Genomic DNA, 112712 nt, shown 5'->3' with positions numbered 1-112712 from the left:
TCGGTCATGGCCAGGGAGGGTGTGCCGCCGTGGTAGACATCGATAAGCCGGACCACGCGCTGCTGCTCGGCCAGCGGCAAGGCGGCAAAGGCCCGCGCGCGCGCGGCATCGTCGGCGGCGCCGATCCAGGCGAGATTGACGCCGTCGTTGCGGATTTCCGGATGGCGGCGCAGATCGGCCTCGGCCACGGGGTGCAGGCCGAGGCGTTGACGCAGGGCACGCAGCAATCCCGGCTCGACTTTCAATAGTGGGGCAATGTGGGCACGCAAGGCTTCGACGCCCGACGTTTCCATGGCAGCCACCTCGCTGCCGGGTCGAACGGGATGGCTGAGGCGTGCGCCGGGCGCCCATTCATGTATTGCCCAGGCGCGTGCCAGCACTGCCGGCATGCGCGCGGCAGGAACGGGGCAGAGGGCCAAAGCCGGCACGCCCGCTGCCGCCAAGCGACGACCAAGGTGAAGCCAGCCGTTTTGGACGTCGGGTTCAAGGGCAAGCATGCCGAGGTCGCCCAGGATCAGCAGCGGGTTGCCGGGTGCCGGCATGTGCCAGCGGCGCAGCCTGCCATGACGTTCGCCTGCGCCGCGAACCCGGAGTTGCCCCTCCTCAGCCGGGCTTTCAACCACGTCTACCGCCAGGCTGGCGCGTCCCCGCTCGCGCAGCAAGCGCCGCCAGACGAAGTTGATGTCTTCCCGGTAGGCGCTCAGATGGCTGGCGTGGCCGAGAAGAATGTTGATTCGCGGCGCCCAGCCATAGCGCTGGATCATGGGTATCCGGCGCAAAGGATGGCCGGCTGTGACGAAGCGCAGCAAACGGGCGACGTCCGGTTCGCGGCCGGGCCGGCTATCGCCCAGGCGGCGACGCAACCAGGGACCAAGGCGGGACCAGGACAGCAGAGGCTGCCAGGTCGGCATTTGCCATTCTTCCGGCGCGCGGTCTTCATACATGGCCTGCCAGACCGGGGCGTCCGGATCAGGCTTGGCGTCAACGTACCAGCCCGGGGGGGCAACTGCGGCGGCTTGCGCGGGCAGGGTTTCGCGCTTGCTGAGCGCCCAGTACGTGATGCCCGGCGCTTCTATTGGTTTGAAGTCGGGCAGGACTTCAACGCGCGGCAGCGTGGGCGTTGGGGCTGCCGACGGCAATTCTTCCCGGATTTTACCGGGAAGACGGTGGTAGCCGAGGAGCGGCGCGGCGCGCGCAAGGTCATCCTCGCCAAGCTGCTTCAACAGGCGCAGGAGGTCGGCGCGACCGGCCTGGGGAGCCTTAATAGGCGTCATCGGCCAGCGGATGTTTGTGGAAGGTGAATTGACCGATGCGCTCAAGATTGGCGAGTTGGGCCGCATGGTCGTTCGGCCAAAGCTGGGTCAGCACACGCAGCGTGTCGAGGTATTCCGCCTGCCCCGGCTGAGGGAGTCCTCGCCGCTCATGCTCGACGCGGTCGGCCAGCAGTTGCTCGGCAGCCTTGGTGTAGACCTCCGCGGAGCAGGCGTCGGCAAAATGCAGCCGGCCGCGCTCGATCAGCCGGTCTTTGTCGGGCTGGGGCAGTTGCAGCACCAGGCAGCGGCGCACGAAGGCCGCCGGAAGTTCCCGCTCTTCGTTGGTGGTGATGATGACCAGCGGCGGCGGCATGTCGGCACGACTACGCACGGCCTGATCCAACCAGGGTACGGCAAAGCCGCCATTGCCCATGGTTTCGAGCAGACCATTGGGCAATTCGGCTTCAGCCTTGTCGATTTCGTCGATGAGCACCACGCAGCCAGTTGGTCGCGTCTGGCCCGGCAGCAGTGATGGCGGGGAAAACTGTTTGGTGGCTTGGTCATGTTGCGCCTGCGCCGAATCCCAGTCGAAAGCCCACCAGAGCGGGCCGGGGCTGACGTAATGGCTCTGAGCCAATTCGGCCCGTGCCGCCGCCATGTCGAACTTGGCAGCACCAATGGCCTGGGCATCACCGAAACGCCCTACTGCGTCGTAACGCCACTGCAAGTCCTGGCTTTCGCTACGTGCATGAACTACCTCGGACAGCAACACCCAGCCGAGCTTGACCGCCGCAGCTCGCGCCAACTGACTCTTGCCCACACCCGGCTCGCCCCGAATCAGCAAGGGCCGCTGGGCGGCCAGAGCGGCGCGTACAGCCAGGGCAGAATGCTCGTCAAACTGATGGACAGCTTCCGGCCATGACCCTTGAGCGGGAAGCGTGACAACTTCAGTGTTGCCAATGGGGGGGATGGTAAAGTTGAGAGTCATGGGGTTTGGCTCAGTTCGGAAGGAATATCGAGAAAGGAAATGATGGTTGCCAGTAGACCGGCTTCGCTCGCCGCCAGCAGGGGACAGATACCTGCTGGGGTCTTGAGACGGATGATGACCAGATGGGGCAGCTTTTTCAGCAGCAAGTCGACAAACTGGCGGTCATTGAGAGGGGTGCTTTGGTCCGGCGAGAAGGGCAGGAAATGGTTGTGGGTCTTGTTGACTCGGCGGACCTCCAGTACTGCATCGAGAGTTTGCTCGTCCTTGGCGGAGAGCTTGGCGCGAGAGTCGTCGGGAAAGACGCGCCGCCAAATGTCGAGCAACAGTTTGTCCACCTCGGCTAATACGTTGTAGCTGGAGCCGGTAATCGGGGCACCGAACACATGTTCGCAGGGAAAATCGGTGCCTCCATTTCTTTGCGACGGCAGCGTCACCCGTGTCTGCTGAAAGCGGGCGCTGAGGATCTGCAGGCCCAGGCCGGTTTCAATCTGGAATTCAAGACATTCACCACCGGATTTTTCGACTTCATCTACCCACTCGGGCTTTACAGCGAGTACGCATAGCCAGGCCAACACGCCCCGAGCACAATCCCAATATCGATCAAACTCCCTACCGGCAGTGAATTTGCGCAGACACTCCAGCGTTGCGGGACGCAGAATCTGGTTTACCACGCCCTCTAGTTGTTTTACCTTGCCCACAGCGTCGAACAGGCCGGAGGCATGCTGACGTTCCTTCCTGATGGTTTCGAGTTCCTTATTGAGCAAGGGGCAGCGGTCTAGCAGGGTATTGACTTCATTTCGTATTTTGCCGACAAATCTCTGGTCGGGATCGCGCTTCATTTTGACAACCCTTTTTCGCGCAGAAATTTCGGGATTTCGAGGAAAGAACGAATGAATTCCTTCAATCTTGTTTCATCCGCCACCAGCAGCGGGCCTTCACCGTGTGCCGCCGTCATGCGTATTACGCTTAAATTTGGTAACGTTTTCAGCAGTATTGTCAGGAAATCTGGCTGACTCAGCGGAGATTCGCGATCCATCGAAAAAGCCAGGTAGTGGTGTTGTTCCCGATTGATAGCACGTACAAGAAGAGCTGCATCGAGGGTCCGCACGTCTTGCCTGGAGAGCGTTTTACGACTTTCCTCCGGAAAAACTCGGTTCCAGATATGCAGAAGCAGCGCATCCAGCTCCTTCTGCATAATGTAGCTCTCCGGCATCAAGGGTGTATCGAAGCAATCTGCGCCGTGCAAGTCGGCGCGCCCTGTCTCCTTGGGCAGTGCAATAGCCTGCTGACGGTAGCGGGAGCTGACGATTTCAACGCCAAGGCCGGTCTCAACGGGAATATCAATCAGGAGACCGGCAAAGCTGCCGTTACGGCGCACGAAATCCTCGACCCAATCGCCCTTGACCGAGAGTACGGCTAGCCAGGCCAACACGGCACGGGCAGCAGTCCAGCGCTGGACAAAGTCGCTGCCATCCTGGGGCAAGCCGCCGAGGCAGGCGATGGTGGGCGGTCGCAGGTAGTCGTTGACCACGCTTTCGAGTACCTGCCTGGTTTCCAGCAGAGCGACCAGATTGGTTGGGGGTTCCGGATTCTCTTCGGCAATATGCCGGTCGATTGCCGTTTTCAGGGGCAGGCAAGTCGCCAGGATGCGAGCAATTTCGGCGCTGGCATGGGCGACGAAATCACGGTCGGATTGACGCTGCAACGGTGTTTTTTCTGAACCGTGTTCGACCGCCGCTTCGGCGGGGAACGCCGCCGCCTTGGCCTGGCTGTCGTTTCCCACCGGTTTGTCATCTTTCAACGGGGCGTCCGGCGCAACACCAGCGACAATCCGCACCGAATCACCCGCCGCTTCCTCTGGGAAAAAATAGCCCTTGGGGTCTGCTCCGCCACTGAGTGGTGCCAGCAACTGCGCCCAGTCGTCGGACACCCGCATGTGCCAGCCTTGCAGCCAAAGCTCACCCGAGGAAGCTGCTCGCCAGTGCCGGCAGAGGTAGTTCTTCATGGCACCGGTCTCGATACCTTCGGCGACAAAGGGCACTCCTTGGTGGTGTAGGTCAGCCAGTTTGCCAACCATGCCGCCGTTCGCATCCCGGTTGTTATAGAGCAGCTTGACGTGGCGGCCATCGGCTTTGACGAGCTTGACGCGATTAGTCAGTAGTTGGCGAGTGTCGTGGAGCAGTTGATCGGAGTCGTCCAGGGCGATGCCGAGCCAGGCATGCTGGTCAAGCAATTCGCGAATCTTTGGAACGTCTGAAGGCTGACAGTTTTCGCTGATTTCGAGCAGCACGGGATGGCCGGGAGCGCGCGTGCTGTCGAGAAGTTCGGCCAGCAGAGGCCGGGCCAGCATGGCGGAATCGACGTTGAAGGTAAACAGGGTGTCGTTGCCATGGCGTCCCAATTGCCGCTCAAACCAGCGGTCGACGAGTTGCCGCGCCGTCAGCAGGCCGACCCGAAACAAGGCAACGCCGAGCAGGCCATCGGGCAGGCCAGCGCTTCTGGCTTCGGTGGCGAGGCTGCCATAACGCTTGCCGCCGGGGCCAAGGGCCAGCATCTCAAAGCCATGGATGCTGTTGGTGGTGTATGCCGGAGGCTGCGGCGCGGCGAAGGGTTCAAGGGCAACACTGAGGCTGGCGAGTAATTGGCGACCGGCGTCGGTGAGCTTGCCCCACTGGCAAGGGGTGTCAGTGCTGCTCTGGAGCAGGGACTTCAATTCCTGTGAAAAGCGGACTGCCTCCGCCATAATGCCTCCCGGTTATGCCGTTGGTGAGAGCCAGAAGGATAGCAGTGTCTGTGCGGATTGTGATGGGACAACGGCTGACCGGGGCTGGCCGGTCTGGCGACCGTCTGCGCAATGACGGGTGACGGTGGCCCGCCTTGTTTCCGCACTTACCAGAAAGCACGCTGATCAAAGTTGTTGTCCGGCGCCAGTTAAGCCTAAAGGTCGAACTCATCCCGCCCGGCATCCTGCGTCTTCCACAATGGAGGACCACGGACCGGGGCCAGGCGCTGTGGCAATGTCGCCTCGCTCAGAATTCTTGCCGTTTACTGGCCCGGAAAAAAGCCCCCGCCGGTTTCCCGACGGGGGCTTTTTCATCTAGCTACGCTCGACCGGCAAAACCGGTCGATTTTCACACCTTACATCTCGACCGTAGCCGCCTGTTCCACAAACTCCGGAATCTGGTCGAAGTTCATGTAGCGGTAGACTTCACCGGCCTTGGCGTTCACCAGCTTGATCTGCTCCATGTATTCCGGAACCGTCACGATGCGGCCAGCCAGGGCACACATGGCGGCCAGTTCGGCAGAACCGAGATAAACCTGGGTGTCGATACCGAGGCGGTTCGGGAAGTTGCGGGTGGAGGTGGAGATCGCGGTGGAGCCCTTGCGGATCTGTGCCTGGTTGCCCATACACAGCGAGCAGCCCGGCATTTCCATGCGGGCGCCGGACTTGCCGAGGACACCGTAGTAGCCTTCTTCGGTCAGGATCAGCGCATCCATCTTGGTCGGCGGAGCAATCCACAGACGCGTCGGGATGTCCGACTTGCCTTCGAGCACCTTGCCGGCGGCACGGAAGTGGCCAATGTTGGTCATGCAGGAGCCGATGAAGACTTCATCGATCTTGGCGCCGGCGACTTCGGACAGGACCTTGACGTCGTCCGGATCGTTCGGGCAGGCCAGGATCGGCTCGGTGACTTCAGCCAGGTCGATTTCGATGACCGCGGCGTACTGGGCGTTGGCGTCAGCCTTGAGCAGCGTGCCGTTGGCGATCCAGTCTTCCATGGCGTTGATGCGGCGCTTCAGGGTGCGGGCATCCGAGTAGCCTTCGGCGATCATCCACTTCATCAGGGTGATGTTCGAACGCATGTACTCGACGATCGGTTCCTTGTTCAGGGCGATCGCGCAGGCGGCAGCGGAACGCTCGGCGGCGGCGTCGGAGAGTTCGAAGGCTTGTTCAACCTTGAGATCCGGCAGACCTTCGATTTCCAGGATGCGACCGGAGAAGACGTTCTTCTTGCCCTTCTTCTCGACAGTCAAGAGGCCAGCCTTGATGGCGTACAGCGGAATGGCGTTGACCAGGTCGCGCAGGGTGATGCCTTCCTGCATCTTGCCCTTGAAGCGGACCAGCACGGATTCCGGCATGTCCAGCGGCATGACGCCGGTGGCGGCGGCAAAGGCGACCAGGCCGGAACCGGCCGGGAAGGAGATGCCGATCGGGAAACGGGTGTGCGAGTCACCGCCGGTGCCGACGGTATCCGGCAGCAGCAGGCGGTTCAGCCAGGAGTGGATGACGCCGTCGCCCGGACGCAGCGCAACGCCGCCGCGGGTGCTGATGAAGGACGGCAGTTCGCGGTGCATGCGCACGTCGACCAGCTTCGGATAGGCGGCGGTGTGGCAGAAGGACTGCATGACCAAATCGGCGGAGAAGCCGAGACAGGCCAGGTCCTTGAGTTCGTCGCGGGTCATCGGGCCGGTGGTGTCTTGCGAACCGACGGTGGTCATCTTCGGCTCGCAGTAGGTGCCCGGCAGGATGCCGGTCACGCCACAGGCCTTGCCGACCATCTTCTGGGCCAGCGAGTAACCCTTGCCGTCGTCGGCCGGGTTTTGCGGCAGGCGGAACAGCGTCGATTGCGGCAGGCCGAGGAATTCACGCGCCTTGGTGGTCAGGCCACGCCCGATGATCAGGGGGATACGGCCGCCAGCGCGGACTTCGTCGAGGATGACCAGGGTCTTCAGTTGCGATTCGGCGATCACGGCACCGTTCTTGACGGCGGTGACCTTGCCGGTGGCTTCGTCGACCTTCAGTTCGATCTCGTCGCCCATGTCCATCTGGCCGGCGTCGATTTCAATCGGCAGCGCGCCGGCATCTTCCATCGTGTTGAAGAAGATCGGGGCGATCTTGGAACCCAGGCAGACGCCGCCGAAACGCTTGTTCGGGACGAAGGGGATGTCTTCGCCGGTGAACCACAGCACCGAGTTGGTGGCGGACTTGCGGGAGGAACCGGTACCGACCACGTCACCGACGTAGGCGATCAGGTTGCCCTTGGCAGCCAGCTTTTCCAGTTGCTTGATCGGGCCGCGCGAGCCCGGCTCGTCGGCTTCGATACCCGGACGCGGGTTCTTCAGCATGGCCAGCGCGTGCAGCGGGATGTCGGGACGCGACCAGGCATCCGGGGCGGGCGACAGGTCGTCGGTATTGGTTTCGCCGGTGACCTTGAAGACGGTCAGCTTCTGCGAGGCCGGCACGGCCGGACGCGAGGTGAACCATTCGGCGTCGGCCCACGACTGCATGACGGCCTGGGCATTGGCGTTGCCGCCCTTGGCCAGTTCGGCGACATCGTGGAAGAAGTCGAAAACCAGCAGGGTCTTCTTCAGTCCTTCGGCGGCGACGGCGCCGCAGGTCGGGCAGGCGAGCAGGTCGATCAGCGGCTTGACGTTGTAACCGCCGAGCATGGTGCCGAGCAGCTCGGCAGCCTTTTCGCGGGAAATCAGGGCACAGGCTTCTTCGCCCTTGGCGACCTTGGCCAGGAACTCGGCCTTGACCTTGGCGGCGTCATCGACACCGGCCGGCACGCGGTAGGTGATCAGCTCGACCAGGGCGGCTTCTTCGCCAGCCGGCGGATTCTTCAGCAGGGCGACCAGCTCGGTGGTCTGTTGCTTGGACAGGGGCAGCGGCGGGATACCGAGGGCTGCACGCTCTGCTACGTGGGCGCGATAGGCTTCAAGCACGGCGACTTCCTTTCGTAAAGGGTTGCTCTAGGGGTAAAGGACGAATTTTACGACAACGGCGACGGCCTGATGGTTCTGATGAACCTTCCCCGCCGGCACCCGCAGGTCTTATATATTTTATATGTTAGTTCACCGCTCCGCCACTGCCCTGCTGCAGTGCAACGACGAATTCGCTCAAAAAACAGGCGGCAGCCTCAAGTTCCTTGCGGCTCAGTCATTTGCCGCCGCTATCCCGAGCTTATCCACAGCCTTGTCCGACCCGAACGGGGATAAATGCGCTTCCGTCCACAGGCTGCTAGACTGAGGACTTTTCCACGATACCCCAGAAATCCCATGTCCCGCATCGCCGCGATCTCCCGCCTGGGCCAGCAGGTCTGGCTCGACAACCTCTCCCGCCAACTGCTCGAAACCGGCGAGCTGGCCCGCTGGATCGCCGACGACGCGGTAGCCGGCGTCACCTCGAACCCGGCCATCTTCTACAACGCGATCCGCACGGACCCGGCCTACCAGAGCGCCGTCGCCGCGCTCAAGGACAGCCCGCTCGACGCCGAACGCCGTTTTGAAACACTCGCCCTGCCCGACGTGCAGAAGGCCTGCGACCTGTTCGCGCCCTTGCATGAAAGCAGCGACGGCCGCGCCGGCTTCGTCAGTTTCGAGGTCTCGCCCAGTCTGGCCGACGACGCCGCCGGCACCGCCGCCGCCGCCCGCCGCCTGTGGGCGGAGATCGACCGCCCGAACGCGATGATCAAGATCCCGGCAACCCCGGCCGGCATGCTGGCGATCGCCGACAGCATCGCCGCCGGCATCAACGTCAATGTGACGCTGATCTTCTCCCCCGGCCAGCTCGCCGATGTCCAGGCCGCCTACCGCGCCGGCATCGAGCGGCGCTTTGCCGCCGGCCTGCCGGTCGACCGCATCGCCTCGGTGGCCAGCATCTTCATCAGCCGCCTGGACAGCCTGCTCGACCCCAAATTGCCGTCGCAACTGCAGGGCCGCACGGCGATCGCCATGGCCCGCCAGGCCTACGCCGACTGGCAGGCGCTGCCCGCACTGCCCGGCAACGCCCGCCAGCAGATGCTGCTGTGGGCATCGACCTCGACCAAGAACCCGGCCTACCGCGACGTCACCTACGTCGAGCAACTGATCGGTGACGGCACCGTCAACACCGTGCCGGACGCGACGCTGGTGGCCTTCCGCGACCACGGCGACGCTGCCGCGACGCTGGCCGCCGACCCGGCCGGCACGGCGGCGCAACTGGCCGGCGTGGCGGCGCTCGGTATCGACCTCGACGCGGTCGGCGAAGAATTGCAGGCGGCTGGCCTCAAGCAGTTCGCCGAGGCCTTCGGCAAGCTGCTCGACCTGGTGCGCTGAAGGCGGCGCGTGGCCTTCCGGCTCTTCCGCCCGGCGCTTGCCGGCCTGCTGCTGGTGGCGACGTTCACCGCCCAGGCCGGCGAAACGCTGACCCTGCAACTGAAATGGACGCACGCCTTCCAGTTCGCCGGCTATTACGCGGCGGACGCCAAGGGCTATTACCGCGACGCCGGGATCGAGGTGCGCTTTGACGAAGCGGCGCCGGAGACCGACGTCGTCGGCCGGGTGATGGCCGGCGAAGCGCAATTCGGGGTCGGCGGCAGCAACCTGATCCTCGAACGCCATGCCGGCAAACCGGTGGTGGCGCTGGCTGCCATCTTCCAGCACTCGCCGGTGGCGATCGTCGCCCGCCGCGGCAGCGACCTGGAAAGCATCCATGACCTGGCCGGCAAGCGGCTGATGCTCGAAGGCCAGTCCGACGAACTGACGGCCTACCTGAAATACGAAGGTCTCAGGCCGGAGAAGCTGAACCGGCTCAAGCACAGCTTCAATGTCGAAGACCTGATCGAAGGCCACACCGACGCCATGTCGGCCTACCAGACCTTCGAACCCTTCCTGCTGCAACAGCGGAATTTCCCCTACCTGCTGCTGACGCCGCGCTCGACCGGCATCGACTTCTACGGCGACGTGCTGTTCACCAGCGAGCGCGAACTACGCGAACGCCCCGAACGGACACGCGCCTTCGTGCAGGCCAGCCTGCGCGGTTGGGAATACGCGCTGGCCCATCCGGACGAAATCATCGCCCTGATCCGCGACCGCTATCCCGAGCGCCTGAGCCGCGAACACCTCGAATTCGAAGCCGCGCAGACGGCGCCGCTGGTGCGCGCCGACCTGGTGCCGGTCGGCTACATGAATCCCGGTCGCTGGCACCACATTGCCAGCATCTACGCCGAACTCGGCATGCTGCCGGTCAACTTTCCGCTGGCCGGTTTCCTGCCCGCCGACGCGTCGGACGACGCCTGGAAACGCCTGCTGCTGCCGCTGATCGCCGCCCTGCTCGCGGTCGCCGCCCTTTCCGGCATCGCCCTCAACATGCGCCGGCTCAACCGGCAACTGCGCCAGAGCCAGCGCCAGCTGGCCGAACGCAGCCAGGAACTGGCGCTGCAGAACCGGGTGCTGCAACAGCTCAACCATGGCGCACCGCTCGGCGAAGTGCTCGACAGCCTGACCCGCGAGGTCGAGGCGCAACGCCCCGGCGTACTCTGCTCGATCCTCCTGCTCGACGCCGACGGCAGCCACCTGCGCCACGGCTCGGCGCCCAGCCTGCCCGATTTCTACAACCAGGCGATCGACGGCGCCGCCATCGGCGACGGCGTCGGCTCTTGCGGCACCGCCGCCTGGCGCGACGAACGGGTGATCGTCAACGACATCGAACGCCATCCCTACTGGACCGATTACCGGCCGCTGGCGGCGCGCGCCGGCTTGCGCGCCTGCTGGTCGCAACCTTTCCACGGGCGCACCGGCAAGGTCCGCGGCACCTTCGCGCTTTACCACCGGCAGCCCGCCACGCCGGATCAACGCGACATCGCGCTGATCGAAGGCTACGCGCAACTGGCCGAACTGGCGGTCGAACGCAGCCGCTCCGACGAAGCGCTGCGGCTCGCCGAAAGCCGTTACCGGCTGATCTCGGAAAACGCCAACGACGTCATCTGGCTACTCGAACTGCCGAGCCTGCGCTTCAGCTACATCAGCCCCTCGGTGCAGCGCCTGCGCGGCTGGAGCGCCGAGGAAATCATGGCGCAGCCGATGAGCGCCGCGCTGACCCCGGAATCGGCGGCGCGCGTCGAGCAGGCACTGGGCGAAACGATGGCCGCTGTTGCCAGCGGCGCCCCCGGCCCGCATGCGCGGACGATGGAAGTTGACCAGCCGCACCGCGACGGCAGCATCGTCCCGACCGAAGTCGTCACCACCCTGCTGCTCGACGACCACGGCCAGCCGGTACGCATCCTCGGCATCACCCGCGACATTTCCGAACGACGCCGCAACGAGGCGGCGCTCGCCCGCCACCAGGCCGAACTGGAACAACGCGTCGAAGAACGCACGGTGGCGCTGTCGGTCGCCAAGGAAGCGGCGGAAGCGGCAAGCCGGGCGAAAAGCACCTTCCTGGCGACGATGAGCCACGAGCTGCGGACGCCGATGAACGCCATCCTCGGCATGACCGACCTGGCGCTGCGCCGCGCCAGCGACGCCAAGCAGAGGGATCAACTGGGCAAGGTCGCCGACGCCGCCCGCCACCTGCTGGCGGTGATCAACGACATCCTCGACCTGTCGCGCATCGAGGCCGACCGTCTGACGCTGGAGCACATTCCCTTCCAGTTGAACGAGATCGTCGCCCCGGTGCAGCGCCTGCTCGAACACCTGGCCGCCGAAAAGGGCCTCTACCTGGTCTTCGAAGTCCCGGAAACGCTCGCCCGCACCCAGGTCAGCGGCGACCCGCACCGGCTCAAGCAGGTGCTGCTCAACCTGTGCATCAACGCGATCAAGTTCACCGACTGCGGCGGCGTCACCGTCCACCTCGCGCTGACTGGCGAGGCCCCGCATCTCGTCCTGCACTGTTCGGTCGAGGACACCGGGATCGGCGTCACGCCGGAAATCCAGCAGCGCCTGTTCGAGCCCTTCGTCCAGGCCGACGGCTCGATGACCCGCCGCTACGGCGGTTCCGGCCTCGGGCTGGCGATCTGCAAGCGGCTGGTGGAAATGATGGACGGCCGCATCGGCCTCGACAGCCAGCCCGGCCGCGGCAGCCGCTTCTGGTTCGAGGCCCGGCTGGGCGGCGGCGAGGCGACCCTGCCGCTGCCCCGCAACACCACGCTCGATGCCGTGGCCGCGCTGGAGCGCCGCTTCGCCGGCAAACGCATCCTGCTCGCCGAGGACGAACCGGTGAACCGCGAGGTGTTCCGCGAACTGCTGGGCGACGCCGGGCTGCTCGTGGACACCGCGAACAATGGCGAAACGGCGGTCGCCATGGCCGCCAGCAACGACTACGCGCTGATCCTGATGGACATCCAGATGCCCGGCATCGACGGCGTTGCCGCCAGCCAGGCGATCCGCGCCCAGCCCGGCGGCAGCGAACTGCCGATCATCGCGCTGACCGCCAACGCCTTCAGCGAGGACCGCCAACGCTGCCTGGACGCCGGCATGGACGACCACATCACCAAGCCGGTCGACCCGGAGCGCCTGTTCGCGACGCTCTACCGCTGGCTGTCGGTCGCCGCCGAAAGGGGCGACAAGCCGCACTGACGGCGCGCCCGGGCGCAGGCCGCGTGTTCGACATCGAATTCGCGGCAGGGCGACGGCCGCGCCTCGTAGATCGTGCACCGCACGGCAACGCCGACCTCGCCCGCCAGCGCGACGCAGCGCGGCGGCGCGGCGTCGGTGCCGCGCAGGCGGACGATCTTCGCCGTCACCGGCACCGTCATCGCCAACGGCACGCCGTCCGCCCAGGCGTAGGCGCCGCCGGCCAGCTCGGCCGGATGGAAATCGACGCGCAGGCTGGCGCAGCAGGCGCCGCAGGTCTGGCAGACGCTCATCCCAGATCCGCCCGGCAGCGCCATAACTCATGGCCGGAAGCGAGGTATTTCTTCTCGAACGGCGTCAAGGGATCGTCCGTGACATAGGGCTCGGCCGCCACCGCGCAATCGCCCAGCCAGCCCAGTGCCAGCGCCATTTCCTCGATGTAGATGCGCCAGTTGCTGCGGCATTCGACGATGCCGCCCAGCTCGCGCCAGACCGGGAAGACGGCGTGGCCGTGCCAGCGCCGGGCGAGGTGGCCGATCTTCGGCCAGGGATTCGGATAGAGGTTGTAATGGCGGGCCAGGCGAACGCCGCGCTCGGCGAGCAGGCGCCAGAAATCGACCAGGTCGGCGCGCAGCAACAGCGCGTTGGCCGGTAGCGGCAAGGGTTTGCCGCGCTCCAGGCGGTCACTCGACTGGTCGACGCCGATCACGAAATGGTCGGGAAAGGCGGCCGCCAAGCGTAGCGTGCTCCAGCCGACGCCGCAGCCGGCATCGAGGATCAACGGCGCCGCCGGGTTCCAGGCGGCGTGCGCGGCGAGCGCCCGGTCGCAGGCGGCACGGTTGTAATCGAGCAGCGGCTTGCGGAAAGGCTGTGCCAGGTGACGGCGCAGCAGCACTTCCAGGTCGGCGTGCGGGCCGTCCTGGGCGCTGGCGATGAAGCGCGAGTTGCCGTCCATGGCGTCAGGCGGCCAGCGGCAGTTCGCCGAGAATGCCGGCAGCGAGCAGCAGGCGGTCGATGTCCTCGGCCGCCTTGACCGGCCGCAATTGCTGGTAGAGCGCCTCGGCCGGCGGGTAATGGCGGCGCAGCAGCATCAGCCACTGCTTCAGGCGGCCGCCGGCGTGCACCGGCAGCACGCGCTCGCGCACGCCACGCCAGAACATCTCCAGCCACGGCCGCAGTTCGTCCCAGCCGCCCACCGCCTCGCCACGGATGCGTCGGGCAAGGAAGGGATCGGCCAGCGCACCGCGCCCGATCATGACGTCGGCGCAGCCGCTTTCTTCGCGGATGCGTCGCCAGTCGTCGACGGTCCACACCTCGCCGTTGGCGATCACCGGGATGTCGATCGCCGCGCGCACCCGGTCGATCTGCGCCCAGCGCGCCGGCGGCCGGTAGCCGTCGGCTTTGGTCCGGCCGTGCACGATCAGCGCGTCGGCGCCACCGGCTTCGATCGCCTGCGCGCAATCGACCGCCAGGCAGGTGTCGTCGATGCCGAGCCGCATCTTGGCGGTGAAGGGAATGGCCGTCGGCACCTCGGCGCGCACCGCGGCGACGATGTCGTGCAGCAACTGCGGCTCGCCGAGCAGCGCCGAACCGCCGCGATGGCGGAAGACGGTCGGCGCCGGACAACCGAAGTTGATGTCGACCCCGGCCGGCCGGTGCTTGACCAGGCGCCGCGCGTTGCCGGCCATGAAATGCGGGTCCGACCCCAGCAACTGGACGCGCATCGGCGTCCCGGCCGGCGTCCGGCTGCCGTTCTTCAGCTCCGGGCAGGTACGCAGGAAAGTCCGGTTGGGCAGCACGCTCTCGGTCACCCGGACGAACTCGCAAATGCCCCAGTCGTAGCCGCCCACCGCCGTCAGCACGTCGCGCATCAGCGGATCGGCGAGGCCTTCCATCGGGGCAAGTGCGATTCGTGACATCCGCAACCTTTCGGCAAATACTTGAAATGGCGCGCATTATCGCGGATTGCGCAATGCCGTGCGAGCCGCGATAATGCCAAACGGCCGTTTACGGCGCCGACCGCACTGCCCGCATTCTTGGCTTTCCTCTCGAACTCCTGCCGCGTGAGACCAGGCAATGAAACATCAGAAAAGCATTCTTGTCGAAACACTACCGCGCATGATGACGGAAATCACCGGCGAAATTGCACATATCGTCGCCACATCGGGCGTTCCCAGCGGTCTCGTCAATATTTTCGTGCGTCACACTTCCTGCTCGCTGACCATCACCGAAAAGGCCGACGCCGACATTCGCGGCGATCTGGAAACCCTCGCCAAACGCTGGGCCCCCGACGGTGACCCGGCCTATCGGCGCGACACCGAAGGCCAGGACGACATGGCCTCGCTGGCCCGAAGTGTACTCACCGGCGTCTCGCTCAACATCCCCTGCGCCAACGGCCGCCTCCTGCTCGGCAGACTGCAAGGCATCTACCTCTGGGAACACCGCGCTCAGGCGCACCAGCGCGAGATCGTCGTCAGCGTGCTCGGCTGACCGGCACGCCCCGGCCCTGGGGCGCCCCACACTGCATCGTCAAAACAACAGTGTTCATTTTTTGAGCACTTCCTGTGACGTCTCGCGCGACCAACGAATGTTAAGGAATGTTAATATTTGTTACAGTCGCTCATCAAAGAGATCGTTCCAGAGTGCGAACCGGGAGGAGAGCCCGCTCAGCACACAACAAAAAAGAGTTGCACGATGAAACACACTCTAATCGCAGCCGGGGTGATCTGCGCCCTCAATTCCTGGCCGACCGGCCACGCTTCCGCTCAGGAAAGCGCGCCGGTGCCGACACTGCAACCCAAGGCATCGTCGGCCAGCGCCGCCAGCCCGGGCATCATCGTTCCACTGTCGCCTCCGGAGACGCTGAACGGCCCGCAAATCGAGAAAAAGCCGGTATTCGGCAATTTCCAGTACGACAGCGGCCTGCCGGAAAAATCCCTCGACGTCACCGTGCGCAGCATGTTCGAGGATTACCGGATCAGTGGCCCGGGCCGGGCCAGCAGCTTTTACGAGCAAGGTTCGCATTGGCTGCACGATGTTGAATTCACCGCCCGCCAGCCGATCGGCGAGGAACTGAAGACCGAGTTCAATGCCGTCGTCCGCTACACCGACAGCAAGCGCCATGATCCCGCCGTCTGGAGTCTGCAGCGCGTGCAGTTCATCGCCCGCGACCAGGTCAATCACCTGACGCTGGGCGACTACTACGCGACGCTGTCGCAGTATTCGCTGAACCAGGCGATCAAGGGCCTCGGCTACCAGCGCAACTTCGGCGAATCGACCTACCTGCGCGTCGTCGCCGGCACCATGGCGCCGCGCTGGGATCACCTGTTCGGCGAACCGCACAACGAAACCATCCAGCGCGATGTCGTCGGCCTGCGCGCCCAGAACGCCGGCGACAACTACCGGGTCGGCCTCAACCTGGTGTCCGCGTCCGACCACGACAACGCCTCGGTACGCACCATCGAGGATACCTACCGCCAGGTGCTGCCGGCCTTCGACTGGGAATACCGCACCGACAGCGGCGTCCGCCTGAGCGGCGAGCATGCCCAGGCCGACACCCGCAAGCAGACCGCCGCCGGCGTCAATCACGACATGGTCGGTACCGCGCATCGCATCAACGCCGACGGCAGCCTCGGTGACCTGCGCTGGCGCATGCGCACCGAACGCGTCTCCTCCGACTTCGTCACCTTGGGTGGCGGCGCCGCCATCGACCGCCTGCGCTACTACCTGCGCGGCGATTACCGCCTCAACAAGACGTGGAGCGTCTTCCTCGCCGACGACTGGTACCGCAACAATCTCGACGACCAGATCGGCGCGACGACGCGCACCCATATCCCGGAAGCCGGCGTCACCGCGCGCGGCCTGTTCGACCGCCGCAACCTGACGCTGACCACCTCGCTGCGCCAGCGCCAGGTGAAGACCGAAGCGCCGCAGTACGACCGCAACATCTCCGACCGCCTCTACGTCAGCATGAGCGACCGCTTCCAGGAAGTCTCGGTACGCGGCGAAGTGGAAGCCCTGCTCAACAAGCGCAAGGACACCACCAACGGCCGTACCGACACCGACGATTTCCTGTACCGCTTTGCCATCGATTCCCGGCACATGTTCGACGAAGGGCGCTACGACTTCCGCCCCTACCTGACGCTGGAACATCAGATCATCCAGGACCCGCTGACCGGCAAGTCGGTCCTCACCGACGGCGCCCTGCTCGACCTCCGCCTGGTCGCCCCCGGCAACCTGACCTATGCGATGAATTTCGAACAGCGCAACGTCAACAACGGCACCGGGATCGACAACGACAACAGCCTGCTGCGCTATGGCGTGAGCGTCGCCTATCGCCCCGGTCAGTTCCCGGGCAGCAGCATCCGCGCCGAAGCCGGCAAGGCTCACTACAATTTCAGCGACAACACCAAGGATTACCGGGAGCGCTATGTCCGCGTGATGCTGGACATCCCGTTCTCGCTGGAGAAATAAACCATGACCCCGTCCGTCAATCGCTACCGCCAGTTCCTGCACGGCATCCTTGCCCTCCTGCTGCTCGCCATCGCCCAGTCCGCCACCGCCCAGTGGTGGCGTTTCGGCAGCGATTCCGGGCAGCCGGTGTTCTCCGACCTGCTGTTCAACAACGTCAGCGCGCTACGCGTCAACCGCAGCCTGCAGTTCTCGCCGGAAGACCTCGACCAGCGCAAGATCGCCGTCCGCGGCCGGGCCGAGGTCGGCCAGGGCAAGATCGGCCGGGTCGAGGCCAGCCTCGACGACGGCGCCAACTGGACGGCGATCCCGGTCGGCGAACGCGGCCTGTTCGCCTTCGAATTCGTTCCCGAAATCGAACGCGCCTACCGCTTCAAGATCCGCGCCCTGTCGACCACCGGTCAGTCGAGCGACGAGGCCGAACACGCCTTCGAGTTCAAGGTGGTCAAGGAAGACAACCGGGCACTGGCCAAGGCCGCCTTCCAGCAATTGCTCGACCGCTACATGGCGCGCGACCGCAGCGGCTTCATGGGCCTGGTATCGCGTGAATTCCTCGGCAACGAGACGGCACTCGACAGCGCCATCGGCAACGACTTCCGCTTCTTCGACTCGATCCGCATCGAGCCGACGATCCAACGCATGGCGGCCAGCGACAACCGGTGGACGATCTACTTCAACTTCCGGCGCCAGGTCCGTTCGGTACGCAGCGGCCAGATGCTCACCGACCAGGCGATGACCTCGGTCACCCTGATCCGCGACGGCGACGGCTACAAGCTGCAGGAACTCGCGGCCCCGCTGATCTTCGGTGTCTCCGACCCGTCCAACGTCGCCACCTACGTCACCGGCGAAGCGGTCGGTCGGCCGGTCCTGACGGTCAACGAGAAGACCGGCGAGGTATCCACCCAGAAGCAGGGGCAAACCACCGATTCCACAGGCGGTTCCGGCCGAGTCGACAGCGGCAACGTCGAACTGAACATGGGCCAGGGCTACTCGTTCCGCACCGGTGCCAAGGTCAACAACGTCCAGCCCGGCGGCGACTTCGCCTTCGGCGGTTTCTTCGAGATGTTCCTCGGCAACGAGGTCGAAGCGGCAGCCGTCCTCGGCAGCTTCAGCCTGAGCCAGCCGCCGGCGATCAACCCCGGCGCGCTGACGCCCGGCCTGGAGTTCGTTCATCTGCAGGTCGGCCAGGTCATCGGCATGAAGCTGGTCAGCGGCAAGTATGCGCTGGTCCGCCTGGCGTCGCAGAACGGACAGGTCTCGCGGCGATTCGAATACCTGCTGAGCGATACGCCGAACTTCAAGTAAGCGGAAAGACGCCGAACCGTCCGGGGCCGAACCGCCCCGGACGCATCGACCGCCTTCCGGCAACAAGCTTCCGGCAGCCACGGAATCAACCGCCACACCGGATGCCCTGGGAAAGGATGAAGTCATGAAAACGCGACTTGTCTCAATGCTTCTGATCCTTGGCGTTGCCAGCCTCTGCGGCGCCGCCGAACCGGCGGCCGACAATACGACGCCAGCGGCCGTCGCCAAGCAGCGGGAAACCCTGAATGCCTTGAATGTTTCCGCCAGTCAGGCCTTGCTGGCGATGAACCGTGCGGTGGCGGCACTCAACGGCGTGCCGCTGGCGCTACCCTCCAGCCGCTCGGTGGGTGAAGCGCAGCAGATGGTCTCGCTGGGCATGCCGACCGATGCCTATTTCGCCGCCCTCGACCAACTGGCGAAGCAAGCAGCAGCCACGCCCGGCGCGGTCAACCTAGACACCGCCGCCCTGCGCGACTGCCGTGCCACCAGCCAGCGCCTGCTGCAGACCAAGGGGCTCGACGCCGCCGCGATCGACACCAGGCTGCGCAGCGAAAACCCCGAAAACCACCGTCTACTGCAAGAGAGCCGCGACCTGCGGTTCCTCGAACTGGCACGCGCCATGCTGGTGGCTGGCTGGCTGGCCAGGGAAAGCGAAGCCGTCCTCGCCTGCCTGCCGCCGCTGCAGAAACAGCTTTCGCGCCTTGCTGGCGAAAGCAACCGTGATTTGCTACGTCTCGAAGACCGCCTGCAGATGCAGGCCATCGAAGCCAAGACTTCGCCGCCACCAGCACCCAAGACCTACCAGTAACCCGGGAGGGGCGCCATGAACGCCAGGACAGTATTGGCCCGTACGGGCCCCAGTTCGCCACGGCACGCCGGCCGGCGTTTCCTGAAATTCCTTGCCACCACCCTCCTCTGCCTGTCCGTGACGGCGGCGCCAGCCGCCGAGGACGAGGAAATCGCCAAGCTGACCGAAGAGAAACAGGCGCTCAGCGAAATCCTCAGCGGACTGCGCGGCAAGCCGAAAGAACTGGCTGAGGCGCGCGAGAAACTCGCCGAGTCCTACCGCGACCTGGTCAGCCTGGAAACCCGGCTGCGCGGCTTCCAGTTATGGAATGCCTTCGTCGGCGTAATCGGCGTTGCCAATGACACCATCACCAAGGTCAACCCCGGCAGCAGCATTGCAATCGCCACCGCCAACTTCATCAACGACCGGGCGGTCGATGCCTACAAGAAGTGGGACGCCGGCCATCTACCGGCCAAGGTGAAGAAACTTTCCGATTCCGTGGTCGGCATCGCCCCCGCCTTGCGTCTGCTCGACCAGGCGATGCGGATGACGCCGGAACAGGTGGCTGACCAACTGGTCACCCGCGGCATGGTCCAGAATACCTGGCTGCAGCGCTGGCAGAACACGCCGGATCAGGTCGCCAAGTCGGATTCGGTGGTCACCGGCAAAATCACCTTCATCCAGGAACGGATCGGCCCGGCCAAGTCAGCGCTGGTCGAGGCGCGCAAGGATATCGACCAGGTGGTGCCAGCGATTAGTGCGGAAATCGACTCCCTGCAGCGGCGCATCGCCGACCTCGATTCGCGCATCCGCAACCTGCAAGGCAACAAGGCCTTCCTCGACAGTCTGGACAAGGCGCGCGATGTCGCCGGACCGCCACCGACCCAGAACATCAACCTCTACCCAGGCGAGCCGAAGCAGTACGGCGCGGCTGTCGGCGAATACCGCACCGCCTGGAACAACCTGAAATCCGGCACGATCAACGGTGGCACCTACCGTCTGGTCGGCATCAAGAGCAGCTACGACGCCAATGCCTACCACTACCAACAGATGAAGCCGTTTTCCGACGCTTACTCAGCGGCCAGCGACTATTTCTGGAATGAACTGAGAGAGCGGCTGCGCGGTGTCGAGGACACCGAAACGCGTAATAGCATGTACCGGGCGGCCCTGGATCGCCTGTACAAGGCAGCGGACAACTATCGCCAGGCCAGCGAAAAGGAATCGCAGGCGATGCGCAGCGGCTATTACGAACCGGTACAGAAACTCGGCGAAGAGGAAAAAGCCGAGAGTGAGCGACGTGCCACGTTTTACCGCCGCTTCGATGCCTTTCGCCGGGAAACCGTCGAGATCACCTGGGCCTATCCCTGGGAGTTGAAACTGGAAAGCCGCCAGGAAACAATACGCAACCTCGGCACCAGCGGTTATTACCTGGCGATGAGCGCCTGGAGCCCGACCTACTCGCTCGGTTCCCTGTGGCCGGCGACAGCACCGGTCGGGCCGCTCAAGGGGAGCGCCGAGCGCTACCGGGAATGGCGCGAACGCGCCGGCAAAATCCGCGACTACGCGCAATTGCTGTTCGATACAGCCAAATCCCAATCCGGCCGCCTCTCCGGTTACGCCAGTCAGGCCGATGGCTTCGCCAAGGAAATCGAACCCAACATCGCGCTCTGGGATGGGCTGCAGTGGTATTACTACGACTACTCGCTGCCCAGCGAGAACGCCTTGGATCTGTTCATCACGCTCAACCAGTCCAGCGTGCTGTTCAGCCAGTACGCCGCAGTCCGCGAACAGGAAGCCAAGGCCATGCTGGTGCCGCACCAGGAAAACTGGGAGCGGGCGCAACGCGGCGAGCCGGTCATGCGCCGGGCTGAGGAACTGCTGCCCAAGGCGCAGGAACTGCTGGCCCTGAAAGGCAACCTTTACCAGAGTTTCTACGCTGCCGGCATCACCAACTATGGCGCCAGCGGTCGTTTCTGGCTCGAATGGAACGGCATTACCCGCGAAGAAATCGACAAGGTCAAGCGCATCACCGCTTCGCTCAACACCGACGAAGCGATCGAGCAGCACGTGCTGAAGCAGATGTCGCGCCAATACTACTGGTCGTCGGACCCCGACCAGCCCCGCTACACCCTGGAAACCCTGCGCGAAACGCGCAAAAAATACGCCGAGCGCGACCGCAACGCCTCCCAGGGATTCAACGATTACCAGAGCGCCTGGAACCAGTACGCGCGCCTCGAACGCGAACTGTCCGGACAGATCGCCAGGATCAGCAGCGAACTCAACGATATCGCCCCGGGACAGAGCGTCTACCTGCAGGAAGATGAGTTGTTCAACCAGATCACCACCTGGGAGTCGCGCTGGCCGGCGAGCAACCACTGGTACTGGGCGCCACCGGACCCGCAGGATCTGCCGGCCGGCTGGCCCAACGCCAGCAGCCTGTTCGAGCAGATGGAAGCGGCGTTGAACGCCTATGAAGCCAAAATCGGGCCTTTCCGCCAGGAGGTGGCGAACGGTTTCCCGAAGCGGGCTGCACAGCTCGACAGCCTGGCCGGTCAGGCGCGCGCCTATGCCACGACCAACGACGCCGCCGGTGGCGAAAGCGCTCTCGGCGAAATCAACCGCAAGGCCAACGACATCTATCTGCCGCTCGCCAGCAACGGCCACATCACTTCGGAGATGCCAATCTTCCAGGCCATGCAGCGTTTCCGCGAGGCCCACTATCTGGGTTCGATGCGGATCGGCTACCTGCGCACCCGCGACAACCAGATCGGCTCCTACCTGACCTGGCTCGACCTGATCGACGCCCTGCTCCGCCAGCCGCCCAACGCAGCAGGCCGCGAACGTGCCCGCGAGTGGCAGCAAGAGCTGGAACGCAGCCTGCAGCCTGGCTCATACATGGGCTACTACGTCCAGCGCGGCGAACAGGCGGCGAGCAGCGCCCTTGATCGCGGCCGCGCTTTGCAACCGAAACTGGCCGCCTACCTGGCTTCCTTCGGCATCAGCAACGCGCAGATCCAGGCCCTCTATCAGAGCTTTGTCGATGCCTACGGCCGCGGTGACATCCGCACCATTCTCGGCCTCCTTGCCAATGACTGGCACGGCGGAGACGGTGCCGATACGCGCGACGTCGAGGACACACTGATCAATTCGTTCAAGGTCTTCGACCGCATCCAGTACCGGATCAGCGGCTTCTCGGTTCAGCCCATCGGTGACGATCAGGCCCAGGTCAGCTACTCGGTGAAGATCATCGGCGACAACAGCCGGCAGCGCCTGCACCACGAGGAAGAATCACAGATCGTCGAAGTCGTCGGCCTGGTCGACGGTAAAGCACGCATCCTGCGCACAATCAGCGGACAGCAATGGCTGCGCTGACCGCTAGCCGGAAACGGGAAATCGAGCCGAAGCAACCAGCGCGGCGAAAATCAAATATGCTGATGCATTCACTGATCGGCAAAGGAAACCATCATGACTGACGAGAAGCTGGAAAACCAAAGCGCAAACCAACACGACCTTCCTTCCCACCCGCAGGCAGCACCGGGACTACGCCGTAAATTCCTGCTGGCAGCCGCCGCCGTCGCCCTTGGCGGCTGCGTCAATGTCCGCCCCCGGGAGCGCGACCCGCTGCGCGACGAAGTTGACGACCTGGTCAGGGGTCTTGAAGACGGTTTGCGCCGCGGCGGCTGGACCTCCGTCGCTCGCTACTTCTCGGACGATCCCAACGGTACCCTGGCCGATATCCGTGATCGCATCGACGACCGGCGACGCCGGGAATTCGCCGTGGACTGGTCGCTGCGCGTCGGCCGCGTCCTTTCCCAAGAGAGACGCGTCAGCGTCTCGCTGCGCTGGTCGCATCGCTGGAATGACCTCAAGGGTAACCCGCAGAAACGGGAGGGAGAGGCCGAATTGCTGCTGCGCCGCGAACGCGGCGAACTGCGCATCGTCGACATTCGCGGCAACATGCTCTGACAACGCCGGGAAAGCCGCGCTAGCCTGGCTTTCCCGACGCCCAGCATGCCGCAACACAACTTGCTTGATAGTAGTACGCCAGCCATCCCATAGTCCTGATTCATTGGCCCAGCGAAGCCGATATGCGCTATATTTGCCCATGACGTAAGCCCCTGCTGCCAATGCAGGATTCGCCCCGGAAACGGCCCGCCGAGGTTAGCCAGCGCCGCCGCCGGTCACCCGCTGTTTTGACGAAGGAGAACCGTCCATGGCAAACAAGAAAGTCAAATCCCCGAGTATCGACATCGGCATTTCGGACGCTGATCGCAAGAAGATCGTTGCCGGCCTCTCCGGCCTGCTCGCCGACAGCTACACGCTGTACCTGATGACGCACAACTTCCACTGGAACGTCAAAGGCCCGCAGTTCAACAGCCTGCACCTGATGTTCATGGGCCAATACACCGAGCAGTGGAACGCCCTCGACCTGATCGCCGAGCGCATCCGTGCGCTGGGTTTCCCGGCGCCGGGCACCTACAAGGAATTCGTCAAGCTCGCGTCGATCAAGGAAGTCGAAGGCGTGCCCAACGCCGACGACATGGTCCGCCACCTGGTCGCCGCCCAGGAAGCCACTGCCCGCACCGCGCGCAAGCTGTTCCCGGTGGTCGCCGAAGCCGATGACCAGCCGACCGCCGACCTGCTCACCCAGCGCCTGGAAGTCCATGAAAAGACCGCCTGGATGCTGCGTAGCCTGCTCGAAGAGTAAGGCGCCGACACCAACGCAAGCGGGGCAGGATTGCAATCCTGCCCCTTTTCATTTTCGCTTTGAATCCTCAGCCATGCACCTCCCTCAACACCAACTCGCGATGACCGTCCTGATGACGCCGGACATGGCCAACTTCTCCGGCAACGTCCACGGCGGCACCATCCTCAAGCTGCTCGACCAAGTCGCCTACGCCTGTGCCGCCCGCTACGCCAGCGAATACGTCGTCACGCTGTCGGTCGACCAGGTGATGTTCCGCCAGGCCATCCACGTCGGCGAACTGGTCACCTTTCTCGCCTCGGTCAACTACACCGGCAACACCTCGATGGAAATCGGCATCAAGGTGCTCACCGAAGACATCCGCGCCAAGGTCATCCGCCACGCCAACTCCTGCTTCTTCACCATGGTTGCCGTCAACGCCGACGGCAAGCCGACGCCGATCCCGCCGCTGGCGCCGAGCACGCCGGAAGAAATCCGCCGCTACCAGGCGGCGCAGGTGCGGCGCGAACTGCGCAAGGAGTTCGAGGGGCGGATGCAGGCGCTGACGCCGAAAACCGCCTGACACCGGCGCGGCGGCGCTGCCCGCCCGTTTATAATCCGCCCATGCTGCGCTTCGTCCTCGACACCAACGTCGTCCTCGATCTCTACCACTGGGCCAATGTCGAGGCGGTGCCGATCATGGCCGCGCTCGAGGCCGGGCAGATCGAATGCCTGGTCGACGAACGCACGCTAGCCGAACTGCAGCGCGTGCTGACCTACCCGCAACTGAAGCTGACGCCGGAGATGATCGCCGAGCGCTACGCCCGCTACCGCGCGCTGGTCAGGCTCATTCCCGAAGGCGAGGCGCCGCCGCTGCCGCGCTGCAAGGACCGCGACGACCAGAAGTTCCTCGAACTCGCCGCCCGCGCCGGCGCCGACTTCCTGGTCAGCAAGGACAAGGCGCTGCTCAAGCTGACCGGCCGCACCAAGCTGGCTTTCCGCATCGTCAAGCCGGCGGCGGCCTGCGCGCTGCTGCCGGCCATTCCCGACTCTCCCGCCCACGGCTGAAGCGAACATGACCGATACCCTGCCCCACCTTTCCCTGGCCGAAACCCGCGTCCTCGGCACGCTGGTCGAAAAGCAGCGCACCGTGCCCGACACCTACCCGCTGTCGCTCAATGCGCTGGCCGCCGGCTGCAACCAGAAGACCAGCCGCCAGCCGGTGCTCGATCTGAGCGAAGCGGAAATCCTGGCGGCCCTCGACGGCCTCAAGGACGCCGGGCTGGCGGTCGAAGTCAGCGGCAGCCGCGTCGTCCGTTTCGAGCATCGGCTGGAGAAAGTGCTCGGCGTGCCGACCCAGGCTTCGGCGCTGCTTACCGTGTTGATGCTGCGCGGCCCGCAGACCGCCGGCGAACTGCGCCTGAACTGCGAGCGCCTGCACCGCTTCGCCGACATCTCGGCGGTCGAAGCCTTCCTCGAAGAACTCGCCGGCAAGGGGCTGGTCGTCGAACTGCCCCGCCTGCCCGGATCGCGTGAGAATCGCTGGAGCCACCTGCTGAGCGGCCAGCCGGCGGTGGAAATGCCGGCGACGACCGGCGGACGGGCCGGCAATCAGGAAATCGACGAACTGAAAAACCGCGTCAGCACGCTGGAAAGCGAGGTCGCCGAACTGCGCGCCCAACTCGCCGCGCTGCGCGCCGAACTCGGCGGCTGAGCCGGCCTAAAACATCCCTGCCGGCGGCCGGGCGAAGCCCCTGCTAATATTCGCCTTTCATCGAACGCCCGCCATGTTTCAGACTGCCAAATTTCTGCAGCACGCCATCGCCGGCGCCGCATTGCTCGCCTGGCTGCCCCTTGCCCTTGCCGCGCCACCGCTCTCCCAGGCCGAATTCAACGCCATCGTCGAAGAGGCCAAGGAGGTCTATCGGCAAGCGCACCGCCCCGACACCTTCCGCCATCCCCCGGTTCCCCAGTGGCGCAATCTGGACCGGGAAAAGCTCGCCCGCCTGCTGGAGATGCCGGAATTTTTCGCCCTCCGTGGCTCGGCCAAGGAGCCCCTGATCGACCAGGCCGGCGCCTGGGAAATGATGCCCTTCGACAGTCCGGCAGCGGCCCTGGCGCAATGGGAAAAATGGTTGGACTATCAGGGACAGCCAGTGCCGCCGGGCAGCCGCGACGCAACCAGGCCCCACGCCTATTACGCCGATCACCGCTGGGCCCCCGAGGCCAGCGCCAACGTGGCGCTGATGAACTGCTACCCGACACCGGTCTGGTACGTGCGCCACGAAGAACCCATGCTGTGGACCCTGAAAAACGGCGGCCAATGGGATGAGCCCAACGCCTTCGATTTTCGCCAGTGCATCCTGCAGCAGGGCGACCAGGGCAGCCCGGCCTGGAGCAAAGGCGAGGCAACGCCGCGCGGCAAGTCCTCGGCGGCCATCCTCGAAGGCGTCTTCAGCCGCTACCTGCTGGCCCACGGCTGCCAGGGCGAGGGGCCGAACCGCTGCCTGCCGATGCTGCACGCGCTGCGTACCCTCAATCCGCAGCACCCCAGCCTGGTGCCCATCCTCCAGCGCATCGAACCCGACTTTGCGCTCGACCGGGAAATCGTCTTCCCCGAAGCCGCCCGCCAGCGGCAGAAGAACAACTCGGTCGCCGATTTCGAGCAGGCGCGCGACATTGCGCGCCAGGTGCTGCCGCGCTTCTTCTTCCTGAGCGCCAAGATTCCGTCGCTGCTTGAGCAGCCCGAGGCCTGGCCGCCAGGCGAGATCGATCGCACGGTCGGCCAGGTGGTGGATCTGAGTCTGGCGCTCGGCGTCGCCCGTTGGCTGCAGAACCCCTATACGCTCCCCGAACTGTCGCATTACGACGATCACTTTTTCGCCGACCCGTGGACGCCCCTCACCCCGCACGGCATCGCCTCGCCTGCCGTGACGCAGGCGCTGCAAAAATGGGGCCGCGTACATGCCCAGGCGCCCGGCTGCAGCCTGGCAGAAACCGGCGCGCCGCACATTCCGACGACCTTCTGGATCGCCTATGCCGAGGACAAGCTGGAGAGAGAACAGACCACTTGCGGCGCCCTGCGCGAGTACCTTGGCGGCGCCGCTAAACGCTACGGCGAGGCCGTGACGCAGAACGACGCCAGTCTGCTGGCGCCGATCGCCGGTCTGCGGCGTTTCCTCAACAGCGGCGGCGCCGCCCAGCAGGAAGTGCAGGAACTGCTCTCCGCCGGCTGTCCCAAAGACTTTAAACTCGGCCAGACTGACCCCTGGCAGGTCTGTACCGTCGTCGCCAAGGCGCGCGCCGAGGCCGAGGCGCTGCGCAAGGCCCAGGAACCCCCGCCGCCACCGCCCCCGCCACCGGCCTGCGCCGAGAACCTGCCGGCACGGCTGGCGCAGCGCCTGGGCTACCCCGGCGAACCCGGGCGTCAGGCCTGCAAGCCCATGCCCGACGCGCCCGGGCGCAACATCCTCGCCCTTTCCCGCCTAAGCGACCCCCTGCCGGGCGGAAACAGCGACAACGACGATGGCAGTTACGACGTCGACCTGCTGCTGGTAGACGCCGCCAGCGAACGGATACAGCGCCACCTCAAGCTGGAAAAGGCCTACGAATCGGATGCCGTCCGTTTCGAGGGCATCACCATCGACACCGCCCGCTACCGGCTCGCCCCCGGCGTCCGGGCCTTCGGCCTGCGGGCCGGGCATTCGCTGCATTCCCGCATGGCCGCCTACAGCGAAACCCATCTCAGCCTGTTTGTCGAGACCGGCAGCCGCCTGCGCCGGGTGCTGCACGATCTGGTCGTTTACCGACACAGCGGGGAAGTCGGCGGCGACCAGTGTTTCTCCGGTACCTTCACCGAAATCAAGCGCAGCGTCGCCATCGCGCCAACCCGCAGCCACGGCTTCGCCGATCTCCTGGTCACCACCACGACGACCGAGATCGAACGCTACCCGGCGGGCGACGACTGCGCGGAAACATCACATCCGGTCGAAACCAGGACGCTGCTGCGCTACGACGGAAAAACCTACCGGATTGCCGACGAACTGCGCTGAATCAGCACGCCGGCTCGGGCTGGCCGGCGACGGCAAGTCCGAATGAACTACCCGCCGGCAACGGCCAGCGGGTGGTTGCGGACGTAATCGACGCAGCTCGCCACCAGAGGCTCCCAACGCCCGTACAGCCGGGGATCGAGCTCGCGACAGATGTCATCGAGGTGCGGATTGGCATTCAGGTAGGCGGCAAGCATTCTTTCCTTGCCACCGAGATGACAATTGAAAAGGGAGCGGACGCCGGGTGGCGGGTTCAGCTCCCGGTCAAAATCCGCAACGCTGCGACAAGCATCGAGCGCCGGCAGGATCCGCGCCAGCAGGTTCTCACCCAGATGCTGCAGCACCGTTTCGATCTCCGCCGGGCGATACACCTGGTAATGCTTGTTGAGTTTGCTGAAGAAAGGCGCTTCGCCCTCGATCCAGTCACTGGCGTGCATGATCAGCGTGGGCGAGTGGCTGAAATCCTCCAGCGCCCGTCCGGGGTAACAGATTCCGCTCACCAGATCGCCAATCGCGTGCAACCTCGCCGTGACGGTCACGGTGACTTCCGCACACAACGGCCAGCGGTCGGCGGGCGACCAGATGTACAGTTCATGCCAGCCTTCGGCAAAGCTGCGCCGGAAAGTCAGACTGCTCTTCCTGCCCTTGAAGCCGCGCGCCACCAGCAGCGGCTTCAGAAACTCGAAAATCCTCGCCGACACCTCGCGCGCCCTCGGTACCTCGTCCGCAGCATCGTCAGGGGTCAGCGGCGCCCGGCCCGGCAGGCACAAAACCGCTCCGCCCGGCAGATGAACCTCGCCCGCCTGCTCGTCCAGCACGCCCAGACCCAGCGCACCGGCCTTCTGCATCAGGAAGGGCCGCGCTGCGTCGAGCATGCCGACATTCAGCCCCAGGTTCCACACCGCCGCTTCGGTTTTGCCGTCAATCGGCCAGTCGCTCCAGGCGATCTCCGCGAGATCAGGCTCGCCCTCGCCGGGCAACATGTCCGGCGTCGGAAAACGCTGCGTCAGTTGCCGGGCCAGTTGCACGAATTTCGGATTGCCGCCCGGCGCCGGCCCCGCTTCCAGTTCGCCGAGCAACCGGCTGGCCGCATCGACACTTTCCGGCAAGGCAGGACCGCTCGCGGCGTCCCAGATATTCACGACATAGCTCATGCACTGGCTCCTGGTCAAAACGACGGCCGACAGTGCAAGGCGCTGCCGGCCGAGGATTACATTGACATGCATTCTACCGGACCCCGCTCCGGTCACCGGTAGCGCCGGATTTCAGGCTCGCAGGTCGAGCTTCAGGAAATGATCGAGGATCATGAAATGGTCCTCGAACAACTCGCCTTCCAGCGCCGCCAGTTCGCCGATCGGCACCCATTTTGCCGCCGCCGCGTCGTCGGCGCCGGCGACTTCCGGTAGCCGGCTGTCGCCGAGGTCGAACCAGTGGGCGTGGGTGATGGTGCGGCCGCGCTGGCTGCGGTCGGGGTGGTCGAAGACGGCGGTGCCGCGCAGCAGTCCTTCCAGCGTCGCCGGCAGCAGCGCGAAGCCGGTTTCTTCCTGCAGCTCGCGCATCGCCCCCTGCAAGACCCGCTCGCGCGGTTCCAGGAAGCCGCCGGGCAGCGCCCACTGGCCCTTGCCGGGCGCCTGGCCGCGTTCGATCAGCAGCACATGGCCAGCGGCGGTAACCACCGCGTCGACGGTGATGAACGGCCCGGTGCCCCAGGTTTTCTTGCCCGCTTCGACGCGCGCATGTTCCTCGCGCAGGCCGGCGACGAACGGCAGGTTCAGCCAGCCCAGCAGGTAATGGACGACGGCGGCCGGCGCCTGGCCGGCGAGCAGCGCCTGCGTCGCGGCGCGGTCCTCGCCTTCGAACAGGATGCGGCGCAGGCTGGTGGCGTTGATCTCGCCGTAGGCCGGCGCTGGCAGCAGCGTCCAGCCGGGGAAGCCGTGCAGGTATTCGCTGGTGGCATCCTTCTGGTGGCCGATCAGCGCGATGCGCGCCCCCGGCGCCGCCTGCGCCTGCACTGCGGCCTGCGCCGCCGCGCGCCAGCGGCGCTCGTCGTAGTAGTCGCGCAGCGGCAGGAAGCTGACGCGCGCTTTCGTCGCCTCGTCCAGCGTCAGCGCGATCATGCTCGCCCGTTCTTCCCAGGAAAACGGGTTCTTGGCGCTGCGCGCGGCGTGCGCCGAACCGAGCAGGACGATGACCCGGTCAGCGCAGCCCAGCGCCTGCGCCAGCAGCGCCGCGTGGCCGTTGTGGAAAGGCTGGAAGCGGCCGATGACGACGGCGATGTCGAATTTCTCTTGGCTGTTCATGCGCGTTTCCTCAATCGTATTTGGCGGCAATCGGCATCTGCCGGCCGCTGCCGAAGGCACGGCCGCGCAGGCGGAGGATGGGCGGGGCCTGGCGGCGCTTGTACTCGTTGCGGGCGATCAGGCGGCGAACGCGGGCGATCAGCGCCGGGCCGTCGGGGCCGGCGGCGAGCGTGGCGTAGTCGGCCTGCACGGCGGCGCGTTCGGCCGCGCCCAGGCGCTCGCCTTCGATCAGCACCTTGAGGATGGTGTCGAGCACCGGGTAAGGCGGCAGGCTGTCGCTGTCGCGCTGGTCGGGCGCCAGTTCGGCCGACGGTTCCTTGTCGATGATCGCCAGCGGGATCAGCTCGCGACCGGCGGCGGCGTTGAGGTGGCGGCACAGCTCGAAGACCTCGGTCTTGTAGAGGTCGCCGATCAGGCCGAGGCCGCCGTTGGTGTCGCCGTAGAGCGTGCAGTAGCCGACCGAAATCTCGCTCTTGTTGCCGGTGGTCAGCAGCAGGTGGCCGTAGCGGTTGGAATAGGCCATGAGCACGGTGCCGCGCACGCGCGCCTGCAGGTTTTCCAGCGCCAGGCCGTGCAGCGGCTCGCCGAAGGCGGCGGCGAAATCAGCCTCGTACTGGCCGACCAGCGCCTTGATCGGGTGCGTGTACAACTCGATGCCGAGGTTGGCGCACAGCGTCACCGAGTCATCGACGCTGCCGCTGCTGGAAAAGCGCGAGGGCAGCGTCACCGCGACGACGTTCTCCGGCCCCAGCGCCTCGGCGGCGAGCGCCAGGGTCAGCGCCGAGTCGATGCCGCCGGAGGAGCCGACCACCACCTGCTTGAAGCCGCAACGGCGGGCGTAGTCGCGCAGGCCGAGGACGATCTGCCGGCGGTAGAACTCCATTACCGGCAGCCCGGCCGCCGCCACCGGCGCCAGCGGCGCGCCGTCGCCGGCGCGGAAGGCGGCGCCGTCCCATTGCAGCGTGACTTGCGCCTCGACGAAACGCGGCGCCTCGAAGACCACGCCCTCCTCCGGCGTCACCGCGAAGGAGGCGCCGTCGTAGACCAGTTGGTCGTGACCGCCGATCTGGTTCACATAGACCAGCGGCAGCTTGTGGCGGCGGCTGGCGGCGGCGAACAGCGCGTGCCGCTGCTCGCGCTTGCCGATGTTGGACGGGCTGGCGTTGATCGAGACGACCAGGTCGGGCGCCGCGTCGGCGAGGCGACGGAAGGGATTGACCGCGTAATCGGCGCCGTCGTCGTTCCAGCCGTCCTCGCAGATCAGGAAGCCGACCTGGGCGCCGCCGACGCGCAGCACGCGGGCCACGTCCGGCCCCGGCGCGAAGTGGCGCGATTCGTCGAAGACGTTGTAGGTCGGCAGCAACTGCTTGGCGTAGCTCAACACCACCTCGCCGTCGCGCAGCACCAGCAGGCTGTTGTGCAGGCGCTTGCCCGGCCCCTCGCGCCGTGTCGGCGCGCCGACCACCCAGCACAGGCCGGGCGTGGCGCGGCTGGCGGCGGCAAGTTCGGCGAGGCCGGCGTTGACGCGGGCGAGGAAATCCGCTTCATCGAGCAGGTCGCCCGGCCAGTAGCCGGTCAGCGACAGCTCCGGAAAAATCACCATGCTGGCGCCGTCGACCGCAGCATTTTGCGCGGCGGCGCTCATCAGCGCGACATTGCCAGCGATGTCGCCGACGGTCGGGTTGATCTGGGCCAGCGACAGACGCAGCGCGCTCATGATGCACCGTCCTTGCGTCCGAACACCTGGCGCAGGTAGGCGAGGAAGGTCTGGTCGTCGCACAGCGTCTTGCCCGGCGAATCGGAAAGCTTGGCCACCGGCTGGCCGTTGCAGGCGACGATCTTCATGACCACGTTGAGCGCTGCAAAGGGCGTGTCGTTGGACAGGTTGGTACCGATCCCGTAGGAGGTCATGACGCGGCCGCGATAGCGCCGGAACAGTTCGACGGCGCGCGGTAAATCAAGGCCGTCGGAGAAGACCAGGCGCTTGCTGCGCGGGTCGATATGCAGCTTGCGGTAGTGCGCCAGCGCCTTTTCCGCCCACTCGACCGGGTCGCCGGAATCGTGGCGGAGGCCGTCGAAGAGCTTGGCGAAGTAGAGGTCGAAGTCGCCCAAAAAGGCGTCCATGCCGACCACGTCGGTCAGCGCAACGCCGAGGTCGCCGCGGAATTCCTGCACCCAGCCTTCGAGCGCCGCCTTCTGGAAATCGCGCAGGCGGAAGCCGAAGGACTGGTAGGCCTGCAGGTATTCGTGCGCCATGGTGCCGATCGGGGTCAGGCCCATTTCCTTGGCAAAGAGCACGTTCGAGGTGCCGCGGAAATTGACCGGCAGCTCGGCCGCCAGCGTGCGCACCACTTCCTCGTGCCAGGCGCCGGAATAGCGGCGGCGCAGGCCGAAATCGAAGAAGACGAAAGGCTCGTCGGCCGAGCACAGCTCGTCGCTCAGGCCGCGGATGAAGTCGATCTTCTCGCGCAGGCGCTGGCGCGCCACCGTCAGCAGGTTTTCATCCACCGGCAGGCGGCGGAAGTACAGCTCGTTGACGATGTAGAGCACGAAAATCTCGAAGGCCATCACATGCACCAGCGGCCCGCGCGCAACGATCTCCAGCTTGTCGCCATTGACGCGGGTTTCGATGAAACGGCGCTGGAAGCGGAAGACGGTGAGGAAATCGACGAAATCGCTCTTGATGAAACGCAGGCTGCGCAGATAGGCCAGCTCGTCGTCGGCGAAGGTCAGCGAACAGAGCCGGTCCAGTTCCGCATCCACCGCCGGCTTCAACTCGGCCAGCGGGAACAGCGGCGTGTTGCGGCAGACGAAGGCGTACTCGGCCTGGGCGCCGGGATGACTGTGCAGCAGCGCCTGCCACATGGTGAACTTGTAGAGGTCGTTCTCCAGCAAGCTGCGGACAACGGGTTGCTCGGCCATGGTGCTCATCTTCCTTCTCCTTGTTCCTGCCGTTGCCGGCGGCCGCAGGCGCGGCTTTCAGCAAAATCCTGCGGTCAACGCCGAAAACGGCACAAAAATCTTCAGCAGTTCGCCAACAACGCCGGCAACACCGCCTGCGCCGTACTCAGGCGCAAGCCTCGCTGCCGCATGTCGTCAAGAAACTCGGCGTACTGCGCCTCGAACCCGCCCACCGCGCTCATGCAATCGGTGAGCAACACCAGCCGCTCCAGTTCGCCGGCCGGCCAGTTCTCGACCACGTGCTCGACGGTGGCCCGCACGCAGTGACTGCCCGCCTCGCCGGTGAACAACACCACATCGGCCGTCGCCAGGCTGGCCAGGAAACCGGCGTTCAACTGGGTGTCGGCATCGTCGGCATCCGGCACCTCGGCCTGGATGGCGCTGAAGTGCTCGGTCCACGGATTGCTGCCCTTGAACACCTTGGTGACCACGGCGGCGTTCGCCTCTTCCCAGGCGTTGTAGGCGGCGCGCACGGCGGCATGGACGCTGTGGCCCCAGGTGCCGATCTCGCAGTGCACCGGCCAGACCATGTGCACATACCGCCCGGCCGCCTCCAGCGCCTCCAGATAAGCCAGCACGCGCGGCAGCGCCTCGGCCCGGCGCGGCAGGAAACGCCCGTCACGCACATCGGCCGCGCGAATCTGCGTAAACGCCCCGACCACACTGCCATCGCCCTGCCGCCAGAAGGTCGGATGCGCAATATCGACGCGCTGGTGGGCATCGAGCGTCAGCGAAATGTCGCTCAAACCGGCACCGCCGGCCCGGATCAATTCCGCCACCCGCCACAAATCCGCATCAGCCCCCGCCACCGGCAAAGCCGGCGCCTGCTGCACGCCGCCGATGACCGGACAATCCGCCGCCGGCAGATCGCAGAAATCGTTCTGCGGATCAATGATGACCAGATGAATACGCTGCTTCGCCATGATCGTTCTCCTTGGGTACAAGCGCTGAAACCTGCGCTTGAGTACACTGTAGAACACTTAGTTTAAGTTTGCAACTAATTGTACCAAGATTTCCGAATTTGCGAAGAGCGAAGTTGGTTAGGAGCAGATGCAGGGGCTAATATGCTCATGAAATTGCATGGGGCGGATTCCTCGCTTCCAGAACCAACAACCGGCTTGCAGATAGCCAATCTTTCACAGGAACAGACCATGAATGCCAGTGACATCTTTTCCGCCTTAAGCGTTGCAGTCGCTGGTTTAGCAGCTTTGTTAGCAGCTTATTACTCCAGAAAAGCTTTGGACTTCTCTTCTCGTGCGGAACAATCCGCAAATGCCGCGAACGACCACGCTCACCACGCCAATATATTGAGCGCCAATTCATGGCTTGATCAATACATGACCAACGTGCGCGCTTGGGCCGATGAAGCTTGCGATGCCATTTCAGCCGCAATCCACACATCGAAAGCCGAACCTTCAAAACAGGAAGAACTATTATTAGCGTCGCTTCAAAGAGTATCTGGACTTGTCGACCGGGGTAGATGGTTCTTTCCAAACCTGTGGAGCGATGAGCACGGTCAACACAAAGAGCCAGCATATCGCGGAATTCGACAACCTATCCTTGACTGCCTTGTTGACGCATACCGCGTCATTGAAACACTACGAACCTCGAAAGATAGCGCTCATATAAATGAACTGAAACATCATCAGAGAATGTTCGTTAGCGAAGTCCAGCAGGTTTTGAATCCGCGAAGAAGAGAATTGGAGGTTGAACGAATCAAGGAACAATTTGCCATTTCTGAAAAATTGCGGAATTCCATCAATTAATGAGCCAACAACGAAAATAGGGGACAGACCACGGTTTAAACCTGTTTCAAAAAAGCGAAAATCTAGCCCCCCCTAATTTTTCATGCCGTTGCTTTTAAGATGAATCGCCTTTTTCAGCAAATTAAAGGGTCAGAGACATTTTGATTCCCAATTCACTCCGCCCCTTTTTATTCGTCAACCGAACCGCCCAAAGCTGCGCTTTGTATCGTCGGCTGAATTTCAATGTTATGTGTCTCAAGTAGCGAGGTAATCGCCAATTGAAGTCTGTTCTACTACCCCTTCATCTTGCCTTCGTTGGTATCTGGCTCGGGTGCGTCATCACCGAAGCGCTCTTTGAGCGAGCTCTTCTCGGCAAGGGGCGCGCCCAGGAACTCATTCTTGTCGCGCTCCACAAACGCGTAGACCTCGTTGTCGAAATACCGGCGTTCATTGTGGTTCTCGTTACCGGGGCAGCAATGCTCTCCTCGGTTAATCCCAACCCATTGCTCACTACCAAGATCGCGTTTGGCCTTCTTGCAATCGCAACAAATATTTACTGCGTCTGGCTTGTCTTTCGCCGCGCACAGGCCGCTCAGTCAGATCAACAAGCCGAGTTCACACGGCTCGATCATCTGCAGCACAAATTCGGCGCGGTTGTATTGCTTGCGATTGTGACCGCACTTGCCATCGGGATTTATCTCTATGCCAACGCGCTAGGCTAAAGGGATCAGCTTCGTAAACATTAAACAAGGGACAGACCACGGTTTTTCAGCGGCAAAGCCGTACATTCCGGTTATCTCAAAACCTCTGAAAAAAAATGAAAAAACTGATCATCGCAATCCTCGCCATTTCGCTGTACGTAGCCATCTCAGAGCTTTCAGCAAAACGGAAAGCCGAATCCCTTTGCAATTCATTCAGCATCGGCGACAAGGCCGATAATTTATTGGAAATTGCAATCAATGCCGGTGCCAGAAAAAGTGGTATCTATCTGGAAAAAAATGGCTCGTCCCAGACTATCTACGCCGCATTCACGGGGTATTACCCAGGATCCGACTTTATTTGCGGAATTAAAACCAAGAACAGCATAGTCATTGCCAAAAACCCCAACCTCATGACTTCGTTGCTTCAGTAATGCCGATCGACAATTCCGGTAATTTGAAGTGGCCTGCCGCATATTGGGCCACGACGCCTTCTTGTGCTCATCTTCAAACCGGGTCTTGATATTCCATTCGAATAACGGCACGATGCCGGGCTTGATGTCACTTCCTACAATCTCGCCTGGCCAATATCCACTCACCATGAACGAACCAACATTCTTGTTTGACAACGAAGATCCCGAAATGCAGGAAGCGTATCGTGCCGCTCAAGCATCGTTCCGCTACTTCTGGCGTGAGCTTTCTTGGGAGAGGCGGCGCATCGTCCCCGCCCTGAACATGACTCTGGTCAAGCTGCCTTTTACCGACGGGCCGCAAGCAGACGGCAATTCCGAATTCGAGCAGATGTGGATCGGCGACATCGACTTCGACGGCGACTCCGTGAGCGGCACGCTCTTGAACTCGCCGAACTACCTGACATCGGTGCAGGAGGGTTGCGTTGTTTCAGCTCCCTTCGGGCACCTCACAGATTGGATGATGACGGCTGACGGCCGCGCCTACGGCGGGTTCACCGTCAATCTGATGCGCTCGAAGATGAACCGCAGGGAGCGCAATGAACATGACCAAGCGTGGGGACTCGATTTTGGTGACCCGACCGACGTTCAGATTGAGATCAAGGAGAAGTCCAAGCCCAAAGCCGGTTTGATCGCCGGCCTTTTTGGCAAAGACACAGGACCGCAGTCAGTGCCTGAGGGTTTTAAAGATCATCCGATGTGCGCAAACATGATTCCTGAGATCGAAGCGCTATTGCAGGCCGACCCGAGCATTGCCCGCACTGTTGATGAAGATGGCTGGACTCTGCTCCATCAGGAAGCGCTTTCAGGCAACCTCGGCGTGGTGAAGCTGCTTGTATCGTTTGGCGCAGACTGCACCGCCCGAACGCCAAGTGGCTACACTGCCGCGGAACTTGCCCGGAAGATCGGCTGGTCGGAGATCGCCGACCACATCAATGCACACGCGGCGATCTAGCAGGACGCCCCCCTCTCCCGCCAAGGCCAACAAGGCAATCCCCATGGACATCCCCCGCATTTTCAACATCACCGAAAGCGCCCATCGCATCCACAACCCGATCACCCCGGACAAGCTCGCCACGCTCGGCGCGGCCTTGCGGCTGGAGGCCGGGGCGCGGGTGCTCGATCTGGGCAGTGGTTCGGGCGAAATGCTGTGCACCTGGGCGCGCGATCATGGTGTCGTTGGCACCGGCGTCGATCTGAGCCAGTTGTTCTCGGAGCAGGCTCAGCGCCGGGCGCTGGAACTCGGCGTTGCCGACCGCGTCCGCTTCATCCACGACGACGCAGCCGGCTTTGTCGCCGAGGCGCCGGTTGATGTGGCTGCCTGTGTCGGCGCCACCTGGATCGGCGGCGGCGTCACCGGCACGCTGGAGTTGCTGGCGCGCAGCCTGCGACCGGGCGGCCTTTTCCTGATCGGCGAGCCCTACTGGCGGCAGTTGCCGCCGACGGAAGCGGTGGCGCAGGGTTGCCTGGCCCGTTCGCTGGCCGACTTCCTCACCCTGCCGCAACTGCTCGCCTCCTTCGGCGAACTGGGTTACGACGTGGTCGAAATGGTGCTGGCCGATCAGGATGGCTGGGATCGCTACGAGGCGGCCAAGTGGCTGACCATGCGCCGCTGGCTGGCGGCCAACCCCGACGACGAACTGGCCGGCGAGGTGCGCGCCCAGCTGACCAGCGAACCGGTGCGCTACGCCACCTACACCCGCGAATACCTGGGCTGGGGCGTGTTTGCGCTGATGCAGCGCTGAGCGGGATCAATTGACCATGAAATTCGGATACACCATCGTCTACGTGCAGGACGTCAAGGCATCGCTGGCCTTTTTCGAGCGGGCGTTCGGGCTGAAGACGAGCTTTCTGGACGAGGCGGCGGGTTACGGCGAGCTGGACACCGGCGCGACCGCGCTGGCCTTTGCCTCGCACGCGCTGATGGCCGATTTGCTGCCCGGCGGCTACCTTGCCGGCCAGGAAAGCGCGCGGCCGCTGGGCGTCGAGATCGGCCTCTTCGTCGATGACGTGGCGGCCGTGCACCGACAAGCCCTGGCCTGCGGCGCGGTCGAGCTGGCGGCGCCGAAGCGGACGCCCTGGGGGCAACTGGTTGCCTTCGTCCGCTGCCCGGACGGCACGCTCGTCGAAATCTGCACGCCCACCCAGCGCTGAGCTTTTGCCACCGTGAAATGCCTCGTCGTCATCGCCCATCCCGTCACCGACAGCCTCTGCCACGCGCTGGCGCAGTCCGCCATCCAGGCGCTGAGCGCAGCCGGCCACACGGTCGAGGTTGAAGACCTCTACGCAGCGGAATTCCCGCCCGCGCTGACGACCGCCGAGCGACAGAGCTATTACGCGCCGTCCTTTGACGCCACGGCCACGCAGGCGCAGATCGCGCGGCTGCTGGCGGCCGACACGCTGGTGCTGGTCTTCCCCACCTGGTGGTTCGGCTTTCCCGCCATCCTGAAGGGCTGGTTCGACCGCGTCTGGGCGCCCGGCGTAGCCTACGACCACGCCAGCGACCTCGGCCCGATCCGCCCCCGGTTGCACCAGTTGCGCCACGCGCTGGCGATCACCTCGCTCGGCTCGCCCTGGTGGGTGGACCGCCTGCTGCTGCGCCAGCCGGTCAAACGGGTGCTGAAAACCGCCCTCCTCGGCACCTGCGCGCCAGCCTGCCGCTTTGAAATGCTGTCGCTGTACCAGGGCGAGAAGCTTTCCGCCGGGCAGGTTGAGGCTTTCCGCGCGCGCATCCGGCGGGCGCTGGGCAGGTGGGGTTAGCGGCGTTCGCTACGCTTTCCCAAGCCGCGTATCCGCTGCCACACCAAGGCTTTCGGCTGATTCATCGCCATCGCCGTGCGGAAACCTCAGGGTCAGAGACATCTGAATGCCCAATTCACTGCGACCCTTTTATTGCTCAATTAACCTTCAGACCAACGTTAAATTCACGCAGCTGCCTTGACCGCCTCCGGGTTCTGCGCGGCGATGCGTAGCAGGGTTTTTGCCGCGCCGGAGGGTTGCCGCCGGCCCTGTTCCCAATCCTGCAAAGTGCGCACGGAAACCCCAAGTAGCTTGGCAAATTCACTTTGCGACATATTCACCCGGTTGCGCGCCTCGGTCGCGGCCGAGACCTCAACCGTGCTTACCCTGGCAGCCTTGCCGCTTTTCATCTGCCGTACCGACTCCAGCAGATCGTTCTGAAACTGTTCCATGTCCTTATCCATGTTCCACCTCGACTTTCAATTTGGCCAGAAACTCGGCCGGCAGCTTATCGAACTTGGCTTTCGCGTAAACGATCAGCAGCCAGATGCGCCCATCCTGCACATTGAAATAAATGACTCGCGCACCGCCGCGCTTGCCCATCCCTGCCCGGCTCCATCTCACCTTACGGCAGCCGCCCGAGCCGGGAATCACGTCACCCGCCAGCGGGTTGGCGGCGATCCACTCGATGAATTCGAGACGCTCGCTTTCCGACCAGATGGCTGCAGCGTAACGCTGGAAAATCTCGGTTTCGGCAACGGTGTGCATGGGTGAATCATACGGCAATGCCGTATTTTTTCAAGACCGACGGCCAATAGGCAGAGCGTGAGTTTGGAAGCGGCTGCAGGCATAGTGTTTCCCATTATTTGCAAAAACACGTTTTATCAATAACGGGAAACACCTTTCATTTTCTGGCAGATGCAGGAATGGCTGTTTTCCTTCTAGCACAAGCGCAGCGCACGCCTTGGCACACCCTTTCGCGTTAACATGCGTTTTCTCTTTCCATCCCCTGCCCCCATGAACGACATCATCTGCACCGTCGACGTCGTCCTGATGACGCTGAAAGACAGCCGCCTGCACGTGGCGCTGTTGAAGCGCGACCATGCGCCGTTTGCCGGCTTGCCGGCGCTGCCCGGCGGCTACATCCGGGCGGCCGAGGATGACGATACGCAAGCGGCGGCGGCGCGCATGTTGCGGGAGAAGACGGGCATCGACAGCCCTTATCTGGAACAGTTGGCGACCTTTTCCGGGCGGACGCGCGACCCGCGTGGCTGGTCGCTGTCGGTGGCCTATTACGCGCTGGTGCCGCACGAGCTGATCGAGCGCGCGGCTCATCCGGAGGTGACGCTGCTGCCGGTCGACAAGGTCGGCGAACTGCCTTTCGACCACGCGCGCATTGTCGCGGCGGCGGTGCAGCGGGTGCGCAACAAGAGCAGCTATTCGTCGCTGCCGGTCTACCTGTGCGGCGACAGTTTCACGCTGCCGCAGTTGCAGGCGGTCTATGAGGCCATCCTCGGCGAGCCGATCAACAAGGTCAGCTTCCGCCGCAAGATGGAGGAGCTGGACATGGTCGAGCCGCTGGCCGGCGCGATGGAAACCGGCAAGGCGCACCGCCCGGCGCAGTTGTACCGGCTGCGCGAGTGCTACGCCCGCAACCTGTCGCTGACCGACCGGGCGCTGAACGCCAAGGGCTGAAATCCGGTCCGGCGGTCAACCGGGGCGGTGCCGGGAAATCCAGCCGCTTTCAGGCTTCGCGCCTCGGCCAGCGGAACGCGGCTATTCGGCGCCCTGCCCAGCAGCCGACACTTCCGCGCGCCAGGCCGCATAACCGCCATCGAGCAGCATCACCCTGCGGTAGCCCAGCGCAACGACCTTGCGGGCAAGCGCATAACCCAGGCTGCCGTCCGCTTCGTCGTCATAGATGAGCAGCGGGCTGCGCTTGTCGGCGGGGAGCACGGCAGCCGCCCGCTGTTCGAATTCGCCGGCGGGGAGGCTGATGGCGGTGGGCAAATGGCCACGTTCGAAGGCGCCGGCCTGGTCCCGCACGTCGAGCACCATGCCCACCTCGCCCGCGGCAAGCATCCTCTGGAGAGGCCGCGCGCCAACCACGACCACGTTGCCCTGCGCGAACCATTCGGGAAAACCGCCGGCATAGACGCGGATGTTGGTGTAGCCCAAATCTTCCGTATCCTCGGCCGCCATGTGGCTCAACTTGCATTCGATGCCGTCGCAGTAATAGATGATCAGCTTGTTCTTGTCGGCCGGCAGCAGGCGTGGCGCCAGCTCGTCGAAACGTTTGGCCGGCAGGTTGATCGCCCCCGGAAGATGGCCGGGAGCAAAACGCCTTGCCGCATCGCGGGCATCGATCAGCAGCGCGTCGTCACGCCGGGGCAGGACGGCGTAAGGGCGGACGAACTCGATATCGACGATCTTGCCGTACCAGTAATCGGGCGGCGGGTTGGGCAAGGGTTCGGCGCCGAGCGGGCCTTGCCCGCAAGCCAGCAGGAACAACAGGATCTTCAGCCAGAATTTCATCGTTTCTTTCCTCGCCTTCGGGCAGTCTGCCCGTGTCGTCGCGACAGGGCGTTGCGCAGCGGATTCCCGCTGGAACAGGAAAACCCGGCCAGTTTCAAGCTTCGCGCCGCCGGAACACCCACGTTCCCTGGTCGGAAGCTTCCGGTGCGAAGGCGTAGCCGTCGCTGTCGAAGTCCTTGAGGCCTTCCGGGTCGGTCAGCCGGTTGAGCACGGCGTATCGCGTCATCAGGCCGCGCGCCCGTTTGGCGTAGAAGCTGATGATCTTGTACTTGCCGTTCTTCCAGTCCTCGAACACCGGCTGGATCAGCTCGCCCTTGAACTTGCGGCCGATCGCGGCCTTGAAATATTCCTCGGACGCGAGGTTGACCGCGACCGGGCGGGGCATGGCGTCGAGTTCGGCGTTGATCGCGTCGAGCAGCGTCTCGCCCCAGAAGGCGTAGAGGTCCTTGCCGGCCCGATTCTTGAACCGGGTCCCCATTTCCAGCCGGTAGGGCTGCATCAGGTCGAGCGGCTTGAGGATGCCGTAGAGGCCGGAGAGGATGCGCACGTGCTGCTGGGCAAAGTCGAGATCGGCGGCGGAGAGCGTCTTTGCCGCGAGGCCGTCGTAGACATCGCCGTCGAAGGCGAGCACGGCCTGCTTGGCGTTGTCCGGCGTGAAGGGCAGCGACCAGTCGGCGTAGCGGTGGTAGTTGAGCAGCGCCAGCGGATCGGAGAGGTCCATCAGCTTGGCGATATCGGCCGGCGCCAGCGCGCGCAGTTGCTCGATCAGCGTCTGCGAACGGTCGAGGAAGGCGGGCTGGGTGTACGTCGCGACATGCGGCGGCGTCTTGTAATCGAGCGATTTGGCGGGGGACAGGAAGATCAGCATGGGCGGGCGGCGGGTTCGGCGATGTCGGCCATTCTAGCGGAGCCACCGCCGCGCGGACTGTCGCGGCGGATGTCGGTCGGCGAACAGCCGAAGCGGCGGCGGAAGCGCACGGCGAACTGCGACGGCGACTGGTAGCCGACTTCGCCGGCGATGCGCGTCACCGGCTGCGCCGTCGATTGCAGCAGGGTCAGCGCCGTGGACATGCGCACGTCGAGCAGGATTTCCGACAACGAGCTGTCCTCGGCGGCGAGGTGGCGGCGCAGGCTGGCCTCGCTCATCGCGAACTGGGCGGCAACCTCGGGCGAGCGCCATTCCCGCGCCGGATCGCCGGCCAGCAGGCGGCGCACGCGCGGCGCGAACTGGATGTCGTCGAGAAGCAGCCGGCCGGCGCCTTCCAGCCAGACCAGCATTTCCAGCGCGCGGTGACCGACCACGGCGTCCGGCAGCACCGGGTCGTCGAGCGATTGCGTCAGCGCCGTGAAGGCCTCGGCGAAGGCCGGCACGACGGCACCGAGCGGCACCACCGGCCGCGGCCGGGCGCCGGCCGGCGCCGACCAGCGGTCGAGCAGGCCGCGCTCCCAGGCCAACCAGCGGGCGCGGTAGGCGGGCGCCGCGCCCAGGTAGTTGGTCACGTCGAAAGCCTGGCCGCCGGCCAGCGCCACCGCCTGCCCGGCCTCGACGCGGAAGGTGCCGGCCGCGCCGTGCAGCACCTTGTAGCCGGCCTCGACCAGCACCAGCGTCGGCTGGTCGATCCACAACCGGCGAAACTGCAGCGGCTGGCGTTGGACGATGCTGCCGGCAACGGCAACACCAGGGCGCAGGGCGATGGTCGGCGTCATGCTGTTCTCCGCGAAATGAGGCGGCAATCTTAACGCGCTGCGCTGAAGGTCGCGCTGGCCTTGCCCAGACCGTTGGCCCAGGCGTAGAAACCGACCAGCGCCGGTGTCGCGTTGGCCGGCAGATCGAGCCTGTCCACCTTCAGCGCATGCACGGTGAACACGTAGCGGTGCGCCGGCCCCGGCGGCGGGCAACTGCCCAGATAGCCGGCCTCGCCGTTGTCGCCGGCGATGCTGCGGGCGCCGGCCGGCAGAGCGCCGCCCGGATTGCCGACACCGGCCGCGAGATGATCGGTGCCCGCCGGCAGATTGGCGATCACCCAGTGCCACCAGCCGGAGCCGGTCGGCGCGTCGGGGTCGTACAGGGTCACGACGTAACTCTTCGTGCCGGCCGGCGCATCGGCCCAGCGCAGGGCCGGCGACTGGTTGCCGCCGGTACAGCCGAAACTGTTGGCCTGATGCAGCGGCGCCAGCCGCCCGTCGCTACCGGCATCGACGTCGAGGCGGAATTCCCCGGCGCGGGTCAGCCCGGCGGCAAGCAGCATCAAGGAGACAAGGGCAAAACGGCAAGCGAATTTCATGGGGTGGCTCCTGGCGAATGAGGGAGCCTCCAGTCTGCCCGGCCAGCGCCAAACCGACCGCTTCACGGCGCGCAAGGACTGTCCCGATTCGCTCAATCGGCTCCGTGCCGGCCCGATATTCTCAAGCCCCGGCGGGATTCCCGGACGGCCCGGCCGCTCCCCGCCGCCCCGGGAAGGATTACCCGATTTTGCAGGAATGCGCCGCCGCCCCGCCCCATGCATCTGCTACATTGGCAGTTGCCCGCCCAACCGGATATGCCATGAAACCCCGCGCAATCACCGCTTTCCTGGACCGTTACGTGATCGGCCAGGACGATGCCAAGCAGACGCTGGCCGTCGCCATCTACACGCATTTCCGGAAGATCGCGCTGGCCGGCGACGCTGACGGCGGGCTGGCGCAGACCAAGAGCAACGTGCTGCTGATCGGCCCCACCGGCACCGGCAAGACGCTGCTCTGCCAGACGCTGGCGCGCGGCCTCCAGTTGCCCTTCGTCACCGCCGACGCCACCGCCCTGTCGCAATCGCGTTTCGTCGGCGACGAGCTGACGGCGCTGATGCTGCGCCTGCTCGAACAGGCCGGCGGCGACCCGCAGCGCGCCGGGCGCGGCATCGTCTTCATCGACGAGATCGACAAGCTGGCCAGCCCGGACGAGCCGGAGCGCGCTGGCGCCGGCCGCGCCGTGCAGCACGCGCTGCTGAAGATCATGGAAGGCAGCCTGATCCATCTGCCCGGCGGCGTCACCATCGACACCCGGCAGACCCTGTTCATCTGCGGCGGCGCCTTCGTCGGCCTCGAGGCGATCATGGCCGGCCGCACCTCCTACGGCTTCATCGGCACTTCGGACAGCGACGACGGCCGCATCATCGAACGCCTGAACAGCCGCATCAAGCCGACCGATCTCTTCGCCTACGGCCTGATCCCGGAATTCACCGGCCGCCTGCCGATCATCGCCCGCCTCACCGCACTCGGCCGCGAGGATTTCGTGCGCATCATGCAGGAACCCGCCGACAGCCTCTACCGCCAGTTCCGCGAACTGTTCCGCCTGGAGAGCGCCGAGCTCGTCATCGACCCGCCGGTGTTCGCCCAGATTGCCGAGCTGGCGCTCGAATACAAGGTCGGCGCGCGCAGCCTGCGCGGCATCTTCGAGGAGCTGATGACGCCGGTGCTGTACGCCCTGCCCGACGAGCCGCCGGGCAGCAAAATCCATTTCCGTTCGCTGTTCAGCGCACCGGAAAAGACGGCAGCCGGTCAAGGCGGGTAAAATCCCACCTTTGCCTTTTCTGGAAAACCGATGAAACGATCCCGCTTCGGCGCCCGCGACCGCCTGTCGCGCGACGCCGCCGAACTGCAGCGCCTGGCCACCGGCCTTTCCGAATCCGGCGGCAAGCTCGAGGATGCCTACTGGGAAGCCCAGCTTGCCGGCGTCGTCGACGAACTGCTGAAGAACGGTGCCGAGGACGACATCAACATCGCCCTCGACCGCCTGTTCGAAGCCAACCCGAGCGCCCACGACGAACTCGCCGACATGGTCGAATCGCGCGCCGAAACGACGCGCCTGGAAGTCGACGGCACGACCTGGGACATCCTGCTCTTCGCGGCGCCGGTGCTGGCCTGGTCGCGCTTCTCGATCGCCGCCTGCCCGCTGCCCAAGAGCACGCTGCAGACGCTCGCCGTGCAGCTTGGCGCGCACCTCTTCGCCGCCGGCAACAAGCTGGCGCTGGCCGATTTCCTGTTCAGCCCGGACCAGCTGCCGCGCAGCTTCTGCGACACCTGGCAACTGACCCGCGAACTGGGCGAGGCGGCACTGGCCGGCGAGAACCTGACGGTCGATAGCGCCCACCTGGCGGAGACCAACCGTTTCCTCGCCGACGTCCGCTACCTGATCGGCGCCATCGCCGTGCCGCGCGGCGGCGCGCTGTTCCGCTGGAACGAGAAGGACGGCGCCAAGGAAGACGCGCTGCGCGAATGGACGCGCCAGGGCGGCCCCAGCCTGGAGCCGCTGTTTGCCGGCTGCGCCTGGCAACCGCTGCTCGCCGACGCCTACCACGCCGCCTGCCGCAACGCCGACCGCGCCTCGCGCCCGTATTCGGTGAAGGCGTTGACCGCCTTCCTGCAGACCACGCTCGGCCTGATGCCCGACGCCATCCGCGCCGTCATCGGCCCCTGCTACGACCGGCGCATGGAGGAATACCGCGTCGGCCTCGGCCCCAAGGACGGCGACGCCGTCTACCACGGCATCGTCTGGCCGCTGCTCGGCGGCGAGGACGAGAGCACCGACTGCGCCGGCGAGATCGAAGCGGCGCTGCGCGAAGCCGGGGTCAAGGACGTGCGCTTCCTCGACCACCACTTCCCGATGGAGTTCTGCGACGACTGCGGCGCGCCGATGTTCCCCAACATCGACGGCGAACTGGTGCACGCCGAAATGCCGGAACAGCCGTCGAGCAATTCGCAGCACCTGCACTGATGCGCGGCAACGCCGACTGGCTGGCGCGCAGCCAGGCTGCCGTCTGGCACCCATGCACGCAGATGCGCCACCACGCCGACCAGGCGTCGCCGGCGCATCTGCCGCTGGTTCCGATCGCCCGCGGCGCGGGGCCGTGGCTGTACGATTTCGACGGCAAGCGCTACCTCGACGGCATCAGCTCGTGGTGGACCAACCTGTTCGGCCATGCCGAGCCGCGCATCAACGCGGCGCTGCGCGAGCAGCTGGAAACCCTTGAGCACGTGATGCTGGCCGGCTTCACGCACCGGCCGGTGGTCGAACTGTCCGAGCGCTTGAGTGATCTGACCGGCGGCGCACTCGGCCACGCCTTCTACGCTTCCGACGGCGCCTCGGCGACCGAGATCGCGCTGAAGATGAGCTTCCACTACTGGCGCAACGTCGGCCGCCCGGAGAAGGCAGAATTCCTCTGCCTGGCCGGCAGCTACCACGGCGAAACGGTGGGCGCGCTGGCGGTCACCGACGTCGCCATCTTCAAGGACGCCTACGCGCCGCTCGTGCGCCACGCCGCGCATGTGCTGCCGTCGCCCGATTGCCGCCTTGCGGAAGCGGGCGAAACGCCGGCCGACGTCGCCCGCCGCGCCGCCGCCGGCCTTGCCGACTGGCTGGAGAAGAACGGTGAGCGCACCGCCGCGCTGATCGTCGAACCGCTGGTCCAGGGCGCCGCCGGCATGGCGATGTCCGACCCGGAATACCTGCGCCTCGCCCGCCAGTTGTGCGACCGGCACGAAGTCCACCTGATCTGCGACGAGATCGCCGTCGGCTGCGGCCGCACCGGCACTTTCTTCGCGCATGAACAAGCGGAGATCCGCCCCGACCTGATGTGCCTCTCCAAGGGCATTTCCGGCGGCTACCTGCCGCTCTCGGTGGTGCTGTGCAGCGACGCGATCTACGCCGCCTTCCTCGACGATTCGGTGGCGCGCGCCTTCCTGCACTCGCATTCCTACACCGGCAACCCGCTCGCCTGCCGGGCGGCGCTGGCGACGCTGGACATCTTCGCGCAGGACGACGTGCTGGCCGCCAACCGCGTGAAAGCGCACAAGATCGGCGCTGCCCTGGCACCGCTCGCCGCGCACCCGCAAGTCGCCCACCTGCGCCAGCGCGGCATGATCGCCGCCTTCGACGTGGCGACCGACGACCCACATTTCTCGCGCCGCTTCTACCGCGCCGCGCTCGACGCCGGCGCGCTGCTGCGGCCGATCGGCAACACCGTCTACCTGATGCCGCCCTACGTCGTCGGCGACGACGAGATCGCGCTGCTCGGCCGGGTCGCCGGGCAGGCGCTGGAGATTGCGCTGCGATGATCGGACTGCTCCTGAAATCCCTGCTCGGCGCAGCGGCGGTGCTGATCATCGCCCTGCTCTCGCGCTCGAAGAGCTTCTACATCGCCGGCCTGGTGCCGCTGTTTCCGACCTTCGCGCTGATCGCCCACGCCATCGTCGGCGCCGAGCGCGGCATGACCGACCTGCGCACCACGGCGCTGTTCGGCCTGTGGTCGCTGATCCCCTACGCGGTCTACCTGCTCGCCGTGTACTGGCTGAGCGCCCGCCTGGCGCTGGCGCCGACGCTGATCAGCGCCACCCTGGCCTGGGTCGTCGCGGCGGCGCTGCTGCTCTTCGTCTGGATGCGCGTGTACGGCAGCGCCTAGGGCGTGTTCACAGTAATCTGCGGGACGCTGCTTACTGTGAACACGCCCTAAGCCCCGCCCTCGGCGACCTGAACCAACAGCAGCAGGAGTTCGCGACGCTTTTCGTCGCGTTGATGGCCCGCCGGCAGCGACTCGACCTCGGCACGCAAAGTGGCGATTTCGCGGCGCAGCAGCACCTCGCGCGGGGTGAAACCGGCGTTCTTCAGAATCCGGTTGACCATGCGCTGCTCGGGCGAGAGCAAGGGCTCGTCGTCAAAGACCAGCGGCTTGCCCGCCCCCGGCAGGTGGTCGAGATCGCCGCGCGCCAGCGCCTCGCTGATGCGCCGTTCGGCGAGCTGTTCGAAAATTCCGGCCATGCGCGCTAGCCAGGAGTTCAGGCGGCGAGTTCGGGAAACAGCACGTCGGTGAAACCGAAGCGCGTGAAATCGCGGATCCGCGACGGATAGAGGCGGCCGATCAGGTGATCGCATTCGTGCTGCACCACCCGCGCATGAAAGCCCTCGGCGACGCGGTCGATCGGCTGACCGTCGGGGTCGTGACCCTGGTAGCGGATACTCTGCCAGCGCGCCACTTCGCCGCGCATTCCCGGGACCGACAGGCAGCCTTCCCAGCCGCTTTCCTCGGCCTCGTCGAGCGGCGTGATCTGCGGATTGATCAGGACGGTCAGTGGCACCGGCGGCGCCTCCGGGTAACGCGCGCTGGCCTCGAAGCCGAAGATCACCACCTGCAGGCTTGCGCCGATCTGCGGCGCGGCGATGCCGACGCCGCCGGCTGACTGCATCGTCTCGAACATGTCGTCGATCAGTTGGCGCAACATCGGCGTGCCGAACGCCGTCACCGGTCTGGCCACTTCCCAGAGTAGCGGATCGCCCATCCGCAGAATTTTCCGTACCGCCATTTTCCCCGCCATCGACGGCCAGTCGGCCGTTTCCGAAAAAATCGAAAGATTACGCCCAGCAAAACCTGTTCACCTTCGTGACGTTCCCGTTACGATGGCGTTTCCCCAACGAACACGGAGATATCGCCGATGAAAGTCAAGGCAAGCATTGAACGTGGTGCCCGTTATCTTTGCACGAAAATCGGCGCGGTCGTTGTCGCCATCGAGCAGGTGGCTGTCGTCAAAGGCCTCGCCATGTGGGAAGTCGAAAGCGAAATCGGCAGCGGCGCCCGCCGCCGCTTCATCGTTTCACAGCGCGCCCTGCAGCCTCTGGCGGCCTGAACCGCGGCGCCGGCCGCCGGTTCGGAAAGGCAGCGCCGCCGCCCCCTGACTTTGCTAAAGTTCGTCCTGCGTCCGGCAACGCTGGATCAGTGACGAAGCAAACAGGGGGTAACGTGAAAATCCGGCTCTATCAGGTCGATGCCTTTGCCAGCAGGGCTTTTTCCGGCAATCCGGCGGCCGTCTGTCCGCTCGACGCCTGGCCGGAGGACGGCTTGCTGCAGGCGATCGCCGACGAGAACAATCTTTCGGAGACCGCCTTCTTCGTCCCCGACGGCGACGGCTTCGCGCTGCGCTGGTTCACGCCGACCACCGAAATCGACCTCTGCGGCCACGCCACGCTGGCTTCGGCGCACGTCCTGTTCAGCATTCTCGGGTACGCCGGCGAGCGCATCCGCTTCCGCACGCGCAGCGGCGAACTGGTCGTCGAACGCGCCGGCACGGCGCTGGCGATGGATTTCCCGGCCCTGCCGCCGCGCCCCTGCCCGGCGCCGCCGGCGCTGCTCGCCGGGCTCGGTGCGGCACCGACGGCGATCCTCGCCGCCGACGACTACATCGCGGTTTTCGACGACGAGGCCAGCGTCCGTGCGCTGGCGCCCGATTTCGCCTGTTTCCGCCGCCTCGACCGGCGTGGCGTGGTGGTCACCGCACCGGGCAGCGACGTCGATTTTGTCAGCCGCTTCTTCGCCCCCAAGGTCGGTATCGCCGAGGACCCGGTCACCGGCTCCGCCCACTGCGAACTGACGCCGTACTGGGCGGCCCGCCTTGGCAAGAACGAACTTAGCGCACGCCAGGTGTCGCGGCGCGGCGGCGAACTCGGCTGCCGCCTGCAGGGCGAGCGGGTGATCGTCTCCGGCCGGGCGGTCACCTTCCTGCAGGGTGAAATCGAGCTGACGCGATGAGCCGCACGCTCGACCAGCGCCTGACGCAAGAGCTTGCCGAACTGGCCGCCGCCGATCTCGGCCGCCACCATCGCCTGCTGGAATCGCCCTGCAGTCGGCTGGTCAGCGTCAACGGCCGGCAACGGATCAATTTCGCCAGCAACGATTACCTCGGACTCGCCGCCCATCCCGCCCTCGCCCGCGCCTTGGCCGATGGCGCGCTGGCCTGGGGCGCCGGCAGCGGCGCCGCCCATCTGGTCAGCGGCCACCTGCAGCCGCACGCCGCGCTCGCCGAGCGGCTCGCCGAATTCACCGGCTTTGCGCGCGTCCTCACCTTCGCCACCGGCTACCTCGCCAATCTGGCGGTGACGCCGACGCTGGCCGGGCGCGGCGACGCGGTGTTCGCCGACAAGCTCAACCACGCCTCGCTGATCGACGCCATGCAACTGGCCAAGGCCAACGGCGCGACGACGCAGCGTTACCCGCACGCCGACCTCGCCGCGCTCGAGCGCCTGCTCGCCGCCAGTCCGGCGCGGACCAAGCTGATCGTCAGCGACACCGTGTTCAGCATGGACGGCGACCTCGCCCCGCTGCCGGCGCTCCACGCGCTGGCCGAGCGCTACGACGCCTGGCTGGTGCTCGACGACGCGCACGGCTTCGGCGTCCTCGGCCCGCAGGGGCGCGGCAGCCTGGCCCACTTCGGCCTGCCGGCCGACCCGCGCATCCTGCTCATGGGCACCCTCGGCAAGGCGGCCGGCGTCGGCGGCGCCTTCGTCGCCGGCTCGGCGCTGGCCATCGACTACCTGCGCAACAAGGCACGCAGCTACATCTTCACCACCGCCGCACCGCCGGCCATCGCCTGCGCGCTGAACACCAGCCTCGACCTGATCACCACCGGCGACGCGCTGCGCGCCAATCTCTTCGCCCGCATCGCCCAGTTGCGCGACGGTCTGGCCGGCCTGCCCTGGCACCTGCCGGCCTCGCCGACGGCGATCCAGCCGCTGCTCGTCGGCGACAACGCGGCGGCGCTGGCGCTCGCCCGCCGGCTCTGGGAAAACGGCCTGTGGGTGCCGGCGATCCGCCCGCCGACCGTGCCGCAGGGCACGGCGCGCCTGCGCATCTCGGTCTCCGCCGCGCACACCGAGGCCGACGTCGCTGCCCTGATCGGCGCGCTGCGCGAGGCGGCGGCGGGGTAAAATCGCCGCCCGACTTTCTCCGATGAGCTTGTTGCGATGAGCGCTCCCCTCGTTTTCCTGCCCGGCTGGTGTCTCGGCCGTGGCCCGCTGCAGGCCGCGGTCGACGCGCTGCACGGACAATTCATCGATCTGCCCGGCTATCGGAACGAACCCCTGGAGACCGCTTTCGACCTTGCCGTCGCCGCGCTCGGCGAGCGCCTGGCGGCCGGCAGCACGCTCGCCGGCTGGTCGATCGGCGCCCAGTTGGCGCTGGCCGTCGCCGCCCGCCACCCGGACAAGGTCGGCAAGCTGCTGCTGGTCGCCGGCACCGCGTCCTTCGTTCAGCGCGACGGCTGGCCGGACGCCATGCCGCCGGCCACGCTGGCCGATTTCAGCGCCGCCGTCGGCGTCGACCCGGCCGGCATGCTGCCGCGCTTCGTCGGCAGCTTCAACCGCGGCGACGCGCAGGCCAAGGAAGTCAGCCGCCGCATCCTCGAACAGGCCGATCCGCTGCCCTCGTCGCTCGTCCTCGCCGCCGGCCTGGCCTGGCTGCGCGACGTCAACCTGCGCGCCGACGCCGCCCGGGTGCAGGCGCCGACCCTGCTCATCCACGGCGACGCCGATCCGCTGATGCCGCCCGGCGCGGCGCGCGCGCTGGCAGCGCTGATTCCCGGCGCCCGCCTCGAACTGTTCGCCGGCTGCGCCCACGCCCCCTTCCTCTCGCAACCGGAACGCTTCGTCGCCAGCGCCCGCGCCTTCGCCGATGAGCCAGCCGCCTAAGGCGCGCATCCGCCAGTCGTTCGAGCGCGCCGCCGCCACCTACGACGCTGCCGCCGACGTCCAGCGCCGCATCTGCGCCCGCCTCGCCGCCGGGATGTCGGACGCGGCGCCCGCCCGCCTGCTCGACGCCGGCTGCGGCACCGGCGCCGCGCACGGCCTGCTGCAGACGCGCTACCCGGCCGCCGAAATCGTCGCCCTCGACCTGTCGACGGCGATGCTGCGCCGCCTGCCCGGCGCTTGCCAACGCCTCGCCGGCGACCTCGAACACCTGCCGCTGGCCACCGCCAGCGTCGATCTCTACTGGTCGAGCCTGGCCGTGCAGTGGTGCGACCCCGCCCGCGCGCTGAGCGAAGCCCGCCGCGTGCTGCGTCCGGGTGGCCGGCTGGCGCTGGCGACGCTCGGCCCGGCGACCTTCCACGAGATGCGCAGCGCCTTCCGCGACGTCAACGCCTACCGGCACACGCTGCATTTCCACGACGCCGGGCAACTCGCCGCGCTCGCCCAGAACGCCGGCTTCACCTCGGTCGACTGCGCCAGCCACATGGAAACCGCCTTCTACCCGGACCTGCGCGCACTGCTGCGGGCGGTCAAGGCGGTCGGCGCCAACCAGCTCGGCGCCGGCCGGCGCAGCGGGCTGATGAGCCGCAACGCCTTCGCCCGCCTCGCCGCCGCCTGGGAAACGCTGCGCCAGCCGGGCGGCCTGCCGCTCTCCTACGATGTCATCCTGATCCACGCCCAAGCATGAGTTCCGCCTACTTCCTCACCGGCACCGACACCGACGTCGGCAAAACCTACATCGCCTGCGCCCTGCTCCAGCGCGCCCGCCGCGCCGGGCTCTCGGCGCTCGGCCTCAAGCCGGTCGCCGCCGGCACCGACGCCGCCGGCCGCAACGACGACGTGCTGCGCCTGCGCGCCGCGAGCAGCGTCCAGTTGCCGGACGAGGTGGTCAATCCCTATTGTTTTGCGCCCGCCATCGCACCCCACATCGCCGCCGCCGAAGCCGGCGTGGATATCGATTTCGCGCGCATCGCGGGAACCGTGGCAAGTGCCCGCCAGGCGGCGGATTTCGTCGTCGTCGAAGGCGCCGGCGGCTTCTGCGTGCCGTTCGGGCTCGACCGCAACGGTGCCGACCTCGCCGCCCAACTGCGGCTACCGGTAATCCTCGTCGTCGGCATGCGGCTCGGCTGCCTCAACCACGCGCTGCTCACCGCCGAAGCGATCGCCGCGCGCGGCCTGGTCATCGCCGGCTGGGTGGCCAATTGCCTGGCAGCGCCGATGCCTTATCTGGACGAAAATCTGGCAACGCTGGGCGAACTGCTGCTGGCGCCGCGCCTCGGTGTCGTGCCCTGGGATGAGGATGGCAACGTCGAAAACGCTGCCGGCAAACTCGAACTACCGTTCTGACGTGCGCAGCACGTCGGCGACTTCGTTCATCCGCGCGACGATGCCTTGCGCCAATTCCCCGGCGCCGTCCAGCACCCCCTGGCGGGCCTGCATTTCCAACGCCAGCGCCAGTTCGGCGCCATGGTCGTCGGACATCGTCGCCAGCAGGCCCTTCACGGTATGGGCTTCGCGCACCAGCTCTCCGCTGTTGCCGGAACGGCTCGCCGCCAGCAGGTTGGCGCAGTTGTGCTCGACGTCCTGCAGGAAGATGTCGATCATCATCACGTAGATGTCGTGATCGCCGCCCAGGCGTTCCATGATTGCCGGCTTGTCGATTTCGAAGGGTGGGGTCATCGCGGTCTCCGTTCGGCCCTGCATCAGATCAGCGGCATTTCCTCGTCGTGGAAACGTTGCCGCACTTCGAGCACTTCCTCCCAGCCGGCCAGCAAGGCCTCGACACAGAGGGGATCGAAATGCGCCCCGCGCCCACTTTCAAGAAAACGCAATGCATCATCAAGCAGCCAGGCTTTCTTGTAAGGACGCTCCGAGGTCAGCGCATCGAACACGTCGGCGACGGCGACGATGCGGCCGAACAACGGAATGGCGTGGCCCTTGAGTCCCTTAGGATAGCCGCTCCCGTCATATTTTTCATGGTGGGACAGGGCGATTTCCGCCCCCGCCTGCAGGATTTCCGATCCGCTGTCCTTGAGCAGTTCGTAGCCCAGCTCGGCGTGCCGCTTCATGACCTCGAACTCCTGCGGCGTCAGGCGGCCGGGCTTCAACAGGATGTAATCGGGAATGCCGATCTTGCCGACATCGTGCATCGGCGCCGCCTTCAGCAACAGCCGGCAACTGGCATCGTCGAGATCGAGCCCGCGGGCGATGATTTGCGAGTAGTGCGCCATGCGCTGGATATGGGCGCCGGTTTCCGGATCGCGGAATTCGGCGGCGCGCGAGATGCGGAAGATCAGCTCGCGTTCGCGTTCGCGGATTTCCCGGGTGCGCTCCTCGACTTTCTCGGCCAGGAAGGCGGCGCGGTCGGCGAGGAACTTCTGGCCGGTACGCAAAGCCAGCATGTTGCGGGCACGCGCCGAGAATTCGATGCGGTCGATCGGCTTGGTCAGGAAATCGTTGGCGCCGCCGAGCAGCGCTTCGTAGCGGATATCCTTCTGGTCGTTGGCGGTGATCATCAGCACCGGGATCTCGGTCCGCCCGTGCAGCGCACGGAAGGCGGCGATGAAACGCAGGCCGTCCATGTCCGGCATCATGTAATCGACGATGACCAGGTCGGGCACGTTGTCGCGACACCATTCGAGCGCCTGCAGCGGCTGCTCGAAAAGGATCGGTTCGCAATCCCCGAGCTTGAGGACCAGCGCCTTGATCAGCGTCAGGTTGATGTCGCTGTCGTCGATGATCAGTACCTTGTGCATTCTTCTGCCCGAGCGTTGCCTTTGCCGGTGCAGTATATAATGCGCCGCCATGAAACTCCTCTTCGATCTCTTCCCGGTCATCCTCTTTTTCGCCGCCTTCAAATACGCCGGCGGTCATCCGGAAACCGCCGCCGACTGGGTCGGCAGCCTGCTCGGCGGCGCCGTCATCGCTCCGGACAAGGCGCCGATCCTGCTTGCCACCGTCGTCGTCATCGTCGCCACCGTTGCCCAGATCGTCTGGGTGCGGTTGCGCCACGGCAAGGTGGACAAGATGCTCTGGCTCAGCCTCGGCCTGGTCGTCGTCTTCGGCGGCATGACGCTGATCTTCCGCAACGAGGCCTTCATCAAGTGGAAGCCGACGCTGCTCTACTGGGCCTTCGCCGGCAGCATGCTGATTGCCGCGCTGGTCATGAAGAAGAACGCGATCCAGGCGATGCTCGGCGAGCAGATGAAGTTGCCGGACGCCGTCTGGCGGCGGCTCAACTTCGCGTGGATCGGCTTCTTCCTGGTCATGGGCGTGCTCAACCTGATCATCGCCTTCAATTTCCCGACCGACATCTGGGTCGATTTCAAACTCTTCGGCGGCATGGGCCTGATGCTCGTCTTCATCGTCGCGCAGGGCGCGCTGCTGTCGAAGTACATCGAGGAAGAAAAATGATGCTGTACATGATCGTCGGCGAAGACCGCCCCGGCAGCCTGGAACAACGCCTCGCCGCCCGCCCCGAGCACCTTGCCCGCCTGCAGGCGCTGCAGGCCGACGGCCGCCTGCTGCTGGCCGGCCCCTGCCCGGCGATCGATGCGCCCGACCCCGGTGCCGCCGGCTTCAGCGGCAGCCTGATCGTCGCCGAATTCGCCTCGCTCGACGTCGCCCGCGCCTGGGCCGATGCCGACCCCTACATCGCCGCCGGCGTCTACGAAAAGGTCACCGTCAAGCCGTTCAAGAAGGCGCTGCCGGCGTGAGCCACGAGGCCACCGTTGCCCTGCTGCGCGAACGCCTGAGCGCGCTGGCGCCGCAATCGCTCGCCATCGCCGACGAATCGCACCGCCACGCCGGCCATGCCGGTGCCGGCGGCGGCGCGCATTTCCGCGTCGACATCGTGGCAGCGGCTTTTTCCGGCAAAAAAACACTCGTTCGTCATCGTCTGGTGTACGATGCCGCAGGTGACCTGATGCACCATCGGATCCACGCGCTGGCCATCCGCGCGCTGGCGCCCGAAGAACTCTGACTTTCGTACCAACCACCCCCAGGACCCCATTCATGTTCAAACTCAGCTCCCTGGCTGCACTGCTGGTTGCCGGCAGCCTCATCTCCGCACCCGCCTTCGCCCAGAGCAAGGCCTACGCCACGGTCAACGGCAAGGCCATCCCGCAAACGGTGTACGACGCCTTCCTCGCCGAGCAGAAGGCGCAGGGCGCCCCGGATTCCGCCGAACTCAAGAACGCGATCAAGGAAGAACTGATCCGCCGCGAACTGCTCTCGCAGGAAGCCGCCAAGAAGGGCCTCGACAAGAAGCCGGAAGTCCGCGGCCAGATGGAACTGGCCCGTCAGGCCGTGCTGATCCGCGCCTTCATGGGCGACTACGTGCGCAGCCACCAAGTCGGCGACGCCCAGTTGAAGGCCGACTACGAGCAACTGAAGAAGTCGCTCGGCAGCACCGAGTACAAGGCCCGCCATATCCTGGTCGAAAAGGAAGAAGACGCCAAGGCGATCATCGCCAAGCTGGAAAAGGGCGAAAAATTCGCCACCCTGGCCAAGCAGTCGATGGACCCGGGCTCCAAGGACAAGGGCGGCGAACTCGAATGGAGCGCCCCGACCGCCTACGTCAAGCCCTTCGGCGACACGCTGACGGCACTGAAGAAGGGCGAATACACCAAGGCACCGGTGCGTACCGACTTCGGCTACCACGTCATCCAGCTCGACGACAGCCGCCCGCTGACGCCGCCGCCGTTCGAGCAGGTCAAGCCGCAACTGCAACAGCGTGCGACGCAGATGCAGGTGGAAAGCCTGATCAAGGACCTGCGCGCCAAGGCCAAGGTCAACTGACCTCGCCCGGCCACCGGACCAGCCCGCCACCCGGCGGGCTTTTTTACGTCCCTAGAGCTGCCAGGCCTCGCCGCCGCCCTGCAGGGTCATTTCGACGACGTGCTTGTTGAGGTGGGGCGCGAACAGTTCGATGAAGTCGTAGTCGAAGCGGCGCAGGTAGCTGCCGCGGCGCACCGCCAGCCGGGTGGTGTTCGATTCGAACAGGTGGCCGGCGTCGATTGCCACCAGGCCGGCGTCGCGCTGCGCGTCGAAGGCGAGCTTGGCGATGATGCCGAGACCGAGGCCGAGGCTGACGTAGGTCTTGATCACGTCGGCGTCGAGCGCGGTGAGCGCGATGTTGGGTTCGATTTCCAGGCGTTCGAAGGCGCGGTTGATCCGCGAGCGGCCGGTGAACGCCGCGTCGTAGGTGATCAGCGGCCAGCGCGCCAGTTCCTGCAGCGCCAGCGGCTGGCTGGCGAGGATCGGATGGCCGGCCGGCGCGATCACGCAATGCGACCACTGCTGGACCGGGAAGGAAACGAGTTGCGGATGCTCGCCGAGCGACTCGGTGGCGATCCCGAAATCGGCCTCGCCGGAAGCCACCCAGTCGGCGATCTGCAGCGGGTTGCCCTGGTGCATCTCGAGCTTGACCTTGGGGTGGCGGGCGACGAAGTCGCGGACCACGGTCGGCAGCGCATAGCGCGCCTGGGTGTGGGTTGCCGCCAGCACCAGCTTGCCGGAATCGCCGCTCGAGAATTCGCCGCTGGCGCGCTTCAGGTTTTCCGCCTCGCGCAGGATGCGGCGGGCGATGTCGATGACCACCCGGCCCGGTTCGGTGATGCCGGTGAAGCGCTTGCCGCTGCGCTCGAAGATGGCGATACCGAGTTCGTCCTCGAGCAGCTTGATCTGCTTGGAGACGCCCGGCTGCGAGGTGTACAGCACCTCGGCCGCCTCCGAGACGTTGAGTCCCTGGCGTTCGATCTCGACGATGTAGCGCAGTTGCTGGAGTTTCATGAATGCCTTAATAACAAAATACGATAACAATCTAACTCAATATTCTTTTTGATTCAATCGGCGCCCGGTAGGATGCCGACCCATGGACTACCTCTACACCCTTTCCGGCTTCGCGGTCGGCGCCATCGTCGGTCTGACGGGCGTCGGTGGCGGTTCGCTGATGACCCCGCTGCTGGTGCTGCTGTTCGGCGTGCATCCGGCCACCGCCGTCGGCACCGACCTGCTCTACGCCGCCATGACCAAGGCCGGCGGCACCGTCGCCCACGGCCGCAAGGGCCATATCGACTGGCAGGTCACCGGCCGCCTCGCCGCCGGCAGCATCCCGGCGGCGGCGCTGACCATCTGGGTTCTTTCCATGCTCCCCGAAGGCAGCAACGCGATCGGCAAGATCGTCTCGCACGGCCTCGGCTTCGCCCTGCTGCTCACCGCCATCGCCATCCTGTTCGGGCGCAAGCTGCGCGAATACGCCAGCCGCCACGAGGATTCGCCGCTGCGCCAGTGCTGCCTGGGCAAGATCACGGTCGGCGTCGGCGTCGTGCTCGGCGTGCTGGTGACGATTTCCTCGGTCGGTGCCGGCGCGCTCGGTGTCGCCGCGCTGTTCTTCCTTTATCCGAAGCTGTCGCCGGTGCGCATCGTCGGCTCCGACGTCGCCCACGCCGTGCCGCTGACGCTGGTCGCCGGCCTCGGCCACTGGCTGCTCGGCAGCGTCGACTGGGCCTTGCTCGGCGCCCTGCTGCTCGGCTCGCTGCCCGGCATCTGGCTCGGCACCCAGCTTTCCGCCAAGGTGCCGGAACACATCCTGCGCCGCATCCTCGCCTCCATGCTCGTGCTGATCGGCAGCAAGCTGGTCTTCGCCTGATTCACCCCCAAGAGAACGCCATGTACAAATACGACGCCATCGACCGCCAGCTGATCCTCGACCGGGTCGAGCAGTTTCGCGACCAGGTCCGCCGCTGGCAGGCCGGCGAACTGACCGACGACGAGTTCCGCCCGCTGCGCCTGCAGAACGGCCTCTACATCCAGCGCCACGCGCCGATGTTCCGCATCGCCGTGCCTTACGGCATGCTCAATTCGGCGCAGTTGCGCAAACTCGCCCACGTCGCCCGCCAGTACGACCGCGGCTACGGCCACTTCACCACCCGCCACAACCTGCAGTTGAACTGGCCGAAGCTGACCGACGTGCCCGACATCCTGGCCGAACTGGCCGAGGTCGACCTGCACGCCATCCAGACCTCGGGCAACTGCATCCGCAACATCACCACCGACCAGTTCGCCGGCGTCGCCGCCGACGAGATCATCGATCCGCGCCCGCTGGCCGAGATCCTGCGCCAGTGGAGCACCTTCCACCCGGAATTCGCCTTCCTGCCGCGCAAGTTCAAGTTCGCCATTTCCGGCACAGGGGAAGACCGCGCAGTGACCTGGTTCCACGACATCGGCCTGCACCTCAAGGTGGTCGACGGCGTCACCGGCTTCACCGTGATCGTCGGCGGCGGCCTCGGCCGCACGCCGATCCGCGGCCAGGTGGTGCGCGAGTTCCTGCCCTGGCAGCACATCCTCAGCTACTGCGAGGCGATCCTGCGCGTCTACAACCGCTTCGGCCGCCGCGACAACGCCTACAAGGCGCGCATCAAGATCCTGGTGCAGGCGCTCGGCGTCGAGGAATTCGCCAAGCTGGTCGAAGCCGAATGGGCGCACGCCAAGGACGGCCCGGCGACCATCACCCAGGCTGAGTACGAGCGCGTCGCGGCGCATTTCGGCGCCCCGGCCTACGAGACGATCAGCACCGTCGACGCCGGCTACCAGGCGAAGATCGTCGAAGAAAAGGCCTTCGCCCGCTGGGTCGAGCGCAACACCCATGCGCACAAGGTTGATGGCTACGCGGCGGTCACGCTGTCGCTGAAGCCGCACGGCGTCGCGCCGGGCGACATCACTGCCGAGCAGATGGAAGTCGTCGCCAACCTCGCCGACCGCTACAGCTTCGGCGAATTGCGCATCAGCCACGAGCAGAACGTCATCCTGGCCGACGTCAAGCTGGCCGATCTTTACGCCGTCTGGCAACAGGCCAAAGCGGCCGGTCTGGCGACGCCCAACATCGGCTTGCTGACCAGCATCATCTGCTGCCCGGGCGGCGATTTCTGCGACCTCGCCAACGCCAAGTCGATCCCCATCGCCACTGCCATCCAGCAGCGCTTCGACGACCTCGACTACCTGTTCGAGATCGGCGAGATCGACCTCAACATCTCCGGCTGCATGAACGCCTGCGGCCACCACCACGTCGGCCACATCGGCGTGCTCGGCGTGGACAAGAACGACGCCGAGTTCTACCAGGTCACGCTCGGCGGTCGCCAGGGCAACGACGCCAAACTCGGCAAGGTGATCGGCCCGTCGTTCTCGGCCGAGGAGATGCCCGACGTGGTCGAGAAGATCATCAAGGTGTATCTGGAGAACCGCCACCCCGACGAGCGTTTCATCGACACCTTCGACCGGATCGGCATCGACCCGTTCAAGAACCGCGTCTACGAAGGCCGCGCCCACGGCAAGGCCAAGGTTGCACAAAAGGAGGCCGCATAACATGGCACAACTGATCAAGCAGGGCGCGCTCGCCGCCGACACCTGGACGACCCTGCCCCTGGCCGAAGGCGAGACGCCCGACACCGTCGCCCTGCCCGCCGGCGACGTCATCTTCCCGCTCGCCGTGTGGCTGGCGCGCAAGAACGAGATCGTCTCCTGCCACAAGCGCATCGGCCTCCTGCTACTGCCCGACGACAAGGTCGAGGAGATCGCCGCTGACCTCGACTACTTCGTCGTCGTCGCCGTGCATTTCCCGAAGTTCGTCGATGGTCGCGGCTACTCGACCGCCGCCCTGCTGCGCCAGCGTTACCGTTACCAGGGCGAACTGCGCGCCGTTGGCGACGTGCTGCACGACCAGCTCTTCTTCATGAAGCGCGTCGGTTTCGACAGCTACGCGCTGAAGGACGGCAAGAACGCGGTCTACGCCATCGACCAGGGCTTTTCGCCGTTCTCCGCCACCTACCAGGGTTCGACCGACCAACCCGAACCGCACTTCCGCCGCCGCACCGCCTGACAAGATCGCCCGCCATGACGCCAGCTCTCCTCAACATCACCCCCGAACTTGCCGCCAGCACCGCCGCCAAGGCCGACGCCGCGCGCGCGCTGCTCGCCGAGATCGCCGGCGCCTGGTCGCCGTCCGCCTTCGCCAACAGCCTCGGTGCCGAGGACATGGTCCTCACCGACCTGATCGTCAAGGCCGGCCTGCCGATCGAAATCTTCAGCCTCGACACCGGCCGCCTGCCGGCCGAGACCTACGACCTGATGGCCAAGGTGGACCAGCACTACGGGCTGAAACTGAAGATCTACTTTCCGCAAGCCGAGGAAGTCGAAAGTTTTGTGCGCCAGCACGGCATCAACGCCTTCTACGATTCGGTGACGCTCAGGAAAGCCTGCTGCTACGCGCGCAAGGTCGAACCGCTGCGCCGCGCGCTGGCCGACAAGCGCGCCTGGATCACCGGCATGCGCGCCGAACAGGCCGCCACCCGTGGCCAGTTGGCGACGCAGGAATACGACGAAGGCAACGGCCTGGAAAAATTCAACCCGCTCGCCGCCTGGAGCGAGAAGGAAGTCTGGACCTACATCAAGCAGAATGCCGTGCCCTACAACGCCCTGCACGACAAGTTCTACCCCAGCATCGGCTGCGCCCCGTGCACCCGCGCCGTCTCGCTCGGCGAAGACATCCGCGCCGGCAGATGGTGGTGGGAGTCGCCGGAATCCAAGGAGTGCGGCCTGCACGTGAAGGCGTGAGCCGGAAATAATTCCATGGTCATCCCAGGAACGAGCGGTTAAACTCGCCGCCTCTGACTTGGAGCACAGGACAATGGCAATCATCTTTGGTGTTGAAACGAACGACAGCAAGACCGGCACGGCGGAAAACGACCTGATCGTCGGCGGACGCTCGGGGGCAACCTATACCAATGCAGTCGCCAACCTGGCGGCCCACGGCGTTGGCGTCAGCGGCTACGTCTATTCGAGCTACGGCAATCGCTCGGCGCAGGAAATCAACCAGGACATCTGGTTGATGAAGGAGAATTTCGCCGGCATGACGTCGGTTTTCATCGACGAGGTCTCGGGTAGCCACAACGATCTCGCCACCTACCAGGCGGTGGTCGACTACGCCCACAGCCTCGGCCTGAAGGTCATTTTCAACCCCGGCACCCTGCCCGAAGACAGCGCCTACCTGGCGCTGGCCGATGTCACCGTGATCGGCGAGGATGCCGGCGACGTCTCGTCGTCGATCGCCGCCGGCCGCGATCTGGGTTACGGCCCGGAGAAGATCGCCGGGCTGGAATACGCGGTTCCCGCAGCATCGGTACTGGCCAACGCGGATCAGCTATTCGCCCAGGGCGCCGGCTATGTCTACGTCACCGAGGACGGCACCGACGGCAACCCGTGGGACTCGCTGTCCTCGCAGTTCACGGCCCAGGCCGAGATGGCGGCCGCCCATGGCGGTCAGTTGCTGCTGCCGCTCTACCTCTATCCCGACACCGAGTCCTGGGGCAAGGTGGCGGCGGCCGGTGCCGCGGTGACCGCCATCGTCAATCCGAACAACGGCCCGCAGACCGGCAACGACACCCTGCGCGGCGGCGCCGGCAACGACAAGCTGATGGGCTTCGACGGCGTCGACAAGCTTTACGGCGATCAGGGCGACGACCTGATCTTCGGCGGCAGCGGCAAGGACACGCTTTACGGTGGTATAGGCAACGACGTCCTGGTCGGTGGCAGCGGCAAGGACATCCTGACCGGCGGCAGCGGCAACGACCGCTTCGTTTTCGAGGTCGCCGCCGAATCGGGGATCACCACCAGCAGCCGCGACCAGATCGTCGACTTCACGCGCGGCCGCGACCGCATCGATCTTTCCGCCATCGACGCCGACAGCACGAGCGACGGCAACCAGTCGTTCAGCGCACTGATCGGTAGCCGTGCCAGCTTCAATGAGCCGGGGCAACTGCGTTACTCGGCCGGCATCCTGTACGGCAACACCGATGGCGACGCGGCAGCGGAATTTTCCATCGAACTGAGCGGCGTCTCCTCGCTGACGCTGGCCGACTTCCTGCTCTGAACGGCGTTGCAGGCCGGTTTCGGCCTGCCATTGCGCATTCCAGGCAAGCGATGAAGCACAACAAAAAGGGCGCCCATGTCGGCGCCCTTTTTCTTTCCTGCTGCGTGCCGTGGCTTACTTCGCCTTGACCCGCTTTTCCATGCGCGCGGCACGTTCGCCCGGCGCCGGGTGGCTGGAGAAGGCGCTGCGGTCGTTGCCGTAGAGTTTTTCCAGCTTGCGCAGCGCGGTGACGGCGCCGGCGTTCTTCAGCTTCTGCTTGGCAAGGTAGTCAACCGCGTAATCGTCGGCCTCGTTTTCCTGCTTCTGCGAGAACTGGGCGTTGATCAGCGCTTCGCCGAGGGCGCCGAGTTCCGAAGCGGCGATCGCCGCCACCGCGCCATTGCCGCTGCTGGCGGCAGCCTGACGGGCGGCCGAACTGGTGTGCGCGAGTTGCAGCGCGCGCTTCGAATGACCGAGCATGACGTGGCCGACTTCATGCGCCAGCACGTAACGCAGTTCGTCGTCGGTGAACTTGTCCATCAGACCGGAATAGACGCGGATCGAACCATTCGGCACGGCAAAGGCATTGACGTCGTTCTTCATGTAGACCTTGAAATCGAGATTGACCTTGTCGATCTTGGTCCAGCCCACGGTGAGTTTCTGCAAGCGCTTGGCATACTTGCTGCGCGGCGCGGCAATCTGGTTGCGCTGATCTTCGTTGGCGGCGGTGCGCTTGCCCAGTTCGAGCATCTCGGCATCGCTGAGGCTGGCCACGGCAACCACCGAGCTACCGATATCGATGGCGCTGCTCGCCGGCATCTCGCCGCCAGCGCCGGTCGTCTTGCAACCGGACAGGGTGAACAGGGAAGCAGCAAGCAGTGGCAGCCAGGCGGAGCGTTGCATTTTTCTTACCTCAGATTGAAAAACCCGAAATGTTACTCGCCACGGCCATGCCATTCAAGTTTTATAAGCAAATGTATTATTTTCATGGCAACAAATAACCGATAAACAACAAAAATTCATTGATAAACAAAAAACAGCAGATTTCAGCAAAGTTTTTTGATAACTCGCCCCAACCTGAATCACCCCGCAATACCGACAAGAACCAAGAGGATCGCCAGCACCGGCCCGAAAGCCTGGTCGAACCACAGGGCCATGGCGAAGGCGGTGATGTAGCCGCCGACACTGACGAGCAGCGCCAGACGCAGTCCGCGCCGCCAGTCGCCGGCCCGCCGGAAGGCGAGCCAGGGCGGGACGAAGACCAAGGCGAAGGTGGCCATCACGCCCAGGGTCGTGGTCGCCAGGGCCAGCGCCAGCGCGGCAAGCAGGTCGAAGCCGCCATGCACCGGCCAGATGGCGGCGCCGCGCAGGCGGAAGTGATCCGGGTAAAGCCGGCTGAGCAGCAACGGACGGGACAGGCGGCGCAAAACCAGCAGGCAGCCGAGCGTGCCGGCGGCAACGGTGGCCAGCCGCCCAGCGTCGGCAAAATACAGCTGACCGTCGAAAAGCGCGCTGCCGACGCGCTCGGCGAGCGGATGGTTGGCGGCGACCAGCATGCCGGCGGCCCAACCGGCGAGCAACAACAGCGGGAAAAGCGCGGCGGCCGGCAGACGCGCGGCGAGCGGCTCCTTGGCCAGGGCGGCGGCGGCAGCGGCGGCAACGCCACCGGCCGGCGGCGGCAGGCCGGCCAGCATGGCGAGCAGCGCGCCGCCCGCGGCGACGTGGGCGTAGGCAAGCGCCGCCAGCCATTCCTCGCGCAGGCGCAGGTAGCAGCCAACCAGCGGCAGCAACACCGCCAGGCAAAGGCCAGTCAGGAAGGGAATGGCGAACAGGTCAGGGAACATCGGGGGCTTCCAGGCGGATGACGGCGTCGCAAGCCGCGTCGAGGAACGCGGCGTCGTGGCTGACGACGAGGCAAGCGCAGCCGGCAGCGGCACGCAGCCGCAGGGCCTCACCAAGGTGGGCGACGCCGGCGGCGTCGAGGTTGTTGGTCGGCTCGTCGAGCAGCAGCAGGTCGGCCGGCGCCTGCAGCACCGCCCACAGGGCGAGGTAGTGGCGCTGGCCGCCGGACAGCAGGTCGAGACGGCGATCCAGGCAACCCGCCAGCCAGGACGGCAGGCCGGCGCTGCCGGCGCCGGTCAGGGCCAGCAGTTCGCGTCCGGCCAGCGGCAGGCCGGCGAGCGGCGGCACCTCCTGCGTCTGCAGGCCGATGCGGACACCCGGCGCGACCGCCAGCCGGCCGCCGAAGACCCGCGCCCGACCGGCAATCGCCGCCAGCAGCGTGCTCTTGCCGGCGCCGTTGGCGCCGCTCAGGCCGACGATCCCTGCGGCGGCAAGCCGCAGGTCCACCGGGCGCGTCGCCGGCTCTTGCCAGCCGGCGACGACGCCATCGAGAGCGAGCACCGGCGGATTCACCGCAGCCCCTGCAGCAAGCGGGCGATGCTGTCGTCGAAGAGACCGAACAGGTCCTGCGCCGCCGGCGATCCGCCGACGGTATAAGGCAGGACCAGGGCCGGGATGGCGGCACGGCTGGCGAACCATTCGCTCGCCGCCGCCGGCTGGTAGGCGGCGCGCAGGACCAGGCGCGCCGGCCGCGCCCGCTGCCTTTCGAGCAGCGCGGCGAGCTGGCCGCTGCTCGGTTCGACACCGGGCTTGGGTTCGAGCGTGCCGATTTCCGGCATGCCCAGCCAGTGTGTCAGGTAGGCGAAGGAGCCGTGATGGACCAGCACCGGCACTCCGCGCAAGGGGGCGGCGGTCTTTTCCCAGCGGCCAATCGCCACCCGCCAGCGGCCGGCGAAATCGGCGAAACCGGCGCGGTAGGCGGCGGCGTTCGCCGGATCGACGCGCGCCAGCCGCTCGGCCAGCGCCTCGCCGATGCGCAGCAGGCGGTACGGGTCGAGATGGACGTGCGGGTTGCCGGCGGCATGCACGTCGCCGTGGGCACGGTCGAGCGCGGCCGGCACCTCGAGGCGCTCGACCAGCGGCGCCGCCTCGAAATAGCCGTCGCGTCCCGGCTGCACCGCGGCGTTGCCGGATTCGCGCAGGACCACCGGCAACCAGCCGGTTTCCAGTTCGGCGCCGGTGGCGACGACCAGTTGCGCACGGCGGGCGCGGGCGAGCAGCGACGGCCGCGCCTCGATCCGGTGCGGGTCCTGCAGCGCGCTCGTGGCGACGAAGACGGCAACGCGCTCGCCGCCGATTTCGCGCGCCAGCGCCCCCCACTCCGGCACCGTCGCGAACACTTCGACCGCCGACCAGGCCGGCAGGCTGGCGAGGGCGGCGAGCAATACGATCAATCTGCGCATGGCGTTTCCTCAGAACTTGTGCGCACCATGGGCACCGAGGCTCATGATGTACTGGACGGTGAACTGGTTGTCGGTGACGCCGGGCATCGAGCGGTCGCGTTCGTACTGCAGGCGGACGCGGGAAAACTCGCTCCAGCTGTAATCGAGCATCAGCGCGCTGCGCTTCGGCCGGTAGCGGGCGAACATCAGGTTTTCGTCGCCGAGTTGGGCGAGCGCGTTGGCACCGATGCGCAGGCTGCCCGAATCGAGCTGCTCGTGGCGCAGGCCGGCTCGCCAGTGCGGCGTGAACTGGTAGACCGCCTGCGCGTACCAGCCGGATTGCCGGCTGCGGTAGCTGTCGCGCGTGCCGTCGCAGGCCGCCCCCGCCTCGTCGGAAAGGCAACCGATGTCGCCGCGCTCGTCACGGTGGAAATACTCGGTCTGGAACTTGAAGTTGCGGTACTTCGGGTTGCCGTCCGGCGCCCATTTCCAGACGAAATCGGCCAGCCAGGTCCGGCTGCGGCCGGTGAAGCTGGCTTCGCCATGCACGTCGTTGGCGTCATGCACCTCCGCCTCGCGCTCCCGGGCACGGGTATGCAGGTAGGACAAACCGGCGCGCCAGCTGTGCGAGCTGCCGGCATCGTCGCCCAGATGCACGAACAAGGCGCCGGCACCGGCGCGGTTCTTGTTGCGGTCGGTGCCCGGGAAATTGGCGCCGCGCCCGGCTTCGGCGCCGAATTCGAGCCAGATCGGCGTCGGTGCCAGCCACTTGAACTGCACCCCGTCCTGCGCGTAGCTGCCGTGCTCGCCGAACAGGGCCTGGTACATCAGCGGCGCGCTGGCGAAGTCCCAGGCATGCGGGTGCTGTTCGTTCTGGTAGCCGATGCCGGACAGAAAACGCCCGCCCTTGAGGCCGATGCCGTGGTCGAGGCCGAGCGACTGGAACCAGGCTTCCTCGACTTCGACCTCGCCGTCGAGCGCCGCCAGGATTGCCTGGCCGCGCCAATAGGGATCGACGTTGGCGGCCAGCATCAGCTCGGTGTGGTCGACCGAGAAACCACGCTTCGAAACGCCCTTGATCCCCTCGCTTTCGTGGTCGTGGCCGGCGGCCGGCCAGAAGCCGCCAATCGCCCGCTCGTCGATGTCCTTCATCGACTTGTACTGGCCCTGCAGGGTCAGCGAGATTTCCGGATTGAAGCCGCCGGCCGGGGTGCCGAGCCGCGGCGCCTCGGTCGCCGCCGCGACAGCGACGGGTTTCTCCGCCAGGGCGCGGCTCTGCGCCAGCTTGTCTTCGAGGGCGGCGATGCGCTGCTCGTAATTCTTCTTCAGTTCGGCGAGCTGGCTGCGGATGGCGGCCAACTCGGCATCCTCGGCCGCCGGCGCGGCGCAGGAAAAGGTGGCCAGCAAGGCCAGGGCAATGGGTTTCTGCAACATGGGTGACTCCTGAAATCGACACGGGGCCACCGCTGAGCGCTCAGCACAGCGGACGGCGAAACACGGGAAGGGGATTTCAGGCGAGCGGCGGTCCGCGCTGCGTCGGCTGCGGCGCGTCAGCCCGCAGCGCCGTCTCGAGCGCCGGTGTCGCCAGCGGAAAAGCCGCGGGTAACGCGGCGATCGCCAACGGCGCCGGAGGTAGCGCCGTCCCCAGGGCATGGGCGACCAGGCAGATGGCGCAGCTCTCCGGCGCCGCGCCGGCATCGTCCCGGGCATGGCCGAGCTCGTGCAAGAGCGCGCCGAGCTGGGCCAGGCAAAGCAACAGGACGAGGGCGAAGCGACGCGGAGCTGGCACGGCAATGCGGAAGGCGAAAATGCAATGTTATATTATTACATTTTTAGCCCGAAACGCGCCAAGACAATCGTGCCGGATTCAGGCGCCAGTTGCCCCTTCGGCCAGGGCCCAGGCCCGGAAAGCAGCCACCGAGGCCCGGCCGGCGAGCATTTCCGGCATTGCCAGCCAGTAGGCGTAGGGCGACGGAATGCGCAGCGCGAACGGCCGGATCAAGCGGCCGGCGGCGACATCGGCCTCGACCAGCGGCGATAGCGCGAGGGCGACGCCCTGCCCGTCGAGCGCCGCCTCGACGGCGAGGATGGCGTTCGAGAAGCGCAGGCCACGCCCGGCATCGACGCCGTGCACGCCGGCCTGCGCCAGCCATTGCTGCCAGCCGGACGGCAGGTCCTCGTCGCTGATCGTCTCGTCGTGGATCAAGACGTGGTGGCGCAGGTCGGCCGGCACCGCCAGCGGTTTGTCAACGCCTGGCAGGCGCGGGCTACATACCGGCACGTAGTCCGGCGAAAAGATCTTGTCGACGCGCAGGCCGGGATAACCGCCGCGGCCGTAGCGGATGGCCACCTCGCAGTCGGCGCTGCGCGGGTCGACCGGGCTGATCCAGCCGGTGTCGCCATCGCGGTCGACGGTATCGTCGCCGCTCGACAGGCGTAGGGCGATCCCCGGGTGGGCGGCGGCGAAGCGCGGCAAGCGCGGCACCAGCCAGCGCGAGGCGAAGCTGGGTGGGGCGTGGATGGTCAACACGCCATCGTCGCCGCTGCGCGTGCCGTCCACAGCCGCCGCCAGGCAATCGAAGCCGCGGCGCAGATCGGGCAGCATCGCGGCACCGGCCGCGGTCAGCTCGATCGCCCGGGTCAGGCGGCGGAACAACGGCACCCCCAGGTAATCCTCGAGCTGACGAATCTGCTGGCTGACCGCCGCCGGCGTCACGTGCAACTCCTCCGCCGCCTGCTTGAAGCTGAGATGGCGGGCCGCCGCTTCAAAAGCGCGCAAGGCCGAGAGGGGAGGTAAACGGTAGGCCACGGACGATTAAGTTTTTCTATTCCATCGCATCATAAAGTGTCGTTTGTCGCCCGGCAAGCCGGTCCGTATTGTTGCGCCCCATCGAGTTTTCGACAGTTTTGGGCCGCCCCTGTGGGCGACACGGTATTTCGAAGCCGGCATGGCGCATGCGCGATGGCGGTTTCACCCTCATGCCTCAGTCTCCTCTGAGCATCACGCGCCCTTGAGTTGTGGGCTTGAGCCCGCCTTGTGCGGGCTTTTTTTTGGCTATCCGTATCTCACCAACGAACATGCAGACGACCAACGTTTCCTCCCGCATCCTTTGTCCCCACCTGCGCGGCAAGATCATGTCCGCCGAAGAGGCCGCCGCCCTGATTCCTTCCGGCGTCAACGTCGGCATGAGCGGCTTTACCGGCGCCGGCTATCCCAAGGCGGTGCCGTCCACGCTGGCCAAGCGCATCATGGATGCCAACCTGCATGGCAAGAAATTCAAGATCGGCGTGTGGACCGGCGCCTCGACCGCGCCCGAACTCGACGGCGCGCTGGCCATGGTCGACGGCGTCGAGATGCGCCTGCCCTACCAGTCCGACCCGACCTGCCGCAAGCGGATCAATGCCGGCGAGATGGAATACATCGACATCCACCTGTCGCACGTCGCCCAGTTCGTCTGGGGCGGCTTCCTCGGCAAGCTCGACGTCGCCGTCGTCGAAGTCGCCGGCATCCTGGAAGACGGTTGACTGATCCCGTCGTCGTCGGTCGGCAACAACAAGACCTGGCTCGATCAGGCCGACAAGATCATCCTCGAAGTCAATGCCTGGCAGAACCCGCACCTCGAAGGCATGCACGACATCTACTACGGCACCGCGCTGCCGCCGCACCGCAAGCCGATCCCCATCGTCAAGACCGACGACCGGATCGGCGAGCCGTATTACCGGATCGATCCCAACAAGGTCATCGCCGTCGTCGAAACCAACAAGGCCGACCGCAACTCGCCGTTCACCCCGCCGGATGCCAACTCCAAGCTGATCGCCGGCCACATCCTCGATTTCCTGCAGCACGAAGTGAAGAAGGGCCGCCTGCCGGCCAACCTGCTGCCGCTGCAATCCGGCGTCGGCAACGTCGCCAACGCGGTGATGGCCGGTCTGCAGGACGGCCCGTTCGAAAACCTGACCGCCTACACCGAAGTGCTGCAGGACGGCATGCTCGACCTGATCAAGTGCGGCAAGCTGACCTGCGCCTCGGCGACTTCCTTCTCGCTCAGCCCGGCGGCGCTGGAAGAACTCAACGCCGACCTGCCGCGTTTCAAGGACTCGATCATCCTGCGCCCGCAGGAAATCTCCAACCACCCGGAAGTCATCCGCCGCCTCGGCGTCATCGCCATGAACGGGCTGATCGAGGCCGACATCTACGGCAACGTGAACTCGACCCACATCATGGGCACCTCGATCATGAACGGCATCGGCGGCTCCGGCGACTTCGCCCGCAACGCCTTCATCTCGATCTTCATGACCCCGTCGTCCGCCAAGGGCGGCAGCGTCTCCTGCATCGTGCCGATGGTCTCGCACGTCGACCACACCGAGCACGACGTCCAGATCATCGTTACCGAGCAGGGTCTGGCCGACCTGCGCGGCCTGGCGCCCAAGCAGCGCGCCAAGGTGGTCATCGAGAAGTGCGCGCACCCGAACTTCCGGCCGGCGCTGCGCGAGTATTACGACCGCGCGCTGCGCTACTCGCCGGGCCGCCACACGCCGCACCTGCTCGACGAGGCCTACACCTTCCTGCCCAACTGGGTCGCCAACCAGACCGCCCGCGCCGCCTGGCGCGACGACGCGACGGTGCAGGCCGACGCCTGGGCCAAGTAAGCCCCCCGCACGCGCCAGGTGGCAGACCTGGCGCGCGAAGCACCACCCAAAGGCCGCAATCGCGGCCTTTTTTCATGACGTACCAGGCCTGCTGCGATGCACCGCCCTTAAGGGTAAACCCCTGCCGATTTCCCATCCCCAGCCCATTTCGCGCATGCAATAATTCCTCATCGATAAACCAGTTGCAGTATCTATAACCATCAGGAGACAACGATGGTCGTCCTGCCCGACAGCGATACACTGCACCGCCCCCCTCCGCCGCCGCACGGCGCCAGTCAGCGGGGCCCACGATGAGCGACGTGATTCTTGAAACCCGCGGCCTGACCAAGGAATTCAAGGGCTTCACCGCCGTTGCCGACGTCAATCTGAAAGTCGAGCGCGGCAGCATCCACGCCCTGATCGGCCCCAATGGCGCCGGCAAGACGACCGTCTTCAACCTGGTCACCAAGTTCCTGCCGCCGACCGCCGGCAGCATCCACTTCAACGGCCAGGACATCACCCACGAGCCGCCGGCGCTCACCGCCCGCCGGGGCTTCGTCCGTTCCTTCCAGATTTCCGCCACCTTCCCGCACCTGACGGTGCTGGAAAACGTGCGCATCGGCCTGCAGCGCAAGCTGGGCACCGAGTTCCACTTCTGGAAGTCGGCCAAGACATTGAACCGTCTGAACGACGAGGCGATGGCGCTGCTCGAGGCGGTGGACCTGGGCAGCTTCGCCGCCACCATGACCTCAGAAATGCCCTACGGCCGCAAACGGGCGCTGGAAATCGCCACGACCCTGGCGCTCGAACCGGAGATGATGCTGCTCGACGAACCGACGCAGGGCATGGGGCACGAGGACATCGAGCGGGTGGTCGAGCTGATCCGCAAGGTGTCGGCCAACCGGACCATCCTGATGGTCGAGCACAACCTGTCGGTGGTCGCCCACCTGTGCCACCGCATCACCGTGCTCACCCGCGGCAGCGTGCTGGCCGAAGGCAGTTACGAGGAGGTTTCGAAGAACCCGCAGGTACTCGAAGCCTATGTCGGCTCCGACAACATGAACGACGCGCACCATTGAGCGGACGACGACCATGACCAGCGCCTTCAAACCGCACCCCGAATACCTCCGCCTCAGCGACCTGCACGCCTTCTACGGCGAATCGCACATCCTGCACGGTCTCGATCTCAGCGTCGCCAAGGGCGAATGCGTCACCCTGCTCGGCCGCAATGGCTCGGGGCGGACCACCACCCTGAAGTCGATCATGGGCCTGGTCGGCCGGCGCACCGGTTCGATCATGATCAGCGGCAACGAGGTGATCCACGAACCCACCCACAAGATCGCCCACCACGGCGTCGGCTACTGTCCGGAGGAACGCGCCATCTTCACCTCGCTCAGTACCGAGGAGAACCTGACCCTGGCGCCCATCATCTCGAGCGGCGGCATGTCGGTCGACGAGCTGTACCAGATGTTCCCCAATCTCGAGGAACGCCGCGCCAGCCCAGGCGGCAAGCTGTCCGGCGGCGAGCAGCAGATGCTGGCCATGGCGCGCATCCTGCGCACCGGCGCCAAGCTGCTGCTGCTCGACGAGATCACCGAAGGCCTGGCCCCGGTCATCGTCAAGAAGCTGGGCGAGGTGATCGTCGAACTGAAGCGACGCGGCTTCACCATCGTCCTCGTCGAACAGAACTTCCGTTTCGCGGCACCGCTGGCCGACCGCCATTACGTGCTCGAACACGGAGAAATCATCGCCACCATCAGCCACGAGGAACTCCCCGGGAAGATGGACTGGCTGCACCAGACACTCGGCGTCTAGCCGAGCCGCCCACCAGGAGAAGACACCCATGAAAACCAAGCAACTTGCCATTACCGCCTGCGCCGCCGCGCTGGCCACCCTGTCCGCCGGAGCTTCGGCCCAGATTTCGGGCGGTTCGGTGAAGATCGGCGTACTCACCGACTTGTCCGGCACCTATTCGGACCTTGCCGGCTCCGGCGCCGTGCTGGCCACCCGCATGGCCATCGACGACTTCATCGCCAAGGAAAAACCCGCTTTCAAGATCGAGATGGTCACCGCCGACCACCAGAACAAGGCCGACATCGCCTCCAACAAGGCGCGCGAGTGGATCGAACGCGAAAACGTCGACACCGTCACCGAGCTGGTCACCACCTCGACCGCGCTGGCGGTGATGAAGGTGGCCAAGGAGAAGGACCGCATCGCCATCATGAATGGCCCGGCCTCGACACCGATCACCAACGAACAGTGCAACGACGTCACCGTGCACTACACCTACGACACCTACGCGCTGGCCAACGGCACGGCCAAGGCGGTCACCACCCAGGGCGGCAAGAACTGGTTCTTCCTGACCGCCGACTACGCCTTCGGCCATTCCCTGGAAAAGGATTCGTCGGCCGTGGTCACCGCCAACGGCGGCAAGGTGCTGGGTTCGGTGCGCCACCCCTTCCCCGGTTCCGATTTCTCGTCCTTCCTGCTCAAGGCGCAGGCCTCGGGCGCCCAGGTCATCGGCCTGGCCAACGCCGGCGCCGACACCACCAACGCGATCAAGCAGGCGGCCGAATTCGGCATCACGCCCAAGCAGTCGCTGGCCGGCCTCCTGATGTTCATCACCGACGTCCATTCGCTCGGCCTCAAGCCGACCCAGGGCATGTTCCTGACCACCGGCTTCTACTGGGACCGCAATGACGAAACCCGCGCCTGGTCGAAGCGCTTCTTCGACAAGCAGAAGAAGATGCCGACCATGGTCCAGGCCGGCCAGTATTCGTCGATCTACCACTACCTGAAGGCGGTCAAGGCGGCGGGCAGCGACGACACCGGCAAGGTGATGGCGATGATGAAGAAGACGCCGATCAACGACTTCTTCGCCAAGAACGGGCAGATCCGCGACGACGGCCGGATGGTGCACGACATGTATCTGGTGCAGGTCAAGAAACCGGCCGACTCCAAGTACCCGTGGGACTACTACACGATCAAGGCGACCATCCCGGCGGCCGAGGCCTTCCAGCCGCTGGCGCAGTCGCGTTGCCCGCTGATCAAGAAATAAGAGCAGCCATCGCAATGCCCGTTGCCGGCGCCGCTCGGCAACGGGCCTGGAGCGCCCCATGGAAATCTTCGGCATCCCCACCGCCCTGCTCGGCAGCCAGCTGCTGGTCGGGCTGATCAACGGCTCGTTCTACGCCATCCTCAGCCTCGGGCTGGCGATCATCTTCGGCCTGCTCAACATCATCAACTTCTGCCACGGCGCGCAGTACATGATGGGCGCCTTCGTCGCCTGGATCGCGCTGACCCGCTTCGGCATCAACTACTGGGTGGCGCTGATCGCCGCGCCGCTGATCGTCGGTGCCGTCGGCGTCGTCATCGAACGCCTGATGCTGCGCCGGCTGTACAAGCTCGACCACCTCTACGGCCTGCTCCTCACCTTCGGCCTGGCGCTCATCATCGAAGGCGTCTTCCGCGACCAGTACGGCATCTCCGGCGAGAGCTACGAAGTGCCCGAACTGCTGTCCGGCGGCATCAACCTCGGCTTCATGTTCCTCCCCATCTACCGCGCCTGGATCATCGTCGCCTCGCTCACCGTCTGCTTCGGCACCTGGTACATGATCGAGCGCACCAAGCTCGGCGCCTACCTGCGCGCCGGCACCGAGAACTCGCAGATGGTGCAGGCGCTGGGCATCAACGTGCCGCTGCTCATCACCTTCACCTACGGCTACGGCGTGGCGCTCGCCGCCTTTGCCGGCGTGCTCGCCGCCCCGGTTTTCCAGGTCAATCCGCTGATGGGCTCCAACCTGATCATCGTCGTCTTCGCCGTCGTCGTCATCGGCGGCATGGGCTCGATCATGGGCTCGATCCTCACCGGCCTCGGCCTCGGCCTGATCGAGGGTCTGACCAAGGTGTTCTACCCGGAAGCGTCCAGCGTCATCGTCTTCGTCATCATGGTCATCGTCCTGCTGGTGCGCCCGGCCGGGCTGTTCGGCAAGACCTGAGCCGTCAAAGGAAAAGCACATGAATGCGCCCACCGCCTTCCCCGAGTCGAAACTGCCGCTGCTGCTGGGCGTCCTCTTCGCCATCGGCCTGGTCGCCCCCTACGCGGTGTACCCGACCTTCCTGATGAAAATCCTCTGCTACGCGCTGTTCGCCTGCGCTTTCAACCTGTTGCTCGGCTTCGTCGGCCTGCTCTCCTTCGGTCATGCCGCCTTTCTCGGCACCGCCGGCTACGTCTGCGGCATGGTGGTGCGCGACGTCGGCCTGACGCCGGAACTGGGCATCCTCGCCGGTACCGTCGCCGCCGGGCTGCTTGGCTGGCTGTTCGGCTGGCTGGCGATCAAGCGCACCGGCATCTACTTCGCGATGATCACCCTGGCCCTGGCCCAGATGGTTTTCTTCCTCTGCGTCCAGATCAAGGAAACCGGCGGCGAGGACGGCCTGCAGGGCGTGCCGCGTGGCCACCTGCTCGGCGTCATCGATCTTTCCGACAACATCGCCATGTACTACCTGGTGTATGCCATCTTCTGCTGCGGCTTCTTCGTCATCTACCGCACCATCCATTCGCCGTTCGGCCAGATCCTCAAGGCGATCCGCGAGAACGAGCCGCGTGCCATCTCGCTCGGCTACGACGTCACCAAATTCAAGCTGATCGCCTTCACCATCTCGGCGGCGCTGGCCGGCACGGCCGGGGCGACCAAGACCCTGGTGTTCCAGCTCGCCTCGCTGACCGACGTGCATTGGCACGCTTCCGGCGAAGTGGTGCTGATGACCCTGCTCGGCGGCCTGGGCACCATCCTCGGGCCGATCGTCGGCGCCGCCACCATCGTCTCGCTGCAGACTCAACTGGCCGATTCGGTCGGCTCCTGGGTGACGGTGATCATGGGCGTCATCTTCGTGCTCTGCGTGCTCGCCTTCCGGCGCGGCATGGTGGGCGAGCTGCAGGCGCTGATCAAGCGATCCGGGGTGAATTGAATCGCCCCGCCGCAGGGCACCGGTTTGCCGGATCGGCTTTGCGCCGTTCCGGCAAACCGGTCGAAATCTGCGGATAACCCCACTATGCTGCACCGCAACACAATGGTAGTCTTCGCCCACTACACTAAGCAAAAAACGGTGGGATCAGCATGAGTGAAATCGACCTGAAACGCTTCTTCCTCGAACAGGTACCCCTGTTCGCCAGCTTCCCGGCCGACAAGGTCGAGGAAATCGTCATCAAATCCCGGCTTGCCACTTTCGAGGGCAACGAGGCGATGCTCGAAACCGGCGATGAAACCCGCCATTTCGGCATCATGATCAGTGGTCACGCCGAGATTTCCAACGCCGACAACACCGGCACCCGCACGGTCATCGCCCAGCTCGGCCCGGGCGACGTCTTCGGCGTGCTCTCGCTGCTCACCGGCGACCGCATTGCCGCCGACGTGATCGCCGGCAACCGCTGCTTCGTGCTGATGGTGCCGCAGGAAGTCTTCACCTCGCACATCCTGGTCAATCCCAAGGCGGTCGCCTACCTGTCGCGACTGCTCGCCGAACGGACCAGGGCGATCAGCGCCGGCGAACTCGCCGCCGACGGTCAAGGCAAGGCCAAGGCCGGTGCCGGCGACCTGCTGTCGCTGACCACCCGCAAGCCGGGCAAGGTCGTCGCCCTCAACGTCGGCATCAGCCAGATCCACTTCGGCATCTACGACACCGAGGAAAGCGGCGCCGACATCCACGGCATCATTGACAACGCCGACCAGCAGCACGCCCAGATCACGGTCATGGTCGGGCCGCAGCGGCAGACGCTGGAACACGAGCCGTTCAAGCTGTCCGACCTGTTCAAGGTGATGAGCGAAGCCACCGCCCGGCTCGGCAAGGCCTTCACCTTCCACCCGGAGGACGTCGTCGCCATCGGCCACCGCGTCGTCCACGGCGGCAACCGCTTCTCCAGCTCGGCGGTGATCACCCCGGCGGTGATCGCCGACATCGAGGAACTCGCCGTCTTCGCGCCGCTGCACAACCCGGTCAACGTCGCCGGCATCCGCGTCGCCCTCAAGCAGTTCCCGAACGTGCCGCAAGTTGCCGTCTTCGACACCGCCTTCCACCAGACACTGGCCCCCTACGCCTACCTCTACGGCCTGCCCTACGACCTCTACAAGCAGCACGGCATCCGCCGCTACGGCTTCCACGGCACCTCGCACCGCTACGTCTCGCTGAAGGCGGCGGAAGTCCTGCAGCGCCCGCTCGGCGAACTGGAAATCGTCTCCTGCCACCTCGGCATCGGCGCCTCGCTGTGCGCCATCGACCACGGCCGCTCGGTCAACACGACGATGGGGATGACGCCGACCGACGGCCTGATCATGCCCAGCCGCTCGGGCAGCATCGACCCGGCGGTGATGATCCACCTGATGGAACAGCACAAGATGTCGCCGGCCCAACTGTCCACGCTGATCAACTGCGACAGCGGCCTGAAGGGCATCTCCGGCATTTCCAACGACATCCACGAGATCGAGGCCGCCGCCGCCGAGGGCCACCACCGCGCGCTGCTCGCGCACAAGGCGTTCTGCTACCAGGTGCGCAAGAACATCGGCGCCTACGCGGCGGCGATGGGCGGCATCGACGTCCTCGCCTTCACCGGCGACATCGGCGAAACCAGCGCCACGGTGCGCAGCCTGGCCTGCCAGGGCCTCGGCTACATGGGCATCAAGCTCGACGAGGACAAGAACCGCCACCTCGGCAAGTTCGATTCCTACGCAGTCATTTCCGCCGACGATTCGCCGGTGCAGATCCTGGTCGTCGCCAACGACGACGAACGACTGGTCGCCTGGGAAACCCTGCGCGCCATCGAACGCAACGAACTGCTGCTGGAAGCGCAGGCCGAAGACGCACCGGCGATCCCGGTCGAAATCTCGGCCCACCACGTGCACCTGGCGCAGGCCGACGTCGAGGCGCTGTTCGGCCCCGGCCACCAGTTGACGCCGATGCACGAACTGTCGCAGCCCGGCCAGTACGCCTGCGAGGAAAAAGTGCACCTGGTCGGTCCCAAGGGGCGCATCGCCAACGTCCGCGTGCTCGGCCCGACGCGCAAGGAAACCCAGGTCGAGATCGCGATGACCGAGCAGTTCAAGCTCGGCGTCCAGCCGCCGATCCGCCAGTCGGGCGACCTCGCCGGCACCCCCGGGCTGACGCTGGAAGGCCCCTACGGCAGCAGCCAGATCGAGCGCGGCGTGATCTGCGCGCAACGCCACATCCACATGTCGCCGGAAGACGCGATCCGCTTCCGGGTGCGCGACAACACGGTCGTCCGCGTCCGCGTCGAAGGCCCGCGCCAGCTGATCTTCGGCGACGTCGTGGTGCGCGTTAACCCGGCCTTCCGGCTGGCCATGCACATCGACACCGACGAAGGCAACGCCGGCAACATCCAGACCGGCATGCTCGGCTACATCGAGGAAATCCAGAGCCGCGCCTGAGCTCGGGAAAACCCTGGCCGCGCCGCGGATTCACGGGTGATGGGCGTAGAATGGGGGTTTGCCTCATTCGACGCCCATCATGTCCTTCTCCGCGTCCCGCTGCTGCGCTTTCCTGCTTGTCCTTTTCCTGGCTTTTGCCGGCCAGCGCCCAGTGCTGGCACAGACCCTGTACTTCGCGCCGCTGCCGATGGAGCAGCCGGAAGAAGTGATCAAGCAGTTCAAGCCGATGCTCGACTACCTGGAAAAGCGCCTGGGCGCCAAGATCGAAATCCGCTACTCGAGCTCCTACGCCGAGATCCTCGAACGCTTCCGCACCGGCCAGCTCGACCTCGCCTACCTCGGCCCGCTGCCCTACGTCAGCCTGCGCGACAACTACCCGCAAGCCGAACCGCTGGTGCATTTCCTGGAAAAGAACGGCCAGGCGACCTATTCCTGCGCCCTGATCGGCGCCGGCGCCAAGCTGGCCAAACCCCTGCGCGGGAAGACTTTCGCCCTGACCCAGCCGCTGTCGACCTGTGGCTTCCTGGCCGTCGACGGGATGCTGCGCGAACGCGGCGAAAAGCTCGAGAACCAGCGCTTCCGCTACCTCGACAAGCATGACGAGGTCGCCCTCGCCGTCGCCAGCGGCGATTTCGAGTTCGGCGGCGTGAAAACCGCGATCGCCCAGCGCTATGCCCATCTCGGCGTCAGCGTCCTGGCCGAGACGCCGCCCCTGCCCGCCTTCGCGCTGATCGCCAACAGCCGGCGCATGTCCGCGCAACGCATCGAGGAATTGCGCCAGGTGCTGACCGGGCTCGACGCCAAGGGCCGCGACCAGGCCATGCTCGCCACCTGGGGCGCGCAGTTGCGCCAAGGCGCCATTGCGGCGCGCGACGCCGACTACGATGTCGTGCGCCGCCTGCGCCAGCAGGCCAGCATCCCGGAAAAGGGCAATTTCTGAGCATGCCCGGAGCGTTGGCGAAGGCAGGCAAGCGCATCGGCCACCGCTGGGCACTGCTCGTATTCCTGGTACTGCCGCTGATCGGCACCTGGCTGCTGCACGACAGCCAGCTCGCAAAACAGCGCCTGCACGAAGAGCAGCACATCCAGGCACTGGGCACGATCTACGAAGCCAGCCTGCAGACCTACGCCAAGGCGACGAGCATCCTGTTCTCGGAACGGATCAAGCAGGAAGAAGTGCTGCGGCTGATGGACGCCGCCTCGCACGCCCAGGGCGAGGCGCAGATTCCCTACCGCGCCCAGCTCTACCGGCTGCTCGCGCCGACCTACCGCAACCTGCGCCAGCTCGGCATCCGCCAGCTCCACTTCCAGACTGCCGACGGCAGCAGTTTCCTGCGCTTCCACGAGCCGCAGAAATACGGCGACAACCTGCTCGCCATCCGTCCCTCGATCCGCCAGGTGCTGGAAACCCGGCAGGCGGTCCAGGGCTTCGAAGCCGGTCGCGTCAAGTCGGGTTTCCGCTTCGTGCACCCGCTGCTCGACGGCGAGCGCCTGCTCGGCAGCGTCGAAACCAGCATCGGCTTCCGCTTCATCAGCGACGCCATGCATCAACTGCAACCGTCGCGCGAGTTCCACTTCGTGCTGGCCAAGGCAACGACGCTGCCCGTACTGTTCGAGTCCGAACGCTGGCTGTACGGCGAGTCCGACCTCCATCCCGACTTCCTGGTCGAAGACCCGCAGGTCGTCCTGCCGGACAGCCCGCCGGCACCGTCGCCCGAGGTCAACGCGATCAACCGCAAGCTGCACGAGATGGCCGAGGTGCGCAGCGGCATGCACGACTTCCGCGCCTTCTCGATCAGCGTCAGCGTCGACGACCAGCCCTGGGTGGTCAGCTTCCTGCCGATCAAGGACGTTTCCGGGGTGTCCAGCGCCTACATCCTGTCCTACACCCGGGCGCCCTACCTCGACGTCCTGCGCCACGAATTCCTGACCCAGCTCGCCCTCATGCTGGTCACCCTGGGCATCCTGCTGTTCCTGCTGCTGCGCCTGATCAAGTCGCGCGAGCGGGTGCTGCGCGAACAGCGCAACCTGGTCGCCGTCACCGAAACCATGGGCGACGGCCTCTACGTGCTCGACGAGAATGGCAAGGTCGTGCTGGTCAATGCGGCGGCGCTGCAACTGCTCGGTTTCGAGCGCCAGGACCTGGTCGGTCAGGTCGGCCATTACCTGTTCCACCGCCATGGCGACACCGGCTGCGGCCCGCTCGACGAATGCCCGATCTACCGCAGCGTCAAGCAGGGCAAGCACTTCTTCGGCGAAGAACAGTTCTCGCGCGCCGACGGTAGCCAGTTGCCGGTCGAAGTCAGCAGTACGCCGCTCTACGACGGCCGGCGCATCGCCGGTTCGGTCACCGCCTTCCGCGACATCACCCGGCGCAAGGCGGACGAACAGCAACTGCGCCAGGCGATGGCCGACGCCGAAGCCGCCAACGAAGCGAAGAGCGCCTTCCTCGCCAACATGAGCCACGAGATCCGGACGCCGATGAACGGCATCCTCGGCCTCACCGCGCTGACCCTCGACAGCGAACTCGACGCGACGCAGCGCCAGTACCTCGAACTGGTCCGCCAGTCGGCCGAATCGCTGATGCTGATCCTCAACGACATCCTCGACTTCTCGAAGATGGAAGCCGGCCGCATGGTCCTCGAGGCAACGACCTTCCGCCTGCGCGAACTGGCGCTCGGCACCGCCCGCGTGCTCGCCGCGCGCGCCGCCGAAAAAGGGCTGGAAGTGCTGATCGACATCGCCCCGGAAGTCCCCGACGCGCTGGTCGGCGATCCCGGCCGGCTGCGCCAGGTGCTGCTCAACCTGATCGGCAACGCGATCAAGTTCACCGAACACGGCGAAGTCACGCTGCGCATCGCCCTCGCCAGCACCGGCAGGAAGCCGTGCCGCCTGCGCCTGGCGGTGATCGACACCGGCATCGGCATCGACCACGCCAAACAGGCAAGCATCTTCGAAGCCTTCGGCCAGGCCGACGCCAGCGTCACCCGACGCTTCGGCGGCACCGGCCTGGGCCTCACCATCAGCCGCGAAATCGTCCGCCTGATGGGCGGCGAACTGGCCGTCAACAGCACGCCCGGCGCCGGCAGCAACTTCCACTTCGAACTGGAATTCCCGCTCGCCGACGACAACGCAGCCGAGCCGCCGCCGCTCCCCGAAGCCGGCATCGACAGCCTGTGGCTGCTCGCCGTGCGCAACGAGCGCCTGCGCAAACTGCTCGCCGCCGGCCTGCGCAAGCAGCGCCGCCAGGTACAGCTATGCGCCAGCAGCGAGACCCTGCGCGAGCAGATGCAGCAAAGCGCCAGACTGGGCGAGACGGCGCGCTACGACGTGCTGGTCGCCGAACAGGACTGGCTGCCGGCCAACTTCGCCGACATGCCGCTCTACCGCAGCGGCCTGCGCCCCGGCGCGGTGGTCCTGGCGCTGGTGCCGATGAACGCGGCGGCACCGTCGGCGTCGCGCAGCTTCGCCTCGCGCGAGCTGCCCAAACCATTGCTGCCGGAAGACCTGATCGCCGCCGAACACGAAGTCCGCGAGCAGGCCCGCCGCCCCGACAAGCGCCGCGCCTGGGAAGGCGATGCCGCCGCCTTGCCCGGCAGCGGCGACGAACTGCACCTGCTGCTGGTCGAGGACAACCCGATCAATCAGCGGCTGGCCACCGCGCTGCTGGAAAGACAGGGACACCGGATCAGCATCGCCGGCCACGGCCAGGAAGCGCTCGACCTGCTGGCGGCGCAACCGGACATCGAGATGATCCTGATGGACCTGCAGATGCCGGTGATGGACGGCTTCGAAGCCACCCGCCAGTGGCGCCAGCAGGAAAGCGCCAGCGGCCGCCGGCCGCTGCCGATCATCGCCATGACCGCCAACACCATGGCCGGCGACCGCGAGGCCTGCCTCGCCGCCGGCATGGACGGTTACGTGGCGAAGCCGGTCAACGCCGCGGCGCTGAAGAGCGAGATCGAACGCCTCCACCCGCGCGCCAAGCAGCCCTGAGCGGCGCCCGCGCGGCCGGGGCCCGGCTCAGCCTTCGGGCAGCCCGGCGATGCCGGCGCAGACGCTGGCCAGTTCGACGGCCAGCGCGTCGATCGTCACCGCCTCGTCGCGCCGCAGGGCATCGCTGATCTCGCCGGCCAGGACATGCACGACCTGCAGCGACAAGCTGCCGGCGGCGCCCTTCAGCGCATGCGCCAGTTGCTGCGCCGCCTGGTTGTCGCCGGCGGCGAGCAGCGAGCGCAGGCGCGCCGCATCGTCGTGGTGACCGTCGGCGAACATGCGCAGCAGCTTGACCGCGCGCCCGGCCTGGCCACGCACGATGCGCAGCAGCGCGGCGGCGTCGAAGCCGGGCAGCGCGGCGAGGGCGCTTTCCGGGTCGGGCGGCGGCGCCGATTGCGGCGGGCGGCGCGGCAACCAGCGCAGCAGCGCGGCATAGAGGGCGTCGGGATCGACCGGCTTGGCGACGAAGTCGTTCATGCCGCACGCCAGGCAGGTCTTGCGGTCCTCGGCGAAGGCGTTGGCGGTCATCGCCAGGATCGGCAGCGCCCTGCCCTGCGGCAAGGCGCGGATGCGGCGGGTCGCTTCAAGGCCGTCCATCACCGGCATCTGCACGTCCATCAGGACCAGATCGAAGGACTCGCGCGTCACCAGCGCCAGGCCGACTTCACCGTTGGCCGCGGTTTCCACCGTCAGGCCGATGTCGCTGAGCAGCGTGCGCGCCACCTCCTGATTGACCGGGTTGTCCTCGCAGACGAGGATGCGGGCACCCTGGCAGTCGCGGATCAGGCTGCTTTCCGCCGATTCCCCGGCCAGTTGGGGGCGTGACGCCGGCGTGCCGCTGGCCGCCCGCAGGCTGACCGAGAACCAGAAGCGGCTGCCCGCCCCCGGCTCGCTGTCGCAACCGGCGGCACCGCCCATCAGTTCGGCCAGTTCGCGGGTGATCACCAGCCCGAGGCCGCTGCCGCCGTGCAGGCGGGTGGTCGAGCTGTCGGCCTGTTCGAAAGGGTTGAACAGGCGGGCCAAGGTTTCCCGGTCGATGCCGATACCGGTATCGCAGACTTCGAACAGCAGTCGCAGGCGGTCGCCATCGCGCGATTGCAGGCGGACGCGCAGCAGCACCGAACCGTGATCGGTGAATTTGATGGCGTTGCTCAGGTAATTGAGCAGCGCCTGCGACAGCCGGGTCGGATCGCCATGCACCAGCAGCGGCAAGTCCGGCGCGTCGAGATGCAACTGCAGGCCCTTGCTCTGGGCGCGTTCCTGGACCAGGGCAAGGGTCCGTTCGAGCAGCTCGGGCAGGTTGAAATCGGTCTGCGCCAGCGCCAGCTTGCCGGCTTCGATGCGCGACAGGTCGAGGATGTCGTTGATCACCGACAGCAGGTGGTCGGCGGAAGCCTTGATCATGCCCAGGTGCGATTTTTCGAGCTCGCCCTGCGACTGTCGGAGCAGACGGTGGGCGAGGCCGACGATGGCATTCATCGGCGTCCGGATCTCGTGGCTCATGTTGGCCAGGAAAGCCGATTTCGCCCGGCTGGCGACTTCCGCGCTGGCCTTCGCCGCCTCCAGCTCGGCGGTGCGCTGGCGCACCAGGTCTTCGAGATGGTGGCGGTGGCGGTCGAGTTCCTCGCCGATCCGCTTGCGTTCGGTGATGTCCTGCTTGACCGCCAGGTAATGGGTGATCCGGCCGTCGGGCTCGCGGATCGGCGAAATCACCGCGTATTCGTAGTAGATCTCGCCCTGCTGGTTGCGGTTGGTCAGTTGTCCTTCCCAGATTTCGCCGCGCAACAGGGTTTCCCACATCGCCTCGTACTGACTGGGCGGCGTCAGGCCGCTCTGCAGGACGCGCGGATTACGCCCCAGCAGTTCTTCGGCCGAGTAACCGCTGACCGCGACGAAGGCCTGGTTGACGTACTCGATGCGCGCCTTGAGATCGGTGATGACGACCGCTACCGGGCTCTGTTCGATCGCCTGCGACAGGCGGCGGACCAGCGCGCCGGCCTGCCGCCGTTCTTCGAGCATGGACAGCATCGCCGCCTCGCGCCGCGTGCTTTCGATGGCGATCGCCGCCAGCGTCGTCGCCGCCTCGACGTGGCGGCGGACGTTGCGGCTGATCGTCGGCCCCGGCGTCGGCCAGTAGATGGCGAAGGTGCCGAGCACGCGCCCGTCGGTGGCGAGGATGGGCGACGACCAGCAGGCCGCCATCCCGAAACTCTCGGCCAGGGTCTTGTAGTTCGACCACAGCGGATCGCCGGCGATGTCGGCGACGAAGACGTCCTTGCGCAGGAAGGCGGCGGTGCCGCAGGAACCGACCGCCGGCCCGATTTCCAGGCCATCGATCGCCGCCGCGTAAGCGGCCGGCAGGCTGGGCGCCGCCCCCGGCCGGAGACGGATGCCGTCCTCGTCGAGCAGCATCACGGCGCAATGCAGGCCGCTGCCGGCGGCCTCGATGCGCCGGCAGATGTTGGCCAGGACGTCGGGCAAGGGAGCGGCGATCGAGATCAGGTGCAGGATGGCATTGCCGAATTCGAGCAGGCGTTGCTGGAAACGCTGCTCGGTGAAGTCGATGAACGAGGCCAGGCAGTCGTCGCCGAGCATCGCCGCCGAGATGCCGACGGTACGCACCTGGCCGTCGCGGCAGGTGACGTCGCATTCGAGCTGGCGCAGTTCGCCGCCGCTCCTCACCGCGCGCAGGGTGGCCTGCCACTGGCGGTCGATCGCCGCGCGGTAGGCCGGGTCCGGGAAAGCGCGCTGCGCCCAGGCCAGGAGATCGGGGATTTCCGCCGCGGCGTAGCCGAAGAGCTGGTGGAAACGCCGATTGGTGAACACGATGCGCTGCCCGGCATCGATGTAGAACATCGGCAGAGGCGCATTTTCGAGCAGGCTGCGAAAGCGCGCCTCGCTGCGCTGCAGCTCGCTTTCGTGGCGTTTCTGGGCGTCGATGTCGATCGACACGCCGGCCGAGAACAGCGGCCTGCCCTCGCTGTCGCGCTCGATCACCTTGCCGCGCGAACTGAACCAGCGGACGCCGCCGCTGAGGTCGCGGGCGCGAAAATCGACGGCAAACTGGCCGTCCGGCCCGTGCAGCCCACCGCGAAACGCGGCGCTGACCCGTTCGCGGTCGGCCGGTTCGATCCGCTGCAAGGCCTCGTCGAAGGCTTCGAAAATGCTGTCGCGGGCAATCTGCAAGACGCTGTTGAGCGCCACGCTGCGCGTCAGCAGATCGCGCCGATGGTCGTATTCCCAGGTGCCGACGCCGGTCGCCTCGAGCACCATGTCGAGCTGGCCGGCCAGGCGGCTGCGCCCCTTCTCGGCGAGCACCGAGCCGAGGCGTTCGAGCAGGCGGTGCTGGCTGACGACGCCGATCAAGCGGCCGTCGCGCGCGCGCACCGCGAGGTGGCGCAATTGCTCGGCGTCCATGCGGCGCGCCGCCTCGGCCACCGAAACGTCCTCGTCGACGGCATGCAGCGGCGACGACATGACGTTGCCGGCGGTCAGCCGGTCGAGATCGCCCCAGACGGCGATCAGCCGCGGCAGGTCGCGCTCGGTGATGATGCCCTCGGCGTCGCCGTCGCGGCCGACCAGCACGTGGTCGAGGCGGCGCCCGGCCATCAGCTCGAGCACCGCCTGCATCGGGCATTCCGGCTCGACCATCGGTTCGGCGTGCTCGGTGATCGCCTTCAGGTCGCGGATCAGCTCGAACAGGTCCTGGTTGAGCTGGCGCCGGAAATCGCTCTCGCTGGCGATGCCGAACAGGCGCCCTTCGCCATCGACGACGACGAGATGGCGGATGCCGCGGCTGTTCATCAGCAACTGGGCGGCGGCGAAATCCATTTCCGGCCGCACGGTGACCAGCGGTGCGCTCATCACCTCGGCCACCGGCACCTCGCCGGACAAACCCTCGCGCAGCAGGCGCAGCAAATCCCATTCGGTGAGGATGCCGAGCGGCCGCCCGTCGGCGACGACGACCAGCGACGAGACGCGTTGTCCCGAGAAGCGCCCGATCGCCGCCGCCAGCGGCAGGTCGGGCGAAACGGTCAGCACCTCGGTACTGGCGATATCGCTCAGGCGTAGCGCGGAAACAGAAGTCATGGCGGCAGAAACCCCGACAAATCCCGATGGCACTTCCGCGACGGAAACGGCCACCGGGCCGGGCGCGAAGTGCGAAGCGGCATTCTAGCGCCAAGACGGCGACAACGCCGCCTTTCGTCATAGAATCGCCCGCGCCGACCTCAGTGCCGCCGCCACAGCGGCGCCAGGCCCAGCAAGCCGAGCAGCGGTCCGGGCAAGAGCAGCCAGGCGACGCCGGTACCCAGCGTATCGACCAGCGCCGTGCCGAGATGGATGGCCGGCAGGGTCACCGCGAAACCGATCGCCGTCTGGAAGGCAAGCGCGCTGCCGACCATCGGCGGCGGGCAGGCGCCCGCCGAAAGCGCCGAGAAATGCGGCGAATCGGCCACCACGCAGAAACCCCAGGCAAGAAGCAGAAGCAGGAGCAGCCAGGACGGCCCGCCGGCGAGCAACGGGAACACCGCGCAACAGGCGGCCGACCCGGCCAGCGCGGCGGCGGCGACGCGGGCGCTGCCGATGCGCCGGCTCCAGTAACCCCCCAGCACGCAGGCCAGCCCGCCGACCGCGACCACGGCGAAGGCCAGCCCGGACAAGGCGGCACTGCCGGCCGGCGCGACGCCGCTGGCGACCAGCAGCATCGGCACCAGCGTCCAGAACGCGTAAAGCTCCCACTGGTGACCGAAATAGCCGAAAGCGGAAGCCCGGAACTCGGCAATCGCGAAGGCTTCGACAACCCGCCCCCAGTGCAGCCGGGCGCCGCGCCGGGCGGCCGGCAGATGGGGCCCGTCGCCGAGGCGCACGATGAGCGCCGCGGCGAGCAAGGCCAGCAACGACGACGCGGCGACCGGCCACGGCCAGGCGAGTTCGCTGCCCAGGGAACGGATGCCGTGCGGCAATGCGCTGCCCAGAGTCAGCATGCCGACCAGCCAGGCCAGCGCGCTGCCCGAGCGCTCGGGCACCCAACTCACCACCAGCTTCATGCCCAGCGGATAGATGCCGGCCAGGCAGACGCCGACCAGGAAGCGCAGCGGCAAGCCGCTGCCGAGGCCGCTGGCGCCGGCCGCGAACAGCGCGTTGCCGAAGGCGCCGAGGACGGCGCTGACGGCGAAGATGCGGCTGGCGGGGTAGCGGTCGGCCAGTCCGCTGAGGGCGAAGACCAGCGTGCCGGCGATGAAGCCGAGCTGGACGGCGGCGGTCAAAGCACCGATGCCGCCGGCGCCGACGCCCCAGTCGCGCGCCAGATCGTCGGCCGCGCTGTTGGCGGAAAACCACAGCGAGGTGCCGAACAACTGGGCGAGCGCGATGACCGCCACCGGCCAGCGATGAAACATTGAGGAAATCATGGCCGCAAGCATAATCGAGATTCGCTGACCGGCCGTCGCTGCGGCGCGCCGCGAGCGGGCCGGCGCCAGCCCTCCAGGCCTCGCGAACGGCGTCCGGCGGCGTCCAGCCGTTGACGCTCCCGGCATCAAAGCCTTTGCCGGCCGCGGTCGCGGCGCGGTATAGTCCGCCGTTTTCCGTCACGCTCGCCCGAGCGCCGCCCGATGCCCCTGCCCGACCTCGACCCCGCCCGCTATGCCCAGCAACTGGCCACCAAGCTCGCCGCCTTCGCGGCCGATTTTGCGGCCTTCGAATTGCCGGCGCCCGAGGTGTTCGCATCGCAACCGCTGCATTACCGGCTGCGCGCCGAGTTCCGCGTCTGGCAGCACGAGGGGGGCTGGGACTACGCCATGTTCGACCCGGATAGTCCGCGCCAACCGGTGCTGATGACCGACTTTCCCGCCGCCGACGCGGCGATTTGCGCGCTGATGCCGCGCCTGCGCGAAAAAACCCTGGCCGACGCAGCGCTGCACCGCCGCCTCTATTCGGTCGAATTCCTCGCCACGCTGAGCGGCGACCTGCTGCTGACCCTGATCTACCACCGCCCGCTCGATGCCGACTGGGAAGCCGCCGCCCGCCGCCTGGCCGGCGAACTCGGCGTCGCCATCATCGGCCGCAGCAAGGGGCAGAAGCTGGTGCTCGAACGCGACTGGGTCGACGAAAGCTTCGAACTCGACGGCCGCCAGTTGCACTACCGGCAGTACGAAGGCAGCTTCAGCCAACCGAACGGCGGCGTGAACCGGCAGATGCTGAGTTGGGCGCGCGCCCAGTCCGCCGGCCTGGGCGGCGACCTGCTCGAGCTGTACTGCGGCAACGGCAATTTCACGGTCGCCCTGGCGCCGCTGTTCCGCCGCGTGCTCGCCACCGAAGTGAGCAAGACCTCGGTCAAGGCCGCGCTGCACAACCTGGAAAGCAACGCCATCGCCAACACGGCGGTCGTCCGCATGGCGAGCGAGGAGCTGAGCGCCGCGCTGGCCGGCCGCGAAAGCTTCCAGCGCCTGCGCGAGATCGACCTCGCCAGCCACGATTTCAGCACGTTGTTCGTCGATCCGCCGCGCAGCGGCCTCGACCCGGCGACGCTGGAAATCGCCGCCGGCTTCGCCAACATCCTCTACATCTCGTGCAATCCGCAGACCCTGCGCGACAACGTCGCCGCCTTGCAGGCGACGCACCGCATCGCCGCGGCGGCGGTCTTCGACCAGTTCCCCTACACCCACCACCTGGAGTGCGGGGTACTGCTGCAGCGCCGCTGAGCGGCCGCCTTCAGCGGAACCAGCCGGGGAGCAGCGAGGCCGTCGGCAGGAACAGCTTCTCGACGGCGGCGATGTAGCGCTTGCGGGTGCAGAAGACGACGACGTGGTCGCCGGCTTCGATCAGCGTGTCGTGGTGCGGAATGATCACCCGCTCGCCGCGCACCACGGCGGCAATGCTGGCGCCGTGGATTTCCGGCAGTTCCTCGATGCGCCGGCCGATCACCCGCGAGCTGCCGCGCTCGCCGCGCACCACCAGTTCGAGCGCTTCGGCGGCGCCGCGGCGCAGGCTGTGCACGCGCGCCACGTCGGCCTGGCGGACGTGCGTCAGCAGGCCACCGATCGATACCTGGGCCGGCGACAGGCCGATGTCGATCGGTCCGCCCTGCACCATGTCGGCGTAGGCCTCGCGGTTGATCAGGGCGAGCACCCGGCGGCAGCCCAGCCGCTTGGCCAGCGAGGCGGCCATGATGTTGTTCTCGTCGTCGTTGGTCAGCGCCAGGAACATGTCCATGCTGCCAATCTCCTCGCGCGCCAGCAGCGTCTCGTCGGTCGCCTCGCCGGTCAGCACCAGGGTCCGGTTGAGCCAGCCGGCAACCAGCGCGGCGCGCGCCGGCCGGCTTTCGATCAGCTTGACCTCGCAGCGCCCTTCCAGGCGCCCGGCGACGCGGGCGCCGACGTTGCCGGCACCGGCGATCATCACCTTGCGCACCGGTTTCTGCATGCGCCGCAATTCCTTGAGCACGGTCCGGATGTGGCCGGTGGCGGCGAGCAGAAAGACCTCGTCGCCGGCCTGGACGACGGTGTCGCCGTCGATGTTGAGCGCCCGCGTGTCGCGGAAGATCGCCGCGATCCGGGCGTCGACGCCGGACGGCAGGTGGCCGCGCATGGCGCGGATCGGTTTGCCGACCAGCAGGCCGCCCTCGTAGGCGCGCAGGCCGACCATGGTCAGGCGGCCTTCGGCGAACTCGACCACCTGCAGGGCTTCCGGGTATTCGACCAGCTTGCCGATGTAGTCGCTGATTTCCTGCTCCGGACAGAGCGCGAAATCGACCGCGAAGTTGTCGGTCGACAGCAGCACCGGGTCGAGGAAATCCGGCGAACGCAGGCGGGCGATCCGGGTCGGCACGCCGAAGCGGCTGTGCGCCAGCTTGCAGGCGACCAGGTTGGACTGGTCGGACTGGGTGACGGCGACGATCAGGTCGGCGGTTTCGACGCCGGCTTCGGCGAGCACCGAGGGAAAGGCGGCGTTGCCGGTGACCGTGCGCACGTCGAGGCGGTCGGCGAGCTGGCCGAGGGCCGCCGCGTCGAGATCGACCAGGGTGATGTCGTTGGCTTCCGAGACCAGCGCTTCGGCGAGACTGGCACCGACCTGGCCGGCACCGAGGATGAGGATGTTCATGCGGTTTTGCCTTGGTTCAACGTCGCCAGAAAGCCGGGGTGAGGACCACCAGCAGGGTGAAGATTTCCAGGCGGCCGAGCAGCATCGCGAAAATGCAGACCCAGGTCTGAAAATCCTCGAGCACGGCGAAAGTCGTTGACGGACCGACCTCGCCAAGGCCCGGCCCGGTATTGTTGACCGAAGCGACCACTGCCGTGAAGGCGGTGATCACGTCCAGCCCGGTGAACACCAGGACCAGGGTCAGCGAGACGATGCTGACCATGTACATGAAACCGAAGGCGAGCACCGCGAACAGGATGCCCTGCGGCGCCACCTGGCCGCCGATGCGCACGCTGTAGATGGCGTTGGGATGCAGGGCGCGGACGATTTCGCGGTAAACCTGCTTGTAGAGCAGCAAGGCGCGCGCCATCTTGATGCCGCCGCCGGTCGATCCGGCGCTGGTCGCAAAACTGCACAGGAACAGCATCCACAGCGGCGCAAACATCGGCCACTGGGCAAAGTCGACACTGGCATAGCCGGTGGTGGTGGCGATCGAGATGACGTTGAACGCCGAGTGCCGCAGCGCCTCGGCAAAGTCCGGATATACCTCGTTGGCACGCAGGAAGACAGCAATACCGAGTACCGAGACCAGGCAAACCCCGAGGAACCAGCCCGCTTCGGGATCGTTCACGTAAGGCTTGAGCGAGCCCCGGGTGACGGCGACGAACAGCGTGCCGAAATTCATGCCGGCGATCAGCATGAAGACAATCGCCACCGCCTCGATCGCCGGCGAGTTGAAATAGCCGTAACTCGCGTCGTGCGTCGAAAAACCGCCCAGCCCCATCGTCGAGAAGGCGTGACAGACGGCGTCGAACCAGTCCATGCCGGCCACCTTGTAGCCGAGCACGCACAGGATGGTGACCCCGACATAGACGACCCACAGCCCCTTGGCGGTGCTGGCGATGCGCGGCGTCATCTTGGCGTCCTTCATCGGCCCCGGCGTCTCGGCCTTGAACATCTGCCGGCCACCGATACCGAGCAAGGGCAGGATGGCGATCGCCAGCACGATCAAGCCCATGCCGCCGACCCAGACCAGCTGGTGGCGCCACAGGTTGATCGACTGCGGCAACTGGTCGAGACCGGAGAGCACGGTGGCACCAGTCGTGGTCAGGCCGGACATCGCCTCGAAATAGGCGTCGGTGTGGCTGATCCCCAGTTGCAGCATCAACGGCAACGCGGCGAAGGCCGGCAGCACGGTCCACACCAGGACGACCATCAGGAAGCCGTCGCGCACGTTCATTTCGCGCTTGACGTTGCGGTAGCGGTACCAGAGGAAGGTGCCGCACAGCAGGGTCAGGGCGAACACCTCGTCGTAGACGGTCTGGGCGCCGTCTTCGACGACATAGGAGTAAATCAGCGGCAGCAGCATGGTCAACGCAAAAAGCATGATGACCATGCCCAGCGCGCGCAGGACAGGAGCGTAACGGGTCATGAAACGGAACCGGGCTGGAAGCGGTAACCGACGCCGGTTTCGGTCAGGAAATGGCGGGGCTGGGTGGGGTCGTCCTCGAGCTTCTGACGCAGGTGGCCGACATAAACGCGCAGGTAATGACTGCTCTCGACATAAGTCGGCCCCCAGATCTCGGCCAGCAGCTTGCGCTGGGTCAGCACCTGGCCGGGGTGGGCGAGCATCATCGCCAGCAGGCGGAACTCGATCGGCGTCAGGCGGACCGGCTCGCCGCACCGGGTGACCAGGCGCCGGGCGAGATCGACAACGACCTCGCCGAAGGCGACCACCGGCGACGCCTCGCTGCCGCTGCGGGCGCGCCGGCGCAGCAGCGCGCGCACCCGGGCGCGCAGCTCGCCGACGCCGAAGGGCTTGGTCAGGTAATCGTCGGCACCGGCGTCGAGGGCGTCGATCTTGTGCCGCTCCTCGGTGCGCGCCGAGAGGATCAGCACCGGCCCGTCCGACCAGCCGCGATAGGCGCGGATGAAGTCGATGCCGTCGCCGTCGGGCAGGCCGAGGTCGAGCAACACGAGGGCGATGCCGCCGGCACCGGCAAGCGCCAGTCCTTCGTCCAGGCGGCCGGCCTCGAGCACCGTGCAGCCCTCGGCGGCCAGCGCCAGGCGCAGGAACTGGCGGATCTGCGCCTCGTCCTCGACAATCAGCACGCTCGGCTTGTCGCTCACAGGACCTCCGCTTCGATCACCGGCGGTTCGCCGCGCGGCAGCGAGACGACGACGCGGGCCCCGCCCTGCGCCGGATTCTCGATGCGCAGCCGGCCACCGTGGGCATCGACGATGGCGCGGCAGATCGCCAGGCCGAGCCCGGCCCCCGGCGTCGTCGATTCGCCCTCGCCGCGCACGAACATCTCGCAGACCCGGCCGCTGACCGGCTCTGGGAAACCCGGCCCCTGGTCGCTCACCGACAGCTCGACGCAATCGCCGGCGAGCGCCGCGGCGATCCGGATATCGCCGTCGGCCGGCGAATACTTGGCGGCGTTTTCCAGCAGGTTGCACAGCACCCGCTCGATCAGCACGGCGTCGAAGCGCAGCAGCGGCAGCTCGCGCGGCAGGTCGACGCGCAGCCGGTGGCGACCGAGCGCGTCGCCGAGCAGCTTCAGGCTGCTGCCGACGACTTCCTCGAGCGGCTGCCATTCCTGGCGCAAGGTCACCGAGCCGGCGTTGAGCCGGGCCATTTCGAGCAGGTTGGCGACCAGGCCGGCCAGGCGCCCGGCCTGGTCGCGCAGCGTGCGCGCGCTGTCCAGCGCCGGCCCGGGCAGGCCGGGCGCCGCCAGGATGATGGCGTCGGCCAGGCCGACCAGCACCGTCAGCGGCGTCCGCAAGTCGTGCGACAGCGCCGACAGGATCGAGCTGCGCAGGCGTTCGGTCGCCGTCTCCAGTTCGCTGCGCTGGGCGACCTCGACGTAATGCAGGCGTTCGACGGCGATCGCGACCAGCGAAGCGAGGCCGTCGAGCGCCGCCAGTTCGGCCTCGTCCGGCGGATTGCCGGGGTGCACGGCGAGTACCCCGCGCACCCGCATCGGCGCCTTCAGCGGCAGGTAGATGACGGCGCCGTCGATCTGCCGGGCACCGCCGCCATGCACGGCGGCGGCCCGGGCGGTGGAGAGCCAGTCGGCATCGGCGACGATCGCCGCCGCCGTGTCGCCGAGCAGCAGCCGGCAACGGCCGGCGAACTCGGCGGCGACGAAACGTTCGAGGATTTCGCGCACCTGCTGCTCATTGAGCGCCCCGGCCAGTTGCCGGGCGATCTCGTAGAGCGCCCGCGTCCGCCGTTCGCGGCGGCCGGCATCGGCGGCCTGCTCCTGCAGCGTCGCCGCCAGGTGGCCGGTGATCAGCGCGGTGGCCAGCATGACGGCGAAGGTGATCAGGTATTGCAGATCGCTGACCGCCAGCGAGAAATGCGGCGGCACGAAGAAGAGGTCGAACAGCAGGACGCCGAGCACCGCCGCCAGCACCGCCGGATTGCGCCCGAGGGCGACGGCGACGACGAGCACGGTGAGCAGAAACAGCATGACGACGTTGGCCGGGTCGAGCCAGCCGCGCCAGGGCGCCGCGGCCAGCGCGACGACCGTACAGGCGAGCGCGCTCAGCGCCATTTTCTGGCGCGGCGACAGGCGTTCGGTAAAGCTGCTGCGGATCGGCATCGACGATTCTTGCGGCGGGAATTTCTGACAAGAGCCGCATTCTGGCGATTTGCGTGTAAAAAAGTCGTAAACAATTCCCCAGTTATCCTGAATATTTCCCGAGACCGTCGGTTAGACTCGGGGTCATGGCCCTGCTCCTGATCGTTTTGCTTCCCTTCATCGGCAGTCTGTGCGCAGCATTTCTCCCCACCAACGCCCGCAACGCCGAGGCCTGGCTGGCCGGAATCGTCGCGCTGACGGTCACCCTCCTGACCGCCGCCCAGTACCCTCAACTGGTCGCCGATGGCGTCCTGCGCCTGACGATTCCGTGGTCGGCGACGCTCGGCATCGATTTCCAGTTGCGCATGGACGGTTTCGCCTGGCTGTTCGCCATGCTCATCGCGCTGATCGGCACGCTGGTCGTCATCTACGCCCGCTACTACATGTCGCCGGCCGACCCGGTGCCGCGCTTCTTCTCCTTCTTCCTCGCCTTCATGGGCACCATGATGGGCGTCGTGCTCTCCGGCAACCTGCTGCAGATGGCGATGTTCTGGGAGCTGACCAGCCTCGCCTCGTTCATGCTGATCGCCTACTGGCACCACCGCAGCGACGCCCGCAGCGGCGCCCGGATGGCGCTGACGGTGACCGGCGCCGGCGGCCTGGCGATGCTCGGCGGCGTCCTGCTGATCGGCCACATCGTCGGCAGCTACGATCTCGACGCGGTGCTCGCCGCCGCCGAAACGATCAAGGCGCACGCCTGGTACCCGACGATCGTCGGCCTGATCGCCATCGGCGCGCTGTCGAAAAGCGCCCAGTTCCCCTTCCATTTCTGGCTGCCGCACGCGATGGCGGCACCGACGCCGGTGTCGGCCTATCTGCACTCGGCGACCATGGTCAAAGCCGGCGTCTTCCTGCTCGCCCGGCTGTGGCCGGTGCTCGCCGGCAGCGAGCTGTGGTTCTGGCTGATCGGCGGCGCCGGTTTGATCACCCTGCTGGTCGGCGGCTACCTGGCGCTGTTCCAGAGCGACCTGAAGGGCGTGCTCGCCTACTCGACGATCAGCCACCTCGGCCTGATCACTCTGCTGCTCGGCATGAACAGCGAGCTGGCGCTGGTCGCCGCGGTCTTCCACATGGTCAACCACGCGACCTTCAAGGCCTCGCTGTTCATGGCCGCCGGCATCGTCAACCACGAGACCGGCACCCGCGACATCAACCGCCTCTCCGGCCTCTACCGGGCGATGCCGATCACCGCCACGCTGGCCATGGTGGCCGCCGCGGCGATGGCCGGCGTGCCGCTGCTCAACGGCTTCCTGTCGAAGGAGATGTTCTTCGCCGAGACCGTCTTCCTGGCACGCCCCGACTGGCAGCGCCTGCTGCTGCCGGTGGCGGCGACGCTGGCCGGCATGCTCGGCGTCGCCTACTCGCTGCGCTTCGTCCATCGCGTTTTCTTCGGCGCCCCGGCCAGCGACCTGCCGCACCAGCCGCACGAACCGACGCGCTGGATGCTGCTGCCGAGCGCGCTGCTGGTCGCCGCCTGCCTGCTCGTCGGCATGCTGCCCGAGCAGACCGTCGGTCCCTACCTACGCACCGCCACCGCCGCGCTGCTCGGCGCCAACGCGCCGTCCTACAGTCTGGCCGTCTGGCACGGCCTCAACCTGCCGCTGCTGATGAGCCTGGTCGCGCTGTGCGGCGGACTCCTGATCTACCTGCCGCTGCGCGAGCGGCGCCGCGAACGGATTCCGCTGCTCGAACGGATCGACGGCAAGCGTGCCTTCAGCGCGCTGCTTTCGGCAACCACCGATCTTTCCGCCGGCGCCCTCGGCTTCCTGACCTCGCCCCGCCTGCAGGTGCAGATGTTGATGATCTTCCTGGTCGCGCTTATCGGCGCCCTGCTGCCCTTCGTCGATGGCCCGTTGCGCCTAGGTGAGCGCCTGCCGGCGGCGATCGACCCGGCCTTCGCACTGCTGTGGACGGTCGGCACCTGCTGCGCCGTCGCCGCCGCCTGGCAGGCCAAGCTGCACCGGCTGGCGGCGCTGATCCTGGCTGGCGGCGCCGGCCTGGCGACGAGCCTGACCTTCGTCTGGTTCTCGGCGCCCGACCTGGCGCTGACCCAGCTCGCCGTCGAGGTCGTCACCGCCGTGCTGATCCTCCTCGGCTTGCGCTGGCTGCCGCGCCGCGACCAGCGCTTCCGCGCCGGCCAGCCGGCATCGGTGCGCAGCCGCCTGCGTCGCCTGCGCGACCTGATCATCGCCAGCGCCGGCGGCGCCGGCATCGCCGCGCTGACCTACGCGATCCTGACGCGGCCGCCGGTGGACGGCATCGCCCCCTTCTTCGTCGAGCAGTCGCTGCCGCAGGGCGGCGGGCTCAACGTGGTCAACGTCATCCTGGTCGATTTCCGCGGCTTCGACACCTTCGGCGAAATCACCGTGGTCGCCATCGTCGCGCTCACCGTCTTTGCGCTGCTGCGCCGCTTCCGGCCGGCGCCGGAGAGCGTCGCCCTGCCCGCCCAGCAGCTCGAGCAGGCCGCCGGGAAAAACGGCGCCGAGGCCCGCCCCGACCCCGGGGCGGCGCTGCCGGCCGGCTACCTGATGCTGCCGGCGGTGCTGGTCCGCCTGCTCCTGCCGATGGCCATGCTGATCTCGCTGTTCTTCCTGCTGCGCGGCCACAACGCGCCCGGCGGCGGCTTCGTCGGCGGCCTCGTCTTCGCCACCGCGATCATCCTCCAGTACATCGTCGGCGGTACGCAATGGGTCGAATCGCGGCTGCGCATCCACCCGCTCTACTGGATCGCCGTCGGCCTGCTCTGCGCCGCCGCGGCCGGCATCGTCGCTGGCCTGGCCGGCGAACCCTTCCTCGCCAGCCAGGCCTGGCACGCCAGCCTGCCGCTGCTCGGCGAGATCCATTTGTCGACGGTGCTGCTCTTCGACCTCGGCGTCTACCTGCTGGTGGTCGGCGCCACCGTGCTGATGCTGGTCGCCATCGCCCACCAATCGCTGCGCAGCCACCCACGCAAGACAGCTGGCGAAGGAGGCCACTGAGATGGAAGCGATCTTCGCCCTCGCCGTCGGCATCATGGCCGGCGCCGGCATCTACCTGATCCTGCGCCCGCGCACCTTCCAGGTGATCATCGGCCTGTCGCTGCTGGCCTACGCCGTCAACCTCTTCATCTTCGCCATGGGCCGCCTGCGCCACGGCGCGCCGCCGGTGATCGACCCGCGCCTCGGCAGCGACCCGGCGCTCTATGCCGATCCGCTGCCGCAGGCGCTGGTGCTGACGGCGATCGTCATCGGCTTCGCGACGACGGCGTTGTTCCTGGTCGTGCTGCTCGCCTCGCGCGGCCTCAACGGCACCGACCACGTCAACGGCCGGGAACCGGAGGACGAATGAGCGACTGGCTGCAACACCTGCCCATCCTGCCGATCCTGCTGCCGATGCTGACCGGCACCCTGCTGCTGCTGTCGAGCGACAGCCGGCACGCGCCGCGCATCGCGCTGTCGCTGCTCGCCGTGTTGCTCCAACTGGCGGTGGCGCTGGCCCTGCTCGCCCAGGCCGACGGCCGGCTGGCCAGTAGCTGGCCGAGCCCGGTCGGCGTCTATGCGCTGGGCGGCTGGGCGGCGCCCTTCGGCATCGTCCTCGTCGTCGACCGGCTGGCGGCGGCGATGCTGCTGCTCACGGCAACCCTCGGCCTGGCCGCGCTGGTCTATTCGATCGCCCGCTGGGAGAAGGCCGGCGTCCATTACCTGCCGCTCTTCCAGTTCCTGCTGATGGGGCTCAACGGCACCTTCCTGACCGGCGACCTGTTCAACCTCTTCGTCTTCTTCGAGGTCATGCTCGCCGCCTCCTACGGGCTGGCGCTGCACGGTTCGGGCGCGCCGCGGGTGCGCGCCGGGCTGCACTATGTCGCGGTCAACCTGCTCGCCTCGCTGTTTTTCCTGATCGCCGCGGCGCTGATCTACGGCGTCACCGGCACCCTCAACCTGGCCGAGCTGCCGCAGCGCGTCGCCGCGCTGAACATCGGCGACCGCCAGTTGTTCGACGTCGCCGCGGCGATCCTCGGCGTCGTCTTCCTGGTCAAGGCCGGCGCCTGGCCGCTCAACTTCTGGCTGCCTGCCGCCTACGGCAACGCCGTGCCGCCGGTCGGCGCGATCTTCGCGATCCTGACCAAGGTCGGCGTCTATGCGCTGCTGCGCATCGGCGTCCTGCTCCAGGAAAGCGGTGTCGCCCCGGCGCCTTTCGGCGGCACCTGGCTGTTCTACTGCGGGCTGGTGACGATGGCGATCGGCACCCTCGGCGTGCTCGCCGCGCAGAAGCTCGACCGCCTGGCCGCCTTCCTCGTCATCGTTTCCTCGGGCACGCTGCTCACCGCCTTCGGCTTCACCGGCACCTTGCTCACCGGCCCGGCGATCTACTACCTGATCAGCTCGGTACTCGGCAGCGGCGCCTTCTTCATGCTGGTCGAGATGGCCGAACGCAACCGCCAGCAGGGCGCCGACCTGCTGGCAATCAGTTTCGAGGCCTTCGGCATGGAACAGCGCCACGATTCCGAGCACCCCGACGAAATGGTCGGCGTCGCGATTCCCGCGGCGATGGCCTTCCTCGGCCTGTCCTTCGTTTCCTGCGTGCTGCTGCTCACCGGCCTGCCGCCGTTCTCCGGCTTCGTCGGCAAGTTCGCCCTGCTTGGCGCCTCGCTCGCCTCGCTGCCGCATGCGCCGCTGCTGCACGTCGGGCTGTTCATCGTCGGCCTGCTGCTGTCCGGGCTGGCCGGCCTGATCGCGCTGACGCGCCTGGGCATCCGGGTGTTCTGGGACATGCAGCGGCCGGCGCCGCACCTGCAGTGGCTGGAAGCCGGCCCGGTCGGCGCCCTGCTCCTCGTCTGCCTGTGGCTGGCGCTGCTGCCGGAAGCGGCGATGGCCTATTGCGCCGCCGCCTCGCAATCGCTCTACGACATCAGCGCCTACATCCACCCGGTGGTGCCGCTGCCGGAGGCCGCGCCATGAGCCGCCGCCCGCTGCTCGAAATCCTGCTGCTGGCGATGTGGCTGCTGCTCAACGAGTCGCTGGCCGTACACCACTGGCTGCTCGGTACCGCCTTCGCCGTCGGCGTCGCCGCGCTGGCGCGCGCGCTGCGCCCGCAGATCGCCCGTCCGCGCCGGCTGGGAGTGGCGCTGCGCCTGGCCGGGCAGGTGCTGGGCGACGTCGTCCGCTCCAACCTGACGGTCGGGCGGATCATCCTCGGCCGGCTGCGCCAGCAACCAAAAATTGGCTTTCTGCAAGTTCCGCTTGAGCTGCGCGACCCGCATGGCTTGGCGATGCTGGCGGTGATCGTCACGGCAACGCCGGGCACGGTCTGGGCCGGCCACGACCCGGCCAGCAACGTGCTGACCCTGCACGTGCTCGACCTGCAGGACGAAGCGGCCTGGCGGCAGACCATCAAGCAACGCTACGAACGCCCCCTGATGGAGATCTTCGAATGAACGCCGTGCTCGACTGGGCGGTCCATTTCGCCCTCGCCTGCCTTGCCGCCGCGATGCTCTGCGCGCTGCTCCGCCTGCTGCGCGGACCGTCGGCGCAGGACCGCATCCTCGCCCTCGACACGCTGTACATCAACGGCATGCTGACCATCCTGGTACTCGGCATCGGGCTCGGCTCGGCGATCTACTTCGACATCGCGCTGCTGGTCGCGCTGTTCGGCTTCGTCGGCTCGACGGCGATGGCCAAGTTCCTGTTGCGCGGCGAGGTGATCGAGCCATGAACGGCGCCGAGCTTTCGCCCTGGATCGCCCTGCCGGCCGCCGCGCTGCTGGTCGCCGGCGGCCTGCTGGCGCTGGTCGGCGCGCTTGGTTTGTTGCGCCTCAAGCATTTCTACGCCCGCATCCATGCGCCGACCCTGGGCAACACACTGGGCGCCGGCTGCGTGCTGCTGGCGTCGATGCTGACCTCGTCGGCGGTGGCCGGCCGACCGGTGATCCACGAGTTGCTGATCACCGTCTTCCTGCTGCTCACCTCACCGGTGACGACGATGCTGCTGATGCGTGCCGCCATTTTCCGCAGCGAAAGCGGCCGCGACCGCCAAGGAGAAACGCCATGAAACGCCTGCTCGCCGCCACCGACCTGTCGGCCCCATCGCGCCACGCGGTGGACCGCGCCTATCGCCTGGCCGGCGAACTCGGCTGCCCGCTGACGCTGGCGCACGCCGTCGCCCCCGGCATGTTCGACGGCCTGCAGGCGCTGCTCGGCGTCGATGCGCCGGCGCTCGACCAGTCGCTGACCGCCGACGTCGCCGCCCGCCTCGCCGCGCTCAACGCCGATCCGCAACGCGCCCACGGCGTCCGTGCCGATTGCGCCGTCCTCGCCGGGCGGCCGATCGACGCCATCGCCCGCCATGCCGACGAGACCGCCGCCGGCCTGCTGATCCTCGGCGCCCGCGGCGAAGGTTTCCTGCGCCAGCTGACGCTCGGCTCGACGGCCTCGCGCCTGCTGCGCAAGACGCGCCATCCGGTGCTGGTAGTCAAGCAGCCGCCGCACGAAAGCTACCGCCGGGTGCTGGTCGCCATCGACTTCTCGCCAGCGGCACTGGCGGCGCTGCGGCTGGCGCGCCAGCTCGCGCCGGGGGCGGCGCTGACGCTGCTGCACGCGGTCGAGATCCCGTTCGAAGGCAAGATGCACTACGCCAGCGTCGATCCCGGAATCATCCAGCAATACCGCATCCAGGCCCAGCTCGCCGGCATGCAGAAGCTGCGCGAACTGGCCCGCGCCGAGGCGCTGCCCGAGGCCGAAACCCGTCTGCTGGCGCTGCACGGCGACGCCCCGCGCGTGATCATCGAACAGGAACAGGAGCAGGACTGCGACCTGATCGTCGTCGGCAAGCGCGGCCTGCACTTCGTCGAGGAACTGCTGCTCGGCAGCACGACGACGCATGTCCTGACCGAAGCCCAGGGCGACGTGCTGGTGGCGGTCGGCGATTGATATTCAAAAAACGTATAACAAGATGCGCTCATGTTCTTAATTGAATATTAGGCGCTTGCTACAATGCGCTCCATTCGACAATCCCTGCGGATTACCCAGCAATGACCCAACGCAAGACACTCTCCCATCTCGACTGGCTCGAAGCCGAAGCCATCCACATCATGCGCGAAGTGGCCGGCCAGTGTTCCAACCCGGTGCTGCTCTTCTCCGGCGGCAAGGACTCGATCTGCATGCTGCGCATCGCCGAGAAGGCCTTCCGCCCCGGCAAGTTCCCCTTCCCGCTGATGCACATCGACACCGGCCACAACTACCAGGAAGTGGTCGCCTTCCGCGACAAGCGCGCCGCCGAACTGGGCGAGCGCCTGATCGTCCGCTCCGTCGAAGACTCGATGAAGCGCGGCACGGTCGTCCTGAAGCACGAAGGCGAATCGCGCAACAAGCACCAGTCGGTGACGCTGCTCGAAGCCATCGAGGAATTCGGCTTCGACGCCTGCATCGGCGGCGCCCGCCGCGACGAGGAAAAGGCCCGCGCCAAGGAACGCATCTTTTCCTTCCGCGACGAGTTCGGCCAGTGGGACCCGAAGAACCAGCGCCCGGAACTGTGGAGCCTCTACAACGCCCGCAGCCACAAGGGCGAGAACATCCGCGCCTTCCCGATCTCGAACTGGACGGAAATGGACGTCTGGCAATACATCGAGCGCGAAAAGCTGGAACTGCCGAGCATTTATTTCGCCCACACCCGCCCGGTGGTCATCCGCCAGGGCGCCATCGTACCGGTCAATGTGCCGCTGGTTTCCGGCGAGCTGACCAACCTGCCGAAGGCCGGCGAGCAGATCATCGACAAGCTGGTGCGCTTCCGCACCGTCGGCGACATCTCCTGCACGGCGCCGGTCGAGTCGGACGCCGACACCGTCGAGAAGATCGTCGTCGAAACCGCCACCACCACCATCACCGAGCGCGGCGCCACGCGTCTGGACGACCAGACCAGCGAAGCCTCCATGGAACAACGCAAGAAAGAGGGTTACTTCTGATGACCGCCCAAGTTGAAGACCACGGCCTGCTGCGCTTTTTGACCTGCGGCAGCGTCAACGACGGCAAGAGCACCCTGATCGGGCGCCTGCTGTTCGACACCAAGACCATCCTCGCCGACACCCTGAACGCTATCGAGAAGACCTCGCAGAAGCGCGGCCTCGGCGCGGTCAACCTGTCGCTGCTCACCGACGGCCTGCAGGCCGAGCGCGAGCAAGGCATCACCATCGACGTCGCCTACCGCTATTTCAGCACCGGGACGCGCAAGTACATCATCGCCGACGCACCGGGCCACGAGCAGTACACCCGCAACATGGTCACCGCCGCGTCGACCGCCAACCTCGCCATCATCCTCATCGATGCGCGCAAGGGCGTGCTGACGCAGACCCGCCGCCATTCCAAGCTGGCGTCGCTGGTCGGCATCCCGCACCTGGTCGTCGCCATCAACAAGATGGACCTAGTCGATTATTCGCAGGAAACCTACGAGAAGATCAAGGCCGATTACCTGGCGTTCGCCGCCAAGGTTGGCATCGCCGACGTGCGCTTCATCCCGCTCTCGGCGCTGAACGGCGACATGATCGTCGAGCGCGGCGAGCAGCTCGGCTGGTACGACGGCCCGACCCTGATGGAAATCCTCGAAGCCGTACCGGCAGCGCACACCGAGCACGACGAGCCCTTCCGCTTCCCGGTCCAGTACGTCTGCCGCCCGCAGGACTCCGCCAACCCCGAGCTGCACGACTACCGCGGCTTCATGGGTCGCGTCGAATCCGGCAGCATCAAGGTCGGCGACGCCGTCACCGTGCTGCCCAACGGCCTCGAATCCACCGTCAAGGCCGTGCAGATCAGCGGCGTGGACATCGGCGAAGGCGTCACCGAGCAATCCGTGACCATCCTGCTAGCCGACGAAATCGACTGCTCGCGCGGCGACATGATCGTCAAAACTGCCGAAGCCCCGGCCGCCGTCAAGGAAATCGCCGCCACCGTCTGCTGGCTGGCGGAGGCGCCGCTCGATCGCGCCCGCACCTACCTGATCCGCCACACGACGCGCGACTCCAAGGCCAAGCTGACCGGCATCGACCACCGCCTCGACGTGAACACCCTGGAAAACCTGCCCGCCGACAAGCTGGCGATGAACGACATCGCCGAAGTGACTTTCAAGCTGGCGCAACCGCTGTTCGTCGATCCCTACACCGAGAATCGAGGCACCGGCGCCTTCATCGTCATCGACGAGAGCAACAACAATACGGTCGGGGCGGGGATGATCCTGTAAGGAAGCTTCCAAAGCCAGTCCGAAAAGTCAAACGCCTCCTTCACGGAGGCGTTTGACTTTATTCTCAAAAAAGCACATTACGCAGCCGAGTCTATTCGGCTTCTCTGCATTCATTAGCGCCACTGACACAAAAGAACACAGAAAATCTGTTTAATAACAAAAACTTAAAAATTTTATTCTGCATTTATTCTGCAAAAACCGTCTTTTTATTCTGCACATTCACCAGCCCTTTACCAAGCGCCATTCCGGTGCCTTACGCGAACCTGTATTGACGATTTTTCCCGCTCGACGCAGGTTAGTCAGCAAATTGCCGATCTTGTTGAGCTTTTGAGCCTCATCCAAGCCCTCGCTCAACTTGCTCAGCAAGAGATCATTGACTTCTTCTCTCGTCGCTTTGCCGAATCTCTCAAGATAATCCGTCAGCAACTTGGCGTAGAAAACATCATCCTGCGCTCTCGTCCTGATGTAAGTCGCCTTTTCAGCAGTGACTCCAGCCACCAGCGCCGAAACATGCAGATTCGGCTTGCGCCCCTCGACCAAGCCGGCCCGGCGTAGATGATCGACCATCGGCTGATCCAGTGGCAGGCGTTTCTGCACCCGGTCCAGCGCCAGAATGTCGGCCAGCGGCAGATCGGTTTTCTGCATCAGCACCCGACTGTAAGCCGGATCGACGACCCGGCCATGCACCGTCATCTTCACCACGCCGGCATCGCTCAGGTCGTAATCCGGCATCGGAAAATAGCGCCGCGCCTGGCCCAGGTGCATTTCGTGGATGCCGTAACCCATGGTGTCGATCATGTTCAGCTCCGCCATCGCCTGCGCCAGATACGGATTGCGATAACGGTGCGGCGTCTTGTTGCCGCTGATGTAATCGGCCGGCTGCCCCTCGAAAAAGCTGCCCTCGTTCTCGAAAATCAGCCGGTCCGGCTGTTCGACAACGACGATCCGCCCATTACGCCGGTAATCCTGATGCGCGATGCAGTTATGCAAGGCTTCCAGCACCACCTTCTGGTCATACTTGGCCACCTCGACGGCGAGCAAGGCATCGTCGGGCAGAATGCGCACCTTGGTATTGCGCACCTTCTGGTACAGCGCCGTGGTATTCAACAGGAAAGGCGGACCAAAATGCTCGTAGTCGCGCTCAACGCCTTCCAGCTTCCAGGTCAGTTGGGCTGGATGCGGCAGCAGCAGATACGCCGACTCGCGCTTGCCCAGCAACAGCAAGGCCGCCCGGGTGACCCTGCCATCCTGCGTCAGGCGGGCACGATCGAGAAAGCTTGTCAGCGGCCAGGCTATCACCTCGTCGGCAGCAAAACGATTGGCGTATTTGCGGGCAAAGGAGGAGCGTGCAATCGCCAGCGCTTCGCTATCCAGATGCTCGACGCTCGCCCCCGCCACCACCTGTGCCGACCAGTCTTCCGCCAGGGTCTGCTGGCGAATCTCGTCGAGCTTGTCCAGCCCGAGCGGAATCAGGCTTTCCCCGGCCCGCGCGTAGTAATGCCCTTTCCAGGCAATCGGCATGCCACAGGGTGCGGCGGGAATCTCGAACAACACCACCCGGCCGCCGGCATGCTGCAACACATGGATATCGCGAAAGGTCACGCTCGGCTCGGCACTCTGCGCCACCTGCATCTTCAGACCTTGCAGCCGCTCCGGCTCCGGCCGGTAGGCCGAACCGACCACCGCCCGCGTCTGGTTATCGACCCCGAACACCAGCCAGGCCCGCTCCAGCCCGCGCAGATTCGCCTCGTTGGCCAAGGCCGAGAAATACTCGCCGATCCGGTCGGTATCGTAATCCTTGGCCGCACGCTTGAACTCGACGACTTCATTTTCCCAGGTCGCGATCAGTCCTTCCAGCACCGTCCCCAAAGCAATGGCTTTCATCGCTGACTTCCTTCACGCATCCTGATTCACTCCATCCCGGTGATCAAGCGTCTTTTCAGGTACGCTTCAATCAGGCAGCCAACGTTAACGATGAACCCCATGGGGACTTTGGCTGAGCAATTTATTCGATTGTCTTTTATCACAGTATCGATCCGAGCCGAAACATCCAGAACTTGCATGTTCGATCACGATCTCGGTTCATCATTCCGGGACCTGCATAGCAAGCCATACACCCGCTGCGCAAGCTGCCCCGAAATGGGCAAATAGCGCCTGACCCACCATTCCGCATCCACCCGGTCCAGTAGCCCCGGCGTTTTCTCGACCGCGTCGAGAACCTGCGGTAAGTATTGAGCCGGAAAACACCAGAGCAAAGCCTTCCTGGCTTCAAGGGATGCATTTTCACCGTACCCCAGAATACTCACGGCGAGAGCGGGATCCCAGCGCCACAAACAATCTGCTGCCGCATCCCTGAAACGTTTGTGCTCAAGACAAGCCTTCAAGGCAGGCGCAGCGTGAAAGCCGAAGCGCTCAAGAACTGGCAAGGCATAGGGATCCAATTGCTCGGAATAGCAAGCAAGCAGGGATTTCAGCAAGAGCGGTCTGACGCCGGGCGGCAAGGATTCCGGATATCGCCCAAGGTAACGCAGTGCATCCTGATCCAGACCTTTCAAAATATCTGCTGGCTCCAGCTGCTCGAGCAGCCAGAAGCGGATCGGCGAAAGGCGGTGCTCCAGATGCGGAAAGTTGTATTTGTCGTCGGCATTGCGTACCTGCTCAAGCGCCCGTTCTGCGGCCAGATACGAAGGCCACAGGTGAGCCGCTGCCGCCCCGCCAATTCCCTTTAGCGAATCAAGTAACACCCTTTCCGCCCAGCGTTTGCCAGCAACGCCATTCCACCAGGAGGCTTGTGCAGCTAACGCACCTTGGGCAGCCTTTTCAAGAAAAGGGATGACGAAGAACACAGACGCATTCTCGACAGGCGCATCCCGTTCCTTGCTCCACTGGCGCAACACCGGCAACAACTCGACCAGAGAGCTTGAGAGATGCTCTGCCCTCGCGTCCGGCTGGATATCGGCAAACCAGTCAGGCAGCTCCGGCAGTTCCTCCGCCCATCCGGGAAACAACCAGGAATCCTCAACCGACAGCCTCGCCTCAGGCAACAAACTCCACGACCAACATGCGCCCAACCAGGCCAAGCGCTCATCGGTTGACGTCACCGATCTGGACCACGGCTCCGAGAAAATGCCTTCCTCAAGAAATCCAGGCCGCGAAGCCACGCGATTTACGACCAAGTGAAGCAATGAGGGTATTTCTTCCCCCCGGACAATTCGCTTGCCAATCGCAATAAACAATGTCTCAGACACGGCAAGCGACTCAACGGAATCAGCCGACACCTCAGCCAGGCACCTGGCCACCTCGACCAATCCTGGCATGGGCAATACGCTCATCGCCGCGTCGATCAACACTCGCCGCCCGGGATCAAAACAATGCATTGCCAATGTCGCAAGCGGCGCCATCGCGATATCTCGCTGCAGGCGGTCCCGCACCAGCAATTCGGCAAAACTACGATGACGGAAATCAAATGAGCCTCGCCGGCCTTCGCGCAGCAATCCGCTACGCAACAAGGCGTCCGGATTTCCGGCTTCGAGCCTGCTCGCCACGCGCTCGGCGGCTTTCTCGCGCTCCGCCAGCGTCTTCCCGGAGACGATTTCGCCCAAGTCAGCCTCGGAAATCGAAGCCAATCCGCTTGTTGACAAGCCACACCAGGACGCCAATGGCAGTTCGCCCTGCCAGGGTTGATCCACACTGAGCCAACGCGCATCCGCCAACTGACCTATCTGATACTGAAGTCCGGGTTTGCTCGCGAAAAACAACTGCACCAGAAGATTGCCGGCATCCGGCGCGCCTGGATTCGGCAAGCGTTTCTCCGAATCGAAATGCACTAGGCGACAGAGTTGGAGAACATCAGAGACGGTGCGAAACCAGACGGACAAGGGATCGAAATCTTTCAGCCAGTCACGCACGGCCTGTGTAGTGAAATAGGTATCGACCTGCTGACGATTCAAGCGCTCTTCGACCCACAGCAGAACCCGCTCGCGCCAGTCCGGCAGCGCAACAAACGTCCAGCGCTTGATTCCCTCCCGCCCTGTCAGATCGAACACCCTTCCCGACGGCCCATGAGCTGTTCTGCTTTCCCAACTCAGAAACTCGGCCGAACTGCTCGCTTCCCGCTTGGCCAGCATGAATGGGGCAATAACCAGAATTCCGGCGTCTGGCGGCCGCCCCGCCAAAGCCGCCAAGTCCTCCCTTCCGCCATCGTGGTCGACAAAGACAATCAGCGGTTTCAGGCTGCGTAAGCGTACTTCCGCCTCACGCAGCGTTTCGATACCAAGAACTTCGTGACGACCGGCAACGGCTAGCTTGCGAAACAGCAACTGACGCTGCAACTCATCCTCGACATGCAGCCAGTTCATACCAGTCGGCGGACGCCAGTCATGCGTTGTCGGCTTACCCAGCCACTCTTCCAGACTTTGCCCACCTACAGAATCGCGCGCTCCCTGTTCCGGGTCGAGTTCTTCTTTGGCAATCACTGGCAACTCTTCGCGCTTCAGATCGAGCGGCGGAAACTCCGGAAAATCTTCGAACGAGAAAGCGGTTTTCTCCACTCGCCCATGCAAACCGAGATCTTCCAGCGATATCTCCAGAAACTCCGCCAGACATCTGGCTTTTTCCGGGTTATTGGCCCACCAGGTGAGCTTGCCCTTGTCGAGCTCGCCAATCTTGGCACCCAGCGAGCGTCCAGTCAGCCCCCATTGCACATTGGGAAAGCTGTTGATGATGCTTCTCGCCAAGCCATCGTAGGAGCCGAACTCCTCGTATCTCCTGGCCGAATTTATCGGGCGTTCCATAAATGACTCCGTATCGCTGACCGGAAAACTATACCCGGAACCCACGGGCAATTGCATCTTTAATGCATTGATGCATGAACATTGCAACAAAATTGCAGCAAGATTTCTCCCATGAAAAACTCCGCCTCATCGAATGCAGAACGCATTCGACCTTGCAGGCGGCAAGCCTCACCACCTGACAAGACATCGAACCGAGGCACTCTTCAGGAGAAACACCATGAGCAACAGCAACCCGAACTGGCCGGCCAAGACCAACGACGGCAACAAGTCTGGCCGCGGCCGCGACAACAACCCGCCCGCCACCCCAGCCGCGCCCAAGAAGTAATCGCGTTTCCGGCACCCGCTCCACCGCGGGTGCCGTTTTCATCCGATCACGAAAGGAATGCTCATGTACCGCGCAATTTTCACCGCCCTGCTTTCATTCGCCATCCTGAACCAGGCGGCATGCAATGCCACCGGGCCGAAGTACCGCAACGTCCGCTCCTATAGCGAGGGACTCGTCGCCGTTCAGGCCAGCAACGGGCGCTGGGGCTATGTCAACGAAGCACAGCGCTGGGTGATCCTGCCGCGTTTCGAGGACGCCAAGGAATTCCAGGGCGGCCGTGCCGCCGTCCGCCAGAACGGCAAGTGGGGCTTCATCAACAAACGGGGAGAATGGCTGTGATTCAACGAGACCAAAATCGCGCCGCCAGCGCCTCCGACGAACTCGTCATCAACTGGCACCTCACCGAAGCCTGCAACTACGGATGCCGCTATTGCTACTCGAAATGGCATGCCGCAACCCGGGACAGGGAATTGATCCACAACCGTGACGCCAGCCGCGCCATGCTCGAAGCAATCTACCGTGATTTCGCGCCGGACAACGTCGATATGCAAGCCCGTCTCGGCATGTCCTGGAAAAAGCTCAGGCTCAGCCTGGCCGGCGGCGAGCCGCTGCTCTACGAACGCGAACTCGTGCATCTGGCAAGGCAGGCCCGGGAGATCGGTTTCGAGCTTTCGCTGATCACCAACGGCAGCCGCCTGACCCGCCCGTTGATGGCAGAACTGGCGCCCTTGCTTTCGGTACTCGGCATCAGCATCGACTCCGCTTCGGCGCCGACCAATCGCGAAATCGGGCGCATCGACCGGCATTCGCGCCTGCTCTCACTAGATACGCTGCGGGCAGTGATCGCCGATGGACGCAGCCTCAACCCGACACTCCGCATCAAGATCAATACCGTGGTCAATGCCCTGAACTTCACTGAAGACCTGCGCCCGGCGATCACGCAAATGGCACCGGACAAATGGAAGGTCTTGCGCATGCTGCCGACCGTGACGAGCGATCTGGCGATTGCCGATCACGAGTTTGCGGAGTTCGTCGACCGCCATCGCTCCCTGGCCGCAATCATGGCCGCCGAGGACAACACCGACATGGTCGAGTCCTACATCATGATCGACCCGCGCGGCCGCTTCTTCCAGAACTCGCTTTCCGGTCAGGGTTACCGCTACAGCAATCCCATTACCGAAGTTGGCGCCCAGGCAGCCTTCCGCCAGGTGCAATGGCACGCCGACAAGTTCCTGGCGCGCTACACACTTGAACGCCAGGAGGTGAGCCAATGAAGTACTGCTCCAACAAGGAAATCGATCGTCTCGTCAGGAATCAGATCAAGGAAGGCTGGCACTTCCGCTGGGGCGGCAAACACGGCCGCCTGCGCTCGCCTGACGGCAAAACCACCTTGTCCGTCCCCTGCACCCCCAGTGACCAGAGGGCTTTCTTCAATTTCTTGTGCGACGTCAGGCGAGCCGTCAAAAACAGTAACGCAACCAGCACGGCATAAGGAGCAGCGAAAAGGCCGAAAGAACAAGAGCCACGGGGCATTTCGCCCTGCCATTCCGCCGCTTTCGCGGTTAACATACTGTGAAATTCCTTGCCACAATCGCCATGAACGTCCTGATCGTCGATGACAATGCCTCAATGCGCAGCCTGCTGACCACCCTGCTCGCCAGCCAGGGGCATCAGGTCGTCGGGCAACTCGAGGACGGCAACGGGGTGATCGAGGCGATCCGCCGCACGCAGCCGGTGGTCGTCTGCCTCGACTACCTGCTGCCGGGCCGCGACGGCCTCGACATCCTGGCCGAGATCAACACCGACTATCCGGAGATCGACGTCGTCTTCATGACCGCCTGCGAGGACGAGGCGATCGAACAGCGGGCGGCCGATCACGGCGCCGCCGGCTTCCTGCGCAAGCCCTTCGGGCAGAAACAGGTACTCGACGAACTGCAGCAGATTGCCGCCGCGCGGCAGGCGGCGCAAGCCGGCAGCGACCCGGCGCCGGCTGCAGCGGCAACGGCAGCGCCAGGCGCTCCGGCACCGGCGCCGCGCCGGGAAAACGGTGGCCGGCCGACCGCCGTCATCGTCGACGACAACGGCTCGATCCGCCTGCTGCTCAAGGGCGTCGTCACCGAACTCGGCCTCAACGTCGTCGCCCAGGCGGCGAACGGCGAGGAGGCGATCCGCGCCGCCCTGCAACACCAGCCGCAGGTGCTCTTCCTCGACGTCAACATGCCGGTCCTCTCCGGCCTGGAAGCCTTGCCGAAAATCCGCGCCGCCAGTCCGGAAACGGCCGTCGTCATGGTCACCGGCGACACTTCGCGCAAGCTGGTCGAACAGGTGGCCGCGCTCGGCGCGCGCGGCTACGTGGTGAAGCCGATCCGCCCGGCCTATGTCGAGAATTTCCTGAAGAGGTTGTTCACCCCATGATCGCGCGCCAGGAAGGAAGGTCCGCATGACCCTGATGATCGATTTTCCCTTCCCCGGCACCGAAGCCTGGGTGGAACACTTCAAGGAAGTCGAGCTGCCGATCCTGCGCCTGACCTCGACCCGCCTGGCCGAACTGCGCGACAGCGCCGATGTCATCAACACCCGCGAGCTGGCCAACATCATTGCCCACGACCCGCTGATGACGCTGCGCATCTTCCGCTTCATGAAGGAAAACCGCTCGCGCAGCCAGAACGCCGAGATCACGACGATCGAACGCTCGCTGATGATGATCGGCACCCAGCGCTTCTACGATAGCTGCCAGGACCTGCCGATCATCGAACATCAGCTCAAGGGCTACCCGAAGGCGATGCTCGGCCTGCTCAAGGTCATCGCCCGCTCGCGCCAGGCGTCGATCTGGGCCCGCGACTGGGCGCTGCTGCGCCAGAACACCCGCTTCGAGGAAATCTCGCTGGCGGCGCTGCTCCACGACTTCGTCGAAATCCTCATGCACTGCTTCGCCCCCAACCTGGCGACGACGGTGCGCGAACGTCTGGCGGCGCATCCCGGGCTGCGCACGCGGGCGGTCCAGGAAGAGGTCTTCGGCGCCCCGCCGCAGGAAATCATGCGCGAACTGATCGGTCTCTGGGGGCTGCCGGAACTGCTGCTGTCGCTACTCGACCCGGCCGACGCCGACATCGCCAACGTGCGCAACGTCAATCTCGCCGTCGACCTCGCCCGCCACACCGCGACCGGCTGGCAGAACCCGGCCCTGCAGGACGACCTGCTGGAGATCAGCGAACTGGTGCACCTCGACCGCGGCAACCTGCTCGAACGCCTCGGCGCCCCGGAAGAGATGGTTCTTGCCGCGCGCGCGGCGGAAGGCGGCTGAAGCAGGCCGCTCAGCGCATCTCGTCGACCAGTTGCAGCAAGCGCCCTGCGGCTTCGTCGAGGCTGCGCTGCAGACGGGGATCGGCGACCGGCGGCTGACGCAGGAAACCGAGGCGCGTTGCGCCGTTCTCGGTATAGACAGCAAGCCGCCAGGGCAGGAAAAGCCCGCCGTGCAAGTCGTCGGCGAGCATTTCCTCGGCCTGCCGCCAGCCAATGATGTCGTAGATCGCGTAGTCCTCGTCGAAGCCGTTGTCGCGGCGCGCCAGCGCCGCACCGACATCGTGCACGGCGAGCACGGTCAGCCCCAGGCGCTGCACCGCCGGCTCCAGTTCGAAGAGGATTTCCTGAAATGACTTGCTGCTTTCGACGACGTGATACACGGCCCGCTTCCCGACAAAAACCGGTCCGCACTGTAGCCGATTGCGCCGGCCGCGCCAATCAGCCGGCGAACTCGGCAGCCAGTCGCTCGTAACCGCCGTCGACGCTATAGACGCGGGTGAAGCGGAAGTCGCAGAACATCTGCGCGTAAACCTGGCTGGCATTGCCGTGGTAGCAGTAGATGATCAGCGTCCCGTCCCGGGGTAAACGCCCGAGCCACGCGGCCACCCGCTCCATCTGCAGGTGCATCGCGCAATCCAGGTGGCCCTGGCGATAACTGGCCAGATCGCGCACGTCGAAAACGGTCGCGGCGGCCTCGCTGCGGATCATTGCCGCCGCCGCGGTGGGTGAAATGCATTGGTAGGTCACGGGATCACGGGTGCGCATGCTGACAACTGGCAGTTGGAATCCCCAAGGCCAAGCAAGAGCGACGCCAGCGCGGGCAAACCGCTGTTGGCGGTTACTGCGCCGCCGTCGGGGCAGCCGTCTGTCGCATCGCCGACAAACTCGCGGCAAAGACGACAACGGCACCAGCGACTCAGGCGAAGCTGCCGAGGCGGCGGGAGATGCCGCTGAGAACCGCATGAAAATCGCCTTGCCCGGACTGCGCATCGAGCAAGGTATCGAGTCCGTCGCGAACGGTGGCGATGAGCACGCTTTCCTGTTGTTCGGTCAAGCCGAGATGGACGAACAGCTTCTCCAGGCTTTCTTCCATGGCGTGGATCGCCAGGCGGCTGCCGGTCAGCGACGATTGCTGGCGCTTGTCCAGTTGATCGAGCAAGCCGCGGATCTCGTCGAGCGTTCC

General features: G+C 65.8%; 107 protein-coding genes (2 of these 107 only partly in view). 65 read left to right on the top strand and 42 right to left on the bottom strand.

Annotation, left to right across the window (positions count from 1 at the left end; all coding sequences use genetic code 11):
• The 5 genes from AC0KWY_RS21480 to AC0KWY_RS21460 form a co-directional block, all read right to left on the bottom strand.
• Positions 1–1319: the beginning of a formylglycine-generating enzyme family protein gene (locus AC0KWY_RS21480; protein ID WP_474027534.1), read on the bottom strand. Its footprint begins 1591 nt before the window's first position; only the first 1319 of its 2910 coding nucleotides appear in the window; it begins with the start codon at positions 1317–1319; the stop codon falls past the left edge of the window.
• Positions 1261–2241, bottom strand: a complete 981-nt coding sequence (locus AC0KWY_RS21475; protein WP_474027533.1) for an AAA family ATPase — start codon at positions 2239–2241, stop codon at positions 1261–1263. The genes AC0KWY_RS21480 and AC0KWY_RS21475 overlap by 59 nt, the downstream gene beginning before the upstream one ends.
• Positions 2238–3080 carry a hypothetical protein gene (locus AC0KWY_RS21470; RefSeq protein ID WP_474027532.1) on the bottom strand — a complete coding sequence of 281 codons (843 nt, stop codon included), beginning with the start codon at positions 3078–3080 and terminating at the stop codon, positions 2238–2240. The genes AC0KWY_RS21475 and AC0KWY_RS21470 overlap by 4 nt, the downstream gene beginning before the upstream one ends.
• The gene (locus AC0KWY_RS21465) at positions 3077–4984 is read right to left on the bottom strand and encodes an EAL domain-containing protein (protein WP_474027531.1); all 1908 of its coding nucleotides are present in this window, start codon (positions 4982–4984) and stop codon (positions 3077–3079) included. The genes AC0KWY_RS21470 and AC0KWY_RS21465 overlap by 4 nt, the downstream gene beginning before the upstream one ends.
• 395 nt (positions 4985–5379) lie before the next feature.
• Positions 5380–7968, bottom strand: coding sequence for a bifunctional aconitate hydratase 2/2-methylisocitrate dehydratase (locus tag AC0KWY_RS21460; protein WP_474027530.1), 2589 nt, complete (start codon positions 7966–7968; stop codon positions 5380–5382).
• Positions 7969–8301: 333 nt separating this feature from the next.
• On the opposite strand from AC0KWY_RS21460, the gene tal reads away from it, so the two are divergent.
• Positions 8302–9339 (top strand): transaldolase, encoded by a 1038-nt coding sequence (tal, locus tag AC0KWY_RS21455; protein ID WP_474027529.1) that lies wholly within the window; start codon positions 8302–8304, stop codon positions 9337–9339.
• A 9-nt stretch (positions 9340–9348) separates the two neighbouring features.
• Positions 9349–12579, top strand: a complete 3231-nt coding sequence (locus tag AC0KWY_RS21450) for an ABC transporter substrate-binding protein (RefSeq protein ID WP_474027528.1) — start codon at positions 9349–9351, stop codon at positions 12577–12579.
• On the opposite strand, the gene AC0KWY_RS21445 is transcribed toward AC0KWY_RS21450, so the two are convergent.
• Genes AC0KWY_RS21445 through AC0KWY_RS21435 form a run of 3 tightly spaced genes read right to left on the bottom strand, consistent with a single transcriptional unit; the run spans position 12531 to position 14495 of the window.
• Positions 12531–12869 carry a YkgJ family cysteine cluster protein gene (locus AC0KWY_RS21445; RefSeq protein ID WP_474027527.1) on the bottom strand — a complete coding sequence of 113 codons (339 nt, stop codon included), beginning with the start codon at positions 12867–12869 and terminating at the stop codon, positions 12531–12533. The genes AC0KWY_RS21450 and AC0KWY_RS21445 overlap by 49 nt on opposite strands.
• Positions 12866–13531, bottom strand: a complete 666-nt coding sequence (trmB, locus tag AC0KWY_RS21440; RefSeq protein ID WP_474027525.1) for a tRNA (guanine(46)-N(7))-methyltransferase TrmB — start codon at positions 13529–13531, stop codon at positions 12866–12868. The genes AC0KWY_RS21445 and trmB overlap by 4 nt, the downstream gene beginning before the upstream one ends.
• A 4-nt stretch (positions 13532–13535) precedes the next feature.
• Positions 13536–14495: a tRNA dihydrouridine synthase gene (locus AC0KWY_RS21435; RefSeq protein ID WP_474027524.1), complete on the bottom strand. Its 960-nt coding sequence runs from the start codon at positions 14493–14495 to the stop codon at positions 13536–13538.
• Positions 14496–14652: 157 nt separating this feature from the next.
• Here AC0KWY_RS21435 and AC0KWY_RS21430 point away from each other — a divergent pair, with 157 nt between their 5' ends.
• The 11 genes from AC0KWY_RS21430 to AC0KWY_RS21380 all read left to right on the top strand — a co-directional run bounded on the left by AC0KWY_RS21430 (position 14653) and on the right by AC0KWY_RS21380 (position 27874).
• Complete coding sequence (locus AC0KWY_RS21430; RefSeq protein WP_474027523.1) at positions 14653–15066, top strand: secondary thiamine-phosphate synthase enzyme YjbQ; 414 nt, start codon at positions 14653–14655, stop codon at positions 15064–15066.
• 204 nt (positions 15067–15270) lie between these two features.
• Positions 15271–17049 carry a hypothetical protein gene (locus AC0KWY_RS21425; RefSeq protein WP_474027522.1) on the top strand — a complete coding sequence of 593 codons (1779 nt, stop codon included), beginning with the start codon at positions 15271–15273 and terminating at the stop codon, positions 17047–17049.
• Between the two features lie 3 nt (positions 17050–17052).
• Positions 17053–18351 carry a hypothetical protein gene (locus AC0KWY_RS21420; RefSeq protein ID WP_474027521.1) on the top strand — a complete coding sequence of 433 codons (1299 nt, stop codon included), beginning with the start codon at positions 17053–17055 and terminating at the stop codon, positions 18349–18351.
• Positions 18352–18496: 145 nt separating this feature from the next.
• Positions 18497–19159: a hypothetical protein gene (locus AC0KWY_RS21415; RefSeq protein ID WP_474027520.1), complete on the top strand. Its 663-nt coding sequence runs from the start codon at positions 18497–18499 to the stop codon at positions 19157–19159.
• 15 nt (positions 19160–19174) lie between these two features.
• Positions 19175–22510 (top strand): hypothetical protein, encoded by a 3336-nt coding sequence (locus AC0KWY_RS21410; RefSeq protein WP_474027519.1) that lies wholly within the window; start codon positions 19175–19177, stop codon positions 22508–22510.
• A gap of 93 nt (positions 22511–22603) precedes the next feature.
• Positions 22604–23104, top strand: coding sequence for a hypothetical protein (locus AC0KWY_RS21405; protein WP_474027518.1), 501 nt, complete (start codon positions 22604–22606; stop codon positions 23102–23104).
• A gap of 247 nt (positions 23105–23351) precedes the next feature.
• Positions 23352–23846: a Dps family protein gene (locus tag AC0KWY_RS21400; RefSeq protein ID WP_474027517.1), complete on the top strand. Its 495-nt coding sequence runs from the start codon at positions 23352–23354 to the stop codon at positions 23844–23846.
• Positions 23847–23919: 73 nt separating this feature from the next.
• Positions 23920–24405 carry an acyl-CoA thioesterase gene (locus AC0KWY_RS21395; protein ID WP_474027516.1) on the top strand — a complete coding sequence of 162 codons (486 nt, stop codon included), beginning with the start codon at positions 23920–23922 and terminating at the stop codon, positions 24403–24405.
• A 41-nt stretch (positions 24406–24446) separates the two neighbouring features.
• A complete protein-coding gene (locus tag AC0KWY_RS21390; protein WP_474027515.1) occupies positions 24447–24890 on the top strand; it encodes a putative toxin-antitoxin system toxin component, PIN family in 444 nt (147 codons plus the stop codon).
• A gap of 7 nt (positions 24891–24897) precedes the next feature.
• Positions 24898–25536 carry a YceH family protein gene (locus tag AC0KWY_RS21385; protein WP_474027514.1) on the top strand — a complete coding sequence of 213 codons (639 nt, stop codon included), beginning with the start codon at positions 24898–24900 and terminating at the stop codon, positions 25534–25536.
• A gap of 73 nt (positions 25537–25609) precedes the next feature.
• Positions 25610–27874 (top strand): PA3715 family protein, encoded by a 2265-nt coding sequence (locus AC0KWY_RS21380; protein ID WP_474027513.1) that lies wholly within the window; start codon positions 25610–25612, stop codon positions 27872–27874.
• Positions 27875–27921: 47 nt separating this feature from the next.
• Here the strand turns inward: AC0KWY_RS21380 and AC0KWY_RS21375 are convergent, their stop codons facing one another.
• The 5 genes from AC0KWY_RS21375 to AC0KWY_RS21355 all read right to left on the bottom strand — a co-directional run bounded on the left by AC0KWY_RS21375 (position 27922) and on the right by AC0KWY_RS21355 (position 34055).
• Complete coding sequence (locus tag AC0KWY_RS21375; protein ID WP_474027512.1) at positions 27922–29121, bottom strand: hypothetical protein; 1200 nt, start codon at positions 29119–29121, stop codon at positions 27922–27924.
• A 15-nt stretch (positions 29122–29136) separates the two neighbouring features.
• Positions 29137–30171, bottom strand: a complete 1035-nt coding sequence (locus AC0KWY_RS21370) for a bifunctional nicotinamide-nucleotide adenylyltransferase/Nudix hydroxylase (RefSeq protein ID WP_474027511.1) — start codon at positions 30169–30171, stop codon at positions 29137–29139.
• A gap of 10 nt (positions 30172–30181) precedes the next feature.
• Positions 30182–31888 (bottom strand): NAD+ synthase, encoded by a 1707-nt coding sequence (locus tag AC0KWY_RS21365; RefSeq protein ID WP_474027510.1) that lies wholly within the window; start codon positions 31886–31888, stop codon positions 30182–30184.
• Positions 31885–33102, bottom strand: coding sequence for a nicotinate phosphoribosyltransferase (pncB, locus tag AC0KWY_RS21360; protein WP_474027509.1), 1218 nt, complete (start codon positions 33100–33102; stop codon positions 31885–31887). The genes AC0KWY_RS21365 and pncB overlap by 4 nt, the downstream gene beginning before the upstream one ends.
• 92 nt (positions 33103–33194) lie before the next feature.
• Positions 33195–34055, bottom strand: coding sequence for a cysteine hydrolase family protein (locus AC0KWY_RS21355; RefSeq protein ID WP_474027508.1), 861 nt, complete (start codon positions 34053–34055; stop codon positions 33195–33197).
• Between the two features lie 228 nt (positions 34056–34283).
• Between AC0KWY_RS21355 and AC0KWY_RS21350 the strand changes: the two genes are divergently transcribed.
• The 7 genes from AC0KWY_RS21350 (at position 34284) to AC0KWY_RS21320 (ending at position 38805) form a co-directional block, all read left to right on the top strand.
• On the top strand, positions 34284–34898 hold the full coding sequence (locus AC0KWY_RS21350; RefSeq protein ID WP_474027507.1) for a hypothetical protein: 615 nt from the start codon (positions 34284–34286) through the stop codon (positions 34896–34898).
• Positions 34899–35155: 257 nt separating this feature from the next.
• Complete coding sequence (locus tag AC0KWY_RS21345) at positions 35156–35599, top strand: hypothetical protein (RefSeq protein ID WP_416691086.1); 444 nt, start codon at positions 35156–35158, stop codon at positions 35597–35599.
• Between the two features lie 95 nt (positions 35600–35694).
• Positions 35695–36009, top strand: a complete 315-nt coding sequence (locus AC0KWY_RS21340) for a hypothetical protein (RefSeq protein WP_474027505.1) — start codon at positions 35695–35697, stop codon at positions 36007–36009.
• 184 nt (positions 36010–36193) lie between these two features.
• The gene (locus tag AC0KWY_RS21335; RefSeq protein ID WP_474027504.1) at positions 36194–37000 is read left to right on the top strand and encodes a DUF2314 domain-containing protein; all 807 of its coding nucleotides are present in this window, start codon (positions 36194–36196) and stop codon (positions 36998–37000) included.
• Between the two features lie 43 nt (positions 37001–37043).
• On the top strand, positions 37044–37790 hold the full coding sequence (locus AC0KWY_RS21330) for an SAM-dependent methyltransferase (protein ID WP_474027503.1): 747 nt from the start codon (positions 37044–37046) through the stop codon (positions 37788–37790).
• 16 nt (positions 37791–37806) lie between these two features.
• Complete coding sequence (locus AC0KWY_RS21325; RefSeq protein WP_474027502.1) at positions 37807–38199, top strand: VOC family protein; 393 nt, start codon at positions 37807–37809, stop codon at positions 38197–38199.
• Positions 38200–38211: 12 nt separating this feature from the next.
• Complete coding sequence (locus AC0KWY_RS21320) at positions 38212–38805, top strand: NAD(P)H-dependent oxidoreductase (RefSeq protein ID WP_474027501.1); 594 nt, start codon at positions 38212–38214, stop codon at positions 38803–38805.
• Positions 38806–38969: 164 nt separating this feature from the next.
• On the opposite strand, the gene AC0KWY_RS21315 is transcribed toward AC0KWY_RS21320, so the two are convergent.
• Both AC0KWY_RS21315 and AC0KWY_RS21310 read right to left on the bottom strand, forming a co-directional pair.
• Positions 38970–39248, bottom strand: a complete 279-nt coding sequence (locus tag AC0KWY_RS21315) for a helix-turn-helix domain-containing protein (protein WP_474027500.1) — start codon at positions 39246–39248, stop codon at positions 38970–38972.
• Complete coding sequence (locus AC0KWY_RS21310; protein ID WP_474027499.1) at positions 39241–39552, bottom strand: transcriptional regulator; 312 nt, start codon at positions 39550–39552, stop codon at positions 39241–39243. Before AC0KWY_RS21310 ends, AC0KWY_RS21315 begins: the two co-directional genes overlap by 8 nt.
• A 249-nt stretch (positions 39553–39801) precedes the next feature.
• On the opposite strand from AC0KWY_RS21310, the gene AC0KWY_RS21305 reads away from it, so the two are divergent.
• The gene (locus tag AC0KWY_RS21305) at positions 39802–40479 is read left to right on the top strand and encodes an NUDIX hydrolase (RefSeq protein WP_474027498.1); all 678 of its coding nucleotides are present in this window, start codon (positions 39802–39804) and stop codon (positions 40477–40479) included.
• A gap of 81 nt (positions 40480–40560) precedes the next feature.
• On the opposite strand, the gene AC0KWY_RS21300 is transcribed toward AC0KWY_RS21305, so the two are convergent.
• The 4 genes from AC0KWY_RS21300 to AC0KWY_RS21285 form a co-directional block, all read right to left on the bottom strand.
• Positions 40561–41319 (bottom strand): rhodanese-like domain-containing protein, encoded by a 759-nt coding sequence (locus AC0KWY_RS21300; protein ID WP_474027497.1) that lies wholly within the window; start codon positions 41317–41319, stop codon positions 40561–40563.
• Between the two features lie 94 nt (positions 41320–41413).
• Positions 41414–42187: a peroxide stress protein YaaA gene (gene yaaA / locus AC0KWY_RS21295; protein WP_474027496.1), complete on the bottom strand. Its 774-nt coding sequence runs from the start codon at positions 42185–42187 to the stop codon at positions 41414–41416.
• Positions 42181–43026 (bottom strand): helix-turn-helix transcriptional regulator, encoded by an 846-nt coding sequence (locus AC0KWY_RS21290; protein WP_474027495.1) that lies wholly within the window; start codon positions 43024–43026, stop codon positions 42181–42183. The genes yaaA and AC0KWY_RS21290 overlap by 7 nt, the downstream gene beginning before the upstream one ends.
• Positions 43027–43055: 29 nt before the next feature.
• Complete coding sequence (locus tag AC0KWY_RS21285) at positions 43056–43604, bottom strand: YbhB/YbcL family Raf kinase inhibitor-like protein (RefSeq protein ID WP_474027494.1); 549 nt, start codon at positions 43602–43604, stop codon at positions 43056–43058.
• A 260-nt stretch (positions 43605–43864) separates the two neighbouring features.
• Between AC0KWY_RS21285 and AC0KWY_RS21280 the strand changes: the two genes are divergently transcribed.
• Genes AC0KWY_RS21280 through AC0KWY_RS21265 form a run of 4 tightly spaced genes read left to right on the top strand, consistent with a single transcriptional unit; the run spans position 43865 to position 47753 of the window.
• Positions 43865–44866 carry an AAA family ATPase gene (locus tag AC0KWY_RS21280; protein WP_474027493.1) on the top strand — a complete coding sequence of 334 codons (1002 nt, stop codon included), beginning with the start codon at positions 43865–43867 and terminating at the stop codon, positions 44864–44866.
• Positions 44867–44896: 30 nt separating this feature from the next.
• Positions 44897–46069, top strand: coding sequence for a DUF2863 family protein (locus tag AC0KWY_RS21275; RefSeq protein WP_474027492.1), 1173 nt, complete (start codon positions 44897–44899; stop codon positions 46067–46069).
• Entirely contained in the window at positions 46069–47409 is a 1341-nt protein-coding gene (bioA, locus tag AC0KWY_RS21270) for an adenosylmethionine--8-amino-7-oxononanoate transaminase (RefSeq protein WP_474027491.1), read from the top strand. Before AC0KWY_RS21275 ends, bioA begins: the two co-directional genes overlap by 1 nt.
• Positions 47406–47753 carry a GlpM family protein gene (locus AC0KWY_RS21265; protein ID WP_474027490.1) on the top strand — a complete coding sequence of 116 codons (348 nt, stop codon included), beginning with the start codon at positions 47406–47408 and terminating at the stop codon, positions 47751–47753. The genes bioA and AC0KWY_RS21265 overlap by 4 nt, the downstream gene beginning before the upstream one ends.
• A gap of 47 nt (positions 47754–47800) precedes the next feature.
• Here the strand turns inward: AC0KWY_RS21265 and AC0KWY_RS21260 are convergent, their stop codons facing one another.
• Both AC0KWY_RS21260 and def read right to left on the bottom strand, forming a co-directional pair.
• Entirely contained in the window at positions 47801–48109 is a 309-nt protein-coding gene (locus tag AC0KWY_RS21260) for a DnaJ family domain-containing protein (protein ID WP_474027489.1), read from the bottom strand.
• Positions 48110–48126: 17 nt separating this feature from the next.
• On the bottom strand, positions 48127–48651 hold the full coding sequence (def, locus tag AC0KWY_RS21255) for a peptide deformylase (protein ID WP_474027488.1): 525 nt from the start codon (positions 48649–48651) through the stop codon (positions 48127–48129).
• A gap of 129 nt (positions 48652–48780) precedes the next feature.
• Between def and AC0KWY_RS21250 the strand changes: the two genes are divergently transcribed.
• From AC0KWY_RS21250 to bioD, 6 genes are all read left to right on the top strand, one after another.
• Positions 48781–48972: a hypothetical protein gene (locus AC0KWY_RS21250; protein ID WP_374327735.1), complete on the top strand. Its 192-nt coding sequence runs from the start codon at positions 48781–48783 to the stop codon at positions 48970–48972.
• A gap of 113 nt (positions 48973–49085) precedes the next feature.
• Positions 49086–49871: a PhzF family phenazine biosynthesis protein gene (locus tag AC0KWY_RS21245; RefSeq protein ID WP_474027487.1), complete on the top strand. Its 786-nt coding sequence runs from the start codon at positions 49086–49088 to the stop codon at positions 49869–49871.
• The gene (gene bioF, locus AC0KWY_RS21240) at positions 49868–51046 is read left to right on the top strand and encodes an 8-amino-7-oxononanoate synthase (RefSeq protein WP_474027486.1); all 1179 of its coding nucleotides are present in this window, start codon (positions 49868–49870) and stop codon (positions 51044–51046) included. The genes AC0KWY_RS21245 and bioF overlap by 4 nt, the downstream gene beginning before the upstream one ends.
• A gap of 36 nt (positions 51047–51082) precedes the next feature.
• Positions 51083–51805, top strand: coding sequence for an alpha/beta fold hydrolase (locus AC0KWY_RS21235; RefSeq protein WP_474027484.1), 723 nt, complete (start codon positions 51083–51085; stop codon positions 51803–51805).
• Positions 51789–52550, top strand: a complete 762-nt coding sequence (gene bioC, locus AC0KWY_RS21230; protein WP_474027483.1) for a malonyl-ACP O-methyltransferase BioC — start codon at positions 51789–51791, stop codon at positions 52548–52550. Before AC0KWY_RS21235 ends, bioC begins: the two co-directional genes overlap by 17 nt.
• On the top strand, positions 52547–53209 hold the full coding sequence (gene bioD, locus AC0KWY_RS21225) for a dethiobiotin synthase (protein WP_474027481.1): 663 nt from the start codon (positions 52547–52549) through the stop codon (positions 53207–53209). Before bioC ends, bioD begins: the two co-directional genes overlap by 4 nt.
• On the opposite strand, the gene AC0KWY_RS21220 is transcribed toward bioD, so the two are convergent.
• Together AC0KWY_RS21220 and AC0KWY_RS21215 are read right to left on the bottom strand one after the other, a co-directional pair.
• On the bottom strand, positions 53198–53542 hold the full coding sequence (locus AC0KWY_RS21220) for an Hpt domain-containing protein (RefSeq protein ID WP_474027480.1): 345 nt from the start codon (positions 53540–53542) through the stop codon (positions 53198–53200). The two genes, bioD and AC0KWY_RS21220, sit on opposite strands and share 12 nt — an antisense overlap.
• A 23-nt stretch (positions 53543–53565) precedes the next feature.
• Entirely contained in the window at positions 53566–54618 is a 1053-nt protein-coding gene (locus tag AC0KWY_RS21215) for an HD domain-containing phosphohydrolase (protein ID WP_474027479.1), read from the bottom strand.
• Positions 54619–54667: 49 nt separating this feature from the next.
• On the opposite strand from AC0KWY_RS21215, the gene AC0KWY_RS21210 reads away from it, so the two are divergent.
• From AC0KWY_RS21210 to AC0KWY_RS21195, 4 genes are read left to right on the top strand one after another with little or no spacing between them, the layout of a single operon-like run.
• Positions 54668–55276 (top strand): septation protein A, encoded by a 609-nt coding sequence (locus tag AC0KWY_RS21210; RefSeq protein WP_474027478.1) that lies wholly within the window; start codon positions 54668–54670, stop codon positions 55274–55276.
• Positions 55276–55578, top strand: a complete 303-nt coding sequence (locus tag AC0KWY_RS21205) for a YciI family protein (RefSeq protein WP_474029767.1) — start codon at positions 55276–55278, stop codon at positions 55576–55578. The genes AC0KWY_RS21210 and AC0KWY_RS21205 overlap by 1 nt, the downstream gene beginning before the upstream one ends.
• Complete coding sequence (locus AC0KWY_RS21200; protein WP_474027477.1) at positions 55575–55844, top strand: BolA family protein; 270 nt, start codon at positions 55575–55577, stop codon at positions 55842–55844. Before AC0KWY_RS21205 ends, AC0KWY_RS21200 begins: the two co-directional genes overlap by 4 nt.
• Positions 55845–55876: 32 nt before the next feature.
• Complete coding sequence (locus AC0KWY_RS21195; protein ID WP_474027476.1) at positions 55877–56662, top strand: peptidylprolyl isomerase; 786 nt, start codon at positions 55877–55879, stop codon at positions 56660–56662.
• A 51-nt stretch (positions 56663–56713) separates the two neighbouring features.
• On the opposite strand, the gene AC0KWY_RS21190 is transcribed toward AC0KWY_RS21195, so the two are convergent.
• Positions 56714–57655: a CysB family HTH-type transcriptional regulator gene (locus AC0KWY_RS21190; RefSeq protein WP_474027475.1), complete on the bottom strand. Its 942-nt coding sequence runs from the start codon at positions 57653–57655 to the stop codon at positions 56714–56716.
• Between the two features lie 82 nt (positions 57656–57737).
• On the opposite strand from AC0KWY_RS21190, the gene AC0KWY_RS21185 reads away from it, so the two are divergent.
• The 5 genes from AC0KWY_RS21185 (at position 57738) to AC0KWY_RS21165 (ending at position 62789) form a co-directional block, all read left to right on the top strand.
• Complete coding sequence (locus AC0KWY_RS21185) at positions 57738–58514, top strand: sulfite exporter TauE/SafE family protein (protein ID WP_474027474.1); 777 nt, start codon at positions 57738–57740, stop codon at positions 58512–58514.
• 20 nt (positions 58515–58534) lie between these two features.
• A complete protein-coding gene (locus tag AC0KWY_RS21180; RefSeq protein WP_474027473.1) occupies positions 58535–60226 on the top strand; it encodes a nitrite/sulfite reductase in 1692 nt (563 codons plus the stop codon).
• Position 60227: 1 nt separating this feature from the next.
• Entirely contained in the window at positions 60228–60740 is a 513-nt protein-coding gene (locus AC0KWY_RS21175; protein WP_474027472.1) for a DUF934 domain-containing protein, read from the top strand.
• A 14-nt stretch (positions 60741–60754) separates the two neighbouring features.
• Positions 60755–61474 (top strand): phosphoadenylyl-sulfate reductase, encoded by a 720-nt coding sequence (locus tag AC0KWY_RS21170; RefSeq protein WP_474027471.1) that lies wholly within the window; start codon positions 60755–60757, stop codon positions 61472–61474.
• A gap of 73 nt (positions 61475–61547) precedes the next feature.
• On the top strand, positions 61548–62789 hold the full coding sequence (locus AC0KWY_RS21165) for a spherulation-specific family 4 protein (protein ID WP_474027470.1): 1242 nt from the start codon (positions 61548–61550) through the stop codon (positions 62787–62789).
• 114 nt (positions 62790–62903) lie between these two features.
• Here AC0KWY_RS21165 and AC0KWY_RS21160 read toward each other — a convergent pair whose 3' ends face one another.
• From AC0KWY_RS21160 to gcvA, 7 genes are all read right to left on the bottom strand, one after another.
• Complete coding sequence (locus AC0KWY_RS21160; RefSeq protein ID WP_474027469.1) at positions 62904–63671, bottom strand: M48 family metalloprotease; 768 nt, start codon at positions 63669–63671, stop codon at positions 62904–62906.
• Positions 63672–63850: 179 nt separating this feature from the next.
• The gene (locus AC0KWY_RS21155) at positions 63851–64612 is read right to left on the bottom strand and encodes a metal ABC transporter permease (protein WP_474027468.1); all 762 of its coding nucleotides are present in this window, start codon (positions 64610–64612) and stop codon (positions 63851–63853) included.
• Positions 64602–65171, bottom strand: a complete 570-nt coding sequence (locus AC0KWY_RS21150; RefSeq protein WP_474027467.1) for an ATP-binding cassette domain-containing protein — start codon at positions 65169–65171, stop codon at positions 64602–64604. Before AC0KWY_RS21150 ends, AC0KWY_RS21155 begins: the two co-directional genes overlap by 11 nt.
• Before the next feature lie 8 nt (positions 65172–65179).
• Positions 65180–66073: a metal ABC transporter substrate-binding protein gene (locus AC0KWY_RS21145; RefSeq protein WP_474027466.1), complete on the bottom strand. Its 894-nt coding sequence runs from the start codon at positions 66071–66073 to the stop codon at positions 65180–65182.
• A gap of 9 nt (positions 66074–66082) precedes the next feature.
• Positions 66083–67486 (bottom strand): TonB-dependent receptor, encoded by a 1404-nt coding sequence (locus AC0KWY_RS21140; protein ID WP_474027465.1) that lies wholly within the window; start codon positions 67484–67486, stop codon positions 66083–66085.
• Between the two features lie 76 nt (positions 67487–67562).
• Positions 67563–67841, bottom strand: coding sequence for a hypothetical protein (locus AC0KWY_RS21135; RefSeq protein ID WP_474027464.1), 279 nt, complete (start codon positions 67839–67841; stop codon positions 67563–67565).
• A gap of 78 nt (positions 67842–67919) precedes the next feature.
• On the bottom strand, positions 67920–68861 hold the full coding sequence (gcvA, locus tag AC0KWY_RS21130) for a transcriptional regulator GcvA (protein WP_474027463.1): 942 nt from the start codon (positions 68859–68861) through the stop codon (positions 67920–67922).
• A gap of 269 nt (positions 68862–69130) precedes the next feature.
• Between gcvA and AC0KWY_RS21125 the strand changes: the two genes are divergently transcribed.
• The 10 genes from AC0KWY_RS21125 to AC0KWY_RS21080 all read left to right on the top strand — a co-directional run bounded on the left by AC0KWY_RS21125 (position 69131) and on the right by AC0KWY_RS21080 (position 82119).
• On the top strand, positions 69131–69577 hold the full coding sequence (locus tag AC0KWY_RS21125) for a hypothetical protein (RefSeq protein ID WP_474027462.1): 447 nt from the start codon (positions 69131–69133) through the stop codon (positions 69575–69577).
• 102 nt (positions 69578–69679) lie between these two features.
• Positions 69680–70702 (top strand): acetyl-CoA hydrolase/transferase C-terminal domain-containing protein, encoded by a 1023-nt coding sequence (locus tag AC0KWY_RS21120; protein WP_474027461.1) that lies wholly within the window; start codon positions 69680–69682, stop codon positions 70700–70702.
• A gap of 290 nt (positions 70703–70992) precedes the next feature.
• A complete protein-coding gene (locus AC0KWY_RS21115) occupies positions 70993–71760 on the top strand; it encodes an ABC transporter ATP-binding protein (protein ID WP_474027459.1) in 768 nt (255 codons plus the stop codon).
• A gap of 13 nt (positions 71761–71773) precedes the next feature.
• Positions 71774–72496 carry an ABC transporter ATP-binding protein gene (locus tag AC0KWY_RS21110; protein ID WP_416693920.1) on the top strand — a complete coding sequence of 241 codons (723 nt, stop codon included), beginning with the start codon at positions 71774–71776 and terminating at the stop codon, positions 72494–72496.
• Between the two features lie 28 nt (positions 72497–72524).
• Positions 72525–73739 carry an ABC transporter substrate-binding protein gene (locus AC0KWY_RS21105; RefSeq protein WP_474027458.1) on the top strand — a complete coding sequence of 405 codons (1215 nt, stop codon included), beginning with the start codon at positions 72525–72527 and terminating at the stop codon, positions 73737–73739.
• 58 nt (positions 73740–73797) lie between these two features.
• Positions 73798–74679, top strand: coding sequence for a branched-chain amino acid ABC transporter permease (locus AC0KWY_RS21100; protein WP_474027457.1), 882 nt, complete (start codon positions 73798–73800; stop codon positions 74677–74679).
• 19 nt (positions 74680–74698) lie between these two features.
• Positions 74699–75652 carry a branched-chain amino acid ABC transporter permease gene (locus AC0KWY_RS21095; protein WP_474027456.1) on the top strand — a complete coding sequence of 318 codons (954 nt, stop codon included), beginning with the start codon at positions 74699–74701 and terminating at the stop codon, positions 75650–75652.
• Positions 75653–75801: 149 nt separating this feature from the next.
• Complete coding sequence (locus tag AC0KWY_RS21090) at positions 75802–78123, top strand: acetate/propionate family kinase (protein ID WP_474027455.1); 2322 nt, start codon at positions 75802–75804, stop codon at positions 78121–78123.
• 79 nt (positions 78124–78202) lie between these two features.
• A complete protein-coding gene (locus tag AC0KWY_RS21085) occupies positions 78203–79063 on the top strand; it encodes a PhnD/SsuA/transferrin family substrate-binding protein (RefSeq protein ID WP_474027454.1) in 861 nt (286 codons plus the stop codon).
• Between the two features lie 2 nt (positions 79064–79065).
• Positions 79066–82119, top strand: coding sequence for an ATP-binding protein (locus AC0KWY_RS21080; RefSeq protein ID WP_474027453.1), 3054 nt, complete (start codon positions 79066–79068; stop codon positions 82117–82119).
• Positions 82120–82146: 27 nt separating this feature from the next.
• Here AC0KWY_RS21080 and AC0KWY_RS21075 read toward each other — a convergent pair whose 3' ends face one another.
• Both AC0KWY_RS21075 and AC0KWY_RS21070 read right to left on the bottom strand, forming a co-directional pair.
• A complete protein-coding gene (locus AC0KWY_RS21075) occupies positions 82147–86208 on the bottom strand; it encodes a CBS domain-containing protein (RefSeq protein WP_474027452.1) in 4062 nt (1353 codons plus the stop codon).
• A gap of 140 nt (positions 86209–86348) precedes the next feature.
• A complete protein-coding gene (locus AC0KWY_RS21070; protein WP_474027451.1) occupies positions 86349–87518 on the bottom strand; it encodes an MFS transporter in 1170 nt (389 codons plus the stop codon).
• Between the two features lie 213 nt (positions 87519–87731).
• Here AC0KWY_RS21070 and trmA point away from each other — a divergent pair, with 213 nt between their 5' ends.
• The gene (trmA, locus tag AC0KWY_RS21065; RefSeq protein ID WP_474027450.1) at positions 87732–88820 is read left to right on the top strand and encodes a tRNA (uridine(54)-C5)-methyltransferase TrmA; all 1089 of its coding nucleotides are present in this window, start codon (positions 87732–87734) and stop codon (positions 88818–88820) included.
• A gap of 10 nt (positions 88821–88830) precedes the next feature.
• Here the strand turns inward: trmA and trkA are convergent, their stop codons facing one another.
• From trkA to AC0KWY_RS21045, 4 genes are read right to left on the bottom strand one after another with little or no spacing between them, the layout of a single operon-like run.
• Complete coding sequence (gene trkA, locus AC0KWY_RS21060; RefSeq protein ID WP_474027449.1) at positions 88831–90219, bottom strand: Trk system potassium transporter TrkA; 1389 nt, start codon at positions 90217–90219, stop codon at positions 88831–88833.
• A gap of 16 nt (positions 90220–90235) precedes the next feature.
• Positions 90236–91690 carry a TrkH family potassium uptake protein gene (locus AC0KWY_RS21055; RefSeq protein ID WP_474027448.1) on the bottom strand — a complete coding sequence of 485 codons (1455 nt, stop codon included), beginning with the start codon at positions 91688–91690 and terminating at the stop codon, positions 90236–90238.
• Complete coding sequence (locus tag AC0KWY_RS21050; RefSeq protein WP_474027447.1) at positions 91687–92388, bottom strand: response regulator; 702 nt, start codon at positions 92386–92388, stop codon at positions 91687–91689. The genes AC0KWY_RS21055 and AC0KWY_RS21050 overlap by 4 nt, the downstream gene beginning before the upstream one ends.
• Positions 92385–93866: a DUF4118 domain-containing protein gene (locus AC0KWY_RS21045; RefSeq protein ID WP_474027446.1), complete on the bottom strand. Its 1482-nt coding sequence runs from the start codon at positions 93864–93866 to the stop codon at positions 92385–92387. The genes AC0KWY_RS21050 and AC0KWY_RS21045 overlap by 4 nt, the downstream gene beginning before the upstream one ends.
• Before the next feature lie 125 nt (positions 93867–93991).
• Between AC0KWY_RS21045 and AC0KWY_RS21040 the strand changes: the two genes are divergently transcribed.
• From AC0KWY_RS21040 to AC0KWY_RS21000, 9 genes are all read left to right on the top strand, one after another.
• Positions 93992–96883, top strand: coding sequence for a monovalent cation/H+ antiporter subunit A (locus tag AC0KWY_RS21040; RefSeq protein ID WP_474027445.1), 2892 nt, complete (start codon positions 93992–93994; stop codon positions 96881–96883).
• A gap of 1 nt (position 96884) precedes the next feature.
• The gene (locus AC0KWY_RS21035; protein ID WP_474027444.1) at positions 96885–97232 is read left to right on the top strand and encodes a Na+/H+ antiporter subunit C; all 348 of its coding nucleotides are present in this window, start codon (positions 96885–96887) and stop codon (positions 97230–97232) included.
• On the top strand, positions 97229–98842 hold the full coding sequence (locus AC0KWY_RS21030) for a monovalent cation/H+ antiporter subunit D (protein WP_474027443.1): 1614 nt from the start codon (positions 97229–97231) through the stop codon (positions 98840–98842). Before AC0KWY_RS21035 ends, AC0KWY_RS21030 begins: the two co-directional genes overlap by 4 nt.
• Positions 98839–99318, top strand: a complete 480-nt coding sequence (locus tag AC0KWY_RS21025; RefSeq protein WP_474027442.1) for a Na+/H+ antiporter subunit E — start codon at positions 98839–98841, stop codon at positions 99316–99318. The genes AC0KWY_RS21030 and AC0KWY_RS21025 overlap by 4 nt, the downstream gene beginning before the upstream one ends.
• Positions 99315–99596, top strand: coding sequence for a K+/H+ antiporter subunit F (locus AC0KWY_RS21020; RefSeq protein WP_474027441.1), 282 nt, complete (start codon positions 99315–99317; stop codon positions 99594–99596). Before AC0KWY_RS21025 ends, AC0KWY_RS21020 begins: the two co-directional genes overlap by 4 nt.
• Complete coding sequence (gene mnhG, locus AC0KWY_RS21015) at positions 99593–99931, top strand: monovalent cation/H(+) antiporter subunit G (protein WP_474027440.1); 339 nt, start codon at positions 99593–99595, stop codon at positions 99929–99931. The genes AC0KWY_RS21020 and mnhG overlap by 4 nt, the downstream gene beginning before the upstream one ends.
• On the top strand, positions 99928–100809 hold the full coding sequence (locus AC0KWY_RS21010; protein WP_474027439.1) for a universal stress protein: 882 nt from the start codon (positions 99928–99930) through the stop codon (positions 100807–100809). Before mnhG ends, AC0KWY_RS21010 begins: the two co-directional genes overlap by 4 nt.
• 101 nt (positions 100810–100910) lie before the next feature.
• Positions 100911–101840, top strand: a complete 930-nt coding sequence (cysD, locus tag AC0KWY_RS21005; protein WP_474027438.1) for a sulfate adenylyltransferase subunit CysD — start codon at positions 100911–100913, stop codon at positions 101838–101840.
• Positions 101840–103108, top strand: coding sequence for a sulfate adenylyltransferase subunit 1 (locus tag AC0KWY_RS21000; RefSeq protein WP_474027437.1), 1269 nt, complete (start codon positions 101840–101842; stop codon positions 103106–103108). The genes cysD and AC0KWY_RS21000 overlap by 1 nt, the downstream gene beginning before the upstream one ends.
• A 219-nt stretch (positions 103109–103327) precedes the next feature.
• Here AC0KWY_RS21000 and AC0KWY_RS20995 read toward each other — a convergent pair whose 3' ends face one another.
• Entirely contained in the window at positions 103328–104992 is a 1665-nt protein-coding gene (locus AC0KWY_RS20995) for an RNA-binding domain-containing protein (RefSeq protein ID WP_474027436.1), read from the bottom strand.
• Positions 104993–105177: 185 nt separating this feature from the next.
• Positions 105178–107901, bottom strand: coding sequence for an NACHT domain-containing protein (locus tag AC0KWY_RS20990; protein WP_474027435.1), 2724 nt, complete (start codon positions 107899–107901; stop codon positions 105178–105180).
• Between the two features lie 388 nt (positions 107902–108289).
• Here AC0KWY_RS20990 and AC0KWY_RS20985 point away from each other — a divergent pair, with 388 nt between their 5' ends.
• The 5 genes from AC0KWY_RS20985 (at position 108290) to AC0KWY_RS20965 (ending at position 111530) form a co-directional block, all read left to right on the top strand.
• Complete coding sequence (locus AC0KWY_RS20985) at positions 108290–108565, top strand: WG repeat-containing protein (protein WP_474027434.1); 276 nt, start codon at positions 108290–108292, stop codon at positions 108563–108565.
• Positions 108562–109500 (top strand): viperin family antiviral radical SAM protein, encoded by a 939-nt coding sequence (locus AC0KWY_RS20980; protein ID WP_474027433.1) that lies wholly within the window; start codon positions 108562–108564, stop codon positions 109498–109500. Before AC0KWY_RS20985 ends, AC0KWY_RS20980 begins: the two co-directional genes overlap by 4 nt.
• On the top strand, positions 109497–109718 hold the full coding sequence (locus tag AC0KWY_RS20975; RefSeq protein ID WP_474027431.1) for a hypothetical protein: 222 nt from the start codon (positions 109497–109499) through the stop codon (positions 109716–109718). Before AC0KWY_RS20980 ends, AC0KWY_RS20975 begins: the two co-directional genes overlap by 4 nt.
• 104 nt (positions 109719–109822) lie before the next feature.
• Positions 109823–110641 carry a response regulator gene (locus tag AC0KWY_RS20970; RefSeq protein ID WP_474027430.1) on the top strand — a complete coding sequence of 273 codons (819 nt, stop codon included), beginning with the start codon at positions 109823–109825 and terminating at the stop codon, positions 110639–110641.
• Between the two features lie 25 nt (positions 110642–110666).
• On the top strand, positions 110667–111530 hold the full coding sequence (locus AC0KWY_RS20965) for an HDOD domain-containing protein (RefSeq protein ID WP_474027429.1): 864 nt from the start codon (positions 110667–110669) through the stop codon (positions 111528–111530).
• A gap of 10 nt (positions 111531–111540) precedes the next feature.
• On the opposite strand, the gene AC0KWY_RS20960 is transcribed toward AC0KWY_RS20965, so the two are convergent.
• From AC0KWY_RS20960 to AC0KWY_RS20950, 3 genes are all read right to left on the bottom strand, one after another.
• Entirely contained in the window at positions 111541–111909 is a 369-nt protein-coding gene (locus tag AC0KWY_RS20960; protein WP_474027428.1) for a DUF302 domain-containing protein, read from the bottom strand.
• A gap of 58 nt (positions 111910–111967) precedes the next feature.
• Positions 111968–112237, bottom strand: a complete 270-nt coding sequence (locus AC0KWY_RS20955) for a thiosulfate sulfurtransferase GlpE (RefSeq protein WP_474027427.1) — start codon at positions 112235–112237, stop codon at positions 111968–111970.
• A 208-nt stretch (positions 112238–112445) separates the two neighbouring features.
• Positions 112446–112712 carry the 3' portion of a hypothetical protein gene (locus tag AC0KWY_RS20950; protein ID WP_474027426.1) on the bottom strand. 141 nt of this gene lie beyond the right edge of the window, so 267 of the gene's 408 nt are visible here — the last part of the coding sequence; its start codon lies beyond the right edge, outside the window; it ends in the stop codon at positions 112446–112448.

It is taken from the genome of Azonexus sp. MM2026_4 (assembly GCF_055901855.1).
This window is presented reverse-complemented; position numbering and strand designations above follow the sequence as displayed.

Excerpts from the sequence above, each read along its gene's own strand:
- bioF (WP_474027486.1), top strand. The coding sequence starts at position 49,868 with ATGAGCCGCACGCTCGACCAGCGCCTGACGCAAGAGCTTGCCGAACTG.
- AC0KWY_RS21090 (WP_474027455.1), top strand. The coding sequence starts at position 75,802 with ATGAGTGAAATCGACCTGAAACGCTTCTTCCTCGAACAGGTACCCCTG.
- AC0KWY_RS20995 (WP_474027436.1), bottom strand. The coding sequence starts at position 104,992 with ATGAAAGCCATTGCTTTGGGGACGGTGCTGGAAGGACTGATCGCGACC.
- AC0KWY_RS20955 (WP_474027427.1), bottom strand. The coding sequence starts at position 112,237 with ATGATCCGCAGCGAGGCCGCCGCGACCGTTTTCGACGTGCGCGATCTG.
- AC0KWY_RS21260 (WP_474027489.1), bottom strand. The coding sequence starts at position 48,109 with ATGGCCGGAATTTTCGAACAGCTCGCCGAACGGCGCATCAGCGAGGCG.
- AC0KWY_RS21420 (WP_474027521.1), top strand. The coding sequence starts at position 17,053 with ATGACCCCGTCCGTCAATCGCTACCGCCAGTTCCTGCACGGCATCCTT.
- AC0KWY_RS21040 (WP_474027445.1), top strand. The coding sequence starts at position 93,992 with ATGGCCCTGCTCCTGATCGTTTTGCTTCCCTTCATCGGCAGTCTGTGC.
- AC0KWY_RS21035 (WP_474027444.1), top strand. The coding sequence starts at position 96,885 with ATGGAAGCGATCTTCGCCCTCGCCGTCGGCATCATGGCCGGCGCCGGC.
- AC0KWY_RS21380 (WP_474027513.1), top strand. The coding sequence starts at position 25,610 with ATGTTTCAGACTGCCAAATTTCTGCAGCACGCCATCGCCGGCGCCGCA.
- pncB (WP_474027509.1), bottom strand. The coding sequence starts at position 33,102 with ATGAGCACCATGGCCGAGCAACCCGTTGTCCGCAGCTTGCTGGAGAAC.
- AC0KWY_RS21120 (WP_474027461.1), top strand. The coding sequence starts at position 69,680 with ATGCACGACATCTACTACGGCACCGCGCTGCCGCCGCACCGCAAGCCG.
- AC0KWY_RS21180 (WP_474027473.1), top strand. The coding sequence starts at position 58,535 with ATGTACAAATACGACGCCATCGACCGCCAGCTGATCCTCGACCGGGTC.
- AC0KWY_RS21285 (WP_474027494.1), bottom strand. The coding sequence starts at position 43,604 with ATGAAATTCGCTTGCCGTTTTGCCCTTGTCTCCTTGATGCTGCTTGCC.
- AC0KWY_RS21425 (WP_474027522.1), top strand. The coding sequence starts at position 15,271 with ATGAAACACACTCTAATCGCAGCCGGGGTGATCTGCGCCCTCAATTCC.
- AC0KWY_RS21170 (WP_474027471.1), top strand. The coding sequence starts at position 60,755 with ATGACGCCAGCTCTCCTCAACATCACCCCCGAACTTGCCGCCAGCACC.
- AC0KWY_RS21465 (WP_474027531.1), bottom strand. The coding sequence starts at position 4,984 with ATGGCGGAGGCAGTCCGCTTTTCACAGGAATTGAAGTCCCTGCTCCAG.
- AC0KWY_RS21115 (WP_474027459.1), top strand. The coding sequence starts at position 70,993 with ATGAGCGACGTGATTCTTGAAACCCGCGGCCTGACCAAGGAATTCAAG.
- AC0KWY_RS21350 (WP_474027507.1), top strand. The coding sequence starts at position 34,284 with ATGAATGCCAGTGACATCTTTTCCGCCTTAAGCGTTGCAGTCGCTGGT.
- AC0KWY_RS21370 (WP_474027511.1), bottom strand. The coding sequence starts at position 30,171 with ATGAACAGCCAAGAGAAATTCGACATCGCCGTCGTCATCGGCCGCTTC.
- AC0KWY_RS20970 (WP_474027430.1), top strand. The coding sequence starts at position 109,823 with ATGAACGTCCTGATCGTCGATGACAATGCCTCAATGCGCAGCCTGCTG.
- AC0KWY_RS21145 (WP_474027466.1), bottom strand. The coding sequence starts at position 66,073 with ATGCGCAGATTGATCGTATTGCTCGCCGCCCTCGCCAGCCTGCCGGCC.
- AC0KWY_RS21195 (WP_474027476.1), top strand. The coding sequence starts at position 55,877 with ATGTTCAAACTCAGCTCCCTGGCTGCACTGCTGGTTGCCGGCAGCCTC.
- AC0KWY_RS21280 (WP_474027493.1), top strand. The coding sequence starts at position 43,865 with ATGAAACCCCGCGCAATCACCGCTTTCCTGGACCGTTACGTGATCGGC.
- AC0KWY_RS21415 (WP_474027520.1), top strand. The coding sequence starts at position 18,497 with ATGCTTCTGATCCTTGGCGTTGCCAGCCTCTGCGGCGCCGCCGAACCG.
- AC0KWY_RS21140 (WP_474027465.1), bottom strand. The coding sequence starts at position 67,486 with ATGTTGCAGAAACCCATTGCCCTGGCCTTGCTGGCCACCTTTTCCTGC.
- AC0KWY_RS21055 (WP_474027448.1), bottom strand. The coding sequence starts at position 91,690 with ATGACCCGTTACGCTCCTGTCCTGCGCGCGCTGGGCATGGTCATCATG.
- AC0KWY_RS20975 (WP_474027431.1), top strand. The coding sequence starts at position 109,497 with ATGAAGTACTGCTCCAACAAGGAAATCGATCGTCTCGTCAGGAATCAG.
- bioD (WP_474027481.1), top strand. The coding sequence starts at position 52,547 with ATGAGTTCCGCCTACTTCCTCACCGGCACCGACACCGACGTCGGCAAA.
- AC0KWY_RS21100 (WP_474027457.1), top strand. The coding sequence starts at position 73,798 with ATGGAAATCTTCGGCATCCCCACCGCCCTGCTCGGCAGCCAGCTGCTG.
- AC0KWY_RS21275 (WP_474027492.1), top strand. The coding sequence starts at position 44,897 with ATGAAACGATCCCGCTTCGGCGCCCGCGACCGCCTGTCGCGCGACGCC.
- AC0KWY_RS21070 (WP_474027451.1), bottom strand. The coding sequence starts at position 87,518 with ATGTTTCATCGCTGGCCGGTGGCGGTCATCGCGCTCGCCCAGTTGTTC.
- AC0KWY_RS21095 (WP_474027456.1), top strand. The coding sequence starts at position 74,699 with ATGAATGCGCCCACCGCCTTCCCCGAGTCGAAACTGCCGCTGCTGCTG.
- AC0KWY_RS21235 (WP_474027484.1), top strand. The coding sequence starts at position 51,083 with ATGAGCGCTCCCCTCGTTTTCCTGCCCGGCTGGTGTCTCGGCCGTGGC.
- bioC (WP_474027483.1), top strand. The coding sequence starts at position 51,789 with ATGAGCCAGCCGCCTAAGGCGCGCATCCGCCAGTCGTTCGAGCGCGCC.
- AC0KWY_RS21475 (WP_474027533.1), bottom strand. The coding sequence starts at position 2,241 with ATGACTCTCAACTTTACCATCCCCCCCATTGGCAACACTGAAGTTGTC.
- AC0KWY_RS21305 (WP_474027498.1), top strand. The coding sequence starts at position 39,802 with ATGAACGACATCATCTGCACCGTCGACGTCGTCCTGATGACGCTGAAA.
- AC0KWY_RS21410 (WP_474027519.1), top strand. The coding sequence starts at position 19,175 with ATGAACGCCAGGACAGTATTGGCCCGTACGGGCCCCAGTTCGCCACGG.
- AC0KWY_RS21205 (WP_474029767.1), top strand. The coding sequence starts at position 55,276 with ATGCTGTACATGATCGTCGGCGAAGACCGCCCCGGCAGCCTGGAACAA.
- AC0KWY_RS21250 (WP_374327735.1), top strand. The coding sequence starts at position 48,781 with ATGAAAGTCAAGGCAAGCATTGAACGTGGTGCCCGTTATCTTTGCACG.
- AC0KWY_RS21385 (WP_474027514.1), top strand. The coding sequence starts at position 24,898 with ATGACCGATACCCTGCCCCACCTTTCCCTGGCCGAAACCCGCGTCCTC.
- cysD (WP_474027438.1), top strand. The coding sequence starts at position 100,911 with ATGACCCAACGCAAGACACTCTCCCATCTCGACTGGCTCGAAGCCGAA.
- AC0KWY_RS21075 (WP_474027452.1), bottom strand. The coding sequence starts at position 86,208 with ATGACTTCTGTTTCCGCGCTACGCCTGAGCGATATCGCCAGTACCGAG.
- bioA (WP_474027491.1), top strand. The coding sequence starts at position 46,069 with ATGCGCGGCAACGCCGACTGGCTGGCGCGCAGCCAGGCTGCCGTCTGG.
- AC0KWY_RS21105 (WP_474027458.1), top strand. The coding sequence starts at position 72,525 with ATGAAAACCAAGCAACTTGCCATTACCGCCTGCGCCGCCGCGCTGGCC.
- AC0KWY_RS21355 (WP_474027508.1), bottom strand. The coding sequence starts at position 34,055 with ATGGCGAAGCAGCGTATTCATCTGGTCATCATTGATCCGCAGAACGAT.
- AC0KWY_RS21395 (WP_474027516.1), top strand. The coding sequence starts at position 23,920 with ATGCACCTCCCTCAACACCAACTCGCGATGACCGTCCTGATGACGCCG.
- AC0KWY_RS21405 (WP_474027518.1), top strand. The coding sequence starts at position 22,604 with ATGACTGACGAGAAGCTGGAAAACCAAAGCGCAAACCAACACGACCTT.
- AC0KWY_RS21400 (WP_474027517.1), top strand. The coding sequence starts at position 23,352 with ATGGCAAACAAGAAAGTCAAATCCCCGAGTATCGACATCGGCATTTCG.
- AC0KWY_RS21315 (WP_474027500.1), bottom strand. The coding sequence starts at position 39,248 with ATGGATAAGGACATGGAACAGTTTCAGAACGATCTGCTGGAGTCGGTA.
- AC0KWY_RS21000 (WP_474027437.1), top strand. The coding sequence starts at position 101,840 with ATGACCGCCCAAGTTGAAGACCACGGCCTGCTGCGCTTTTTGACCTGC.
- AC0KWY_RS21215 (WP_474027479.1), bottom strand. The coding sequence starts at position 54,618 with ATGCACAAGGTACTGATCATCGACGACAGCGACATCAACCTGACGCTG.
- AC0KWY_RS21265 (WP_474027490.1), top strand. The coding sequence starts at position 47,406 with ATGATCGGACTGCTCCTGAAATCCCTGCTCGGCGCAGCGGCGGTGCTG.
- AC0KWY_RS21220 (WP_474027480.1), bottom strand. The coding sequence starts at position 53,542 with ATGACCCCACCCTTCGAAATCGACAAGCCGGCAATCATGGAACGCCTG.
- AC0KWY_RS21365 (WP_474027510.1), bottom strand. The coding sequence starts at position 31,888 with ATGAGCGCGCTGCGTCTGTCGCTGGCCCAGATCAACCCGACCGTCGGC.
- mnhG (WP_474027440.1), top strand. The coding sequence starts at position 99,593 with ATGAACGGCGCCGAGCTTTCGCCCTGGATCGCCCTGCCGGCCGCCGCG.
- AC0KWY_RS21430 (WP_474027523.1), top strand. The coding sequence starts at position 14,653 with ATGAAACATCAGAAAAGCATTCTTGTCGAAACACTACCGCGCATGATG.
- AC0KWY_RS21330 (WP_474027503.1), top strand. The coding sequence starts at position 37,044 with ATGGACATCCCCCGCATTTTCAACATCACCGAAAGCGCCCATCGCATC.
- AC0KWY_RS21210 (WP_474027478.1), top strand. The coding sequence starts at position 54,668 with ATGAAACTCCTCTTCGATCTCTTCCCGGTCATCCTCTTTTTCGCCGCC.
- AC0KWY_RS21045 (WP_474027446.1), bottom strand. The coding sequence starts at position 93,866 with ATGCCGATCCGCAGCAGCTTTACCGAACGCCTGTCGCCGCGCCAGAAA.
- AC0KWY_RS21435 (WP_474027524.1), bottom strand. The coding sequence starts at position 14,495 with ATGTCACGAATCGCACTTGCCCCGATGGAAGGCCTCGCCGATCCGCTG.
- AC0KWY_RS20990 (WP_474027435.1), bottom strand. The coding sequence starts at position 107,901 with ATGGAACGCCCGATAAATTCGGCCAGGAGATACGAGGAGTTCGGCTCC.
- AC0KWY_RS21080 (WP_474027453.1), top strand. The coding sequence starts at position 79,066 with ATGCCCGGAGCGTTGGCGAAGGCAGGCAAGCGCATCGGCCACCGCTGG.
- AC0KWY_RS20965 (WP_474027429.1), top strand. The coding sequence starts at position 110,667 with ATGACCCTGATGATCGATTTTCCCTTCCCCGGCACCGAAGCCTGGGTG.
- AC0KWY_RS21165 (WP_474027470.1), top strand. The coding sequence starts at position 61,548 with ATGGCAATCATCTTTGGTGTTGAAACGAACGACAGCAAGACCGGCACG.
- trmA (WP_474027450.1), top strand. The coding sequence starts at position 87,732 with ATGCCCCTGCCCGACCTCGACCCCGCCCGCTATGCCCAGCAACTGGCC.
- AC0KWY_RS21085 (WP_474027454.1), top strand. The coding sequence starts at position 78,203 with ATGTCCTTCTCCGCGTCCCGCTGCTGCGCTTTCCTGCTTGTCCTTTTC.
- AC0KWY_RS21310 (WP_474027499.1), bottom strand. The coding sequence starts at position 39,552 with ATGCACACCGTTGCCGAAACCGAGATTTTCCAGCGTTACGCTGCAGCC.
- AC0KWY_RS21110 (WP_416693920.1), top strand. The coding sequence starts at position 71,774 with ATGACCAGCGCCTTCAAACCGCACCCCGAATACCTCCGCCTCAGCGAC.
- AC0KWY_RS21190 (WP_474027475.1), bottom strand. The coding sequence starts at position 57,655 with ATGAAACTCCAGCAACTGCGCTACATCGTCGAGATCGAACGCCAGGGA.
- AC0KWY_RS21125 (WP_474027462.1), top strand. The coding sequence starts at position 69,131 with ATGCAGACGACCAACGTTTCCTCCCGCATCCTTTGTCCCCACCTGCGC.
- AC0KWY_RS21025 (WP_474027442.1), top strand. The coding sequence starts at position 98,839 with ATGAGCCGCCGCCCGCTGCTCGAAATCCTGCTGCTGGCGATGTGGCTG.
- trmB (WP_474027525.1), bottom strand. The coding sequence starts at position 13,531 with ATGGACGGCAACTCGCGCTTCATCGCCAGCGCCCAGGACGGCCCGCAC.
- AC0KWY_RS21340 (WP_474027505.1), top strand. The coding sequence starts at position 35,695 with ATGAAAAAACTGATCATCGCAATCCTCGCCATTTCGCTGTACGTAGCC.
- AC0KWY_RS21445 (WP_474027527.1), bottom strand. The coding sequence starts at position 12,869 with ATGAGCGTCTGCCAGACCTGCGGCGCCTGCTGCGCCAGCCTGCGCGTC.
- AC0KWY_RS21175 (WP_474027472.1), top strand. The coding sequence starts at position 60,228 with ATGGCACAACTGATCAAGCAGGGCGCGCTCGCCGCCGACACCTGGACG.
- tal (WP_474027529.1), top strand. The coding sequence starts at position 8,302 with ATGTCCCGCATCGCCGCGATCTCCCGCCTGGGCCAGCAGGTCTGGCTC.
- def (WP_474027488.1), bottom strand. The coding sequence starts at position 48,651 with ATGGCGGTACGGAAAATTCTGCGGATGGGCGATCCGCTACTCTGGGAA.
- AC0KWY_RS21300 (WP_474027497.1), bottom strand. The coding sequence starts at position 41,319 with ATGAAATTCTGGCTGAAGATCCTGTTGTTCCTGCTGGCTTGCGGGCAA.
- yaaA (WP_474027496.1), bottom strand. The coding sequence starts at position 42,187 with ATGCTGATCTTCCTGTCCCCCGCCAAATCGCTCGATTACAAGACGCCG.
- AC0KWY_RS21010 (WP_474027439.1), top strand. The coding sequence starts at position 99,928 with ATGAAACGCCTGCTCGCCGCCACCGACCTGTCGGCCCCATCGCGCCAC.
- AC0KWY_RS21290 (WP_474027495.1), bottom strand. The coding sequence starts at position 43,026 with ATGACGCCGACCATCGCCCTGCGCCCTGGTGTTGCCGTTGCCGGCAGC.
- AC0KWY_RS21390 (WP_474027515.1), top strand. The coding sequence starts at position 24,447 with ATGCTGCGCTTCGTCCTCGACACCAACGTCGTCCTCGATCTCTACCAC.
- AC0KWY_RS21470 (WP_474027532.1), bottom strand. The coding sequence starts at position 3,080 with ATGAAGCGCGATCCCGACCAGAGATTTGTCGGCAAAATACGAAATGAA.
- AC0KWY_RS21155 (WP_474027468.1), bottom strand. The coding sequence starts at position 64,612 with ATGTTCCCTGACCTGTTCGCCATTCCCTTCCTGACTGGCCTTTGCCTG.
- AC0KWY_RS21325 (WP_474027502.1), top strand. The coding sequence starts at position 37,807 with ATGAAATTCGGATACACCATCGTCTACGTGCAGGACGTCAAGGCATCG.
- AC0KWY_RS21020 (WP_474027441.1), top strand. The coding sequence starts at position 99,315 with ATGAACGCCGTGCTCGACTGGGCGGTCCATTTCGCCCTCGCCTGCCTT.
- AC0KWY_RS21185 (WP_474027474.1), top strand. The coding sequence starts at position 57,738 with ATGGACTACCTCTACACCCTTTCCGGCTTCGCGGTCGGCGCCATCGTC.
- trkA (WP_474027449.1), bottom strand. The coding sequence starts at position 90,219 with ATGAACATCCTCATCCTCGGTGCCGGCCAGGTCGGTGCCAGTCTCGCC.
- AC0KWY_RS21030 (WP_474027443.1), top strand. The coding sequence starts at position 97,229 with ATGAGCGACTGGCTGCAACACCTGCCCATCCTGCCGATCCTGCTGCCG.
- AC0KWY_RS21160 (WP_474027469.1), bottom strand. The coding sequence starts at position 63,671 with ATGCAACGCTCCGCCTGGCTGCCACTGCTTGCTGCTTCCCTGTTCACC.
- AC0KWY_RS20985 (WP_474027434.1), top strand. The coding sequence starts at position 108,290 with ATGTACCGCGCAATTTTCACCGCCCTGCTTTCATTCGCCATCCTGAAC.